Source organism: Pedobacter sp. V48 (assembly GCF_000523515.1).
GTDB lineage: Bacteria > Bacteroidota > Bacteroidia > Sphingobacteriales > Sphingobacteriaceae > Pedobacter.
This window is the reverse complement of the sequence record NZ_AWRU01000034.1, coordinates 1-88,837: the sequence shown is the minus strand read 5'-3', so window position 1 is coordinate 88,837 and position 88,837 is coordinate 1. Positions and strand designations below refer to the sequence as shown.

The following is an 88,837-nucleotide window of genomic DNA, read 5'->3' as shown; positions in this document are numbered from 1 at the left end:
CCAGCCTATAGGCGGTTTTAATAAAGTTTACATGTCGCAAAGTGTGAATGGAGCAGTAAATAAGACACTGCTGGTTACAGATCAGGTGCAAAATCTGGTATATGGTGCAAATTTTGGCGGATTCGGTTATCCGGAGAATGATATTGCTGTTAGCTTTGTAGTTGATCCCGAAATGGCGGCTAGATATAATACCGCGAATCAAACCAATTATCCGGTTTTGCCACAGCAAAGCTACTCCTTGTCGGCAACAAATGCAGTCATTCCCAAAGGGAAATTAAGTACAGATCCGCTGTTGATTTCCTTAAAAACAAGTGGTTCTGGTGCAATGGATGCCCTTAAAACTTATATTCTTCCGGTAACCATGTCTGCCAGTGGAGCAGAAGTAAATGAGCAGCTGCGTACCACCTACTTTCTTGTCAGAGCCCAGCCTGATCTAAACGATTATCCGGATTTTGAAAGGTCAGCCTGGAGTATAGTGGACCTTTCATCTGAGGAAAGCACCGGAGAAGGGCCGGATAATGGCAGGGCTATATTTGCTTTTGACGGGAATACGGCAACTTTMTNSCACTYCCNRTSRTCCNKMSSMACTGCAGCGGTTCCTCCTCATTTCATTACTATTGATATGGGGTCTGTGAAAGCTTTACATGGACTTGGATTTGTAGCCAGGCAAAATGATGATGGTGGAAAACCTAATGAGGTAAGTGTTCAAATAAGCCTGGATAATTTAACCTGGGTTAATGCGGGTACATTTAGCTTGCAGAACAATAAAAACCTGCAAAAACAATTCTTACCTGAAGGCTTTAATAAGGATGCGCGTTATTTCAAGCTAACGGTTAATTCGGCGTTCAACGCAAATGTTTTTCATTTAGCAGAACTGTATGCATTTTAATAGTATCGTTCCATTAGCGGCATATTGCCGCTAATGGAATACCTTAATTCATCGATGTTTTAATTCCATTGTGCTGCATTTGTTTTTTGCAACTTTCAGAGGCGTTCGGAAATTCTGATACCGACTAACCGGACGAATTTTTTGTTGACCTCTTGCTACTATAATAATAGATTTTCAAATCGTAAAAAACGCGTTTAATTTTTTTTGAAATTTTCTTCAGTGAACAGGATCGAATGGAAATAACGCTTCGTTATAAATAAAAACCGGTGTGGATTTGTACACATTTATTGACATAGCGTTCATATTTAGTGATTATTTGTTAATGTAACTATACTGATAACTATATTTATCACATCCAAACTATAAACCGCAACGGCCATATTGAAATGCAATGTTTTCTATGCCATAAAAAGTCATATGTATCAGCAATACTGTTCCTTCAGCTTTTGTTCCTTTTATGGAGGCCTGCTGCGGTTTTCTCCCAAGTTTTTCCTTACCAGTTCAAATACCTCACCGTAGATGAAGGGTTATCGCATACCGACGCAAATGACATTGCACAAGATTATAAAGGTTACATCTGGATAGGAACCTTTTTCGGGCTTGACCGTTTTGATGGTTATACCATTAAGAAGTATTACAACAGTAACGTTCCGTTACAAAACGCTTTCAAAAACAGGATCCGGTGTCTTTATCCCGATAAGAATGGGATGATTTGGCTGGGGACAGAAAACGGAGTTCAATGTTTTGATTCCAGAACAGAAAAATACATTGATTTCGAGCAGGGCGCAGGTGAAAGTAAATCAATTTTTTCCAAAATCCTGAAGATTTCAGGGGATCGGATTTGCGGTTTATCAGATGGCAAATTCAAGCTCTACAAGATCAAGGGAACCAGGCTTGAGCCTCAAAAACTCCGCTTGCCCCTGAACCTTGAGTTCACTGGTATGGCTGCTAGTGATGATCATCAGCTTTTTTTATCCAGTAACCATGGCCTATGGACGCTAAACGCTGAGGATAAGTTCAGTATTGTATCCGTTAATAGTTTTCCAAATCGAAGTCTGAATGGGGTTTTTGTTGACAACAGGGGCGATCTTCTGCTGGCTGAACGAAACAAACTCTTTAAGATCGGCCCTACCATTGACGGCCCATCCAGCATGCTCAAGACGTATGACCTGAAAAATAGCTATTTGTTTCAGGATAGCACAGAAATCAGGGATATTGTGCAGGGGCGTTCAGATTACTGGGTCAACACAGGCAGCGAACTGGTCAGACTTGATGGGGATTTTAAGTATATCCAAACAGTGAATAATAAAAGTTCACACGCTACACTCAATTCGAATTCGCTCAATAGGCTGCTGGTTGACCGGTCTGAATGCCTCTGGGTATGTACATTCGGAGGAGGGGTAAATTACTGCGATTTGAATCAGAAGTTATTTTTTACGCTCCAGCACGATTACAAAGTGCAGAACTCTTTATCCGGAAATCATATACGTTCAATCCTTGAAACGAAGGAAGAAGTGTGGATCGGCACCACCGCAAATGGACTGAACCACTATGATTTGAAAACTGGGCAATTTACCTATTACAACACCCATAGCTCCCGGATCCGGATTCGTAACGATGCCGTGACTGCTTTGACGGCTGACCATCAGGGGAATTTGTGGATTGGCACGATTAAAGGCATTTCCGTGCTGAAGGCTGACAGGAAGGGGTTGATGGAGATCAGGGGAAAACTTCCTGCAACCTCCATAGAGGCATTAGCTGTGGACTTCTACGGTAACATTTGGTTCGGCAATCATACAGATCGCTTTGGAGTGATATGGAAAGACCGGTACAATGTTTATCAGGTCAAGTATTACGAGAAAGGGGAAGGATACTACATTTGGGCAGACAAAGACCAGCCGCGGGTTTTCATCTCAAGTAACTATGGGCTCAAGCAGATGGAGGTTGATGCTCAGGGCGGCATAAAAAAAATGATAACTTATCGTGCATCAACGAAACCCAATGCCCTTAGTTCTGATTATACTTATCCTATTGCCAGGCAGAATGATCATATCTATTGGATAGGAACAATAGGCGGCGGAGTAAACCGGTTGATTTTGGAGCCGGGAAACCAATATGATATCAAGACTTATAATACAAAGTATGGGGTGCACAACGATGTGGAGAGCGTGGAAATTGATGATGCAGGTGACATATGGATGGGCGGTAACGGTCTTCAGCGTCTTAACCCTACTTCAGGTAAGGTCTCCCGGTATGACAAAAATGATGGATTGCAGGGTAACAGCTTCAAAGTCGGTGCCTCTTATAAAGGGGCGAGCGGGCGCTTGTATTTCGGTGGTATAAACGGATTGAACTATTTTTATCCGCAGCAAATCAGGACAAACCATATCCCGGCACAACCTGTATTGACAGATATCACAGTAAACAACAAAAGTCCGAGGTATGGAAATACCGGCGATGCAAAAGAGAACGCTGGTCAGACAATCGGTTTTGAGAAGCAACTCAGGTTAAGTCAACGTCAGAACAATTTTACGATCTTTTTTGCGGCCATGCATTTTGCCAATCCATTGAAATGCAGATACCGTTACAAATTGGTGGGGTTTGACAAAGAATGGCAGTTTACAGATGGAAGAAACCCTAGTGCGTCTTACAGCAACCTCGATTTTTCGGATTACCAATTCGTAGTGCAGGCTTCTAATAATGATGGGATTTGGAGTAAATCCACAGCGGAAATTTCCATTGTTGTTTTCCCGCCGTGGTGGAAGTCGAACTGGGCTAAAGGTATTTATCTTGCAATGTTTATAGCTGTGATTTTTGCGATCTATTTTTTCCAGCACAAATGGCACCGCATAAAGACTCAGATGGAAATCGCAGCCGTTGAAGAGAAAAAGCGTCAGGAAATTAACCGGCAGCAAAATGAACTTTATCAGCAACAGTTGACTTTTTTTACCAATATTTCCCATGAGTTCCGCACACCTCTGACCCTTATTTTGGGTCCCCTGGAGAGCCTGATAAGCGAAAATAAGAATCCCGCGCTAAGCCATTCTTATCAACTGATGTTCAGGAACGCCAAAAGGCTGATCAACCTGATCAGTGAGTTGATGAATTTCAGGAAAGTTGCCGACAGTATTGTAAAATTACAGGTTCAGCCCTTGGTGATCACTGAATTCTGCAAAGACATCGCATGGGAATTCCAGAATCTGGCTGAGAGTAAAAACATCCATTTTAATTTTACTGACCATACAACACAGGATGGCCAAAAACCACTTACAGGTACTTTTGATGTGCAGGTTGTGGAAAAAATATTGTTCAACCTGCTCAGCAACTCCTTCAAATATACCAACCCTGGCGGGGAAATTACCTTTGACCTGTTTTTTAATTTGGAGGACTTTAAAGCCTCATTTGAATCAGGATTTGAACTTTTAAATGAGGGAACGCGCGCAAAGAAATATCTTTATTTCCGCGTTTTAGATTCCGGAATTGGGATTTCGGCTGAATCAATTACACAAATATTTGATCGCTACTACAGGATCAGTAAAAACCACCTAGGCTCTGGAGTCGGGCTTGCGTTGGTTAAAAGCCTAACCCAGCTGCATAAAGGGGATATTTTTGTGTACAGCGAGCGTTACAAAGGGACGGAAATTATCATCGGCCTGCCATNGGGCAGGGAGAATTACCTGGATCATGNANNANNAANCCCNACCAACTGGAGCCGAGCCACCAATGCAGTTAGAGGCGGTTGATAAAACTGTTTTATTGCCGGTTGAGCAAGAATCACCTTCAGGCTTTCAATCAGGCAAAAAGCGGATTTTGATTGTAGAGGATAATCAGGAACTTAGAAGCTTTCTACGACAGACTCTGGAAAAGTATTATTCGGTAATGGAAGCGGCCGACGGTAATTCCGGGATTGATGTTGCTGTGAATTTTGTCCCTGATCTGATTATTAGTGATGTGATGATGCCTGGCATGGATGGGATCGAATTTTGCAGGATTATTAAAGAAAGGTTTGAGACCAGGCATATACCATTTATGATATTATCTGCTAAGGACAGCTTGGACACCAAACTGGAAGGTATGGAATCCGGTGCTGATTATTATTTTGCAAAACCCCTTAGTGTCGACCTTTTGCTATTGACTGTTCGGAACATTTTTGAGCAGGGCGCAAAATTAAAGCAGAAGTATACCAACGACTATCTTTCGGAGGCAACCGAACTGGTGCATTCCGAAAAGGATAAAATTTTCTTTAAAAAAATGCTCGATGTAATTGAAAACAATATACAGGACCCCGCAATGGATGTCGACTTTCTTTGCAAACACCTTTTTGTGAGCCGTACAAAGCTCTATCAGAAGATTAAAAGTACCTCCGACCAGTCTGTGGGCGAGTTCATAAGGAGCATCAGATTGAAAAAAGCCATCCAGATCATGACTCATGAAGATGTCGCTATAAACGAGGTGGTGGATCGGGTTGGTTTTCAAAGCAGCTCGAATTTTTCCCGGACATTTAAAAAGGAATATGGGAAATCGCCGCTTCAATTTGTGCAGGGCCTTAAAAAGCACGGCTCAGGGCCTAAAGTGTGACAAAACAAGCAACTGCTTGTTTCTGGTCTGGTCTTGAAAAGCGGTCAGGCTAATGTGTTTCTTTGATATTTGACTATTGTCACTTCTAACCATTCTACATTAAAATGCAGTGCTGAATTTCCATCGCTTCGCCAGTTTTAACAACAGGCCGGCAGATAATTTTCTATAGCGGCCGGTGTTATTCAAACTCACTTAGTAATAGTTGGTCTCAGCGATGCAGATGATATTTCGAAGAGATCCGTTTTTGCCTCTTAATAGTTACAGGTCAGCGCATTTCTCCAGCGTTATGTACTATTCGTTAAAAAATATGAATGATTTAGCAAACAAGCTTGGGTTATAATGAGGGTTATTTGCTGAACAAATCCAGTTGCACCGGATTCGAACTAACCGAATATTCAAATAGTTACGCTTTACTCATGTCCAACTAAATGTTAATTATGAAACACTTTCTACAACGCAAAAACAAAAGTGGAATACCACCGATTTATTTCTGCTGGATTCTACTGTTATTCCCATCAAGCTATAGTCTGGCCAATGGGCCAAACATTTTAGCTGCCGCAGTGCGAATTGAAGGAACAAACCCCTCCGTTCAAAATGCGATTACCATTAAAGGCAAGATCACAGATAAAACCACCGGGGAACCACTGCCGGGAGTAAATATCAAAGTTAAAAACGTCCCTCTAGGTGCAACAACTGATGCAAACGGTAATTATGCAATCAATAATGTAGCAGAGAATGCAACTTTAGTGATTTCCTATGTAGGTTATGTAACCGCGGAAGTTGCTGTCGGTGGTAAGACCTTAATTGATATTCAATTGACAGCGCAAAATAAGGACCTTAACGAGGTTGTTGTCGTGGGTTATGGTACACAAAAGAAAACATCTACAACCGCCGCGGTATCTACACTGTCGGTAAAAGACGTGGCACAAAAACCGGTAGTCAATTTGACCAACTCCTTCGTTGGCCGTGTTTCAGGACTCATAGCAAGACAGGCAAGCGGAGAGCCCGGACAGGATGGCTCGCAGCTCATAGTCAGAGGGCCGGCTACTACCGGGCGTACTGGTGCATTAACAATTGTGGATGGCGTACCACGGGACTTTAGCAGGCTGGACCCAAACTCCATTGAAACGGTAACCGTTCTCAAAGATGCTGCAGCAGTTGCGCCTTATGGTGTGGCAGGTGCAAACGGGGTAGTCGTSRTTMYCAMARANRCWGSRGMARTYGSGYMWWMYSRYSTNNYAKSTKMWAANKGGGTAKTNCGKRATNNCCASAAMMCARSSRAMRTYSSRYRRWYCSWCSWTRYCKTMYAATRKGYNNANTTACGGAANCSAGRMCMCAAYYAAYGWTSCAMRRYYMGKMGMTRCSGNMYRWTRTGCWAMYKTAYKSWRCSMGGNSAYAWTKARNTGNWTGCAAANNRYCAGGAKCNNCKGATNGYYRYSCTAMYGYANYMWSCMCKRGAYATTRWSKWGWWTRMMMRTNSYCANRSAWYMTSATRRCCWCMCKMWTKCASRMSSAMYAGACRTWRTCRAGWATWWCNCKTCCNNTNNWMKRTYATAACCKCMMGSWTNKSAKGYGGARYAGNACRTNKTCNWARTAWWTMKMWTSSWTCGNYTAKRWYYGMCWGNNRATGSGAYGWRGASKASYACMKTNNNYCTTAANNTWAATNRTWANNWGGANSGMTMRGWWTKAYYSTAMAKKYGRYGMWNGNACKANTACNNTGRACCNNKYAAKGWKAMWRRWTMCYANNMGGWTCMGAWYYRTNNTAYAGTNNTGGTGYWGGRRNCNKRTACWKANNSRKGCAWYGWKRYAMRRKCNNASGKTTMYSANWSCNGYTATNGWAAWRGTRWARRRSMMSGSWWYRTWGRYGCAKSKTTSYANYGDGCAABTTCABCHDATACVNGDATGAAVCCGTAAAADHCAANGAADTBHTGACAHAGGTTTCCATTGAGCAACAGCTGCCAATAAAAGGCTTAAGCCTTAAAGGCGTATTAAGTTATGACAAGGGACCTGATCCGTTGGGATTTAGTCCTGTTCAAAATTCTATAGTGCGAAGATATAGAACTCCTATGCCGTATACCAATCCAGGCCTTCCCGACGGTGTTACGCAATATGGTCCGGGTGTGGACTATCTTTTTCCAGTTGCGCTCGGTGGAGATCCGAAACCCAGCCTTAGGTTAACCACCAACGAGAACAACATGGCAACCTATCAGGGTATCTTGAATTATGCGGGTACCTTCGGTAAAAGTGAAATTAGCGGACTTTTGGTTGCCGAGTATCGTGACGTAAAATGGCAATCATTTTATGCAGAGCGGGTAAATTTCGACCTGAGTTTAGACGAATTGGATTTCGGTGGTACAAGTCCGGCAGATTCACGGGTTAGCGGGGTTTCCGGCGCGCAAAAGCAAATGGGATATGTGTATAGGCTGACCTATGGATATGCCGGCAAATACTTTGCTGAGGCAGCTGGCCGATATGACGGAAGTTATGTTTTCGGACCAGGAAATCGTTTTGGATTTTTTCCGGCTTTTTCTGCCGGATGGCGCATTTCCGAGGAAAGCTTCATGAAACAAATCTCCTGGATTAATAATCTTAAATTGAGAGTTTCTTACGGTCAGTCAGGGAACTACCCGAACATTCGAAATGGTCTGGACAGGATTCCTGACCAATATCAGAACCTGGACCAGTTCGGGGTTGATGGTTCCTCCGCAGTATTAGGTGGCGGAATTACCCAGGGTATAGCTGAGAATTTACAAGGAAATCCCAACATCACCTGGGAAAGGGCCAAAAAGTCTGATATAGGTTTTGAAGGTACTTTTTGGAATGGGCTGCTTGGACTTGAAGCTGATTATTTTTACGAAAGACGCTCTAATTTCTTAGTTGATCAGATTGGAGTATTACCAGGAGAGTATGGTGTTCCTCTGGGCCAAGTTAACGGCGGTATTTTGTCAAACCAGGGCGTAGAATTCACGATAAGCAGCTTTAAACAGTTTTCTAATGATTTGCGTCTGGATGTAAGAGGGACCTTCACCTATGCCAAAAGTAAAGTAATACAAAAGTTTGAAAATGCTTCCACTTTAAACAATCCAAATAGAAGAGAAACCGGCCGGCCGCTTGGACAGCAATTTGGCCTTCAGTCAATAGGCTATTATACCACAGATGATTTTGTGGATCCTTCAGAACAATTTCCAAAATTAAAGCCAGGAGTGCCTGTACCGAACTGGGGAGATGTCAGACCTGGTGATATCAAATATGCAGATTTGCAAAGCGCTTCTTTTGATGGGAAACCCGACGGGAAAGTCGACGTAAACGATTACATTCCTATCGGGAATGCACAAATGCCACAAATTATTTACGGCCTTGCACCACATCTGACCTATAAAAACTTCGATCTTGATCTACTTTTTCAGGGTACTGCCAGAAGCCATCTTGCACTTGACAACTATTACGTGTTTCCGTTTGTCGGTTCAGGTTCCGCTAGTGAATTTGTATATCTGAATCGTTGGACGCCCTCAAATCCGAATGCCAAATATCCAAGAATATCTGGTACTCCCCCTTCAAACAACAGACAGCCTTCAACTCATTTCATCAGGAATGCCTCCTATATTCGGTTAAGGAGTGCGGAATTGGGATACACTTTTTCCAATAAGTTACTTCCTAGCGCTGTACGCTCATTGAGGGTATATGCCTCAGGTCAAAATTTATTTACCTGGACGCCATGGATGGATGAACCGGTAGATCCGGAAAATAGTGGTAGTGCTCAGAACTACTACCAGCAAAGGGTAATATCATTTGGAATTAATGCAACATTTTAATTTAAGAATATGAAATTTAAATACAGTAGGGATATAGCTAAGGTCTTTTTACTTAGTTTGCTGGTTATAAGTATCAGCTCCTGTAAAAAGGATGGCTTCTTGGATGTACCGGCCAAAGGTATTTTAACCAACAAGTCGACTTTCGAAACACAAAATAATGCCGAACTTTTTGTAAATGACATTTATGACCGGTTGCCGGACGGTAATGATGCGACCGATCGTACTCTTGAAGCGTATAGTGACAATAATAACGTGACGGCTACGAACCATGAGGCGCAGGAAAGAGTTCGTTCAAATGCACTCAGTCCTGGTAATGCTACCAACGGCCCGGCCGACCAATTAGGATGGATCCGAAACTACGAACAGATTAGGCGGTGCAATGTATTTTTAAAAGAAGCTGAAGCCAATAAAGGCGCATACGATGCTTTGTGGTATGAACAGAGAGCTGCTGAAGTAAGAGTCCTTCGTGCTTTTTTCTACTCCATTTTATTCAGGAATTATGGCGGTGTGCCGTTAATTACTGTGCCTTTGAATAACTTGGATGGCAGCGATATTTTCGCGCCGAGAGCGACAATTGATGAAACAGTTGCTTTCATTGAAGCTGAATGTGATGCTTCTGCTGAGATTTTACCGGTAACACAAACAGGTAAGAACCTTGGCCGGGTTACAAAAGGAGCTGCTTTGATGATAAAAGGTGATGTGCAGCTTTTTGCGGCGAGCCCCTTAGCAAATAAAAATAACGACCCTGCGAAGTGGGCGAAGGCTGCCGCTACACTAAAATCGGTAATGGACCTGGGTACCTATAGTTTATTTAACAAATCAGGAGCACCTATTCTTTCCACTACCGGCTCTGGTACTACCTCGACGGCTTTCAGAGATCAGTTTCTGGCAGCAAATAACTGGAATGCTGAAACGATTTTTGCCCGTGGGTATGCGCTGCCAGGCAAAGGACATCGAAGGGAGGGGTTTATGGGACCAGTTATCGTTGGCGGCAGTCAGCAGGCATGGGGAGGCTTTTCGCCGACTCAGAACCTTGTGGATGATTACCAGATGGACAACGGATTGCCAATTACTGATCCGGCTTCAGGCTATGACCCGCAACATCCTTATATGCATAGAGAGTCCAGGTTTGAACAAACCATTATATATGATGGGTCTTACTGGCAGGGAGAGGTCTTCAAGTCACGGATGGGTGGTCCTAACGAGATTGACCTCGGCTCAAAAAGTGATATTTCTAATACGGGATATCATGGACGTAAAACACTGGACGAATCTATCAAAGGTCAGGCCAGCCTGAACTCCAGTCCTAATGTCTCCAATTACCAGTTTTACCGTTATGCCGAAACGCTGTTAAGTTATGCGGAGGCACAAAATGAGGCCGTAGGGCCTGATGGAAGTGTTTATGAAGCCGTCAGGTTGGTTCGAGAGCGGGTGTTATTACCGCCGGTTGCAGCCGGAAAAAGCCAGGCCGACATGCGTATCATCATTCGCAGGGAGCGCCGGTTGGAGCTCGCGTTTGAAGATAAACGTTGGTATGATATCAGGAGGTGGGAAATTACAACCAAAGGTCCAGCGGTCTTAACTAATCCTATGTATGGCTTGCAGATAACCCCGAACGGTAACAACTTCGTTTACAACCGTGTAATCGTATTCCAGAACAGGTATTCGGAGCACATGAATTGGCTTCCTATTCCCCAGGATGTTATGGTTAAAAATCCAAAACTGGTACAAAATCCTGGTTATAATTAAACAACGTTATTGCTGACTGAATTTCACACCTGTGGCTTATCCGGGTGTGAAATTTTGTACTATAAATACCTGGTGTGCAAAAAGAAATCCAATCTTAAAACAACAAAATGGTTGAAAACTTCATTTCAGTTTACCAGCGGAAAAGACGAGCCTTATATTGCGGTATCCTATTATGTGCTGTGGGCTCAATTTTGAGTTGTCATTCCGGTGATCAGGGTACTCCGCTACCAGAAGCCGAACCTCTGTTTAAACTGCTCACACCGGAACAAACCCATATAGATTTTAGCAACACATTAACTGAGGGCTTAAATACTAACGTACTCATTTATCAATATTTCTATAATGGTGGAGGTGTGGCAGTGGGTGATCTGAACGGTGACGGATATGAGGATATTTACTTTACCGGTAATATGACTGCTAACAAATTGTATTTAAACCAAAAACGAATGCAGTTCAAAGACATTACCACGACGGCGGGAGTTGCTGGCCGGCCAGGTCCCTGGAAAACCGGCGTTACCATGGTAGATATTAACGGCGATAACAGGCTTGATATATATGTATGCTATTCAGGTAAGCTTGATGATGCGAAAAGGATAAACCAATTGTTTGTTAATCAGGGAAATGACCAAAACGGCGTACCGCTGTTTAAAGACATGGCGGATCAGTATGGGCTGAGTTTCCCTTCCTATAGCACACAGGCTTATTTTTTCGATTCAGACCGCGACGGCGATCTTGACCTGCTGCTGGTCAATCACAATATCGACCGGTTGAGTCTGCTGGATGATGCCTCGGTAAGAGATTTCATGAGTCAACCCGACCTGCAGGCAGGGATACGACTATTGCAGAATGATAATGGCCATTTTAGTGATATTACTACGAAGTCTGGCATCATAAATACGACGCTTTCCTACGGCTTGGCAGCCGGAATTGCCGATGTAAACGGGGACGGCGCAACCGATATTTATATATCCAATGATTACAGCATGCCAGACAGGTTATACATTAACCTGGGCAACGGCAAGTATTCCGACCAGCTGACCCGGCAAATGGGGCATACCTCTTTTTATTCGATGGGCAATGACATTGCTGATATCAATAATGACGGCCTGCCCGATATTTATACACTGGATATGTTGCCTGAAGATAATAACCGCCAAAAACTATTATTTGGCGCTGATAATTATGAAGCGTTTGACCTGAATGTTAAGGTAGGGTTTTACTATCAGTACATGCGCAATATGTTGCACATCAACAATGGCAACAATACCTTTAGTGAGATTGGGCAACTGGCAGGCATATCAAATACGGATTGGAGCTGGGCACCTTTATTTGCCGATTATGACAATGATGGTTGGAAAGATCTTTTTGTAAGCAACGGTTATACCCGCGATTATACCAATATGGATTTTCTGAAATTCATGGGTGATAAGCTAAGTAACAGAGATGTAGTGCGTGAAGACCTTTTGAATATCGTAAAGCAAATGCCTTCCTCACAGGTAAAAAGTTATTTCTTTAAGAATAATGGCGATGGTACGTTCAAAAACGCCAGCGCTTCATGGGGGGTCACGCAGTCGTCCAATGGGAATGGTGCCGCCTATGCCGACTTGGACAATGACGGTGATCTGGACATGATTGAAAATAATGTTAACCAGCCGGCATTTATCTATGAGAACCTGGCAACCTCGCAAAATAAAAACCACCGGTTGAGTGTCAGTTTGAAAGGTGGCGCAGCCAATACCCAGGGCATCGGGGCTAAAGTTATCCTTTATGCCGGAAATAAGAAACAATACCTGGAGCAGATGCCGACGCGCGGATATCAATCGAGCGTATCACCAGTACTGCATTTTGGTTTAGGCAAAATAAGTCGGGTAGATTCCTTAAGGGTAATCTGGCAGAGTGGTAAGACGCAGCTGATCAAGAATCCGGGCGCGAACAAGCAAGTCGTCCTAAATGAAAAGGATGCCGCCGCCTACTTTGTCAAAGCAAAGGCAGAAAAGCCTGTGTTTAACATTACCCCTTCCCCAATCGCTCACAGGCCGATCGTCAGTACACCAAACGATTTTAAACGTCAGCCATTAATGGTGAATCAAATCTCTTTTTCAGCCCCATGTCTGGTTAAAGGCGATGTAAATGGAGACGGACTTGAAGATGTATATGTTGGCGCCACAGCGGGGAATGCTGCATCGCTTTATATACAGCAGAAAAATGGTTCCTTCACTCTAAAATCCAATGTTGCTTTTGAAGCCGATAAGGCCAGTATTGATGGTGCTGCCCTATTTTTTGATGCCAATGGCGATGGAAAGCTTGATCTGTATGCAGCATCGGGTGGTTATGATGATTTTTTACCGGATGACCCCAGGCTGCAGGACAGGCTCTATATTAATGACGGTCAGGGAAATTTCACAAAGGCAAAAAATGCGCTACCCAAAATGTTAAGCAGTAAAAGCTGTGTCAGAGTTGCGGATATTACCGGCGATGGGATGCTTGATTTATTTGTAGGGGGCAGGGTTATACCTGGCCGTTACCCTGAAACGGCGCAAAGCTATATTTTAGTTAATGACGGGAAAGGAAATTTTGCAGATAAAACGGCAAATTATAATGCTGCTATTAAAAATATTGGGATGGTAACTGATGCTGCATGGGTTGACATGAACGGCGATGCAAAACCCGATCTGGTTTTAGTCGGCGAGTGGATGCCAATCACCGTTTTTGAAAGCCAGAACAGCAAGCTGGTTGAGGTAACCACAAAGTATTTTGATAAAAAATATGCTGGTTGGTGGAATTGCCTGCAGGTTAGTGATTTGAACAATGATGGTCATCCGGATATCATTGCGGGCAATCTTGGATTAAATGCGCAATGCCGCGCATCTGATGCTGAGCCGGCGGAAATGTATTTTAAGGATTTTGACGAAAATGGATCTGTTGATCCTATACTTTGCTTGTACATACAACACAAAAGTTATCCCGATGTAACCCGTGACGAAATGCTGGATCAGATTAGCCTGATGCGTGTCCGTTTCCCGAATTATAAAAGCTACGCCGATGCTACGATAGATCAAGTATTTACTCCTGAGGAAATAAAAGGTGCTCAACATTTATGGGCAAACTACCTTGCCACAGCATGCTTTATAAGCAATGGGCGAGGCAAATTACATGAAGTAATGTTACCTCTGCAAGCGCAATACTCGCCAATAAATACAATTACCGTACTGGACTATGATCATGATGGAAACAATGACCTGCTATTATGCGGTAATGTTAACAACGCCCGCATCCGTTTTGGAAAATATGACGCAAACCACGGTGTATTGCTAAAAGGAAACGGTAAGGGAGGCTTCCGTTATATAGATCAGCAGCAATCGGGTTTTAATTTAACCGGAGATGTACGGTCAGTACTCAAAATCAGGGAAAAGTTATTGTTTAGCATAGGGCGGGGAAATATACAGGCCTATTTGCCCAGTTTGCCATAAACTCAAAATTATCTAAGCAATCGGAATCTTGACCTGCTACAAGCAACGCAATATGCTATTGTTTCAGAGGCCTTAGCGTTTGATGGTTGGTGTCAGCCAAACTTCGGGAAATGAATGTCATAAAAAGGTACGTGTCGTAAAAAAAAAAGTATGAAGTGACAATGCCGGCGGTGTAGTAACACAGAGATTTGCAGGGCTGGCCCTTGACTGGTACCGCAGTAGGAATTATHTNVGTDCGGAVGCTAAACATAAACATACACTCACACACAATATGATCAATTACAAATTATCAAAAATTGCGCGAATTTCTGTTCTTGTATTTCTGCTAGTGATTTCGGAAGGAGCCAGAAGTTTCGCGCAATCTTCCTTAACGGAATTTTTGTCGGCATCAGATACGGCATCTGTTCCGGCAGAAATAGAAAATCCTCAAATTCTCGGCATCAATAAAGAGCTTAGCCACGCTACGCTTATGCCCTTTGGCTCTTTGTCAGAAGCACTAAAAGGAAAGCGGCATGCATCTTCTTTTGCCCGGAGCCTTAATGGCTTGTGGAAATTCAAATGGGTAGACTGGCCGCAGAAACGGCCGGCAAGTTTTTATAAACCTTCTTTTGACGTATCTCAATGGAAGGATACGCCCGTACCCTCTAATTGGCAGGTGCAGGGTTACGGCACACCCAATTATAGCAACTTCACCTACATCTTCCATAAAGATTTCCCGCATGTAATGGGCACGCCGTCTGTCAAGTATACCAATTATAAAGAACGGAATCCTGTGGGCAGCTATCGCCGCGATTTTACTGTGCCCGCCAATTGGAAAGGGCGGCGCATTTTTATCACGTTTGATGGGGTTGATGCTGGTTTTTTTATTTGGGTAAACGGTAAAAAAGTAGGCTATAGTGTAAATAGCCGGAATGCAGCGGAATTTGACCTTACCAAATATGTGATACCAGGTAAAAACGTATTAGCGGTTGAAGTTTATCGCTTTACCAGCGGTAGCTATCTGGAGAATCAGGACATGTGGCGTTTGAGTGGGATATTTAGGAATGTAACCCTTTGGAGCGCGCCACAGGTGCACATTCGCGATTATTTCGTCAAAACTGATCTGGATAAGCATTTTCGTGATGCTCAAGTGCAGGTGACCGCTAAAATAAAAAACTATGGGACCAAATCAACTAAAGCGCAGGAACTGAAAACTACTTTGTACGACGGCAACACCGCGGTCCCAGATGCAGTTGTAACACAGTTAGTTCCGTCATTAAAGCCGGGGCAAGAGATAAGTATTAATGTGTCTTTTCAGGTTAGTAACCCAAGGAAATGGACGGCAGAAACACCTGACTTATATACAACGATTATCACGCTAAAGGATGATAACCGCGTTGTGGAAACATTATCCTCACGAACCGGGTTCCGTGAGATCGAAATTAAAGGTCGCCTGTTTCTGGTAAACGGTGTACCTATAAAATTAAAAGGTGTTAATCGCCACGAAAATTGGCCGGATGACGGACATTCGGTTACAGAGGAGCAGATGATTAAAGATATCATTTTGATTAAACAGACCAATAGTAACCACGTACGAACTTCTCATTACTCGAATGATCCAAGATGGTATGAATTATGTGACCAGTACGGAATCTATCTGGTTGCAGAGGCTAACGTGGAATGTCATGATGTGCAGAACCAGTTTAATGAAGAACCTACGATTAAAGCAGCCATTATTGACCGGAATGTTGCTAATGTGGAAAGCTTTAAAAATCATCCCTCAGTTCTTATCTGGTCACTCGGGAATGAGAACGGATCAGGCGGAACTAATTTCCGGGCTGCCTTAGCGGCGATAAGATCCATTGATCCGGCAAGGCCAACGCACTACGAAGGTTTTGGCATCGGCGATAAGAATCCAGCAGACCTTGACAGCCGAATGTATACTCAAACTCCGGAGTTGGAAAAAAACGCACAGGATAGCATGCTTAATAAGCCTTTTTACCTGTGCGAATACGCTCACGCCATGTTCAATTCTATGGGGTCGGTGGATGTTTACAATGAATTGTTTGACAAATACCCTTCCTTACTAGGAGGTGCCATCTGGGAGTGGCAGGATCAGGGAGTTTACAACAACCGGAATCCTGAACATCCGATCACAGCTTATGGTGGAGGTTTCGGTGAATATCCGAACGATAAATACTTTATCCACAAGGGTGTGGTATTTTCTGACAGGTCACTGAAGCCCCATTTTCCGGAACTCAAGCATGCTTATCAGTGGATAAGCATCCGAAACCAGGATGTAAAAAATGGACTGGTAACCATAAAGAACCGGTACCAGTTTAGTGACCTTTCGGACCTGAATGCCAAATGGGAGTTAACCGAAAATGGCCTGCCGGTATCTTCAGGGAATTTGGCTGTAGGGACAATTGCTCCGGGAAAGGAAAAACATGTGAAAATTCCTTTCAAAATTGCTGCCCGGGCAGGGGCAGAATATTTTGTGCGGGTTTCATTTGAGCTCGCTGAGGATAAGATCTGGGCAAAAAAAGGGTATGAAGTCGCCTCCCAGCAATTCGAACTAGGAACTCCGTTGCCGGCACAGGTAAATACAACACAGCGTAGCGCTTTAAGTCTGATTGAGAACGACCAGCATGTCATTGTTGAGGGGAGTGGATTCAACGTTGAATTCGACAAGGTCAAAGGTACTTTTTCTAAGCTTGTAGGCGCAGGAGGGAATGTTTTACAGCAAGATGGGGGTCCGAGGCTTCACTTGTGGCGTGCTCCCCATCAGATCGATGACATGTGGGCCTACCGTGACTGGGAGAAGAACGGCTTGAAAAATATCTCATGGACCACAAATGAGGTTAGAAGCAGTTTACTTGCTTCCGGACTGGTTGAAATTCGCGTGAATTTAACAGGAACTGGTAAACAAGATTTTAAAGTGCAGCACAAAGTTGTTTATATAATAAAGAATGATGGCACCATCAATGCCGTGAATGAGGTCAGTTTCAGCAATCCCAAATTGATTCTGGCAAGGATTGGAGTTCGGATGTTTCTGAATAAGGAGCTGAATAATTTTAACTATTTGGGGCGCGGACCGATGGAGAACTATGGAGACCGTAAAAGCGGGTTTGACGTGGGTTATTTTGCCAGCAGTGTAGCAAATCAATTAACTCCATACGAAAAGCCAATGGAATGCGGAAACCATGAGGATGTCCGCTGGGCAAATTTGAGTTCCAAAAATGGAAGCGGAATTGGTATTAAACAGTTAGATTCGGTTCTGCAAGTTTCTGCACTTCCGTATAGTGATGAAGAAATGGATCCCGTTGAATACAAAATAGACCTGCCAGAGAGTAAGGGTACGGTTCTGTGTGTTAGTCATAAGACGCTTGGGGTAGGGTCCAATGGCTGCGGGCCAAGACCTTTGGAACCCTATATGGTGTATGCTAAAGCTACAAAGTTCAGTTACCAGATGCAGCTTTTGAAAAAATAAACATATCTCGGTAGATGGAACTTTTAGTGATAAACGCAACTAACTCAATTGCACGTCAAATTAATAAAACCATGTGTTATAAAAATATCAGATTTCTCTCGTTCTTTTTGGTGCTCCTTTCCTCCATTGCGGGGAAAAGCCAGACTACAAGCTATACAAAGTATGTCAATACTTTTATAGGTTCCGCGCCGCTTACAGATCCTAAAATTTTGGGTTATGAGCTGCCAAAGGGCTGGAGATCCTGGGCAGGATTAACTTTCCCTGGAAGCTCCTTACCCAATGCGATGGTACAATTGAGCCCAATGACAGAATATAAGGACGCAGGTGCAGGTTACGAATATGAAGATTCTGTCATTAGGGGTTTTACCCATACGAATAAGGGCCACTGGAATTTAGGACATATTCCTATTCTACCAGTTTCCAACACCGGCAAATCCCAGAGTGAATTTATTTCACATTTTTCCCATAGAAATGAAAGTGCTTCACCAGCCTTTTATCAAGTATACCTGGATGACTACAAAGTGAAGGTAAGTTTAACCTCGACTCTACGTTGTGGTTATCATAAATATGAATACAAGGATAATTCCGGCAGAATGATCTTATTCGATCTTTCTAAAGCGCTAAGTAGAATTTCGGACTGGAACATCGAGCAGGTAGGGCAGTTTGCTCTGCAGGGTTTTCAGGGCAGGGAAAACGTATACTTTTATGCAACTTTGAATACTGCAATTTTAAAGCTTGAAAAAACAAACCAGGGAACCAGGACAGGCTATGCCCTTGTTCATCTTGCCGATGGCAGCAAGGGTCCGGTGGAACTCAAGATAGGCTTGTCGTTTGTGAGCATGGAAAATGCCAAGCAAAACCTGGAAAAGGAAATAGGCAATAAGACCTTCGAGGTTATCCGCGCGGAAGGAAATAACACCTGGGAGAAACTACTTGGATCAGTACAATTGAAGGGCGGCACTCCACAGCAAAGGGAGATGCTTTATTCCTGCCTATACCGATCATTCTTGTGGCCTGCATTGCGAAGTGATGTAAACGGGGAGTACACGGACGCTAAAAGGCAGGTGGTAAAAGGGAAATTTAATTATTACACCGAACCTTCCTTATGGGATACCTACCGAAACAAGGATGTACTTTTAGGTCTGATTTCACCTGCTGTGACACTGGATGTCATCAAATCAATGAAAGATGTTGGCGAGAAAACCGGGTTTATTCCAACATTTTTCCACGGAGATCATGGAGCCTCTTCAATAGCCGGTGCATATCTTAGAGGAATAGACAATTTCGACATCAAGGCCACTTATCAACTGCTGCTAAAAAATGCTAACGTTGAAGGCCGTGCCAGGCCTTATCTCAACGAATACATTCAAAAAGGCTATATTTCCGACCCTGACATTGCAAGTCCGCACGTGGAGACCAAGGCTAAAGCTGGCGTGTCCAAAACCCTTGAATATTCTTATGATGATTATTCTGTCGCTCAAATCGCTAAAAAGTTAGGAGACTCTGCCAATTATAAACTGTTAATGGCAAGATCCAAAAACTACAAAAACATGTTCGATCCCTCCACAAGATTCATGCGCGGAAGACTGGAGAACGGCGATTGGATTAAAAATTTCGACCCACAGTATCCCTATTACGAGTATATGTATAGAGAAGCAAACGCCTGGCAGGTGTCCTTCTTTGCTCCCCACGACATGCCAGGTTTGATACAACTGTATGGCGGTCCAAAGGGCTTTGAATCTAAACTGGATTCGCTGTTTACTTTGCCATGGAATCCTAAGCATATCGCCAGGAACGTAGAAACCATGATAGGACAATATTGTCACGGTAACCAGCCCGACCATGAGGCACCTTATGGTTACTACTTTATTGGGAAGCCCGAAAAAACGCAGCAGCGGCTGGATTATATTTTAAACAATTTATACGGTATCCATGACGGCCTGACCCTTTCAGGAATGGACGATGCGGGGGAAATGTCTGCCTGGTACGTGTTAAATGCGCTAGGCCTATATACTTTTTCAGCAACGGATCCTGAATATCTGGTGACAGTTCCACTATTTGATGAGGTGAAATGGCGGACCAGCAGCGGCAAGCTATTGACCATTACAAAACCAGGTAAAGGTCGCGCGCTAACCGGTATAAAAGTGAATGGTAAAATGATAAAAGGTTATTTTGTTTCTCATGATCTTTTTAAGACAGGTGGTAGAATTGAAATCGCCACAAGAGCAATTGGCCATGGCAGCCGGTAGGACAATATCCAACGTATAATATGCTTTAGCTTGCAGCCAGAGTTAAGACGTATTTGTGTTCTCGATTGGAACTCAGGCTGACTTTCATTAAAACTGAAAATCAGCGCGGTTTATTTTTCTGACGTAAATGTAGCCGCAGGCAGTCCTTCTTTATTAAACAGGGTGGCCGTGCTGCTATCGCTCCAGGCATACCTTACATAAACAGGTTTGGATACTGAGGGATGGGAGACGATTACCCTGTTCCCTGATAAGCTCGCGTTGGCTTTTATGTACACTTTATCAGCACCAGCAATCTCAAAATTATCAAGGCCAGTTTTTGCAGCGCACAAGCCGGTCCCCACGGACGTGAATTCCACTACAAGGCCATTTCCTGTTACTTTCGTCTTGTTGTAAAGCGGCCCGGATGCAACCTGCTCTATGCCATACTGGTATTTGAAAGCAAATCTAGCGAGACGATCTCCGACTTCCCGTTTGTAAGGCGGATGAGCAGTTTTAAGGTAGCCAATATCCAGCGTCGTCACCATGCCGGTTCGCGGTAAATGCAAGGCATAACGCTGCGCATCCCTTAATTTTTGCGATTGATCGCTTTGCTTGGGATCTTTATAGATATAAGGAGCTAACTGAACAAAGTAAAAAGGCAGTTCAGTTGCCCACTTGTTGCGCCAATCCTGAATCATTAGCGGAAAAAGCCGCTTATATTGTGCCGCGCGGCCGACATTGGATTCCCCTTGATACCATATCACACCCTTTATCGTGTAGGGAATTAATGGACTGATCATCGCATTAAAAAGAACTGTCGGGCTATTGCTGTTTAGTTTTGCGCTATCCAGGCCGCCGATCGCGTCGTTAAAATCGCCTGATTTTTGCAGGTAAGATTTGCTGGTCCACGCTTCTATGGGCGTGCCTCCGATCGATGATTGGATGATTCCGACGGGTACATGTAAGGTCTGCTGCAATCTACGAGCAAAGAAATAAGCGGTAGCGCTATAAGTACCGGCATTCTGTGGCGAGATAGGATCCCATTTTGCAGATACCGTAGTCAAAGGCTTTGGGGCAACCTTGAACGGGACCTTAAAAAACCGAATTTGCTGATAATTTGCGCTACTGATTTCTTGTCTGGAGTTTTCTATAGTATCTCCTGGAGGCCATCCTGCCAGGGGAATATCCATATTGGATTGGCCAGATGCAAGCCAGACTTCCCCAATCAGCACATCTTTGACGATCAAAGTGGTATGTCTGGTTGATATCCGGATCGTGTATGGCCCCCCGGCGGCGGGTGTTTTTAACCTCACACGCCACTTGCCGCTGCTGTTGGCTGTGGTCGTAGTATTTGTTGCCCAGTCTGTAGATACTGCTATTTTTTCGCCCGGAGCAGACTCTCCCCAAAATTCTGTTTTGGTTTTTTGTTGCAACACCATATGATCTGAGAACAAAGGGGACAGGCTTAAATTTTTTTGTGCGATCAGATCATTCGCTGATGCGCAAATAGATAAATAGCAGATTAGAATACAATAGACACGCTTCATTTTCTTTGACCTATGGGTTTTAACATTTGTTACTCCGCCTTCACTGGATGAATCGATAGCGGAAAATATCGCATTCCAAGTTAGCAGAACAAAAATGCAGACTTACATTGATCAGTTATTGTTGTAGCGTGCTTCTTTTTTGACGGCTTGTACATTTTCTGCTATTTATTCTGTTATCTGGTGGTTTATAATGAACGTTAGCTTTAAGGATTTTTAGAAGTCAAAAATTTCCTTTAACTGGCAATTGACTTCGATTATTCCTAAGATCCCTCCATATAATGTAAGTTTCTAATACCCGTTCCATCAGAAATATGAGCCCAAACAGCAGGGTATTTTTTCAAAACAATTGTAAGTTTTCTCCGCTGAGGTGGGTAGTGACTCAGGAGCAACAAAGTACGTTTTGACATAAAATATGAACTAATGGGCAAACTTTTAAGTCAATTATCCTTTTAGTTTGCATTAACCAAATAATCTCTTGTAGTCAAATGCTTTCGTTTCAATATTTTAATCAAATCCAAGTAGGTAGGCAATACTACTTTCACCTGGCTCATTCCTTCTCAAGTAGTCGCGGCCGTGCTTTCATTTCAGGTAATAAGGGTCTAAAAAGTTTCAGGGGTAAAGCTATAGACATTGTTTCTGCTAAATACTTAAACATGACCGAAGCATTGTACAGATGATACTTGGAAAAATTCACACATCCGGCTTCGGCGCAACTGCGTTTGTGAAACAACAAACGACCAAGCAATCAATTAACCTTATATAAACCAAATTTAAAAAAAAATGAGAAGATCATCCTTAGACAAAAATCTATTTTCAACAATTTGTGTCCTGTTTGCGGTAGGCGTCGCCACGATGTTTTCGGCATGCAAAAAAACTCAACTTGAGGAAGAAAAAACTGGACTGAACGTAAATTCTAAAATGGCGGCGAATCTGGTTGCTGCTGTTAACCCTATCAATCCACTTTCGAATGCAAACGCCGCCTATGACGGGTTCCTCAACGCATTTTTAGTGAGATCTGGTAATGCGACGTATTTTGTAGACGGAATTAATAAGCGTGATAGAGCTTATTTCTGGGGACAGGCGTTTATCATTACCGGAATCATTGACGCTTATGAGCGAAACCCGACACCCACCCGTAAGCAATTGATCATTGATCTGACGAATTCATTTCTAAACCAGGAGACTTATGATTGGTCATGGAATTCCTGGACGGATGATATCGCCTGGGCATGTATTGCAGTAATCCGGGCTTACAATGTGACAGGCGATCAGACCTACCGCACTGTAGCTGCAAATAATTGGAATTTTGCCTTCAACCGCGGATGGGATAACGTTTTGGGTGGCGGCTTATGGGAAAACATGGACAAGCATACCAAAGCATCGCTTGCCAACAATCCGATGATCATCAGCGGTGTATTTCTTTATGAGGCCACCGGGGATGCCAGTTTTCTGAACAGGAGCGAGCAGATTTATACTTGGTTTAGAAGCAGCGGTATTTACAACACCACTACTGGTGTGGTGAATGAGGCAAAAGTGAATGACGGGTCTATACAGTTTTCAGAAAATTCTTACAATCAAGGATCATTTATTAATGCCGCTGCTTCACTATATAAACATACGGGCAATGCACAATATCTCAACGACGCAGTTAGGACAGCTGACTTTGTGGTCGATAAATGGGGAGTAATGAACCAGGAAGCCGACGCATGTGCGCGTGGTATAGCGAAACTTGCCAGAGAAAATAATATGACCGACAAGTATTATCCGTGGCTTGTCCGTCAGAGTATTGCTGCTTGGAACAATAGACGTACAGACTACAACATAGCGAATAATGACTGGCGTAACCCAACGCCGTCCGGTGAACAGTTTGCGATGAACTGCATCAGTATGGTTACAGTTCTGAATGTGACCCCTGAGCAGGAGATCGTTTCGGTTCCCACAGGCACCTATAGATTGAACGCGCGTCATAACGGCTTGAGTCTAGATGCCGTGGGGGGTGCTACAGCTAATAATACTTTGCTTGATACTTGGGGATATGGCGGCGGAAACCACCAGCGCTGGACCCTGGTTAGTCTTGGAAGCGGACTTTACAGATTGCAGGGTGTGGGTAGTGGCAGGTCGATCAATGTTGCAGGCAATAGCGGCGATAATAATGCCAACATTGTATTGTTTGACTACAATGGTGGCGGGAATTCGAAATTTTATTTCTCTTCGCCCTCTTCCGGCTATTACAGTATGATTTTTGTGAATTCCGGGAAAGCTGTCGATGTAGCTGGCACTGCGCAGGGTTCTACGGTAGTACAATGGAAGCCAAACGGGGGCAACAATCAGCAATGGCAATTTGTTGCGCCGTAAGTCAACAGCTAGCAACTGCCGATTGACGTTATGGCTAGCGTGATCTCGGTGGTAGTAAAAATATGATTAAAAATGACAAGCAAATATGCGCTTGTCATTTTTTTTTAACTATACTGAAATTGTCAGATGTTAACCGGTGGGGCTGTCGCTGGAAGAGATCCCTGACGTAGAACGGTGAATGGTCCGAGGGGTTTCTGGCTTTTTTCCGGCGGTTCGGTGTTATTTGTCATTTTCAATAATTTAGGAGAAATTATAACGTGTTAAAATCAGGTTTAATACATTATGGTTTCGGTCCATTCAGTACGAGGCTAAGCGATTCAAATTTGAACAATTGGAAAATTGGAGCGAAGACAAGCGACCAATGGAGTTCGAATGGTAATTTGATCAGCTCTTGCTTTCGTATCGTATTTTCGATAGACGAGCTTACCCGATTGCCATAATCATTTATATGGTCGGTTGTGACGCTTTGATAAAAAAGAGTGTACAGGAGCTGTTCCACAAATTGCACTTCTGAGAGATGTGTTTTTCAGGAAGTTAGCCTGTTTTTTCCATTGAAGGCTGAATCCTTCAGCAAAGCCCGTGTTCTGGCGGAGTCCCCGTAATGCTGGATGACCAAATCTTTTTGCTGATGGCCGTACATAATTGCTTCAGAAGATCTTCCTTGTCCTTACAGTAAACTTAAAATGTTCTGGGAGATATGCCCACGGATCGTGTCAGTTTATTGATGACAAATTCTTCTATCCATATTTGCTGATCATCTCAGCGGTATGTTGTCTGATCCCGTAACCTTGGCGTCGTCAGGTAGTCTCATGATGCAAACTGACGTGCAATTATTTTAGAAAGGGATATTCAGTTTCATCGGAAATGGAGGATTCGGAAGTCAAAGCCGTCGTACAGTTACCTTCTAAAGACGGGAAAGAACCCCTGCTTTTTATGGAGGCAAATCTGAGCTTGCGCACTATTAATATTAATGATGAAAAGGGAGTGTCTGTTCGCTGGGATCAGCCGCAAATAAAAGATCAAATTAAATCTGTTCCGCTTGCGGAGACCAAAGATCAGAGCCAAAAAAGCTGCAAGAAGCAGGGTTTGTCGGTCTGAGGATCTTTAATATCTTTGGGCCGTTAATCAATTGAAGTTTATAACGTAGTATAAATAGTAAGCATACGGAAGCTGCCTCGCGGTTTCCATACCATTAAAAATTAAATAAAATAGCATGGAAAAATTTGAAAAAGTAAAAGAACTGATCGCAGGCATTGAAGCGGATGCGACTAAATTTTATAACCATAATAACAGCGCGGCTGGAACGAGAGTGAGAAAAGCGATGCAAGACCTGAAGGTCTTAGCTGGTGACATTCGTAAAGAGATCACTGAAAAGAAAAACAGCGGAAAATAAAATATAAACTGTTTTGGGAATTATAGAACCCTGTCTATTTAGGCAGGGTTTTTATTTTGGTATTGACTAAATTAGTTCATTGAGTGCTTCATCTGATTATAAGTTCAGTCGTTATAAATACATATAGGATTGAGGTGGTACTGCATTAAAGTCTTCACGAATGTTTAAAGGTGTACTATAGCGAGTTGTACTTTTAATTTTGATCGCATGAGCGATATCTCTATCTGCGAAATATTCATCAAAAAAGGCCTTGCTGATGCCCGAATATTTTTTTGTCAAATTCCAGATGCTATCTGGATCGTAACTTAGTATATCGTCGATCTCAAACTCTCCTATAACTTGTTGAACAGGTGATGAGGCATAAACTACTACTGTTTTGATATTCGGTTTCTTAAAGATCACCTTACGAAATTCAAACTTTTTGGAGCCGTCAAAGATCTTAAAGGCATATTCGGGTTTTATGGATAGTAGTACTCTCATTTTTTATAGGAATATTTTGCAATGTTAATGAAATCTTCTCGCTTAATTCTACGAAATCCTCTCGRCMYRWMTWTKMYWTYARGAWYKWTGMMATTTTGATTTAACCAAAGCAAATTTGGCCGTTTCGGGTATGAATAAGCATATATAAAGTTAACGATAAAAGGTCTGGAAATTAAATGGGCGGGCTTATTAAAGSSAWTRYWWYTYYAAYKCKTNTKTMACTNGWWGWCACTKMNNNCRYTTCTTTYWMWGSAAAGSRMWAYMWWKRTMGYYYCAWYAKRWMYMKYWKWTMWTACTGATTCTACAATTCCAATTGTTGTCGCTACACCAGTATGAATAGCATTTCCAGCGGTACCAGTTCTGTAGAAAACGATTAAGTCGCCCGGATCTAGCTCTCTTTCATGGGAACGGGATATATATACTTTACTTAGTGCGTTTCTATAGGGCTCACTTTCAATAAAGTTTTTTGGCGATTCAGTTTTAAGGATAGAGTCTGGAAAAAGTTCAGTATGATATGCGGGATATATTGGGACGATAAAGATTTTGCTTTCCTTTGAAAGAAACGGAAATGTTAATTTGGGGCAATTAATATTCGCAGGTACAGATTTATCAAACGGCCTTACATATACATTCTCATCACCATTTTCAGTATTTTTGATTCCGTGAAATGTAAAACCCCATTCTTCCAACAAATTAATTAACCTAACTTGTTCTTCTCTTTTGTTAAAGATCGTCACATATATTTCATTAACCTTCTGAGCAAGGGCATTGTCGAAAACAATCTTTAGAAATCTTTCTCCTAGTTTATACCCATTGCTGGTAACTTTGAACGTGCCGATCTTTAATCTTCTTTTTTTTTGCAGGATCGGATTAATATCAGAGTAATTTTCGTTTTCATCCTCGATTTTTAAAAAAAGGAAAGCACTTAAAATATTGTCTTGATAACACACGTAAGCTATTTCGTCTGATTTTTTGTTAAACCATTTGTCAAACCCATTATAGTCAGTTCGGAAACTGTCAAAAAAAGTATCCTTAATGTCTATCTCTCCAAAATAAAGCTTCTTTACCGCTAATACTTTATAGTCTATTAATTCGGGGTGTTCAGCGGTGACTTTTTCCAAAAAGGAATTTATCGTAAAGACCTTATCGCTGATGCCTAAAAGAAATGCTTTTCTATGTATTTTCTTATCTTCTGAAATCAGGCAATCAACCCTGCCATTATAGACTTCGTTTAGAATTTGAGAATCGCCTATATCATTATCATTTACATCAAGTGCTTCACAAATTTTCCTGATATCGTCTCCGTATGGGGCTAAAGTTTTGAGTTGATGATAATTTGTAATCTTTATATTAATGGTTTTTACTGTTTCTCCATCTTTATATCTATTCAGCTCTTCAACAGTCAAGGGATGGATACACTTTGTCGCATTAATCCTATCCAGCCAATTAAAAAGGATGCCTATATCATTGTTGTATATTTTTGCGGCCTCTCTGTGGATAATAATATTGGTGTCTAATAGAACTCTCATTTAAGATTAAATATGGCGTTAATTGATTCTTGAATATGTTTGAAGTCCTCTTTTGTTCCCAGAATAAGCTTAATGCCTAAGTCAGAGGCAATGAAGGTGGCATGTTGAATTTCTTCTACCTGCATCTGCGTTAATAAATCTAGATCATATTGTCTGTTGTCCCTTTGCTCGATATTATTTTTAATGTCCGCAACATTTCCTGTTACAAGGCAAAGCATAACCGGGCTAATGCTTCTGAAGAGAGAAATGGGAATTCTGGATACTTCTGCATGGTTGTTAAATAAACAAAAATGCCCATCCAATAGATAATTTGTATTCATTTGAACAGTCTCATTTAGACCTCTTAAGAGTCTTTGTTGAGTATCCTCGATGTCCTTTACCTTTTTGTTTTTAGGATCTGTATTGATTTCCACCCACTTTAATAAATCACTTGCGGAAAGGTGCTTTATATCCCCTTTTACACAAATGTTCTGGCATACAGTACTTTTGCCCACACCGTGAATACCCCCTATAAAAACTATATTTTTTGCCATTTCTGTTGTTTCATTTTTTATTCGGAGCATTCTTACCTATATATAGTGGACTTAGATTATTGTTTTCTTCAAGCCATTTGATGTAGCCTTCCAGTGATGACCCTGCCATATTTAGGACCAGTTCTATCCCCTTGTAAGCAAGGACAAAATACATTTCGTTAAACTTGGTGGATAAAAAATCACATTCAAAAACCTTATCTAAAACCGCCCCATTTTCCTGAATGAATTGTTCATTCTCTTCGTAAATTTTTCTGCTGTGGTATACCCAATTCTCTCTTTTATGGTTGTATCTAGCATATTCTCTGATTGGGTCTAATTGAACCTCATCGATTAGATATCCCAAGCCTTCGGCATGTCCCATTAAGCGGTGTGCCATCATTTCCAAGCCCATTTTCGCCATCAGCCTCGAAACATTTGGATCATTTTTAGGAAATTCTCCAGCTAACAGGTGAATTTCTTTGATATTACCCTCTAACATTAAGGCAAATGATTCGTCATTCAGGACTACATGCAGAGATTCATCATCATCTTTATCCACTGATATTTCTGCCACAAAATTCGTTTGTGGAATTATCACAGAGCCTTTCGGGTGCTTGTTCTTCTTATTAGGGATGCTGTTTCTGAATCTCAGGCTGTTGAAAAATTCATTTTCAAGAACAGGCTTTTCAATCTTTATTGCAAAGTAGTTGTTGCATTGATCACATACGATTCCTTTTGCCAATACGTAACCTTTATTTCCCAAGGATTCTGGAACTATATGCTCTACACTAGTTGATAGAATTGATGATTGTTTGCAGAACAAGCACTTCATTGAGAGAGTCTTTTGGTTAGTTTCTTTCTAAGATAACCTACTTGCGGCATTATACAAAGAGAATCAGGGATTTAATTGATACAACGGTGCATTAAGACCATATTAATGATACAGGGGTTTTTTACAATAGGAAAAAGGTTGGATGGGATTGTAAATTGGTCAGCCTTCCGTCGACAAATTTATAGACGATGGAGATTTGAAAAAGTCCGGCTCATTTTTAGCAGGACTTTTATGTTTTAAAGTGTATTTACTTCAAAGGCTCCATAGCTCAGCATTTCGGCATTGTGTGACACAAAAAGGTTCAGCTCCAGTCTTGCGATCAGGTCTTTGGCCTGGGCAATATTCCGGTGCATGTCATTGATGCCTCTAATCTCGATGCCTTTTGCCATCATCTTGAATTTGTTCGGCTCGAATTTTTCAATGAATTTTTGCAGATCTGCACTGATCTTTGTTTCTGTTTTTTCCATGTTAAGTAGTCTTGCTAATTGGCGCAAAGCAAGGCATCTGGTTTTAACTTAGAGGCGGGTATGTGTTATGCTTTGGTTATCCTTAACAGTTGACGATGATTTAACATGGGTTTAATAAGCCGCCTTCAGCTTTGTGGTATAAATATTTGATTAGTATTTATACGTTTAGGTTTAGTTGATAGTAAAGGGTTCAGGCTGGTTACCAGAACCCTTTCTCTTTTTATCCCATTCTGTAAAAAAACTCGTCGGCAACGATCTGTCCGTCTTTAACTTCGTAAACACAGATTTCGCTCATTTTCATTCTTCCGTATGCTTTGTAGGTGGCATCAATGTCCATTACGATGGAGAAATGGCTATCCGCTACAATCGGATCGGAACATGATGCGCTGTGGATTTCTTCTACACTTTCTTCCCATTTGAGGGTTTTGTTTTTAACGGCTTCTTTGCCTTCGGTCAGCTCCATGTCTAAACCTTTTGGCTCTTTGCTGGTTACATTTTCGGCATAAAGCTCTTCGATGGCCAGATCATTTTTACCTTCGCGGCATAGTTGAACCAATTTGTCAGCAACTTCTTGTGTTGTCATACGATTTTTATTAGTTATACCCTAAGTTATTCAAAACCTGTGCCTTGATTGTTCAGTAAACTTTATGATTTCATTAATACCTAATGGTTTTGGTATTGACGGCAGGTTAAATTTGGTGGTAGCCAGGGTGGTTTCGTTAACATAATGATAATTTATTGTTATCTTAATGTTACCCTATCTTTGCCGAATGCAAATTGCAGTATATGTTATCTACGAGCTGCTCATTAGATTACAGGAGCTAAACCCTGCCGTTGGTGAGTACATTTCCCATAAAAAGACTGATGATGGTATTCTGGTACGCAGTTCTACGGGAGTGATTGCGATGCCGGAAGATATTCTGTTCAGACAATTTAATGACCCTGCTACAATCAGCCAGCATGAGGTTTTGGGTCTGCAGGCTGGGTTTAAATTGAGCGTGGCATAAACCAATTAGATTTATAAGAAATCGATTATTTTGAGGTTATTCAGTAGAGAATGTTTCTGAGTAATAGTCCTCTTCCAAGAGAATCCGGGTAAATTTTTCCTGTATTTTTGCATGGTTCAACACATAGTTGTCGTGGCCAACCCAAGCTAGGATAAGGCGGCTAAGTAAAGTGTAAAATCGTACTGAGGCATAATATAGATCTTTATTTTTCCGTTCGTTAGGCCGTGATTCTCCTGCTTTGGTGATGTCGGGGATGCGGCCATGTAAGAAATCATTTCTGGTGGCGATGAGTTCTAGATCTTTTGAATTCAATTTCAGCCCGAGTTCGTCGAATGGCACACGCAGCCTGGATTTGTTGGTGATCTGGTTGATCTGATTAATCTTTCCCAAAAGTATCTCCCGACTTTCGTCCGGGATAAGATCGCATTCAGAATGGATTACTTCACTCAACATCTGTCTGACTTTTTTGGACAAAGCAGGGGTCATCGGTGCTTTGGCTTTTTCCTGTCCGATGATTAAATCAGCCATAGTTTCCAGCACGATGGCATAGCCACCAGGTCTGAAAATTAGGCTGGCAGCGCTCGCTTCTAATATCAGTAGCACGGCAGAAGAGAAATCTACAGAATCGTAAAGTTTCTGACATAGATTTGAAAAAGCGGCTAAGCTAACAGGCTTTAAGAATTTTAGGTCATATAAACGGTCTGCTTCTTTCCGGTCACGAATCCAGGCATGTGGGTTGGTGTTAATCGGTGTGTATGAAGTATTAATCGCATTGCGTAATGGATTATGATAAAAGTGAACGGGGTCAGATAAATTTCTGGATTTGTAAGCAAAATACCACCCGGTATTCCCCGCGAGATGGCCTGTTAAAAATCCCAGGGCATTAATCACAGCATGAGCCTTGTCGTTGAAAATTTCATAGGATTGTTTTTCGTAGGATTCTATCGCCAGATAGAATTTTTTCTTCTCGTCATAAAATATACTTATCTGTAATTCGTCACCATTTATAACGGCTTGTGTTCCGAGTGCATGGATGCTACCGAAATCATCTAAGAACGGCTTCCTTGCTATCTGAAAGAGAAAATCCATTTTTCGTTCCAGGGGAATTATCAGTCGATAATAAAATGATGCGTTCTTTTTGAATCCGGCAGTATAAAAAAAGTTAACATTCTCAGTCGTTTTCACACCCCTGTGCCGGAATATCATATCCGATCCATCGAATACTTCTTCTAAGACTAGCGAGTATCCTTTGAAATCAAAAGACAGATTTTGATAACCAGCCTTGCGAGGTTCAAGTTCTCCCGACTGACCTGGAGTTGTCCAATTTAGAAAAAACTGTTTATCGACCTTTCGCATTCTAGCCTTCACCCCTGACAAGGGACTGCTGGTTAATAGTCCCCAGCCCAAACCACTTATCAGTTTGATTATTTCTACAGGTCTTTTGAAGGATTTAACCTCTTTCTTTGATATCATTTTGTCTTTCGTTAATGAAGATTTTCGACAGATTGGTGCATATTCGTTTTCAAAAATAGACTCATCTATCTACAATGAAGGGTAAAAAGCTACATATTTAATTATGAACTGTATCTTAGTTGTAAATATAAATCAATGCCGGGATTAACAAAAGAACAGGGGATCAACCAGGTTATGGGTGGCAGGCATATTGTCATACTTGGAGCTGGTGCAAGTATTGCCGCTACCAGGAGAAATGGGGAACGCAATGGGAGGCAATTGCCTTCAATGCTTAATTTTGTAGAGGTTGTGGGTTTGCAAGATATAGTAGCTGAGATTCCAAAAGAATTAAAGAGTGAAAATTTTGAGACGCTTTATGGTAATTTGTATGCCCATGATCCGAATTCGCCATTGTTGGTTGATATTCAGCAACGGATTCAGGCGTATTTCGGCAACATGCAGCTACCTGATGAACCGACAATCTATGATTATCTGATTTTATCTCTTCGTTCTAAAGATCACATTGCGACATTTAACTGGGATCCATTTTTGTATCAGGCATTCGTTAGAAATAGAGAGTTTACCAAGAACTTGCCCTATATGTCATTCTTACACGGAACGGTAGCTTTGGGGTATAGTAAGGAAGATAAGCGATCAGGGCCAATCGGTTATCAATGTCGTGCAGAGGGCGGCATTTTCGAACCTGTCCCGCTGTTGTACCCTGTGAATGAGAAAAATTATAATGAAAACGAATTCATTGTCGATGCCTGGAAAGGGCTAGAGTCGGTGTTGGGTAAAGATAATGGTTCCGTTCGTGCTACAATATTTGGGTATGGAGCGCCTGTCTCGGATGTTGAGGCAGTAGGCTTACTCAACAAAGCCTGGGGAACGCCTGATGACAGAGCAATGGAGCAATTTGAAATTATTGATGTAGTGCCCGAAGAAGAATTGAAAAGGCGATGGAAAGGGTTTATCCATAGTCACCACTATGATGTCAGCGATTCCTATTTTGGGTCATCGCTTGCCAATAATCCCCGACGTACATGTGAAAGTTACTTCAGTCACTATAAGGCGCTGACAATTGACGAGGCTTTTAGGAGTAATAATCCCGTTCCGCAGAATTTCCGTTCGTTGGATGAGCTTTGGGTATGGCATCAACCGCTGATCGATGCTGAAGTTAAGGCGGGCGATGATAAATAGCATTTGATACACAACAGTATAAATTAAATTCGAAAGATGGAAGAGGCAATAATAATAGGTTGGCCAGATAACTTTGATGATCAGCAGGCTCAGGAAATCGTACAGCTGAGTACGGACGAGTTAAAAATAAAAGGAATTCAGCACGAAAGTGAGCGTTTATTTGCGGCCTTCGAATGGATTATCCCGACGAGCTTCATTATAATGGTATCAGGACTTTTCTTCAAATCTTTTATGGAAGAGGCGGGAAAAGACGCTTACCAAATGTTGAAGTCCCGCTTGAAGCAATACATTCTGAAAAGACGTGAGATAAAAACGCAATTGGTTGCGGCCTCGCAGTCTACCAATAAGCTATCAAAGAAATACGACCAGTCCCTATCCATTTCACTTAAAGCAAGACTGCACAGCCGACTTTTGATAAACGTATTGGTCAGTGAAAAAATAGAAGACAAAGATGCAGATGATATGTTAGAGAGTGTTTTTGAAGTGCTGAATTTACTTTATCAGCAGTGCCAGCAAGCCGCTCCTGAAGAAAAGATAAACAGGAGTGTCCGGCCTGAAGAAATGTACCTGGTTGCCAATCCTGAGACCAGATTGTGGGAAATGCTAACATCAAAAGAAATGCTTGAACGGTATAAGAATACCTGAAAAGGATATAAGCAAATGGTGCAATTAGCGTATATAAAAGGAATAGATAAGAATGAAATCGTCAGACTTTCTGAGAAGATCAGGGAGGCATGGAATGATTATTTTCTGGAATACCAGTACTGTCAAAACCGGATCAATTTCGGAACCGAAGAACGCACAAACTACATGGGTGATCTGTTGAATTATTTTGATGATACTGTCGAACTTTTGGAACATATTCCTGTGAAAGCAAATTACCAGCTGGCAGTTTATGATACCGTTTCGGTACTTCAATTGATGTATATCGGACAGGATCTGATTGATGAGCTTCGGTTTGTATTCAAGATGCCTGCAAGCAGCGGGGAAGATAAGTTGTTAATCAGAACTTTGAGGAATGAACTCACAGGTCATCCAATCAGCCGAGATAAAAAGAATAATTTCATCTCTTCCGTATTTTTTACCCGTGATTCTTATGGGACTGTTGTTGAATACCTTCGCTATCATAAAGACCGGGATTATAAATCTGAAGTTGTCCGATATGAATGGGAAGAACTGGTAAGAGCACATGAAAATTATCTTCTTGAAAACTTAAAAGCGATATTAGCTACAATTAAGAATAAACTTAAGTTATATCAAAACCAGCTCAGCAAGTTTCTTAAAGACTTTCCAAAAATTTCTTTTGAAGGGATTGTGAACAAAACGGAGCATCTGTTTGATGCATTCTTTGAAAATTCCGCCCTATATTCGAAATCAAATTTGCTTTACTTTTTTGAAAATCAGACCGTTCATCCGCGCTACCGCCATTGTACTGATATTTTTATGCGGGATCTAAAGCATGATCTGGTGCAGATCACAGGGGATATAAAAGAGTTTAGGTCGGATGAACCTCAGTTGTTGGCCCCGCAAGATCACAGCCATACCTCTTTTAAAATTGTATTTTCAAAGGGTGCGGGTAATGGTACAGATGCTGAATCAACACGTCGTGATATCCGGCATCAATTCTCTAAGCTTCGTGAAAAGCATCCGGTTTTTGGTATTGATTATTTTATCAAAACCTATCGGGATGATCCAGAAGTACTTTCTGAACTCAAGTATCTGCAAAGCGTACACGGCGATGAAAGGGAATTCTATTGTTGCTATGAATACTTAAGGTACTTGTTTACCGTCAGGGATTTATTATAGACCTGATTGATTATTATTTTGTTCGTGATGCAGTTTTCGGGATTGGCTTTTTTTCATATTTAACGCCAGTTGCTCCAACGCTAAAAGATTTTGTCGGACTGAGGTTTATTCGGTTCAGCAATTTATCTCTTTTAGCAAAGCAAGATTTGGTTCCGATAATCTCTCCTGTTTTACTGATTAGGTAGGTGATTTCCCATTTGCCCTTGGTATTATAGACAAAATAAATTTCTGAAACGTCAATTTTGTTTTTTAAATCTTGTACTTTCTGGTAAATCTTAGCCAGTTTTTTGTCCGTAATTGAATTAATAACCGTGCTGGAGCTATCAGTTTTGATCTGCAATTCTATATATGGATCTCCCGGTATCTCGAATATAGTCAGTAAGACCTTGTTTTTTGGAACCATACTATTCCTGGTGATCCGTATGGTTTCTGCCACCTTCAATAGAAGCTTTTTCGACAAACCATAGATATCCTCGCCAATTCCTTCTGCAATCTTTTCGCCAACCTTGGCCATTAATGGTTTTACAAGAGGTTTGAATAAAGTATAATATCCGGCGAGTGTAATGACAAGTTGCGGATCGGGAAGTAAGCTTTTCCGCATCGATGTGTCCAGGCTGACTTCTCCATCAAACACATCTGACAATGATTTCCCTGCTCTTTCAAAGGATTCGAATGAATAGAAATTGTTCTTATCAACGGTGATACAGATTTGGGTGGTTTCTTTGTTTCGACCAACCAACGTAAGCGGTATTCCTGAATCTTCTATGATCAGATCGGAATCCCACTCTGCTATTTTTCTGTTGGTGAAGACGATTGGTTCCGCCAATGCATGATGAATTTGGCCTGCTTGCGTAATTTCGGCATTATCTAGATAACCTAAAGGTGCAAATCACGACGATGGTTGGCCAGATAACGAAGTTTTAGATTGCCGTTTACTGCATTTACGTAATCCTGAAGTTGTTCCAGCCCGACATAATCACCGTGCTTGTCTACTGTTGTTGATCTTAGAATCGTTTTCTCTGCCATTTTTTTGAAGCGTAATGCATAAAATTACTTATTTCTTTACGGACTATTATGATTGTTGAAAATGCAGGTTCTCCAGATGATCCCGGTGATTATCTTTTCGGGATATTCTTTGTACTTTCAATCTTTTAATTTTTGGATATGACTTTATTGGAATTCATAAAATCCCATGCTTTAGAGGACTCTAGTTTTGGTGACCTTGCTGATGATGTGATGGGTGATAAAAACTTTCCTTATGACCAGGGTGAGGAAAGAATTGCTTCCTATTTGGAGTTTATGTTGCATAGACATGGAAATGTAGGGATGTTTGAAGAATTTATGGAGGCTTACCAGTCGCACAAGGACGTTGAAGTTGAATTTAATGACCTTGACACAAAATATGCGCCGATGAGAGCCGAGCGATGGGAATTTTTGAAAGCAAATTTTTCCTGTGACAAGGTGATTAGTGTCGGAGAGCCAGGTGACATTTACAGGATTTATGCAATAGATTCGGCGGGGAAAGAAGCAATAAAGTTTGATGTATATGGAAAACGAACCCTGACAGAGCTTTCCGTGGTTGAAATCGAAAATATCGTCCGCGGCAATTTGACTAGGGAACTTTCAGTGGCAGAAGCATTGGCAGCCTTAGCTGAAAATAAGTTCGAGGGAACCCGCAGTCCAACCCAACCAAATTATTCGGAGATGATCGATTATTTAACCAGTCATCGGAAAGACAAAAATTGATGAAAGATCTGCACACAGATTATCCAGAATGTCTCTACAACAGCGCAAAGGATCTCAAACTTGGTACTGTTTATCTCCGTTATTTGGATCTTCCCATACCTGCTCTGATAACTATTTTCGAGCTGGAAAGACCTGCTGTTCTCGCTTATAACCAGTTTCGCAAGATTATGGATAGCCTGGAAAATCAGCCAGATGATGAGTTTTCTTGTAAGGGATTGTTCGTTCTTGCTATTGCTCAGTTTGAGACGATGTTAAATGACCTAATGATCAAAATTCTTCAATTCTATCCGCAAAAATTATCTCTGCTAAAGGGGGTTTCTACTGATGAGAAAACAACAGGACTGGCCGTTGGGCAGGAACAATTGTTAAATGGAGAGGTGATCAACCAGATTATCGAGGCTAGTGTAAACCGTGTGGCTTACGGGAGTCTTGATAATTTTTTAAAACTCTTTGCCAAAGTTTTTGCCATTGACCTTAAAGATTTGGAGTTGGAGCAGATTTTAGATGAACTGATCGAGATTAAAGAAACCCGAAATCTCTTACTGCATAACAATCTGGTGGTTAATGAACTGTATATTAAAAAGACAGCAGGTATTAAACGAAGTACTGAGCCGGGTAGAAAACTATCCGTAGACAAAGATTATGTGCTAAGGTCATTGAATTTAATTGCAGATCTTATCTATTCCATCATTGTTCAGGTTCGGCAAAAATATGGTCATTTTACCGTTTTACCGCTCTTGAAAAAGCTTTTTGCCTATAATTTTACCAGTCCGATCATCAAGTTTGAAGAATTTTGTGTCCTTAATGAGGGTAATGATATTTATGATGGCCCGTTTAATATGCCAGCTGGCAGGGCAAGTTCTGAGAATTTTTTTCTGGAATTCTGGCAGGCACAAAGAGATGGCGGCGCACTTAACGGTGCTGCAATGGTTCACTTAGGTGGGAGCGTTCGAAAGTTGGCATTTTTAACGGAAGTTTTTGGTGAATTCCGCTTTCCATATTGGTAAATGGTTAAAAAAAATCAATATTTATCTTAGATGTGATCTTGTCGCAACTCAATATGGTATAAAAAATCTGTCAGGCTTTTTAAGCTTTCATATGTTTCTGAAAAACGTACTACAAAATTTTCGAGATCAATCTCAACGTTTCCAATCTGATCAACATAAAAGTGGCTTTCATATTTTTGATCCAACGGATATCGGGAGAAATCCATTTTGTCATTCTTTGGAGTTGCATTTGTCTTTGCGAAAAGTTCTTCAATATAATTATCAAGATTTTCGGTCTTTTCATTAAAATCTTTGATCGAAATACTCCCCCCGTAGGTTTTGATTTTCGCACGAACAGTAGCATATATTTGGCGGATATTATGTGAGCCTTCTATCCGTGCTTCTTGTGCCATTATTTTATTCAGCATCCAGGTCATCGCTTTTAGATACAGTTCAATACCATGATTCGCATTGGTTAGAACAGGGAAAATAAGGATATCAGCAGCTTTATCTTCATTATTGTTTGCCGAGAATTTCGCGAGTTCAATCGCTGATCTCATAAATCCGTCAGCTATATTTAGCATGTTTAGGATGTCGCTCCATTTGTCTATGCGCCAATTGAGAAAGGCAATCTTTGTGTAGTCCTGGTTTCTGGAAAATATGGGTTGCATTATGTTATTGTTTAATAAAATCCTGTTATTTTGCTAACATCCACTTTTAGATCAGCCGGATCTTTTCTAAAATCCAGATGGCCTTCTAAAGAACCCAGTTTAAATCTGACCTCTATTTTTTCGCCCCAAAATCCATCTGCAATACCGTTTGCCTCATTTATTAGAGGCAATAGTGCCTTTTCGAAATCTTGAAATTCATCAAATCGCAGGTCGGTTGAATAGTTCAAGTGGGCTATCCGTCTATTCCTATGGATATTCTTTATGTCGTTTATGTTTTTTCTATATCTTTTCAAAGTTTCGTGAATTGCGGTTTGTGCCTTCTGATCCTTGCTGCTTTTTTTGAACTCTGCACCTGTTTTTCGAAATGAAAAATTTCCGTCGTCATCGTCAAGATTTGTCAGATGCAGTATTATTCCGTTTTCCATATAGCGTAGTGCTATAAACTCTTCAAGCAGGTATTCCCGGCTTGTGGCCTTAATTAAATGCGCAAGTCTGTTTAGTTTTCTCACATAGAAGTAGGCGAGAATATTCAGATCGAGGATCTCTACACGCATTGAAGCGAATTTTTCTTTTTGTTCTGCTGATAGCATTTCAATTGGCTTATAAATACAAATTTACCATTTCAAAAGATGGCATTTCATAAAATTAAACCCTCTTATAATCTTGCAAAAACTAACTGAACATTGGCTCCCATTTTATAGAACAAAATGGCTATGTTCTTTACTAGTTAAGTTTTACATCAGAGTCCCTGATCCAAGCCTTTTCAGGAAAATCTTTCATGTGGTAGCGTTCCCCAACGATCTGCCAGCCACGGTCAAAACAGACGTAAAATATTCCCGTTTCAGTTTGATGAGTGCTTGTGTAAAAGTCCGGGTCAAACTCCGCAGGCATTTTATGTATAGGTATATATTCGTAACGTTTAGGGTCTATTGGGCTTGAATAGGCACGTCTTAGAATGTTATAATTTCTTGCGATGATTTTAAATATTGCTTTTTGAGTGGGATGCGGTGGCAGTTTAGCTTGCCTGTTTTTCTGCTTGTTGAAATTGTTCCTACAAGCGTCGTCGCAACCTCTGATCTGAGCGGCCTAGCAATGTTTTATTGCAAGTTTTACAATGGCGGGTTTTTGTTGTTTCTGTCATTGGGTTTACATAGGGAAATGAGAAAGATAGCAAAAAAAACACGTAAAAAATTCCTGGATCGGGTAAGAAAGATTTGGATCACTTAAGCAAAAAATGAGATCAGGTAACTGAAAATAAAACCGGATAATTAGGGTTTCCAGCCGCAGTTTTGGGCTGTATTTAATCATTAGCCCTATGAAAAACAGCAATATATTAGCCTCAGAGAACTTTTCCTGTGGTAATAAACATTACTTTTTAGATTTCAGGATTGCAAAGAACAATAGTAATTATATCTACATTACCCGCAGTGATTCCCAGCCCGATGGTACCTATACCAAACAATGTGTGCGGGTTTTTGAAGAGGATTTTCACATCCTTATCGGTTGTATGTTTCGCTTTTCAGAAGTGCAGCTTATCATGGTGAACAAGATGTGAGAGTTCAAGATTTGCATCGAACGAATAAGGATAAGCGTGCTAATGGCATCAAGAGCTGGGAGCCTGAATTGCGTCCGCGTGAAAAAATGTTGGAGCATGGCAGGGAGGCGATGGGCAATGCGGAGCTACTAGCGATGCTGATCGGTTCGGTTACGCCTAATGAAACCGCGGTTGATTTAGCCGGACGTATTTTAGATAGTGTGGGAGGCGATCTTATAAAGCTGTCGGATATGTCGCTGGATGATTTTTGTGGTTTTGCGGGTATGGGTGTGGCAAAGTCGAGTTCTATTCTAGCGGCTATGGAGCTTTCCAGGCGTATGTACCCGATGCTGAATGTTTCGCCTGTTCGCAAAATGCGGGTTGCCAGTGGCGCTGTGATGCGTCCGTCTGTGGGATAGTTTTCTTTTTCGGAAAGGTGCTGCTGTGGTTCTTCTGTGCCGATAGTCCCGTTTTTCAACCGGGTTTATTTTACTCCCTGCTGTGTCCTGTAGCTGCCTATGCAGGAAATGCCGGGTCATCCATTTCGCGCGCTTCGCTCCGCTTCATTTCTTCTCCCGCTTTTCCTGCCGCTCCCGCAAGAGCATGAAGTATGCACTTGCGCTTTCCCTTTGACACTTTAAGAGACAAGTTTAATGACGGGAATAGGAGGATGAGCTTTTTAAGAAAAAGGGCAAAAAAGGAAAGCGAAGCTAATGTTTGCCTGCACCTCGCGGGCATAATGGCTACGCCACCCTTCGGGACTTATACCGCTCCGGTATGGTCAAACATGCTTCTGTTGCTTTCTTTTTTGTCCTTTTTTCTTTGGAAAAAAGCTCTGTTGAGACGGGGACAAGGAAGAGGAATTTAACAGATTTTTCAACCTTAAAAACGGTGTGGTGCAGCCGCAGATTGCATATTTTTTATGAAACATAACTTTCATCAGCGTAAGGAAAACCGTATTGAGCATGCGGAAAACATGGCATCAAAGAAAGAAGCCGAGTCGGATCAGCTTTATTTGAGAAGCAAGGAAATGGCAAGCGTTATCCCGATGGGACAGCCTATTTTGGTCGGTCACCATTCAGAAAAGCGTGACCGTAATTACAGGGATAAAATTCATAATACTATGGGCAGGTCGGCTGCGGCAAGCAATAAGGCTGCTTATTATGCGGAGAAGGCGGAGAGTATTAAGGAAAACGATGCTATTTTTTCAGATGATCCCGAGGCGCTTTTAAAGCTGGAACAGAAGTTAGCGACTTTAAAGGGTACTCAGGATTTTATGAAAGCTGCTAATAAAGCGGTTAGGAAGAATGACAGGGACGGTTTTTTGAAATTGAAGTTCGGCACTGCTGAAATGTGGGAGGAGCTGATCAAGCCTGGGCATGGTGGAAAGGGCTTTCCTAGTTATAGATTGACCAATAATAATGCAACTATCAGAAGCACGGAACAGCGCATTGCGGTACTGAAGGCGCAGGAAGTACGGACGGCTGTAGATATTGTTGTGAATGGTGTCCGCATTTTTGAGAACAGGGAGGTTAACCGTTTGCAGTTGCTTTTTGATGGTAAACCAGCGGCGGAAGTAATCACGCAGTTAAAGCAGCACGGTTTCCGCTGGTGCCGTTCGGAAGTTGCCTGGCAGAGACATATCAGCAATAATGCGATCTATTGGGGCAGAATGATAGCCCAAAGTGTAACCGTTTAATCTTATCACTATGTGTAACTACGAAAATAAAACCGATAAAAAAGCTTTGTTTGAGCTGGCTAAAGCCCTTAAGCATTTCTATAATCTTGACAATATGAAAATGCATCCGGGCGATCTGCACACCGCTGGAGTTGCCGAAAAACTGGTGCGGGGCATCATTGAGGATAACGGTTATACCGCCAGTTATCTGAAAAGACGGGGAACAAGGTTGTTCCGTTTCCGCAGATAAAACCAAAATAATTTATTGAATCATCAAGGGGGAGCGATCCCCCTTTAAACTTTATAAGATGGAAGGAATTACTATAGGCTATGATTTCAGGTTTAACCTGGTTGTGCATAAACGCAACGGAAAAACCTATAAACGGCATATTGTCACAGGGATAGGAATCAATTTTAGTTCCGCCCTGTGGGACGTATATTTTAAACTAAAGAAGAGAAAGAGCGAAATCCTGAGTATCACCAGCGCGGAACCGATCCGGGTAGCGTTTGCATTTAAAGGGGAAGAATCTTTGCGCCTGAAATTGTCGGAATGCCTGCCAGTGATTCCGGAGGATCTGGATAAGGCATTGAAACATTTACCTAAACAATCCTGATATGAAAGTATTTGATTTTGATGCCATCGGGACGATACTGCTTTTTGCCGGGCTGCTGATACGTTTTTGGATCGGCAGGCGCAGGTTCAAACGCAAAAATTTTGCAGGCTTGAATGTCTTTTCAAGTTATTTGTCATCACAGGTCATCCCGCTTTTTGAATGGTTTTTAAACCTGATCGGGATGTTGATGATCGTTTACGGTGTGGTAGCTATTCTTTTATGATAGGATTTTTATTGGCTCATTATTGGTTCTTATCGGCTCATATTGGTTCATTTTTTAATCATATCCAAAACCGGATCGAAGTTGCCGCTGTCGTATCATAGCCGGAATAAATCCCCATCCGCTCCCATCTTTGGAGTGCGGCACGACTAACAAATCCAAATTTGTATCATCTATTAATGAAATACTGCGCTTATGACACTATTACCCCAAATTGAAAAAGACTGTTTAAGACTTACACCAAGCTGGCAAATGCTGCGGTACATCAGCAGCATTGAAAGGTTTGACGCGGTGTGGCCTGATGTTAAACGAAAAGAGCAACAATTTTTGGAAGAGATGAAATCTTTAACCAGATCAAATGGGTTCCTTTCTGATATGGCCAAAGATTGGGATATTAATACCGCACTTCAAAAGATGCTGCCTGTTGGTATCGGACTTTATGCACCTTTCAAGGAATTGATTTACTGGTTTGAGACAACAACAGAAATTCCAATACCTGTTAAGTGTGCGCTATTTATTCATTGTTTGCTAACAGACCAAAGTTTTCGGCAGTTTGGTGGGTGGATTAGTTTAAAAGTGGCAGGTATTTTATTGATTCATTCGGGTTATACGTGGATTCAGTGGCTAAATTTGACCTGCTTAAAAAAGGCGCGCAGTCTTGTCGATGACTTTAACAGCGATAATATTGACCATTGGGTGTTGTCATGCCTGATGGTAATGATAGATTTTCAGGAAATTTTGATGCTTAAATTATCCAAATACGGTGCCGGGCAAAACCTGACGATTAAATACAAGCTTTTACTTTATATCATCCAGCACAACCCAGGAATTGCAACCCGGCGCATTGCAATAAAATTAGGAAAATCCGAAGTAATTGTTAGAAGGATGTTGGTCAAATTAAGGGCTTTGGCATTAATTGAAAGGTACGGAGCGGGACCAAAAACATACCATGTTTTGATATGATTATTGCTAAACAAGCAATACAATCCGATCCAGGGACAAAAAGTAAACCGAAAAAAAGAAGCCAGCAAACTGATTGCTGGCTTCGTGATTTTTGCCTTTAAAGACCTGTTAAACCAGGAGGAAGCGGGTTAAAGAGATCGTCCTCTAAGCCTGCCGCCATGATTAAATCTCTTTGAAAGTAGTTCGAGTTCTGTATCGCCGGGACCACTGAAATGAGTAACAAAACGTATAAAAGCCTGCAAATCGATGATTTGGAGGCTTTTTTGTTTTGGTGAGGTGCCAAATTATTCAACTTTTACTGTTTTCAAAGTGAGTAATTCGGTGAGTCACCACTTTGAATATGCTGACTCACTGGATATGTGGTAAATCTCTGATAAACAACATGTTCGGAAAATGTACATCTTGTTTAGAGAGGGCTGTAATTCTAATTTTGGAATTTTGAGCCTTTCAATGGGACCCGTAGGAAGCGAAATCAATGACAATGGAGCACATGAATATAATGCAAGTATAAGCAGGGATATAACACAAAGTGCATTTGAGTTAGCTTTAGTAACCGCGACTACAAAAAAAGACAAAAGTTATGACTTAAAAGATTATAATTGTGTAGACTATGCTGTTGATGTTTACAATGCGACTCGGCCTGCAGCTGAACAGCTTTCTGTTCCCAATGCTAAACTTCAGTCCGGTATCGTAAGTGTAACTATTGGCAGATCTCCAGCCAGCCTTTATACGAAGTTGAAAACAATGCAAACAGAAGGAAAACCAGGTATAGTGCTAGAGCCGGCGACTGCGCCAAAGACCGCGCCGGCAAAAACAGGTGTTTGCCCATAAACATAAATATATGCATTATTTAACTAGAAATATTGGCCTATTAAATATCCTTACGGGGGTGGCATTTTGTCTTGTTGTTATATATGACACAAAAATATCAGTATTTATGTTTTTGTATTTAATAATCTCCGCGCTGACAATAACAAAGAATGCCGCCCCATTTGAAGAGTTACCGTACCTTTACAATGCGATATATAACGGTTTAATTTTGTTTTCTCTCATAACCTTGATGTTTAGCGGATTTAAAAAAAACAGGTACAAACGAATTGTTTGCGTAGTATCATCGTTATTATTATTTAGCATGCTATTTACGCCACTTTTTAATGACGGTTGGAATAACGGATTTGTGTTGTCGATGATAATCATTTTTGTTTTATTAAACTTAATGGCAATAACAGCCAACCTGTTATGCATCTATGTTCAACACGAGAAACCTTTTGATTAAGTGTATAAATTATAGATGAAAAAATTCTTTGGTATTTTTTTTATGTATCTCCTCTTCAGCCTCAATGTTAGTGCGCAATCATTATTTGAGTTTAAAGAGGATTTCGAGAAGTTGGCAGTTGGTAAATTTGCTGATATCGGAATAGATAGTTTGGTGAAAAATATAACCATTTGCTTTATTTCTCTGATAAAGGTGCAATTTTAGCCGGGGTGCTTCAAAACAAATTAAGTGAGGAATTTTCTTTAATGGATTTCAGATTTAGCAGCCTATACGAACTTAATATAGATATGTTACTTCAAGATTCTGCCAGTAAAAAAAATCAATTAGGCTATTTGTTGGCCGCTGCAGTTTACGATAAATCTAGAATCCCATTTATTGAGGCAATACTAAAGAAAACAAACTATAAGGATTTCCGGGCGGCCTGTGCACTGATTTCATTACAATCAAAAGAAACAGAGCCGGTTATTAACCATTTTACATTATTCAAAAGAACCAATCGGAGCCTATTTGATTGAGGGCTTTTTAGAAATGGAAAGTAATTTGTTAGAGAAATTTGGAACCGACAATGTAATGGCTATCTGATGAGTTCGATTCTCGTCGAGATGAATTGTATACTAATTGACGTAACAATTTCTTAATTTCTGCCTGGGTTTTAGCATTGGATGACAGCTGGCGTCAGCGTTATCCACGCTACCATTTTTGTCAAAGATCAATTATCGGCTCATTATCGGTTCTTTTCGGCTCATAGCGGCTCAAGCTTTTCTTGTTTTGTGACCTTTTGCCTTCGATCGATTTGGTTCGAAAGCTAGTAATAATTACCGTTAATTATTGGCTCATTACCGGTTCTTTACGGCTCATGAATTGCTTTAATTTTATTATGCTTGACAAACTGATCATATTGAAGCTGATTGAAAGGCAGGGCGTTGTTCCTGGATCATATTATAATCTGTTATAGTTTATCGGCCCATTATAGGTTCTTATTGGCTCACATCAATAATAAGTAAGCCAGTTGTTTTTTTTCACTGGGCTCACATTTTAAATGCTACAATCCCTTTGTACCGGGCGGTAAAGGCTAAATGAATCCTCTCCAGCCCTGCTGCATTCCGAATATCATCAATGATATAGTTCGAGTCCTATATCTCCGAGACCACAAATAACACCAACATGCGTTTAAGAATGTGAATATGTTCATGGCCTTTTTCTTTTACAGAGCTACTAAAAGTATCTAAAAAAAGTAATTCTACTGCGAGTATCAATCCTGCAGTTAACCCTTCAGAATTTGGATAAGGTCGTCGTTGATATAATATACCTCTTTTCCGTCCTTTGCTGGGCTCAGGATCTTTGCGGCAACGAGTTCGCCGAAGTATTTGGTCAAAGTAGTTCTTGAGGTAATGCCCAATATTTCTCCGATGAATTTTGGTTTGATGTAGGGTTGGCTGAAGATCGCCTCATTGACCTCCTTGTTGTACCATTTAATAGCTGTCCTACCATGGGCAAGTGTCGCTTCCATTTGGTTGAGAATGCTTGTGATTAATTGATTGGTCAACTCCGCTGTTTTCTCGACAGCATCTAACATGTACATCACCCATGGCTTCCATGCACCACGTTGGGTAACCCCGCTCAGGTGGTGGTAATAGTCTTCCTTGTTGATCATAATGTATTTGGAAAGATAGAGTACCGGTTGCCCTAATAGCCCTTTGTTCACAAGATATAAAAGATTCAAAATTCTACCCGTTCTTCCGTTTCCATCTGAAAATGGGTGTATGGCTTCAAACTGATAATGGGCAATGCACATTTTGATCAGTGGGTCAGTCGGATATTTCATATCGTCATTTAGATATTCTACCAGATTTTCCATCTTGGCTTCTATGATGCCCGTTCCTCTGGGAGGAGTATATATTACCTCACCCGATCTGAATTCGCTTTGTCCGCGTCTAATCACAGTAAGGGTTTGTGGTGGTCTTACCCCAGCTATAGCATTCTTAATTTGCCTGAAGGTTCTAATAATGCTATCTATGTCCACCTTTCCTTTCTCTCGGATGATGTTATACCCCTCCCATAAGGCCTCCCGATAGCGGAGCACCTCCTTTGTGGCGGGTTTAATATTTTCTTCGCGAACGGTTTCTGAAATCGCCTTGTAAAGTTCGTCTTCTGTAGTGAATATGTTCTCGATTGCCGTAGAGGTTTGCGCTTCTTGAAGTGCAATTGTATTAATCAGTATAGTAGGATTTGGAAGGCTATGGATACTGGAATTTGTAGTTGCCAGTGCGCGTGAAGCAGTAACAAGTTTCTTCATTACTTCAACATTTTCTTCCATATCGTTAAATGGAGGTAGCAATGGGAGATCGTTGAAAGGCTGTGTCCTATCGTGCGGCATATGTTCAGTTTTTGTGATATATGAACTTATAAACAAATATACATATAGTGATCGACACACCAGCATAACATGTTCATTTTTATTAAAAAAATGAACATGTTATTGAAAAGGAAAAATAAATGAACAGATGATGATTTTATGTTCATTTATTTCGTAAAATTGGACATATAGATAAGAGGTTTTTTGATTGAGGGACTAGTTCTTAGAAGTTAGTATTATAAATTCTTAGTATCTTAGGCATATAACATCAATTGAGGATAATGACCAAAATAAAGCATAAGAACTTTTCTAAATTTGTTTGAAACTAACCGACCGGTACTGAAAGTAAAATGTGATATGAATTCTACTAAAGAGGCAATGGAGGTTGAGATTGAAAATAAGCTCGAAAAAAATATTGATGTACAAGGTTTGAGAAATCTTGAAAAACTATGTAAAGAGTTCCTTAATTTTAGGCTAAAACATCAGCCGAGTTAATCAAACCCATAAAGGCCAAATATCCAAACCTTGTTTTTGAAACTGCATTGCAGATCGGGGCCAAGGTGAATACCGGAGAAATGAAGTGGTAAAATAAATATATTTAGTCTGTGGTATATAAGAGTATTAAAACGTACAAAATCCCCCAAATATCGATTTGGAGAATTTCGTGCGTTTTAGCAAAGTGTCAAAATCATCAAAAAGAACGCCTAATGACAAAAGCTACTCGACCAATTTTTGAAATTAACGACCCAAGACAGAGTTGATTTGTTGATACAGTGCTTCTCTGTCGCTTGGACGCAAAGCCTTACTTATTGCTACCCTTCCTTCTTTATCAAAAATGAAATACTGTGGGTAATATTCAGCTTTATCTTGGTTATCAGCCAATAATTCTTTCCATAGCGGGGCTATAGTTTGTCTGTTCTTACGGAAGTGTACCCCTGTTAATCCATTCACTTTAATGAACTCTTTCCAGATGACATCACGATCTTCCTCATCCATATCCAGGTAAAGAAATACAACATCTTTATTGGTAAAAGCGGATTTGAGTTGAGGCATAAACTTAAGCTCTTCTTTACAGGGGCCGCACCATGTACCCCAAACATCAAGGTAAACCACTTTGCCTTTATACTTAGCTACAACATCATAAACTGATTGTATCTTGTTATAATTGTTTAAAACCACGATATCGGTATTTGATTCGTTCTGAGCAAGCATTTCCCTTAATGAATTTACTTTTTGATTAATCCCCTGGTTAAATCTGCTTTGAGGAAAGTGCTTTTTAAATACCTCTGAAAGTGCTGCTATTTGCCTTAAGTCTTTATCGTTGTATAAGTTTATAATCTGCTGATATGTATACTGTTCGGTAACCGCTTCAGGAAAGTTCTTGGTACTTCCTAACCACCTCCAATATGGCTTTCCATATTTTTTTACGACGACATTGGCACTATCTAAACTGATCCCATAGTACGGGATTGGCTCCGTAGGTTTGATGCTATCTTTCTTAATCCTTAAAAAAGCTTTGGTTTCCAGATAGCGTAGATAGTTGTCGGCAAAGGAATAATACTGAGGGCCGGCAGGATGAACGTCAGGTTTAATGATACTATTATCAAAAATATTAATAATCATGCTGTCGATAGTAGACCTATTGTTGAGCTGTGTTCTGGCAAAATCATTTAGATAATTGTAAGCAACAGACTTTACTTCTGATGTGATCAGCTTTTTGTTCTTTAATGAAATTTTTGAAGTGGTTATAGTGTTTATTTTTTCATCTCGTTTTGCAAAATAAGGTTGGATCAGCCTGGTATTCAATTCGGAAAAGCTAAGGCCTTCATAAAGATGCCTGGTCTGTTCTTCCATAAAAATAGGATTTTCCATTATATCGATTTTTTGCAGAAGCTCGTTTTCTGACAAAGCTGTCCCCGATAAGAGTGCTAGTTTTTTATCATTTATACTAACGGTTAAAGTTTTATTCTTGGTGATCAGAAGCGTGTAAAACTGTCTTTGAAAAATCAAACTGACAAAATTTTGCGCTTCAGTAGGCAAGGTGATATTGAATGTACCGTTTTTAGCTACAGGAATGGATATAGAGTTCTCGTTATGAAAACCATAAACCAATGGGGTGTTGATAACTAAGTCATCTTTACCAGAGTAATTTATGATCCTTCCTTGAAGGTTAAACTGGGCCGAAACCTGTATAGCAACAAAAATTAAGGAGAATAGGGTAATATTTTTTTTCATACCGGATTGTTTTTTTAACACACAATAATAACCTTTAGATGAACTGATTTATTAAAATGTGATGAACAACGGTAAAAATGTGATGAATCAGGAAATTTACTTAATGAATGAACTCCCTCTCCTTTTTTTAAGATCCTTAACGATGTATTCTATCCATTGCTTTCCTGGTATTTTAAGCTTGACATCAGGACCAAAGCCAACCTCATCGATTGGATTTGTATCAGTCCAGCTCGATTTTGAAACGGGAATCATTAGAATAAGCTCTTTACATGGAAGGGGGGTGGTTGAAGCCGGACCTTCGTAATCCATCATTCCTACACTATTTGAACCGTATCTTGTGGTCTTTTTGCTTTGTTTCATCAATTGAAAAAAGTATTCAGCGGAACTTCCGCAAAGTTCATCAGTTATTAGTGCTACTCTGGAAGGACTTCCGAGAACAGAATCAATCGGAATCGTTAGTCCAGGAACCTCATAAAAGGTACTTTTAGCGTTAGGGAGCTCTTCATAGATTTTTTTAAGTACGCTTATATATTCATCCGGATAATATTTCTTTGCAGCCTCGGGCAAAGGATTTTTCACAAGATATTCAAGCTCTGATCTTTTAATCCGAACGTTGTCTTCTGAAATGCGGAGTAGCGGAATGTCCTGTTTAATAGGGTTGGTCATTACATAGGGCAATAGAAAACTCCAGCCGGAATTGCCTCCTCCATTTCCACGGAGATCGATGATTAGGTACTTACTATTTCTAATCGCTTTGTCGTTTGCTGCAACCAATTTCTCAATCTTACTGTCGTTGTTAAAGAAGGTTGGAATTTTGATATAACTGGTTTCTTGATCTAGCTGATTAAAATCTAATCCATTGTTATTGTTTTTCCATGTGTTTAACTCCCTTTTTTCGCTAGCGGTCATTTGTTTTGGTAAAATCCTTCCAAAAAGCGAAAAATTCCACAATTGCAGTAGGCCACCTCTTTGCTGAGCATAAAAATCAATACTGTTAAATACATTGTATTGTTGTAACAGATAACCCTTTTTGTGGGGCTTTAGTGTAAAATAAACTAAACCTTTTGGGAGCTTTTCATCCTTTGCTTGAAGGATAATAGCTTTGTATTCGTTTCCTGGAAATTTCTTTATGCCTATGGTGACTGAGCTGTCAGGGTTAGTCCATATACCCTCAACGCTGTTGTCGGGTTTCAGGGTTTTGAAGTAAGATTCATCACTGTCTTCTGTCTCAATGTCGTAATCATTTTTATTCAGGTAGGTTAAGGAGAAATGTTTGTCCTTAAAAAATCTGATATAGTCTTTTATGAGGTAGAAACAGTTTTTTGTATTGCTTTCATTTCCCGCCTTTGCGCGGAGGTTGGTTACCAGACTTTCATAGTCAGGCTTTGTCTTTGAATTCACTTTGGTGGGGAAGCCAGCATAGTTGATTTCAGTTTTAACGATGGCTTCGTTTAAATTGTCCAGGCAGTTGCAAGATAGCTGTTGTGCCGCTAGTAAATATGGGAATGCAAGGATGATAAGGAAGGCGCTCAATTTTTTCATTGCGGTAATTTGGTTGAGGATTAATATATTAAAATTATTAGTTTTTTAGTTTTTATTACAAGCCTTAAATTAGTTAACAAGCATAAGATTATTCTCCTAAAAAATTGTCACCAGAATAGAAATGATGTAAATTGCGCAAAAATTAATTATGAGCGCAATAAACGTTATTCCTGAATACAAAGATTTTAGTGAATTTTATATTCAAGCAGTTCTTTCTTATAAAGAATTAAACCCAACTCATATTAGGTTAGATGGAAAAATGCTAGGGAGCACAAGAAACGTTTCCGCTTATTTTTGGTATTTAGATAAAAAATGGAAAGTCGGTGCCGATACACGCATAGATCGACTAAAACTGGCTTTTGAAGCATGCAAAGCAAGTGATGAGCCATTCGTAATTAAGCATACCAGAGATAAAAAGGGAGAATACTTAGAGATTAAAGGGCAGCCTATAAGAGATAAGAAGTTCTATGTTTATAGAGCGTGAGAAAAGCAACAATTATAGCTAAGGACCGTGTCTACTAGTGAGGGTCTATTCAATGGTGATTTTTCTTACCTTATTGCCAGTCTTCTTTTCAAAGTTATAGGTGGTGACATAAAGATTCCCTTCACGATCTATAGTGATTCCTGTAGGGCCATCAAATGAGGCATTTAAACCTATGCCGTCAACATCTTTAGATTGGCCATTACCAGCAATTTTGACTATTCGTCCGTTCTTTTCTATTATTTTAATGCAATTGTTAACATGATCTGCATTATAAAAATTTCCCTCAGAATCTATTGCGACTTCCCACCCTCCTAGATTTTGACTTCTAATCTCCGCTTTTACAGTGCCAGTGTTTTCAATTTTATAAATACCAGAGGATGCCGAGCTTATATCATAAGCTGCAACATACAGCGTATTGTTTTTATCGAAAAGAATGCTTCGTGGTGTCACTAGTCCTTGGGCAAGAATTAGCGAGTCTTTTCCATCGGTACTAAGTTTCATTACCGTGCCCTTGGTATTGTTAGTTATGTATAGAAATCCATCTTTTCCCATAACTATTCCAGTAGTAGGCATTGTCCCGTTATAAATTACTGTAGATTCCTTTTTGGCATCTATTTTTAAAATATGATTATTAAAATCTGTTATATATAAATCTTGCTGATTATTTCCAAGAGTTATGTTGTAGGGAGAATAAAAATTCTTTCCATTTATTATAGAAGGAATTTGAATACTTGAAACAGATCGGTCGCCGGCGGAGATTTTTCTAATAAGTCTGTTATAACTGTCTGCTACGAAAAGATCCCCATCATTATTTACAGTTATGCCCCAAGGACAGTTGAAGCTAGAGGATAAGCCTGCGCCATCAGCATTTCCTATTTCGCCATTACCCGCAATTGTAATTACCGTTGCTTTGTATTTATAGGAGAAATTGGGACCCGAATATTGTTTTCCACCTACACTAACGTTTACAGAACCTGAGCCTAACATTTTAGGAATAGTTACTTTTAATGTGTTATTATCAACCTTAACAACTGCTAATTTTTTATCATTTATTGTTACCTCGGGGTTTGAACCGAAATTCTTTCCGGTTATAATAATAGAATCATTATAACCAGCTTCTGTGGGGCTTATTGATGTCAAAGATGTTTGGGCTGAGTTGTCATCTTTCTTGCATGAAATTAAGATTAGACTAGCGTAAAATAAGATGAAGAGCTTGTGCAAGCGTAATTTGAGATGCGTTTTCATAGAACAGATTTTTACTAAAGATAGCATTTTGAATGATAATTATTATAAAACAAGATAACTGTTATATATACGCGTAATTTTTCCATTATAATTACTAAGTTTACTTCGAAATGACCTTAATAGTAACCAAAACCTAATGATTGTGAGTAGAATGCTTACTAATTCGCAATCTGCTTTAAAATTCTTTTGGCCGGGAGTCACATTAACCCAGTATTTTTATGCTTAAAACTAAATACTTTAAAATTTACCTTGCTGTATTCTCAACAGTTTGCACTTCTGTTGTATTTTATGCCTGCAAAACGGTAGCGCCTAAAACACCTGCGACTCCTGTTTCTAGTGTTGCTATACCTACAAAACCGGCCCGTATCCTGGTGTTTTCAAAAACCAAGGGCTTTTATCACTCTTCTATTCCAGCCGGTATTGCCGCTATACAAAAGCTGGGTAAGGAAAATAATTTTATTGTAGATACAACTAAGAATTCAGCCTATTTTGTTCAGGATAGTTTAAAAAATTATAGCGCTGTAATCTTTTTAAGCACCACTATGAATGTGTTAAATGCCGATGAGCAGGTAGCTTTTGAAAGATATATTCAATCTGGTGGTGGTTACGCCGGAGTTCATGCTGCTGCTGATACAGAATACGATTGGCCATGGTATAATAAGCTGGTTGGTGCTTATTTTAAAAGCCATCCGGGTAATCCTAATGTGCGTAAGGCAACTATTGATGTGATTGACACTACCCATATATCTACCAAAGGTCTTCCAAAAAGATGGGATCGTACAGATGAATGGTATAACTATAAGAGCATACAAGACGATATAAAGGTTCTTGCTAAATTAGATGAAGATAGCTACGAAGGTGGAGAAAATGGAGAGAACCACCCTATTGCCTGGTACCATGAATTTGATGGTGGCCGTGCTTTTTATACAGGTGGAGGACATACCGATGAAAGCTTTATCGAACCGTTATTTTTAAGTCACCTCCTTGGGGGTATTAAGTATGCCATTGGTACTAATGTTACATTAGATTATTCAAAAGCATACGCAGTTAAAAAGCCAGAGGATAACCGTTTTACTAAAACAGTTTTATCTAATGATTTAAATGAGCCTATGGAATTATCTGTAGCTCCTGACGGCAGGGTGTTTTTTATCGAGCGCGCCGGTAATTTTTACGTATACAACCCCGCCGATGGTAAAACTACATTGGTTTACAAATTTCCTGTGAAGGCTGTAGATAAATACCTTAATGGATTGTTAGGGATGACTATTGATCCTGATTTTGCAACAAATGACTATTTGTATTTCTTTTACACCGCTTCTACGGAGGATAAGTACAAACAACATATTTCTCGCTTTAAAATTAGTAAGGAGAATGAGCTTGACCTTAAATCTGAACAGGTGATTATAGAGGTTCCAATTGATCTTGAAGTAAGTGCCCATACAGGTGGTTCTTTAGCCTGGGATAAGTACAAGAATCTATATATCTCAACCGGGGATAATACTGTACCGTTTGAATCGGATGGTTTTGCTCCTATTGATAGAAGGGATAATCGCTTAACGTTTGATGCAGAAAGATCAGCAGGAAATACAAACGACTTGCGTGGCAAGATCCTGCGGATTCATCCTGAGGCAGATGGAAGTTACACTATTCCTGAAGGAAATTTATTTGCTAAAGGAACCCCAAAAACACGTCCTGAAATTTATGTAATGGGTTGTCGTAATCCTTATAGAATGTCTGTAGATCCTGAAACTTCTATAGTGTATTGGGGAGAGGTTGGGCCGGATTCTGGTACTGATGGTTTGCAGGGCCCACGTGGATACGATGAATTTAATCAGGCAAAAAAAGCTGGAAATTATGGCTGGCCATATTTTGTTGGTGATAATAAGGCTTATAAAGAGTATGATTTTGCAACCAAAAAAGTTGGAGATTTCTTTGATGTAAACGGTCCTGCAAACAATTCTCCATATAGTACCGGTGCTCAAATATTGCCACCAGCTCAAAAAGCGATGGTGTGGTATCCTTATAACAGATCAGAAGAATTCCCTGCTTTGGGGCAAGGCGGAAGATGTGCTATGGGCGGGCCTGTATATCATTATAATGCAGCGCTTAAATCTGATACCAAGTTCCCAGAGTATTATGATAAAGCACTTTTTATGTACGATTGGATGAGGAATTGGGTATTTGCAGTGCGTATGGATGAGAATCAAAACTATGTACGTATGGAGCCTTTTATGGAAACCAATGGCGATTTTAGACGCCCTATAGACATAGAAGTTGGACCAGAAGGATCATTTTATATGTTGGAATATGGATCGGTATATGGGATAGATAACGTTGATGCCCGTTTGGTTCGTATTGATTACAATGGTGGAAACCGTGCCCCGTTTGCTAAAATTGAAACAAAAGATACTATTGGAATTGCTCCATACAAAGTCGCTTTTACCTCGAAGAGTTATGATAATGACGATGATGATAAACTGTCGTACGAGTGGAGCTTTGAAGGAAACAAGATCGCATCAACAGAACAAAATGTTAACTATACATTTCAAAAAAATGGCATATACAACGCTATTTTAAAAGTAACTGATGCAGCGGGTAAAAGCGGGTTGGATACGGTTGTGATTAAGGTAGGTAATACGATGCCTCAGGTAGCAATAAATACAACCAGTAATACCTCTTTCTTTTTCCCTAAGGCGACTAACTTTAATTATAAAGTTGATGTAAAGGATAATGAGGATAAGGTTATTGATGCAAAAAAAGTAAAGGTGAACCTTGATTTTATTGCAAAGGTAGAAAGCAACCAGGTATTGGTAGGCCATCAGGAGATTACACCAACATATAATTTTGGTAAATCTTTAGTTGCTAAAAGCGATTGTAAAGCTTGCCACCAGATAAACGGTAAGTCAGTTGGCCCTTCATTTATGCAGGTTGCACAACGTTATACCGGTAATAAAGATGCTGTAAGTCGCTTGGCTAAGAAGATCATTGTTGGAGGTGGTGGTGTTTGGGGAGAACATGCAATGAGTGCACACCCTCAGATTTCTAATGATGATGCTACTGAGATTGTTAAATATATTTTAAGCTTAAATGCCAAAAAAACAAATGCTGCGTTGCCACAACAAGGATTCGTTGCTTTAAAACAGCATTTAGACAATAAAGATCAGGGTAGATACATTTTCTCTGCGTCGTATACTGACAAAGGTGGAGCGATAACTCCTTTAACAAAAAAGGAAACGATTGTGCTGCGTCCGGCAAAAGTACAGGCAGAAGATGCAGATGTTTTCAATAACGTCGATAAAAGTGACAGGTACGTGGGTAGCATCCATAATAAGTCTTATATCGTGTTCAAAAATATTGACCTTAAGAATATTGGTAAACTTACCTACTATTATGCATCAGCAAATCATAGTGGAACCATAGAGGTCCATATTGATTCTCCAAAAGGCGAAGTAATTAGTACAGCTAATTTTACCTCCACAGGTAATTGGGAAAAGTATACTGAGTTAAGCACTTCCATAAAAAACCCGGGCGGTAAACATGATCTTTATTTCGTGTTTTTAAAGAATACCCCACCAAATAGGGATTTGATAAGTATAGATTGGATCAATTTCGAATAAGAATTTTATGGTAAAGTACTTTGTCTTCTTATCGCTGGTTTTTTTGGTGCCATACTGCAATGCGCAACAGGTAATTCCATTATATCAAGGCAAAGTACCAAATTCTAAATCTGTAAAAAACGAAGAACAGAGGGTTGCTAATTCAGATGTAGATAGCCTTACTTCTAACGTATCTGTGCCTACCCTTTCTGTTTTTTTACCTCCAAAGGGCATGGCAAATGGAACTGCAGTTGTCATTTGTCCTGGTGGCGGCTATCATGTATTGCTTACCAAAAGAGAAGGTAGTGATGCAGCCAGAGCGTTTGCGAAAATGGGGGTAACGGCTTTTGTATTAAAGTACAGGTTGCCGAACGATAAAACAATGTTGGACAAGTCCATCGGGCCTCTGCAAGATGCGCAACAGGCAATTAAGATAGTGAGGAAGCGGGCTAAAGAATGGGGCATTGACCCCAAAAAGATAGGTATTCTGGGCTTTTCCGCAGGCGGTCATCTGGCCGCAACGGCGGGCACTCATTTTAACACCTTGGTTATAGAAAATGGGGAAGGGATTAGTGTTAGGCCAGATTTTATGCTACTTATAAATCCGGTCATTTCTTTTACCGACAAGATTGGTCATATTGGATCCAGAGACAATCTTCTTGGTCCTTCTCCAACAGAAGAAAAGATAAGGCTTTACTCTAATGAGTTGCAGGTAACAGCAGAAACGCCACCAACGATTTTAATTCATTCGGATGCTGACAAGGTGGTGCCTGTAGCTAATAGTGTTGAGTTTTACAGCGCTCTTAAAGAAAACAAGGTATCAGGAGAATTGCATATTTACGCAAAAGGAGAGCATGGTTTTTTAACTGCTCCTTCTTTTGATGAATGGTTTGGACGATGTATTTTCTGGATGAAAAGCATGTCTTTGATCTGAATAGTAAAAATAAAAAAGAATATTAGGATATATTTGCTGTATGTCATCACATCACATCATTCGGGAAAAACAAGAGCCGGCACTATATATCCACTATTTAGGGGCCTTTAATGAAGAATATTTAGGTCAGCTGCTGGAGTGGAGCCCAACTTTAATAGTTAGTGCTGCGGTTTATGAGAAAGCCATCAGTCTGGGTCTAAAAGTTGATATCGTCGTCAATTCAAATGATCAGGACTTTCAGGAAAATACCAAAGTAATTCATGCTAAATCGGAGGAATTAGATGCTGTTTTAGATTATTTGATTGCTGAAAAATACCCTGCAGTAAATGTTATTGATTCAAAAAGCGACTTAAGGGAGCTGGGAAGTTATATTGATGCGATAAACATTGTGGTATTTACTGAAACTGAAAAATCATACGCTATTAAATCGGGATTTAAAGTATGGAAACCCAAAGGCAGCATTTTTAATATTGAAGTTGTCTCTTATTTTGAAACAAGTAATTTAAAGCAAACAGAAAATAATGCTTTTGAGGTAATAAATGATGGTTTTGTGGAGTTCATATTCAACGTACCATATCTGTTTATTAGTGAGGTATTATAATTAGATAAAGAAGCTTTTATGATAATTTTAAGGAAAGCAAAAGAAGAGGATATTGCCACTATTCAGGATCTGGCAGATAGGACATGGCGAATTACGTATACCGAATATCTTTCAACCGAACAGATTGATTATATGTTAGAGAAAATGTATAACCGGGGAGAGTTGCTTTCGCAATTGGAGAAGGGGCATACATTTTTGATAGCTGAGGAAGATAATGAAGACCTGGGTTTTGCAGGGTTTTCGGTTATAGAGCCTGAAAGCCATGCTTATAAACTACATAAGTTATATGTTTTGCCGCAAACGCACGGGCGGGGTGTAGGTAAGCTATTGATAAACGAAGTTTTTAACCTGGTAAAAAGAGAAGGGGGCAAATCCCTTCAGTTAAATGTTAATAAGAACAATAAGGCTAAAGATTTTTATGAAAGAGCAGGTTTTATAATAAAAGAAACCGTTGTCCTTGATATCGGAAACGGTTTCGTTATGGATGACTATGTGATGGAAAAACCCATCTTATAGGCTTAGTTATTTTCCAGTTTAGGAATTCTTGTTGGCGTATCAATACCTTTTATAATGCTTATTGCACTCTTGGCAATACCTTTAATGGTCGACAATATATTGTCTGAATCAAGGGTGCTATATTCGTCTTTTACGGTGTGATAAAACTTATCGGTATCTATTTGATCCGTGCTTATCGTATGTGCCGGAACGCCAAGGGCGGCTAATGTTGCATTGTCGCTTCTATAGAACAGGTTTTGTTGTGGATAAGGGTCAGGGTGAAAAGTAAATTCTGTTCCCTTTAAGTTTTTCTGTAAGATCTGGCCAAAATCTGATTTATCATAGCCTGTTATGAATGCTGTGTTTTTACCAAACTTACTGTCCTTACCAATCATTTCTATATTAAACATGGCTGCAACATCATCCGGATTTAATTTTTCCGAGAAATGTCTGGCTCCAAAACCTCCAATCTCTTCTGCTGTAAAGGCTACAAATATTAGGGTGCGCTCGTTATTGTTTAACTTCTTGTAGTACTTGGCTAAAGCGATCATTGCTGTTGTGCCTGATGCATCATCATCTGCACCGTTTGCAATACTGTCTTGTCCATCAGCTTTAATAATCCCAAGGTGGTCATAATGACCCGAAAAGATTACTAATTCTTTGGCTTTAGATTTGCCAGGAATCATCCCTGCAACATTGAATAAAGGCATTTTTGCAAAAGAGTTCTTCAAGTCTACTTTAAAGTCGCTTGCTACAGTGTCCTTATCAAGGACAAAAACAAGAGCAGTTGACTTGGCATTTAAATCTTTTTCGTCCAATATGCTACCCTTGTCAAGATACCCTTTGATCCTGTTAAAGGCATCTGCAAATTTTGCATCAACCAATATCAACTGTTTCTTCCCGCTTCTGCTAATTGGTCTGAACTGATCCATAAAGGGTTTAGAGAGGTCAAGTTTTATCCATCCATCGCTGTTGGTGTTGTTAAAAGCTAGGCTTTCTGAAGTGTTTCCAAATACCAATATGTTTGCCGGATCAATGGTTGCACCATCAATTGTAACAGAGGTAGCCTCCGGTTTCAATTGATATTTGAAAAAGGATTGGCGATAACCATTTTCTCCTTCAAGAGGTTTTAGTCCAATACTTTTAAACTCCGATTCTATAAAAGTTGCAGCTTTGTCTATTCCTGGTGTAAATGTTCCTCTGCCCTGCATGTCATCACTGCTAAGGGTTTTGATTAGTCTGTCAACATAATCTTTTGTAATTATTTTATTGATGTCCTGTGCATTTGCCTGCTGTGCAATTAGAAGCACAAAAAAGAAGTAAAGAGCTTTTCTCATATATGTTAGTTTGAATTCAATGCGTTTTTTCTTCTGTTTATCTCTGTTGAAACACGTGTGTCATGAACGCCGTCGATAACAGTTATCTCATAGTCTTTGTCTTTATCAGATTCATATATCTGGGCAGTTTCTATATTTTCTACAGACCTGTCATATGGTCCTCTGCTGCTCATCAATTTAACAAAAACAGGTAAGCATTCAAAGAAAATAAATAACAAGCCAATAAACGTTATAGCGAGTGAAGTATTTACATCTTTTTTACCATTTGGACTAATACTTAACTGACCTAAGGCAGAGTTCCTGTCGGCAAAGCCTGCGATACTGGTTAAGCTATCCAGTTGTTTGCTGGTATATAGTTTTTCACTCATCAGGCCATCAAACTGCTTTCGGCCATCAACAAAATCTTCAAGTTTTCTAACACCCGCTGAAAGTGTGTCCAAATCTTGTTCCCGCTGTTTCAATTCTGCTTCTTTTCTTTTGGCGTATGGGCCATAGCCCATAATTCCGGAAGTTTCGGTTGTTTTGTTTCCAAAAATTTCGAAGTTTAGCTTTTGTCTATCTGTCTTAATCGCACTCTCCATAGAGTCTCGCTGAGCTTTAGTTTCTTTGAGTTTAGCCAGTTCAATTTTATACTTATTGCCAAAGGCAATGTTTAACGTGTCGATTTTAGAACGCTGATTGTTTAAATAAGTGACCTTTAAACGTTCCTTGATCTCCTTGTCGAATATTTTTAATTCCAGTGGACGCGATATGACAATCCCGATCATGATGGCTAATAAAATACGTGGAGTGGCCTGCAATAGCTGTTTGCCCGTGGAAGCACTTTTATTAATACTGGAGACTATATAGCGATCCATATTAAAAATAGCGAGCCCCCAAATTAAGCCGAAAAGAAAGGCAAAGGGGAGTGCTGTTGAATCTCCTTTAAAAACAAAATACATGGCATAACCACCAGAAAGTGCCGCAAACAATCCGGTAAAGAAAATTGTGGCTCCGATGCCCACATATTTATTGTGCTCCGTAGGATGTTTTTCCAGGGTAGCAATGTGTACTCCTGAACAAAACCAAAAGAAACGTGATATTGAATTCATGATGTTAAAGCCAAAGTTAGCAAAGACTTACTATTAAACGCCTGACACACTTAGTTGTTACAGTTATTCACTTTTTTGTAATGTTTCCTGCCACAATTATGGATACTTGCGTAACTTTATCTAAGTTTGAAAAAATCAAAATAATATGATTAAGGAAATAACGGTTGAAGAGCTTAAAGCAAAGATTGATAATAACGAAGATTTTCAATTGATCGATGTTAGGGAGCCATTTGAGTATGAAACATCAAACCTTAATGGGTTGAATATCCCTTTGGGAGGTATTTTAATTGAAGCAGATAAAGTTGCGACTGATAAACCCGTAATTATGCAATGCAGGAGTGGAAAAAGAAGTGCTGCGGCTGTAATGCAATTGGAACAGCAACTTGGTTTAACCAATTTGTATAACCTTAAAGGAGGCATTCTGGCATGGCAAGAGGCGTTTGATCCTGATATGCCTGTTTACTAGGATATGGGTAAGAAAATCGCTTTAAACGTTTTTTATAACCTGGGAGTTATCCTGTCGGGTTATGGGATATTTTGGGCTTTTAAAAATGAAAAATATCTATTCGTAGCCCTTTTTGTGGTTACTGCAGGGTTTTTTCTATATCAAAAGCTTCAGCTCATAAAAGAGATGAGAAGTAACCTTAAGAAGTAATAAAAAGACCTTCAGGAACACCTTCCAGGCCAAGACCTGGAAGGTGTTTTAATAAATATTTACCAGCTACCATTTCCGGAGCTTTGAAGGGGTTATTTTTGGTTAGCCATGGTCCATCCAGATCTGCCCAATCGCATAAAGGAGCAAGGGCAATTCCTGCCTGCGTGGCGCAAGATGTTTCGCTCATGCAACCAATCAGGATTTTCATTCCAAAAGAACGTGCCTTAAGGATCATTTGATGGGCCTCGTACATGCCGGCACTTTTCATCAGTTTTATATTTATGCCATGATAAGCACCTTTTAGTGCCTCCAGGTCTGATAAACGTTGTACGGCTTCGTCGGCTAGAATTGGGATAGGACTTCTACCCGTCAGCCAGGCATTCCCATCCATGTTGGTTTTATCCATCGGCTGTTCTATCAGCAAAGCCCCCTTGTCATGCAACCAATAAATCATATCTATAGCCTTGGCTTTGTCGTTCCAGCCCTGATTAGCATCAATATATAGAGGTAAATCACTTACACTTCTAATGGTATTGATAAGTTCTTTGTCGTTTTCTCTGCCGAGTTTTATTTTTAGCACTTTAAAGCCTTCGGCATCAGCAACTTTTTCTCTTAAAACTTCTGGGGTATCTATACCAATGGTATAAGAAGTTAGCGGCATTTTTAGCGGATCTGCACCGTAGATTTCATAACATGGTTTATTTAAAATCTTACCATTTATGTCATTCAAGGCAATATCTATAGCTGCTTTTATAGCAGGGTGACCGCTTTCAATGTCATCAAGATATTCTATAATTTCACTGAAATTAAAAGGATAGGTAAATCTTTTCCAATCCACCTTGTTTAAAAAGGCAGTTGCACTTTCTACACTTTCGCCCATGTAAGGAACCATTGATGCTTCTCCATATCCATCAATTCCTTCGTACGTAAGCTTTATCAGCATAACCGGAGTGCTTGTTCTTGAGAATTTAGCAATAGAGAATGGATGTTTTAATTCCAGTTGATATGGTTTTGCGTTTACCTGCATGAGCTAAAAAAGCGTTAAGTAATATCAAAGTTAAAAAAATAGGAGCTGCTGCTAATGTAAAAATAATATGCCTAATATTGCGCCTTGTATGAATAGCACAATATATCAACCGTTTAAAAACTTCGATTTTAAGTATAAAAACTGCTTTCTTAGTGGAGATACATTTTCTACGCCCGTAACAGAGATCGGGATTTTGCCAGAGTGGCTTTTAAAAGTGGCCAACTTTAGTGGAGAGGAGCAGATTAAACTACTTGATGAGAGTATTCGTTCATACAATACCTTGAAAGTTCCTTGTAATCAGGAAGTTTTAACTCATTTCATCGAGCCATTGGAAGAGAAAATCCATAATGCTTTTTTAGCGGGATATGAAGCTGTTTCAAAACTTGAAGAGGTTGAGCTGTTCAGGTGGATCGGTAAGTTCATGTATAGCCTTATTTATGTAGAAATGCATGCAGCTGTTCGTCAGCAACAATTAAGTGCTGATGGAGTAAATATGTCTCAAGGGCTGATGCATAAATTCGGGAATCTGCATACCATGATTCAGGGAATCTATACTGATGTGGTATTTGAAGATTTTACACCCTGGTCAATTGTTCTGGTTCCCTTGGAGCAACATGATACCGCCTTTAGTTTTAGGGATGAAATCAATACGATGACTTTTTCTTTGAAATTGAAGGACTTTGGTATTATTGCCTGCCTGCAAGATAATGGAACGAATAAAAGATACCATCAGGAATTGCTGGATCAGATTGGAGACTCAGTGTTATCACCGCAGCAATTTGAAGAGCTCTGCGCGAGGTTTTTTTATTCGGCATATTTATTTAACAGGTTGCCGGAATATGCAATATTACCGGTTGAAGGATCTATTTATATTGATGCGATGCCATTAAGGGGGACTTTGAATAAAGCTCTTTTTGATCATTGGCAACATAAAACCTATGCTCAGGTATTACAGGATTTTTGGAAGCCATGGGATCACACACTTTTCGAAATCATTAAAGACCCAACAAATCCAATCAGCTATTTTAATCCATCTAGCTTACCATCTACTACTTAACCTATTTTTGCCATCAGCTGACTTAAGAAGTGAGGGATTGCTCCTGGAACAATTAGGACGGTAACAATTAAACCTGCAAGTGCGCCGAAAAAGTGTGCATCGTGGTTGATATTGTCTCTAGATTGTCTGGACGCATACACACAATACAACAGGTATAGTGGGCCAAATATGATTGCCCATATTGGAATAGGCAGGGGAAATATGATCATAGAAGAAAACGGTTGAAATAGAATGTAGCTGAACAATACAGCGCTTATTGCTCCTGATGCGCCCAAACTATTGTACCACATGTCGTTTTTATGTTTTATGACTGATGGTATGTCGCTTAAAATTAAGCCCATAAAATAGACTACACCAAATTGCCATGAACCTATCATCGCCTCGAGTTGAAATGCGAAGAAAAAGAAGGTCATCATGTTAAAAATCAAGTGCATCCAATCGGCGTGAATTAATCCACTTGTTACCAGGGTATAAACCTTATGCTTGCGGGACACACTATACGGGTGTAACATGAACTTACCGAATAACCCAGGGTCATTGAATGCGTATATACTTGTTATAATAGTAAAAACAAAAATTATTGAGGCTACGGGTGTATGCTGAAGGTATTCCATTCTTATTTAAGGATTAATTTAGTGTCTTTTACCAGACGGGCAATGGGGTATCGGCAGTGCGTTTTTTCGTAATAATCAGAATTTTTATAGACAAAGTCAAGCTGTGCCTCAGCTTTTTTACCTAAACTGCTGTCTTTGGCCTTTTGAGCCTCAAGTTTTTTCTTTAGCTCGGGATTTTGCTTTAAAAGTTCTGCAGCAGTATCCTCAAAAACGTAAGCACTAAAATGCTCTTTCATTCCTAGTATTGCATCAAAGAAATTCCAGTTAAAGAAGGAATCCATTGCTTGCGGCTCAAGCGTTTCAATGACATATCTGTTAACAGGCTGGTTTGTATAAACCACATAGTCGCCTTCGTAAAACTGTAAAGTCTGTTTTACAGGATTCACTTTTACATTAGAATGCAGGTAGTGCCCTTCAAATGGACTGCTTACTGTTTTGTAGTCAGTGATGTAATAAGACTCAATGTCGATTTGAGTATCTTTCTGCAGTTGCTGTACTTTTACATTGTTGAGCTTTAGAAGGCCAATTATTTTGTCCCAAGCCTTTGGGATAACGTACGCAAGCGGCTTTGTAATGGTAACGGATGGCTGATAAGTATTCCAGTACTTTATGGTTTTGGTGTAAGGCTCATTTCTGTCGTAATACAGGCGATCTAACCCGCTTACCTCACTTGGTTTTTGCTTTGCGGTATACCCTTTAAACTCCAGATCTTCTGCCAGATTTTCATTGAGTTTCCATTCTATAGGGAATGCCGTTTGTTTTGCAATCTCTTCATCAGCTTTTCGCTTATTCTCTCCGATTACTTTTGCATCGCGAACTACTATGTCGATATAGATCTGCAAAAGCCGATATGTTGCATCAACCCTCTTATCATAATCTTTCAGCATATGGGTTTCCGGCATAAAGCCAATCGTATTGTGCAGCGTTGTGTATCCGGTAGAGTACCTTGCCGATTCTAAAAAGCCTGTGATTCCTGCATCTGGTGTTTCTTCAACAGAATTTACATAAGGGATCATTTCATAACCAGCTTTTTTCATTCCTGCATATAGAGATGGTAACATGGTTCTAGTCATGTATCCAGATAAGATAGGGTTTAGCTTGTCTTTATGAGTTGGAATAAGTGTCATTACATATTGATAATCTGCACCATTACTTGTGTGTGTATCTACGAATATTTCTGGTTGCCATATATTAAAGATTTCCTGAAAGGAGTACGAATTCTTAGAATCTGTTTTTATGAAATCTCTGTTCAGGTCGTAATTTTTACTGTTTCCCCTAAAGCCGTAAGCCACAGGGCCATTCTGGTTTGCCCTGGATGTACCTGTTCGGTTAAAGCTACCATCTATATTGTAAACAGGGATGAGGCAGATTACAACGTCTTTAGGTAGTAAGTTCCCTTTTAATAAATCTCTGGCCAGCATCATGCTGGCATCTATACCTTCGGGCTCTCCCGGGTGTATGCCATTGTTTATTAGTAAAATACGCTTGTTACTTTTTCTAATGGCAATGGGGTCAAATATTTTGTCTTTTGATAAAACCAAAAGATGCAGGGGTTTGCCAAAGTCAGTGTTCCCATAGGCAAATAACTTAGCCTGTTCATACGCCTTATCTAATTGTTCATAGTGTTTAATGGCTTCATAATAAGTTGCAGTTTCTTTTTTGCCGCTTAATTCGTACGGCGTTAATTGTGCTGATGTATCCATTGCTATTAATAAAAGTAAGATGATGAGGTAGGGCTTCATTAGCGTGGGGAAAATACCGGTTTAATACAGTGTTTTTGTGGAAAGTCCCATTGGTCCAAATTGATACCTGATACCGATAGTAAAATAAGTGTAAATGTCTGTATGGGAAGTTTCTTCTCTTCCATCTAAACCTCCATCAAGGCTAATGGTGCTTTGATAGTTTGCATTGATCCCATATCTATAATAGCCGGCTTTATTAGGAAAGTAATAAGTGTATCCAATATTAAGAGGTACAATGATGTCTTTCGTTTTCGGGGTTTCGGCGCCGCTTATGTTATTTAATATACCTCCCAAACCAGCACCCATATATAACCCTTTTATCGTGTTAGAAAAACCATTTCTTTTATAGTCAATTAAAGCGCCCAGGTAGAGTTTTGCATTAATTGTTAATGATTTGTAAGCGTTAACAAATTGTGGTTTCTCAAAGGTAGGATCTCTGCTTTCACCTTTAATCCGACCTATCTGTCCTTCTCCGCCGAGACTAATGAAAGGGGTAAAAAAGAATTCGCCAACACCGTAAATAGATTTTCCAAATTTGTACTTTTCATAGTCTGTAAACGATTGGGTAAGACCGCCGCCGCCACCCAGGCTAAGTTTGTAAAAGTTAGACTGCGCTGCAGCGGTTAAACAAAGTAAAAGAGCCAGGATTGAGGTAAATATTGCTTTCAAAGTTTCTTCTTTAAGTTTCGAACCTATTTAGTAATCTTATATATAACTTTGTTTTTTCTATATGAATATGCTAAAATATCAAAATAATAACAAAACACTTCAAGGTAGGTTCACAAAGTACGTTCAAATCGATACACAATCAGACCCATTATCTGAAACCACGCCATCAACAGTCAAGCAAAAGGACCTGGGAAAGGTTCTTGTAGAAGAACTTTTGGAAATGGGAGTTACAGACGCACATCTTGATGATTTTGGCTATGTGTACGCAACGATACCTTCCACTACAGAAAAAAAGGTTCCTGTAATCTGTTTCTGCTCTCACATGGATACTTCTCCTGATTGTAGCGGTAAAAATGTGAAACCCATTATTCATTCCAATTATCAAGGACAGGATCTGATACTTCCTGATGATGAATCAATCATTTTAAAAATGGAAGAACATCCAGATTTAAAAGATCAGATAGGGAATGATATAATTACCGCAAGCGGAACAACACTTCTTGGAGCAGATAACAAAGCCGGGCTTGCCGAGATCATGGAAGCAGCATCCTTTTTAATATTGCATCCTGAAATTAAACACGGAAAAATCAGGATCCTGTTTACGCCTGATGAAGAGATTGGTCGCGGTGTAGATAAAGCAGACTTGAAAAAGCTAGGTGCCGATTTTGCATATACGATTGATGGCGAAACTTTAGGTTCAATAGAAGATGAAACATTTTCTGCCGATGGAGCTGTACTAACCATAAATGGTGTGAGTACGCATCCGGGTTTTGCTAAAGGAAAAATGGAAAGCGCAATAAAGATCTTGTCTGATGTAATTAGTGCACTGCCTGCAGATTGTCTTTCTCCTGAATCGACAGAACTTAAAGAAGGTTTTATTCATCCTGTTACATTTGGAGGAAGCGTTGAGCAGGCCGAGGCTCGCTTTATTCTTCGTGCTTTTAATGATGAAGAATTAAGTGCCAATGGAGAATTATTGGATGCCACAGTTCAAAATATTATTGAAGATTTTCCAAACTCTACTTATGAACTAAAAATAACTCCTCAGTACCGTAATATGAAACAGGTATTGGATCAATATCCTCAGGTAATTGAATATGGTATTGAAGCTATTAAAAGGGCAGGAATTGTACCTAAGCAACAAAGTATCAGAGGTGGTACTGATGGTTCACGCCTTTCATTTATGGGCTTGCCTTGTCCTAATATTTTTGCCGGAGAGCACGCTTTTCATGGTAAACAAGAATGGGCATCGGTACAAGACATGGAGAAAGCAGTTCAAACTATTGTAAATATTGCTTCCATTTGGGAAGAAAAAGCTTAAGCTAATGGGGTAAACGGGTTTTTAATAATCCGTAAACAAAGGTGCCCAATAGCGAGCCAAATATTACCACTATCATAACCAGGTAGCCTTGTCCGAGCAGCACAAAAACTGGTCCCGGACAAGCACCTGTAAGTGCCCATCCCAATCCAAAAATAGTGCCGCCAAATAAGTATCGGCGCCATGATTTTTCCTTATCTGTAAATGAAATTGGCTTTCCTTCAACATCACGGGATTTCATTTTTTTCATTAACCAAACCGCAATTACACCTGTAATTACAGCAGTGCCCATAATGCCAAACATATGGAATGATTGGAACCGGAACATTTCCTGAATGCGATACCAGGATATGGCTTCTGATTTACTCATAATAATGCCAAACAGCGTGCCGGCAAGGATGTATTTAACTGATTTCATCATGAGTTAATGATTAAAATAGAAGTGGAAAAATTAAGTGAGTCATCACCAGGCCGCCAATAAAGAAGCCGATAACTGCAATAAGCGAAGGAATTTGCAGGTTAGACAACCCGCTAATGGCATGACCTGAAGTACAACCGCCTGCATAACGTGTTCCAAAACCGATTAAAAAACCTCCTCCAAGAAAAATCAGCAGTCCTTTTCCTGTTGCCAGAAAATCCCAGTTAAATAATTGCGAAGGCACAATGTTTCCGTCGAACTGAATATTAAGCTTTTGAAGATCCTGAATTGTTGCCTGCGATAAATTTAAAGGAACATCCGACTGAAGCCAGTTCGCAGAAATGAAACCGCCAATTACGGAGCCAATCAGGAAAAGTAAGTTCCATCGCTGTGCTTTCCAGTCAAAATTAAAAAAGCTTACCCATTTCCCCGCTCCCAGCATGCTGCACATGGTTCGCAGGTTTGATGAAAAGCCAAAGGATTTCCCGAAAAAGATCAGAATTACCATTATAAAACTGATAGCCAGGCCTGATGTATACCATGGCCATGGTTGTTTAATAAGTTCAAGCATACTATTTATTTGCTTAATGTTAACCGTGCTAAATATTGATCGTGATCGTCTTCAAAAATTATTTCGGCATCCCAGCCAGATTGCTGAGCAAGATCTTTGAGTGTCTTTTGGTCTACATACACCCATTTAAACCAATTGCCTTTAATGCTTTTATATTCGTATCTGAAACTCACCTCTCCATAATAGCCGTTAAGAGGAAAGGGTATTTCCTGGTAGAGATATGATAGGTCGGAACTATCAAATACCAATTGGCCGCCAGGCTTTAGCAGGTGTTTAACGTGCTTTAAAAAAGCTCTCAGTCCTGCAATTGATCCTGTAAGGCCAATGCCGTTCATCATAAAAAGTAGCGTGTCGTAAGTATCTTCTTTATAAGTAAGTATGTTTCCTTCGATGGCTTGTTTTAATCCCCGTTGTCGCATAATGGTTACAGCAGGAGCAGAGATGTCCATTCCGGTAACATTTAATCCGCGTTTTTGCAAAATGAGGGCGTGGCTACCCACTCCAGCACCAACATCAAGTATCTTTCCCTTACATAGTTCTAAAGCCTTAAGCTCCAGTTCCGGCATTTCATCTTCACCTCTAAAGTAAACATCTACCGGCATTTCCTCCGGTTCATCATAAGAGTTATGTACCCATAAAGTTTCAGCGGGTGGTTTTGTAAATTGATCTTTTAAAGCTGCACCGAAAACATCCATAAAGGCAAAGATAAAAACCTTTGCCTGTTATAATTGAAACTCCTGATGATATTCGGGAATGTTTACACTTTTAAAACCATTGCTGATTATACGTTGCGCAAATTTTTGTTGTACTTCATATTCCCCATGAACAAGAAATAGCTGTTTAACTTTTAAGGGGTCTTGTACCGACAAAAATTGTAATAGATCTTCATAATCACCATGTGCGCTCATGGATTTTATAGAACGGACCTCGGCTTGCACATCATATTCCTGACCAAATAGCCACACCCTTTTTTGCCCGGCAATTAACCTGCCGGCTAAGGAATTGGCCGTTGCATAACCGACCATTAAAATGGTGTTTTTGCGATCGGTGATGTTGTTTCTGATGTGGTGTCTGACCCTGCCGCCCTCTGCCATTCCGGATGAGGATATAATCACGCAAGGGCGATCATCACTATTCAGCGCTTTGGATTCCTCAACGCTCTCTATAAATTTTAAACCTTTGAAATCGAAGATATCGTGGTCTACTTTGAAAACCTCTTTAACACCGTTGTTGTATACTTCAGGATGGTCTTTTAACACCTGAGTCGCCTCAAGTGAAAGAGGACTGTCTACATAATATCGAACAGCTGGTAATTGGTTTTTAAGCTCCAGTCCATTTAGTGCATAAAGCAGTTCCTGAGTACGACCGACACTAAAAGCCGGTATAATTACTTTCCCTTTCTTAACCTCGCATGTATTCTTGATAATTTGCAATAGCATGTTTTCTATTGGCTCCAGATCTACATGCAGGGAATCGCCATATGTAGATTCCATGATGATATAATCGGCTTGAGGAAATGTTTGCGGGCTTTTTAGCAGCAAATCACCATAGCGGCCTACGTCTCCGCTAAACGTGATATGCGTTATCTTACCATCTTCAGTTATTTTTAGATGCACAGCTGCGCTGCCAACAATGTGTCCTGCATCGGTAAAGCGCAGGGTCATGTTAGGGTCTATCTCAAAATCCTGATCATATGAAACCGTTTTAAACAGACTAAGCGTTTTGTTAACGTCCTTGTCTGTGTACAGCGGCATTTCCTGATCTTCTACGCGCTTAATTTTTCTGTTTGCATATTCTGCATCCTGCATTTGTATTTTGGCAGAATCCAGCAATAAAATCCTTGCCAGATCACGTGTTGCCGGAGTGCAATATATAGGACCATTAAAACCTTCCGAGACCAACTTTGGCAGCAATCCGCAATGGTCGATGTGTGCATGAGATAAAATCATGTAGGTAACCTTTGCCGGATCAAAGCCGAAGGATTCATTTAAGCCCTCTGTAATGTCGCCCATGCCTTGAAAAAGGCCGCAGTCTAATAAAATTTGAGTCTCGTTATTTAGGGTAATAAGGTGTTTACTACCAGTTACAGCACGTGCTGCACCATGAAAAGCAATCTTCATTCAAAAATTATTATGCTCTTACTTTTGCAATGGTATCCTTTACCTTGTCTGAAACATCTGCTAGTTTGTCTTTAGAAGAATCTAATAAATCGCAGAACCAATCTGTTACTTTGCCTTTCATTTCACCATCTTTATCTGATGATAGTATTACTGCTATTGCTGTGCCAAGAGCTACTCCTGCCAATATACCTGCAATTATTTTAGTTTCTTTCTTCATAATGATATTCTTTTATGAAAGTTAAACAAAAATAAAGCCGAATGGTTCTCTTGTTTTACATTTTTCTTAATCTGTAAACTGCTGTCCCTGCATTTGAATCAGTATCTTTAACAGATGTTAAAGTCTATATCTTATGTAAACATTGTATTGGCAATTGTATATTTTTTGTTCTACTTGCTAAGCAGTACATCTTATGCAATGATTGGCGTTTTCATGGTAATTGCTTTTAGTGCACTCACCATCAGCAGTGCCGAGAAGGACATAAAACCGACTGTGATACCTCTTATACTTGGGCTGCCAGTGTTGGTGTTTGCTGGTTTTTTGGCAATATGGACGTACAATGTAATCGTGTCTTCGTTTGAGCATAATTATTTTGGAAATAGCTGGCTATATATTATCGTTAGTACCTGTTTAATTGCCGGGATAATAATTCAAAGTATACTATTGCTTATCCACCGCCCTTAATTCTGTTCTGAATATCCTCACTGCCTGTCTTCCGATCTTTTTTACTGAGGTCCTGATTACCGAAACGGTAAGAAAGAGACAACATTACCCTACGGCTATCAGGTCTTTTATTGGTATACATATCTATGTTCTGATATTTTGTTTGTTCCTTGTATCTGTAAGATTGGAAAATGTCATTTACCATAAGCTTAATGTTTCCCTTGTCTTTCAATATGGTTTTTTGTACACCGGTTGATATTGCATAGCTTCCTTTGTAGGTTGATATACCATAAACTGAGCCAGAGTAGTAAAGGCCACTTAACTCCATCGTGTAGCCCTTGCCAGCCTTAATTGAGTTTTGAGAGTTGAAGCTAAAGCTTGTTGTATTGTTGTTAAACGTATTGTTTTGCACGTTTCCTTTATACTCGTTACGAAAGATATTTGCGAAATGTGTTCCATTCCACCAATCAAAAAATGTGGTAGAAGCAGTAAAGCTAATGCCATAGTTAATTAGCCTGCTTAAGTTTTGAGGAGATTCGAACGTGGTATTTAATGAATCTATCTGACCACTTAACCAGGTAATCACATCGGTGGTTTGGTTGTAGTTTATTGCAGTAGTATACTTCCCCTTAAAACTATGGCTCAATTGAAAGGTATTAATCAGTTCTGGTTTTAAGAAAGGATTGCCCTGATAAAAAAGGAGTGGATCTCTGAACACTCTGAACGGATTGAGGTCCCCGTAATCTGGTCTTTCTATTCTTCGGCTATAAGCAGCCTGAACTTGATGATTACTGCCGATAGGCTTGTTAATAAATACACTTGGAAACAGTTGAAAGTAGCTGCGGGTCAATAAAGAATCAGTAGTTATTTGATGGCCCTGTGTTCTCGTATATTCTCCTCTTAAACCTGCTTGTACGCTAAAGCCTTTAAATTCTTTATTAATGTTGAAGTACGCTGCATGTATCTGTTCTTTATACTTGAAATGATTGCTGCCATTATTGTCATATTCCCAGTTGCCATTGTTTAAGATATCGTATCGGAGGTTATTGTCAGATTGTATGATACTGCTTTTTAATCCACTTTCTAATTTTATTGTTTTGGTAAGTGGATCTGAGTAATCTACCTTGACAAGGTAAACATCTGTTACAGCAGGCACGTATCCCCGTCTGTTTGTGGTTGTTTCGGTCTGCCCATCGGCCGACTGAAGTATTGTTGTTTTTAGATTTAGTTTTGAAGTAAAGCTATTGCTTGCAAAATCGGCATCAGCAGAGAATGTCCTGCCTTCTTTTTTAAATTTATGAAGATAGTTGACATTGTAAGTCAAGTTTTTCCAGCTCTGCTGGTCATAATTCGTTGTAGCCATACGACTAATTATTGTTCCATCACCAGAAATTAACCTGTTTCCTGTCTTACTATCGTGTGTATATTTACCAACATTACCGTTTATAAGCAAACCGATTGTGTTGGAACTGTCCAGCTCATAATCAAGCCCAAGTCTGAAATTATTTGTGTGCAGTGGTTCATCGGTTTCTGTATCCTGATAAGAAGCTCGGCTTGGGATACCACCAATATTGCCGGTATCATAAAAACGTCTTACAAAATCCAGGTATTCTGTTTCACCACGATAAGCGTAATCATAGCTCCCGTAAATATTCACCTTGTCGTTTCTGTAATTTAAGCCTAATGCGCTACCGTAACGGGCATTTCTACTCGCTCCTCCATTTAAAGTTACGGATCCATTTAAGCCGGTTTTCATATTTTTTTTCATCTGGATATTGATGATACCTCCATTTCCTGCAGCATCATATTTAGCAGATGGATTGCTCATGATCTCTATTTTTGAAATTGAAGAGGAATTGGTTCCCTTTAATAGCGTGCTTAATTCTTTTGGAGAGAGATAAGTAGATTTTCCATTAATCATTACCAATACACCAGAACGCCCTTTTAAAGAAATCTGTCCGTCTTCACCAACCCTAACGCCAGGAGCTTTTTCGAGGAGCTCTAAGGCAGTATTGCCTTCAGACAGAATGCTGTTTTCTATATTGATCACGGTCTTATCTATAGTCTGTTCTATTAGCTTTTTCTGTGCCGAGATCACTACCGCATTTAGTGATTTGCTATCCTCCTTTAACTTTAAAAGCCCCAAATCCAGTATTCTGTTTTCGATAGAAATAATAAATGTTTGGGTAGTAAGCGGATGATAGCTTACGCCACTGACCTTTACAAGGTATTTCCCATCAGGGACAGCCGAAAATGTGAATTTACCAGTCGAGTCACTTAATGCTCCTTTTACCATTTTTCCATCTTCATAGAGCAAGCCTACGGAAACATATTCTATTGGAGCCCCTTCAGTATCAACTACTTTTCCTGATATATTTCCCTTGATTTGTGCATAGCAAGGTGTTTGGCAAGCGATTAAGAAAATAAGCAAAATAAAGGGTAATAGAATTCCTGTAGCAAGCTTTAGGCTTCCCATAATATATGTTTTCATAGGTTTTTATTTAAGAGAGTATCGGAACTAGTTTATTCTTTTTAGTAGCTTTTTTTCTTTTACCCCACCATACGTAGAAGCCGGTAACCGGTAAGCTGGCACATATAAGGCTGGCAAAGAAATAAATGATCTTAGTGGTAAGGCCCGCAAATGCCCCCACATGTAAACCATAATTAGAGCGGCGGATCCAGGATGCAAGGTCTTCATCCCTTAATCTTTTGTTTGATGCAGGCAATTCTGCAAGTGTATGCTGATCCAGATAAACATCTCGCCACGTTCCCCTGTACATATCTGTACAAACGTAGATCGGATCTGAGGCTTTCTCGGGGAAATGCATCAGAATATCTTGACGTTCATGTTCAGCAATTTCGTTTATCCCTTTACGCCAGGCCTTATCAACCTGTGTAAGCATATTTGATTGAGGATTGCTTGTTGTGTCAGACAATGCCTGTATGCGTGGCTTGTTTTCTCCGCCGGCCATCCAGTATACACCTTTGTTAAACCAGGTAAAACTCATCATTAATGCAGTAAATGCCATAATGATTGCTATAATGATGGAATAAAAACCGAGTACATTATGAAGGTCATAGTTTACCCGTTTAAATTTTGCCTGCCATTTTATTTTAAAACTCTGCTCTCGTGTTTTTTTAGTCCATTTCTTTGGCCACCATAATATGAGTCCACTTATCAGGAGAAGAAAGAAGATAAAAGTACCCCATCCAACTACCTGATGCCCTATTTTTTCCGGTAACCAAAAATAGTAATGTCCATCCTCAAAAAAATGAAAGAGATCTTCATGATCAACCATAGCAACCACATTTGCAGTATATGGGTTTACGTAAACAATGGAATCTGATTCATGAATGGTAAGTTGTGCAGTCCGGTTTTCTCCGTAATACCATATGGATTCAACTTCCTTACCCGGTAAAGTTTTTTGAACAGACTTATAAAGCACCGAAGGCGGTAGAAACTCATCGCCCTCGGTAGCTTTTTTGGCATGTAGCCAGGGAGAGCTAACGCTTTTTATTTCTTGTTTAAATACCAGAACACAGCCGGTAATGCTTAGGATAAATACTATAATTCCTGAAGCTAGTCCTAACCATAAATGAAACCAGGCATTGATTTTTTTGAAAGCCATTTATAAAGTCAAAAGTTATATCTACTATTTCAGTTTTTCTATACGAAGGATGTAGTCAATCCCACCTATAAATTCAACACCTCTTGTTAATTTTTCAGTAGTAGGATCATACTCCCATATGTAGTCCCTGTCAGCAGCATTAACCGCTATAAAGGCCTTTCCGTCTTCAACAATTACTCCGTTTACCATACGCTCGCCTTTATCCACGGGTAGATCTAACTTTTTAATTAAAGAACCATTTTTTACATCGATAACACGGAAGTAGTGATCGGTATCAATAGACTGCCCCGCAATACGCGATCTTACAATAGCTTTTCCATTACCAATGTACCACATTGCAGGAGCCATTTCATTATTGGCAGCAGCAGAGAAATTGAAGAAATAGCTGGGGTCAATTTCTGTTTGTCCGTTTTTAATGCGATACATTACTGCCGGCGATTTATAGTCATAAACATTTACTGGATCACTAATAAAATACAGGTCGTTGTTTTCATCAACAAAAGATGATGGAGCGTAAACATTTGGCCCACCAAGCCCTGTAGTACGGGTATCAACTAATGATTTTTCAACTGCCATAGTTGAATAGTCTATAACAGCTACAAATGATTTTTGATAAACAGGCATGTTCGGATACTGAGCCCAGTCATTAGAGCCGAAACCATATCCCAGAAATAGCTTGTTAGCTCTGTATTCTGCAAAACCTATATTATACGTCTGAAATCCTGAAGGAATAGTCTCAAGGCTAAGTGTACCGGTTTTAATGGTCATTTTATCAACCTTGACCACTGCATAACGGGCTTCTCCATTCCCCTCCCCGAAAATAACTAATGTGTTGTTATCCGCCCAGGTATATGAACTCCAGTTTAACCATGCAAAAGGAATTTCTTTGTCGATAAGCAATGATCCATTTTCCACGTGATATTTCCCTAAACGCCCGCTATTGGCATTTGCATGGTAATAAAAGCCATCTTTCTGAACTACATCCTGTGCATATACTTTTCCTGTCATTTCTGCGCCATTACCCTTTAGGCTAATTGTTCCGCTGGTTAATGAAGGAATACTTGTGATATAATAAGCTGTATTTGGCCAGCTACCAACACATAGAATTGCTGAATATTTTGATCCTTCTTCTACATTGCCAATATCTCTTTTTTCGCATCCGCTAACTGATATGAGTATTAATGCAATCAGTAGCAGTTTGGAGGTGTAGTAAAATAATTTATTCATGTTTATGAATTATTAGTGGTAAGTCTATTTATTGAATGAAGTATCTGAATTTAACGGAGAATGATCTACCAGGTTTTTGCAGTTTAAAGTTGTCGTATGCAAGATGATCTGTTAGATTTCTGCACTCTGCAGAGATGTTATATTTGCCTTTTTGAAGCGAATAACTTAGAGATGCATTATGGATAAATTGTGTTGGGATGTCGGATTTTCCATTTGGATTTCCTTTACTTTCCCAAGTCAGATAAAACCAGTTTACATACTGTGTAAACCAGTTAAGCTGCAAACGGGTATCTTTTCCGAGCAAATTGTCTTTACCAATGGTAAAGTCGGCGTTTCCGAATAGCCATGGTTGATTAGGGATTTTATTTTTATACGTTCCTTCAACATAGTAAGATTCAGTCTGGCCAAATTTTGTGGTATTTATCGCATTTTGATAAGTAAGGTTTAATGTAAGAGAAAGAAGCTGAGCATAGTTATATCTTACTTCAGATTCAAAGCCTGTAATCCGAACGCTTGATTGGTTCTCATTTTTCAGCAATTTGGAGCGCACATCAGGCACAGGAAAAATAAAGTCCTTTGCATTGCGATAAAATCCAGAAGCTTCAATAAAAAAGGAGCTCTTATTAATTTGGAAACCATAATATGCACCAAAATTTATGTTATCACTGCGCTCAGGTTTTAAATCTGGATTACCTTGAAGGTTCAATCCATCTCCGAACATTTCTTCCGCCTCCTGTAGTCTGTAAGTATGTTCATAGGAGGTCTTAATACCCAGGCCTTGCGTTAATTTATATCTTGAAGCTATTCCATATCCAAAATTTCCAAAGGCAGTATCCAATAATGCATAGGCCCCGTTAATATATTTAGCTCTTTCTAATCCAAGATGATAGTATTTACCAAACAAGGTGTTTACCAAGCGATTTTCTAATAAATTCTGCTGATAAGCAAAACCTACAATCTGTTTATTCATCAAGCCGGGAAGACTGTCGCGATCTACCTGTAGCTGATTGAAGTTCTCGTTTTTTAAACGATCAAGAGTATAATTAAGGTTTAATGAGTGCTGACTATTGATCACATAACTCAAGTTACCCATTGCATAAGTGCGTGGTCTTATGATGTTGGCAATAGTTTTAATGCCACTACCCATTTCTGTGTACCCTTTATCGTACCAAGTTCCATCCCAGTTATAATTGCGGAAGAGGGTATCTGTGGTTTTATAAGAGTCTCTGGATCTTGCTGCAAATGCGCTCAAACTCAAGCCTTCGGTAAATAAGTTGTCTTTTTTGTACCTTAAAGTTCCGCTTTTTGCATAGTTGGTTCTTCTAACCTTTCCGTATACAGTATTCTGGTCGAAGCCAGTTTGTAAGTCCTGATGACCTTCATTATATCCGGCTCCAATGAAAAGCACATCTGCCCATGTTTTTTTGGTTACGCCTACCTCCACCTGGCCAAGGGCCGATAAATAATTATCATGAAAACGTCTAACATCCGCCTTAACATATTCAGCATCGGTAACATCTGAAATGTAATTGCCATCTCTTACGCCACCAACAACAACATCAACATCTTTCATTTTGTAGTTGTTTACAGATGAGTTGAAAAAGCCACTGCCTTTTATAATAATACCTGTTTTTTCATGAACATATTGTCCTGTTAATGCTGACCGGTTAGTGCTAAACGAGCCATAACTATGACTCAGATCCAGGTAGTTGCTTACCCTCTGGTTTGTTATCACATTTACTGCTCCGCCCATTGCATCTGCTCCTAATTGAACAGGCACAACTCCTTTGTAAACCTCTAAACGCTCAGCTAGGTTAACAGGAATATTATTTAATGACATTGCGCTTCCCATTACATCCATTGGGATGCCATCAATAAAAAATTTCACTTGTTTTCCAGATAACCCATTAATGGAGAACTTGAAATCAGATCCAAGACCGCCTTGTTCACGAATCCTGACACCGGTACTTCTATTCAGGATCTGATTCAGGTCGGCAGTAGTATTTGCGTACTTTTTTGTTTCAATTGCATTTACTGAAAATCCCGATTCCTTTGCTTCACGAGCTTTAGTCTTGCCATCAATTGCAACATCGTTTAGTAACCGATGGTCTCTTTTTAACAAGAAATCGATGTCAAGCTTTTCGTTCTCCTTTAACGTTATCCGCCTTGATTCTGTGAGATAACCTAGATATGTTACCTGAATGGTATAAGTTCCTTTTAAGAGTCCAGCTAATGCAAAATATCCTTTTGAATCTGTGGTAATTCCTGTTTTGGTGTTCTTTAATAAAACCGAAGCACCAGAAATAGTTGCGGTGCTGTCTTTTACAAATCCTGAGATTGAAGAATTTTGTGCGAACGCATAAGATGAGAAAGAAATAAAGAGTATTGAAAGTAGAATTTTACGATATAACATTACTTTAATATTGTGTATTTATACTGTAAGTAGCATAACCACAACTTTCCCGAAGGTGAGAAAGCAAAAAATATTAAAATAATTGATGCTAAGGATTTAGCTTGTCAATACGCATTATAAAATCGGTATTGCCAGCCAGTTCAAGGCCTTTTTTTAAACTGTTTGTTTCGACATTGTACATCCATACAAAGTTGCCTTTAGTACTTGAGTTTACAGCAATATACGCTATGTTGTCTTTTACAATAACGCACTCTCTTCTTGTTCCCTTATCAAGAGGAAGATCTAGTTTCTTTAGCACCTTTGCGGCAGCAAGATCGATCAGGTAAAATTCAAAATGAGCAGTGCTGTAATGATCACCAAGCCCTTTAAAAAGATCCTTTCTTTCACTTCTTATAATGGCCTTGTTGTTGCCAAGGTACCACATGCCATAGGCATGGTTTTTTACCACCGATGAAGATATATTAATAAAGTAGTCCTTATCCAGACTTTCCGCTCCCGCTTTAATTCTGAATATTCCAGTCGGCAGATCAGGGCGATTGCCAAGCGCAATTCCGGGGCACGACATGAAGTAATAATTGTTCTGTTCATCATTAAAGGAATATGATTGCACGGTGTTTATCCCCCCCGGATAGGTTGAGCGGGTATCTTTGTTGATCTTTAAAAGTTTCATTTGAGGATAACCCAACTCAGCAATATAAGTAGTATCACTCGTTGTGTAATTAGAAGAACTTAATTGCTGATGATAAGTATAACCAATAAAGAGATGACTTTTACGCAATTCTACAAAGCCAATTGACATAGAAGTAAACTTGCCCGAGGGCTGCGGAATAGCAAGATTACCTGAAGAGAGCATACTCATCTTTCCGGTTTCAATCAGAACATACTTTGTTTGCGTAAAATCTTTAATGTCCAAGCCTGTTAACAACAAAGAATCTTTGCCTGCCCAGAAGTAATTCTCTATCGAAAAATCTTTTAGTGGTATAGATGCAATAGTATACAAGGAATCATTCTGTATATTGTATTTAGATAGTTGGGCTTTCTTTCTGTTTAAATGATAATAGCTGCCGTCTTTAACAATGATATCTCTGTCCATTGTTTTTACATCCAAAATAGCACCCTGTTTTTCAGGTAATATTTTACCACTATCTAAGGCGTTCGTTTCAATAATATATTCTTTACCATTTTTTCCAAGAATATAGATGCTGTAATTCTTACCACCCAGTACACTTGTGTGCTCATGTTTTTGAGAGCAGGAATAAATGCTTAGTGATAATATTGCTACGGCTAATAAAAGAATGACCTTTTTAACAGATTTATATATTGTTTTTTCTTGCAAGGACGGTCAGGGGTTTATTAGATGCTGAACTGATTTATAATTTGTTTTTGTAGCACAGGTGGCAGGTCCATCAGGTTTCTTTCGCTAACTACAATGATCTTATCCTCACCTGTTTTACCATTTAGGATAATGTAGGTTTGTCCCATTTTTAAAGATATCTTTTTGTCAGTTCCTTTAAATTTAAGCTCTACATCCTTTTTAGGAGAAATCAGCATACTTCCCGAAAGATCAACTGAACCTGTTGCGTAATTAATCTTGGCAAATGTATTGGGCCCAACAGAAATATTATATCCTTTAGAATCAAGATGTCTTACGCTTATTGCAGAAGTATTATCAATTGATACGAGTTGAGGCGAATCATTTTTTGTTTTTAATGTAAGTGGATAAAAACTCAGACCTATTAATCCTAAAACAAATGACGCAGCAACTGCACCTTTCCAAAATGAAAACAAATGGCTTTTGATAATGCGTTCTTTGGGAAGCACAGGAGCTATTTCATTCCAAATAGAGGCCTTGTGTTCGGTCTTGTTCTCACCTATAGGAAGATCAAGCTCTTCTGCAAAATCATCTGTAAACAGCCAATCCTCTACCGCCTTGCGTTCCTCTTTGGTGCACTCATCTCTATGGTATCTCTCTATCAGTTCTTGATTGATATTCATAATGGCTTTACAGTTACCTAAACTATAGGTCCCTTTGGTAAAAGTAATATAAACTTATATAAAATTAGCTCTTTAAATGTAAGTAGCATAACACCGTAATTTCCGTAAGCATTATTGAAAATTAATTATTATAGGGAGCAAGTTTAATTTTGAGCACGCTCATTGCTTTGGTAATATGATATTCTACCGCACGTTCTGTAATTAAAAGAGCAGAGGCAATTTCTTTATTGCTAAGCCCTTGCTCGCGGCTCATCTTGTAAACTCTTTTGCATTGGCACGGCAGCGTATCTACAAGGATATTTACCTTTTCTTTAAGATTGTTAAATAAAACATGCTCTTCGGTGCAGTTGCTGGATGAACATTCATATTGCATTTTGATGGTTACATGCTTTTGTCTGCTAACTTTATTTCTGATGTATTCGAAAGTTTTAAACTTGGCAGATCTGATTAGATAGTTGCTTACTTTTTCAAGTTCAAGCTCGTGGCGTCGTTCCCAAAGTGACTTAAAGATATCCTGAACCATCTCTTTTGCAGGTTCTATTTCACGGATATTGTTGTAGCAAACAGCATAAACTTTTTCCCAATACAGATTATATACGGTTTCGAACGCTTGTTCGTCGATCCGGAGAGGATTGGTGTCATAATCTGTAGCTTTTCTGTCTGACAATGCCCTGGCGTTTTGTGATTCTGGGCAAATATAGCTTATTTAGACTTGTTATAAACAATGTAATGAAGAATTATTTAAAGTAATAGAATAATTCATTAAAACAGAAGTATAATGCATTGTTCGGAGCAAAGGAACACACTAATTTAGATTTATGATTAAAAGGATAAATATACAGGATGCCAGGTTTCCGCTAGCTAAAGGTGCGGGCAGTGATGCCATTCATCGTGATCCCATATATTCTTATGCAGTAACCAATCTTGTTGATGATAATGGTTTGGTAGGGACGGGTTTTGCATTTACTCTTGGAGAAGGAAATGACCTTGTATGCAAGGCTGCGCAGTTCTATGCAGATCAGCTAAAGGGAAGAGATATTGAAGAACTGATGTTTGATTTTGGAAGTGTGTTTAATCAGCTGTCCAATGAGCAGCAATTTCGTTGGCTTGGACCACATAAAGGTATAGTACATTTGGCTCTTGCTTCTGTTACCAATGCCTGTTATGACCTTTGGGCAAAAAAGAGAGGGGTTCCACTTTGGAAATTGTTAAATGATTTATCACCACAGGAAATAGTAAATACGCTTGATCTGTCTTATTTAGAAGATGAGTTTACAGCCAGCCAGGCTTTGCAATTATTAAAAGAAAATGAGGCTGGTAAAGAGGCTCGCAAGCAAATCATTACCAAGGGCTATCCAGGGTATGATACTTCAATAGGCTGGTTTAACTATTCAGATGAAAAGGTCCGTGAAAATTGTAAGAAAGCCATTGCTGAAGGATTTACAGCTATGAAACTGAAAGTTGGCAGTACTGATCCGCAAAGGGACATCCGCAGGTCTCATATAGTGCGTGAAGTAGCTGGAAATGATGTAAAGGTAATGCTGGATGCAAACCAGCAGTGGACATTACCACAAGCACTAAAAATATGCAAAGAGCTGCAGGGCATGAATCCATACTGGATAGAAGAGCCAACTCATCCGGATGATATACTTGCGCATAAAACACTGGCCGATGCTATTGCCCCAACCAAACTTGCATTAGGAGAGCATGTGCCAAACCGGATTATCTTTAAGAACTATTTGCAAACCGGATCTGCAGGTTTTATGCAGGTTGATGCAGTAAGGGTAGGTGGCGTAAGTGAATTTATTACTATTAGCCTGCTTTGTCGCAAATATGGAATTCCAGTGGTACCCCATGTAGGCGATATGGGGCAGCTTCATCAGCATTTGGTGCTATTTAATCATATTACAATGGGTCATGAAGCTTTATTTCTGGAACACATTCCCCATTTGCAAAAGCACTTTGTACATCCGGTTATTATAGAAGGCGGGGTTTATAAAACGCCAATGGAGCCTGGCAGCAGTTGCGATTTGAAACCCTTAAATTAAACACCAGAAAAATATAACCAATGTTAAAATCACTAGACTTAAGCATTAGTATCCTGTATATACTCGGTATTTTAGCTATAGGCTTATGGGCGGGGATCAGTCACCGGCGTAAAAGCAAAGCAAATGCTGCCGGCGAGTATTTTCTGGCAGGTAAAACGCTGAAATGGCCGGCAATAGGATTGGCGCTGTTTGCCACAAATATTTCTACAGTCCATTTGGTTAGCCTTGCGCAAAGCGGGTTTGATAGTGGTTTGCTTAATGGTAATTTTGAATGGATGGCAGCGTTTACACTTATCTTGTTGTCGCTCTTTTTTGTGCCATTTTACATTAAGTCGGGTGTTGCTACGCTGCCCGATTTTCTGGAAAAGCGCTACGACCGTTCCAGTCGCGACTGGCTCGCTGTCATTTCAGTAGTATCAGCAATAATTATCCATATCGCATTCTCTATGCTGGCAGGTGGTATTGTATTAAAGACCCTGTTTGGATTGAACATGTATGTGAGTGTAATTGTAATTTGTATAGTCACAGCTATTTATACCATCATAGGCGGGCTAAAAGCTGTTGTTGTAACAGAATCTATTCAAACAGTTGTTTTGCTGACAGGAGCCTTTATTATCAGCTATGCTGCCTTTTATAAAATGGGTGGATGGGAACCAATGACGGATGTATTAAAAAATAAAGGTGAGATGGATAAACTTTCGATGCTTCGCCCGCATGGTGATAGCAGCGGTATGCCCTGGTATACTGTGTTTTTAGGCTATCCTATTTTGGGCATCTGGTATTGGTGTGCAGATCAGACCATTGTACAGCGGGTGCTTGGTGCTAAAGATGAGAATCACGCAAGAGTAGGGCCGTTATTTTGTGGTTTTATAAAAATCTTACCTGTTTTTATTTTTGTGTTGCCAGGCTTGTTCGCCTATACTTTGGTGCAGACCGGACATTTAGACGTAAGTAGTTTAGGTGTTGACGATAAGGGAAATGTAAACTCAAAGGGCATTTATACCCTGATGATCACTCAGCTGCTGCCTTCAGGATTGATTGGTGTTTTAGTAGCAGCCCTTTTATCGGGCTTAATGAGTCAGGTTTCAGGAGCCTTAAATTCCATTTCAACAATGGTGAGTTACGATATGTATCAGCGTTATCGCCCCGAGGCATCAGATAAACAATTGATCAGGATAGGGAAAATGGCAGCTGGTATTGCCCTTGTATTTTCATTAGGATTGTTGCCTTTATTAAATCGGTATGAAAGCATATTTAGTGGCATCAATGATATTATAGCGCACATTGCCCCGCCAATAACATGTGTGTTTTTGCTGGGTGTTTTTTGGAAAGGAGCATCTGCCCAATCTGCCAAACTAACCTTATGGATCGGGTCTGTTCTGGGGGTAGTGGTATTTGCCATCAATAAGATATTTCCTGAAACCCTAATTGGCCATATACCGTTTATGATGATGGCATTTTACCTTTTTTGTACCTGCGTGGTTATTCAGGTAAGCTTCTCTTATATCTATCCGGTGCAACATACCGAAGAGAGCGCACAGCTTTATTGGAAATCGCCCTGGGAGCCTTTGCAGGGCAATGCCTGGAAGGGATTAGGAAATTACAAAGTATTGTCGGGTTTGCTCTTGTTGGTGACAGGTGTATTGTATTATATATTCAGATAAAATGAAAAAATATATTCTCATTGTATTTATTACCGGCCTTTTTCTGACCGGTTGTAAAGAAGAAACCAAACAGGTTGATGTTAAACGATTTGGTTCTGTAACCGGTTTAAAGCCCGAAAAACTGGCTTACTATAAGCAATTACATGCTAATGCCTGGCCATCCGTTTTAAAAAAAATAAAAGAATGTAACATCAGGAATTATTCAATCTATCTGCAAAAGATAGGTGATGCCTATTATTTATTCAGCTATTTTGAATATGCAGGTGCCGATTTTGATGCCGATATGAAGAAGATGGCTGATGATCCGGAGACTCAGCGGTGGTGGAAAGAAACTGACCCTTGCCAGCAACCGTTGCCCGAAACAGCGGCTAAAAAGAAAATATGGACAGATATGGAGCAGGTTTTCCATACAGATTAAGATTTATAGAAAAATAGTGAATATGCAATTATTATCCGGTAAAGTTATTTTCCTCACAGGAGGTTCAGCAGGGATTGGTTTTGAGTGTGCAAAGGCTTATGCTGAAGCTGGTGCAAATGTGGTTGTTGCGGCCTCTTCGCCTCAACCTGTTGAAGAGGCTGTAAGGCAATTGGGGTCATCGCATCTTGGTATCGTATGCGATGTATCTAAAGCTGAAAATGTTGAAACAGCAATTGCACAGGCAATAGCCCATTATGGGAAATTAGATGCGATCCATAACAATGCAGGTGTGGCCTCGCCGTCTAAACCTTTACATGAGACCAGCGATGAGGAATGGGAAAATTTGATGAATGTGAATTTGAAAAGTATACTCTATACAACCCGATATGGATTTGAAGCATTAAAAGAATCTAAAGGATGTATTTTGAATACAAGTAGTCTTGTTGGAGAAATAGGTCAGGAAAACCATGCGGCTTACACTGCTACTAAAGGCGCAATGAATACGCTAACAAAATCGATGGCGCTGGATTATGCGCAATACAAAATACGTGTAAATGCGGTTCTGCCAGCCGGGGTTTGGACTCCTATGCTGCGACAGTGGAGTAAAGAACAACAGAATCCGGCTTCAATAGCGCAATACCTGGACGATATACATCCATTGGGCTATTGTCCGGAGGGAGATGTGATTGCTGATGCCTGTGTTTTTCTACTTTCGGAAAAGGCCAGGTTTATTACCGGAACAATTTTGCCCGTTAGTGGCGGTGCAGAGCTTGGGTACAGGTCGGTAAGATAAGGCCTGGTTGTCCTTTAATCACACGATTGTAAAGGGGTGTTTAAGCGGCTTTTGATTGTATAAACCCTGTGTAAACATTGCATAAAAATTGCCTGGAATTTTCTGACAGCGAGTGTTTGTTGTTATTMTAAKAWYRRWAKWTCTTCAACTGTTTGACAATTAAAGATATTACACTATCTTTGCAGTCCCTAAAATTTAGGGGGAATAAATAATTGTTAAACAAATTAAATACAAGCAAGTGAATACGTTAAGTTACAAAACTGTCTCTGCCAATGCAAAAACTGTTAACAAACAGTGGGTTGTTGTTGACGCACAAGGCGAGATTTTGGGGCGCTTGTCATCGAAGATCGCAATGATCATCCGTGGTAAAAACAAGCCTGAGTATACCCCACACGTAGACTGCGGTGATAACGTTATCGTTATTAATGCAGACAAGGTTAAGTTGACCGGAAATAAATTTTCAGAGAAAATTTATACTTCTTACACCGGATACCCAGGTGGTCAGCGTTTCATTTCTCCAAAAGAGTTAATGGCTAAACACCCAAAACGTGTTATCGAGAAAGCTGTTCGTGGTATGTTACCTAAAACTAAACTTGGTGCTAAATTATACACCAACTTATATGTTTACGCAGGTTCAGAGCATCCGCACGAAGCACAATCACCAAAAACCATTAAACTTTAATTAAAGAAGAAATGTCAGTTACAAACACTTCAGGAAGAAGAAAAACAGCTGTTGCACGTATCTATTTAAAAGAAGGCAACGGCACTATTACCGTAAATGGTAAAGACCACAAAGTATATTTCCCAACGTTACCATTACAGTACATTGTTAACCAATCGTTCGAAGTTTCTGAACTAGTTGGTCAGTATGATGTAAATGTAAACGTAGCTGGTGGAGGTGTTAAAGGTCAAGCAGAAGCAGTTCGTTTAGCTATCGCTAAAGCTATTGTTGAATTAGATGCTGAGAAAAAACCAGCATTACGTGCTAAAGGGTTAATGACCCGTGATATGCGTATGGTTGAACGTAAGAAACCAGGACGTAAAAAAGCACGTAAGAAATTCCAATTCAGTAAACGTTAATCTTAAGGAGACAAAACAATGGCAAGAACTACATATCAAGACTTATTGGATGCAGGTGTACACTTTGGTCACCTTACCCGTAAATGGAACCCAAAAATGGCGCCTTACATTTTCATGGAGCGCAATGGTATCCACATTATAGATTTAAATAAAACTTTAACTAAAACTGAAGAAGCTGCTTCAGCAATCAAACAGATCGTTAAATCTGGTCGTAAGATTCTTTTCGTAGCTACTAAGAAACAAGCTAAAGAAATTGTTGCTGAGCAAGCAAAAAAAGTAAACATGCCTTTCGTAACTGAACGTTGGTTAGGTGGTATGTTAACTAACTTTGCTACTGTACGTAAGTCAATCAAAAAGATGGTTACCATCGATAAAATGACTAAAGACGGTACTTATTCAATCCTTTCTAAAAAGGAGCGTTTAATGATTCAGCGTGAGCGTATCAAATTAGAAAGCTTATTAGGTGGTATCGCGGATTTAAACCGTTTACCTGCTGCTATCTTTTTAATTGACGTTAAAAAAGAGCACATCGCTGTTAGCGAAGCGTTGAAATTGAACATTCCAACTTTTGCAATGGTTGATACTAACTCTGATCCTTCAAACATCGATTTCCCAATCCCAGCGAATGATGATGCAACTAAATCTATCTCTTTAATTACTGATGTTATCATCAAAGCAATTGAAGAAGGTTTAGATGAGCGCAAACGTGAAAAAGACGAAGAAACTGAAAAAGAAGCTGTAGCTGCTAAAGCTGCTGCTGATGCTCCTGAAGCTGCTGCTCCTGGTGCAAGAAGAAAAAAAGTAAGTAGCGAAGCTGAAACCGAAGAAGGTACAAGCGAAGAAGCTTAATTAATAATATAATTTGGGTTGTATGCTGTGCGTTGGAGGTTTACTTACAACAATCACGTACAACCCATAATTTTTGATAATAACTTAAAAAGGAAATAAAATGTCTACAGTACAAATTTCTGCAGCAGATGTAAACAAATTGCGCCAACAAACCGGTGCTGGTATGATGGACTGCAAAAAAGCATTAATCGAAGCTAACGGTGATTTCGAAGCTGCGGTTGATTACTTACGTAAAAAAGGTGCTAAAGTAGCAGCTTCGCGTCAGGATCGTGATTCTAACGAAGGGGTTGTTATTGCTAAAGCTACAGCTGATGGCAAACGTGGTGTTGTTGTTGAATTAAACTGCGAAACTGACTTTGTTGCTAAAAACGCTGATTTCGTTGCTTTAGCTAACAAATTTACTGATTTAGCTATCGATAAAAACCCAGCTTCATTAGAAGAGCTTTTATCTTTAGAAGTTGATGGTCAGAAAGTTTCTGATATCATTATCGAAAACACTGGTAAAATCGGTGAAAAAATCGGTATCTCTAAATTCGAAACAGTATCAGGAGAGAAAGTTGTTCCTTACATCCACGGTAACTACCGTTTAGGTGTTTTGGTTGCTTTAAACCAAGCTGTTGCTGGTGTTGACGAAGCTGGAAAAGATGTTGCGATGCAAATTGCTGCGATGAACCCAGTTGCTTTAGACAAAGCTGATGTTGATGCTACTACTATTGAACGTGAAACTGAAATCGCTAAAGAACAAATTCGTGCTGAAGGTAAACCTGAAGAAATGGTAGAAAAAATTGCTGCTGGTAAATTGAATAAATTCTACAAAGACAGTACTTTATTAAACCAGGAATTTGTTAAAGATTCATCTAAAGATGTTCGTAAATTCTTAAATGATACAGCTAACGGTTTAACTGTTACTGCGTTTAAACGCGTACAGTTAGGAGCGTAATCGCTTTTACTTTATATTAAAAGAGGGGATATCACTGGTGGTGTGACCCCAAAAAGTTGGACGGATTACAAAATTAAGTTTTTTGTGCGAGAGCTCGGTATTCCACCGGGCTCTTTCCATTTAACCTGTTTTTTATTCTTTTATTGTTGTAGTAATAAATGTATTCTTTTAATGAAGCGATAAATTCTTCCGCAGTTTCAAAGCTCTGTCTGTACAGCAATTCTGTCTTCATGATGCCAAAAAAGCTTTCGGCCAAGGCATTATCTAAGCAGTTTCCTTTTCTGGACATGCTTTGAATAATTCCATTTTTTTCCAAAGCCTTTCTATATCCGTAATGTTGATATTGCCAGCCTTGGTCAGAATGAAAAATAAGTCCCTTTGTATCTTTCACTTTATCAAAAGCTTCATATAACATTTTCTCTATCATCTGCATATTTGGACTTTTTGAAATAGTATAAGAAATGACTTCCCCATTGAACAGGTCAATTATAGGAGACAAGTAAATCTTCTCCCCTTTAATGTTCATTTGGGTGACGTCCGTAGCCCATTT

78 protein-coding genes and 2 pseudogenes are annotated in these 88,837 nt (G+C 39.8%); 46 read left to right on the top strand and 34 right to left on the bottom strand.

Annotation, left to right across the window (positions count from 1 at the left end; translation table 11 throughout):
- From N824_RS25840 to N824_RS25800, 9 genes and pseudogenes are all read left to right on the top strand, one after another.
- Positions 1-889 (top strand): BT_3987 domain-containing protein (locus N824_RS25840; RefSeq protein ID WP_048908005.1); only part of this gene is annotated, 889 nt, incomplete at its 5' end.
- Positions 890-1,335: 446 nt separating this feature from the next.
- Positions 1,336-4,632: pseudogene (locus N824_RS25835) on the top strand (two-component regulator propeller domain-containing protein).
- On the top strand, positions 4,613-5,467 hold the full coding sequence (locus tag N824_RS25830; protein ID WP_161662365.1) for a response regulator: 855 nt from the start codon (positions 4,613-4,615) through the stop codon (positions 5,465-5,467). Before N824_RS25835 ends, N824_RS25830 begins: the two are co-directional and overlap by 20 nt.
- A gap of 428 nt (positions 5,468-5,895) precedes the next feature.
- Positions 5,896-7,125 (top strand): annotated as a pseudogene (locus N824_RS39345) (carboxypeptidase-like regulatory domain-containing protein).
- 270 nt (positions 7,126-7,395) lie between these two features.
- Positions 7,396-9,279 (top strand): SusC/RagA family TonB-linked outer membrane protein, encoded by a 1,884-nt coding sequence (locus N824_RS25820; protein ID WP_084498459.1) that lies wholly within the window; start codon positions 7,396-7,398, stop codon positions 9,277-9,279.
- Positions 9,280-9,288: 9 nt separating this feature from the next.
- Positions 9,289-11,028, top strand: a complete 1,740-nt coding sequence (locus N824_RS25815) for a RagB/SusD family nutrient uptake outer membrane protein (RefSeq protein WP_048908001.1) — start codon at positions 9,289-9,291, stop codon at positions 11,026-11,028.
- A gap of 107 nt (positions 11,029-11,135) precedes the next feature.
- A complete protein-coding gene (locus N824_RS25810) occupies positions 11,136-14,498 on the top strand; it encodes a VCBS repeat-containing protein (protein ID WP_052334270.1) in 3,363 nt (1,120 codons plus the stop codon).
- 271 nt (positions 14,499-14,769) lie between these two features.
- Positions 14,770-17,967 carry a glycoside hydrolase family 2 TIM barrel-domain containing protein gene (locus N824_RS25805; RefSeq protein ID WP_048907999.1) on the top strand — a complete coding sequence of 1,066 codons (3,198 nt, stop codon included), beginning with the start codon at positions 14,770-14,772 and terminating at the stop codon, positions 17,965-17,967.
- Positions 17,968-17,981: 14 nt separating this feature from the next.
- Positions 17,982-20,216 carry a GH92 family glycosyl hydrolase gene (locus N824_RS25800; RefSeq protein ID WP_235207307.1) on the top strand — a complete coding sequence of 745 codons (2,235 nt, stop codon included), beginning with the start codon at positions 17,982-17,984 and terminating at the stop codon, positions 20,214-20,216.
- A 110-nt stretch (positions 20,217-20,326) separates the two neighbouring features.
- Here N824_RS25800 and N824_RS25795 read toward each other — a convergent pair whose 3' ends face one another.
- Positions 20,327-21,742, bottom strand: coding sequence for a sialate O-acetylesterase (locus N824_RS25795; protein ID WP_084498458.1), 1,416 nt, complete (start codon positions 21,740-21,742; stop codon positions 20,327-20,329).
- A gap of 780 nt (positions 21,743-22,522) precedes the next feature.
- Between N824_RS25795 and N824_RS25790 the strand changes: the two genes are divergently transcribed.
- From N824_RS25790 to N824_RS25780, 3 genes are all read left to right on the top strand, one after another.
- The gene (locus N824_RS25790; protein WP_084498457.1) at positions 22,523-24,097 is read left to right on the top strand and encodes a glycoside hydrolase family 76 protein; all 1,575 of its coding nucleotides are present in this window, start codon (positions 22,523-22,525) and stop codon (positions 24,095-24,097) included.
- An 864-nt stretch (positions 24,098-24,961) separates the two neighbouring features.
- A complete protein-coding gene (locus N824_RS25785; protein WP_048907996.1) occupies positions 24,962-25,195 on the top strand; it encodes a hypothetical protein in 234 nt (77 codons plus the stop codon).
- 115 nt (positions 25,196-25,310) lie between these two features.
- Entirely contained in the window at positions 25,311-25,490 is a 180-nt protein-coding gene (locus N824_RS25780) for a hypothetical protein (protein WP_048907995.1), read from the top strand.
- A 111-nt stretch (positions 25,491-25,601) separates the two neighbouring features.
- Here N824_RS25780 and N824_RS25775 read toward each other — a convergent pair whose 3' ends face one another.
- The 5 genes from N824_RS25775 to N824_RS25750 all read right to left on the bottom strand — a co-directional run bounded on the left by N824_RS25775 (position 25,602) and on the right by N824_RS25750 (position 29,893).
- A complete protein-coding gene (locus N824_RS25775; protein ID WP_048907994.1) occupies positions 25,602-25,970 on the bottom strand; it encodes an ASCH domain-containing protein in 369 nt (122 codons plus the stop codon).
- Positions 25,971-27,495: 1,525 nt separating this feature from the next.
- Positions 27,496-28,032 (bottom strand): ATP-binding protein, encoded by a 537-nt coding sequence (locus tag N824_RS25765; protein WP_161662364.1) that lies wholly within the window; start codon positions 28,030-28,032, stop codon positions 27,496-27,498.
- A gap of 10 nt (positions 28,033-28,042) precedes the next feature.
- On the bottom strand, positions 28,043-28,843 hold the full coding sequence (locus N824_RS25760; RefSeq protein WP_084498456.1) for an HNH endonuclease: 801 nt from the start codon (positions 28,841-28,843) through the stop codon (positions 28,043-28,045).
- 236 nt (positions 28,844-29,079) lie between these two features.
- On the bottom strand, positions 29,080-29,310 hold the full coding sequence (locus N824_RS25755) for a hypothetical protein (RefSeq protein WP_048907990.1): 231 nt from the start codon (positions 29,308-29,310) through the stop codon (positions 29,080-29,082).
- Positions 29,311-29,530: 220 nt separating this feature from the next.
- Positions 29,531-29,893 carry a SnoaL-like domain-containing protein gene (locus N824_RS25750; protein WP_048907989.1) on the bottom strand — a complete coding sequence of 121 codons (363 nt, stop codon included), beginning with the start codon at positions 29,891-29,893 and terminating at the stop codon, positions 29,531-29,533.
- 187 nt (positions 29,894-30,080) lie between these two features.
- On the opposite strand from N824_RS25750, the gene N824_RS25745 reads away from it, so the two are divergent.
- On the top strand, positions 30,081-30,317 hold the full coding sequence (locus N824_RS25745) for a hypothetical protein (protein WP_048907988.1): 237 nt from the start codon (positions 30,081-30,083) through the stop codon (positions 30,315-30,317).
- Positions 30,318-30,353: 36 nt separating this feature from the next.
- Here N824_RS25745 and N824_RS25740 read toward each other — a convergent pair whose 3' ends face one another.
- Positions 30,354-31,790, bottom strand: a complete 1,437-nt coding sequence (locus tag N824_RS25740) for a hypothetical protein (RefSeq protein ID WP_048907987.1) — start codon at positions 31,788-31,790, stop codon at positions 30,354-30,356.
- A 135-nt stretch (positions 31,791-31,925) separates the two neighbouring features.
- Between N824_RS25740 and N824_RS28775 the strand changes: the two genes are divergently transcribed.
- From N824_RS28775 to N824_RS25725, 3 genes are read left to right on the top strand one after another with little or no spacing between them, the layout of a single operon-like run.
- Positions 31,926-32,969: a hypothetical protein gene (locus N824_RS28775; protein ID WP_052334269.1), complete on the top strand. Its 1,044-nt coding sequence runs from the start codon at positions 31,926-31,928 to the stop codon at positions 32,967-32,969.
- A gap of 36 nt (positions 32,970-33,005) precedes the next feature.
- On the top strand, positions 33,006-33,614 hold the full coding sequence (locus tag N824_RS25730; protein ID WP_048907986.1) for a hypothetical protein: 609 nt from the start codon (positions 33,006-33,008) through the stop codon (positions 33,612-33,614).
- A gap of 15 nt (positions 33,615-33,629) precedes the next feature.
- Entirely contained in the window at positions 33,630-34,775 is a 1,146-nt protein-coding gene (locus N824_RS25725) for a hypothetical protein (protein ID WP_048907985.1), read from the top strand.
- Between the two features lie 13 nt (positions 34,776-34,788).
- On the opposite strand, the gene N824_RS25720 is transcribed toward N824_RS25725, so the two are convergent.
- Positions 34,789-35,601: a hypothetical protein gene (locus N824_RS25720; RefSeq protein ID WP_048907984.1), complete on the bottom strand. Its 813-nt coding sequence runs from the start codon at positions 35,599-35,601 to the stop codon at positions 34,789-34,791.
- 50 nt (positions 35,602-35,651) lie between these two features.
- Positions 35,652-35,801: a hypothetical protein gene (locus N824_RS32100; protein WP_161662363.1), complete on the bottom strand. Its 150-nt coding sequence runs from the start codon at positions 35,799-35,801 to the stop codon at positions 35,652-35,654.
- Positions 35,802-35,939: 138 nt separating this feature from the next.
- Between N824_RS32100 and N824_RS25715 the strand changes: the two genes are divergently transcribed.
- Complete coding sequence (locus N824_RS25715; protein ID WP_048907983.1) at positions 35,940-36,521, top strand: YozE family protein; 582 nt, start codon at positions 35,940-35,942, stop codon at positions 36,519-36,521.
- Positions 36,521-37,528: a hypothetical protein gene (locus N824_RS25710; protein ID WP_048907982.1), complete on the top strand. Its 1,008-nt coding sequence runs from the start codon at positions 36,521-36,523 to the stop codon at positions 37,526-37,528. The genes N824_RS25715 and N824_RS25710 overlap by 1 nt, the downstream gene beginning before the upstream one ends.
- A 26-nt stretch (positions 37,529-37,554) precedes the next feature.
- Here the strand turns inward: N824_RS25710 and N824_RS25705 are convergent, their stop codons facing one another.
- Positions 37,555-38,178 (bottom strand): hypothetical protein, encoded by a 624-nt coding sequence (locus tag N824_RS25705; RefSeq protein WP_048907981.1) that lies wholly within the window; start codon positions 38,176-38,178, stop codon positions 37,555-37,557.
- Between the two features lie 11 nt (positions 38,179-38,189).
- Complete coding sequence (locus N824_RS25700; protein WP_048907980.1) at positions 38,190-38,768, bottom strand: hypothetical protein; 579 nt, start codon at positions 38,766-38,768, stop codon at positions 38,190-38,192.
- A gap of 725 nt (positions 38,769-39,493) precedes the next feature.
- On the opposite strand from N824_RS25700, the gene N824_RS25690 reads away from it, so the two are divergent.
- The 9 genes from N824_RS25690 to N824_RS25635 all read left to right on the top strand — a co-directional run bounded on the left by N824_RS25690 (position 39,494) and on the right by N824_RS25635 (position 44,978).
- A complete protein-coding gene (locus N824_RS25690; protein ID WP_048907978.1) occupies positions 39,494-39,733 on the top strand; it encodes a hypothetical protein in 240 nt (79 codons plus the stop codon).
- Complete coding sequence (locus N824_RS28770) at positions 39,730-40,131, top strand: UPF0758 domain-containing protein (protein ID WP_052334268.1); 402 nt, start codon at positions 39,730-39,732, stop codon at positions 40,129-40,131. The genes N824_RS25690 and N824_RS28770 overlap by 4 nt, the downstream gene beginning before the upstream one ends.
- 503 nt (positions 40,132-40,634) lie before the next feature.
- Positions 40,635-41,411, top strand: coding sequence for a DUF3560 domain-containing protein (locus tag N824_RS25675; protein ID WP_048907976.1), 777 nt, complete (start codon positions 40,635-40,637; stop codon positions 41,409-41,411).
- 10 nt (positions 41,412-41,421) lie between these two features.
- On the top strand, positions 41,422-41,640 hold the full coding sequence (locus N824_RS25670) for a hypothetical protein (RefSeq protein ID WP_048907975.1): 219 nt from the start codon (positions 41,422-41,424) through the stop codon (positions 41,638-41,640).
- A gap of 58 nt (positions 41,641-41,698) precedes the next feature.
- Positions 41,699-42,004: a hypothetical protein gene (locus tag N824_RS25665; protein ID WP_048907974.1), complete on the top strand. Its 306-nt coding sequence runs from the start codon at positions 41,699-41,701 to the stop codon at positions 42,002-42,004.
- A 1-nt stretch (position 42,005) separates the two neighbouring features.
- Positions 42,006-42,227: a hypothetical protein gene (locus tag N824_RS25660; RefSeq protein ID WP_048907973.1), complete on the top strand. Its 222-nt coding sequence runs from the start codon at positions 42,006-42,008 to the stop codon at positions 42,225-42,227.
- 192 nt (positions 42,228-42,419) lie between these two features.
- Positions 42,420-43,187 carry a hypothetical protein gene (locus tag N824_RS25655; RefSeq protein ID WP_048907972.1) on the top strand — a complete coding sequence of 256 codons (768 nt, stop codon included), beginning with the start codon at positions 42,420-42,422 and terminating at the stop codon, positions 43,185-43,187.
- A 393-nt stretch (positions 43,188-43,580) separates the two neighbouring features.
- The gene (locus tag N824_RS25650) at positions 43,581-44,018 is read left to right on the top strand and encodes a hypothetical protein (RefSeq protein WP_152542461.1); all 438 of its coding nucleotides are present in this window, start codon (positions 43,581-43,583) and stop codon (positions 44,016-44,018) included.
- A 615-nt stretch (positions 44,019-44,633) separates the two neighbouring features.
- On the top strand, positions 44,634-44,978 hold the full coding sequence (locus N824_RS25635) for a hypothetical protein (protein ID WP_048907968.1): 345 nt from the start codon (positions 44,634-44,636) through the stop codon (positions 44,976-44,978).
- Between the two features lie 749 nt (positions 44,979-45,727).
- Here N824_RS25635 and N824_RS25630 read toward each other — a convergent pair.
- Positions 45,728-46,840: a Fic family protein gene (locus N824_RS25630; protein ID WP_235207305.1), complete on the bottom strand. Its 1,113-nt coding sequence runs from the start codon at positions 46,838-46,840 to the stop codon at positions 45,728-45,730.
- A 336-nt stretch (positions 46,841-47,176) separates the two neighbouring features.
- Between N824_RS25630 and N824_RS32095 the strand changes: the two genes are divergently transcribed.
- A complete protein-coding gene (locus N824_RS32095) occupies positions 47,177-47,314 on the top strand; it encodes a hypothetical protein (RefSeq protein WP_161662362.1) in 138 nt (45 codons plus the stop codon).
- 243 nt (positions 47,315-47,557) lie between these two features.
- Here the strand turns inward: N824_RS32095 and N824_RS25625 are convergent, their stop codons facing one another.
- On the bottom strand, positions 47,558-49,054 hold the full coding sequence (locus tag N824_RS25625; RefSeq protein ID WP_048907967.1) for a TlpA disulfide reductase family protein: 1,497 nt from the start codon (positions 49,052-49,054) through the stop codon (positions 47,558-47,560).
- A 96-nt stretch (positions 49,055-49,150) separates the two neighbouring features.
- The gene (locus N824_RS25620; protein ID WP_048907966.1) at positions 49,151-50,596 is read right to left on the bottom strand and encodes a S41 family peptidase; all 1,446 of its coding nucleotides are present in this window, start codon (positions 50,594-50,596) and stop codon (positions 49,151-49,153) included.
- Positions 50,597-50,744: 148 nt separating this feature from the next.
- Between N824_RS25620 and N824_RS25615 the strand changes: the two genes are divergently transcribed.
- Complete coding sequence (locus tag N824_RS25615; RefSeq protein ID WP_048907965.1) at positions 50,745-51,080, top strand: hypothetical protein; 336 nt, start codon at positions 50,745-50,747, stop codon at positions 51,078-51,080.
- Positions 51,081-51,125: 45 nt separating this feature from the next.
- Here N824_RS25615 and N824_RS25610 read toward each other — a convergent pair whose 3' ends face one another.
- Positions 51,126-52,220: an IPT/TIG domain-containing protein gene (locus N824_RS25610; protein WP_161662361.1), complete on the bottom strand. Its 1,095-nt coding sequence runs from the start codon at positions 52,218-52,220 to the stop codon at positions 51,126-51,128.
- Between the two features lie 323 nt (positions 52,221-52,543).
- On the opposite strand from N824_RS25610, the gene N824_RS25605 reads away from it, so the two are divergent.
- Genes N824_RS25605 through N824_RS25590 form a run of 4 tightly spaced genes read left to right on the top strand, consistent with a single transcriptional unit; the run spans position 52,544 to position 57,972 of the window.
- Entirely contained in the window at positions 52,544-55,942 is a 3,399-nt protein-coding gene (locus N824_RS25605) for a ThuA domain-containing protein (protein WP_048907963.1), read from the top strand.
- Between the two features lie 7 nt (positions 55,943-55,949).
- The gene (locus N824_RS25600; protein WP_048907962.1) at positions 55,950-56,855 is read left to right on the top strand and encodes an alpha/beta hydrolase; all 906 of its coding nucleotides are present in this window, start codon (positions 55,950-55,952) and stop codon (positions 56,853-56,855) included.
- A 40-nt stretch (positions 56,856-56,895) separates the two neighbouring features.
- The gene (locus tag N824_RS25595) at positions 56,896-57,456 is read left to right on the top strand and encodes a hypothetical protein (protein WP_048907961.1); all 561 of its coding nucleotides are present in this window, start codon (positions 56,896-56,898) and stop codon (positions 57,454-57,456) included.
- Between the two features lie 18 nt (positions 57,457-57,474).
- Positions 57,475-57,972, top strand: a complete 498-nt coding sequence (locus tag N824_RS25590; protein WP_048907960.1) for a GNAT family N-acetyltransferase — start codon at positions 57,475-57,477, stop codon at positions 57,970-57,972.
- 2 nt (positions 57,973-57,974) lie between these two features.
- Here the strand turns inward: N824_RS25590 and N824_RS25585 are convergent, their stop codons facing one another.
- Complete coding sequence (locus N824_RS25585) at positions 57,975-59,288, bottom strand: M20/M25/M40 family metallo-hydrolase (protein WP_048907959.1); 1,314 nt, start codon at positions 59,286-59,288, stop codon at positions 57,975-57,977.
- A gap of 5 nt (positions 59,289-59,293) precedes the next feature.
- Positions 59,294-60,379, bottom strand: coding sequence for a DUF4407 domain-containing protein (locus tag N824_RS25580; RefSeq protein WP_048907958.1), 1,086 nt, complete (start codon positions 60,377-60,379; stop codon positions 59,294-59,296).
- Positions 60,380-60,527: 148 nt separating this feature from the next.
- Here N824_RS25580 and N824_RS25575 point away from each other — a divergent pair, with 148 nt between their 5' ends.
- On the top strand, positions 60,528-60,845 hold the full coding sequence (locus N824_RS25575) for a rhodanese-like domain-containing protein (protein WP_048908338.1): 318 nt from the start codon (positions 60,528-60,530) through the stop codon (positions 60,843-60,845).
- A gap of 3 nt (positions 60,846-60,848) precedes the next feature.
- Positions 60,849-61,034: a DUF6358 family protein gene (locus N824_RS25570; RefSeq protein WP_048907957.1), complete on the top strand. Its 186-nt coding sequence runs from the start codon at positions 60,849-60,851 to the stop codon at positions 61,032-61,034.
- Here N824_RS25570 and N824_RS25565 read toward each other — a convergent pair.
- Entirely contained in the window at positions 61,024-62,061 is a 1,038-nt protein-coding gene (locus N824_RS25565; protein WP_048907956.1) for a dipeptide epimerase, read from the bottom strand. The genes N824_RS25570 and N824_RS25565 overlap by 11 nt on opposite strands.
- 88 nt (positions 62,062-62,149) lie before the next feature.
- Here N824_RS25565 and N824_RS25560 point away from each other — a divergent pair, with 88 nt between their 5' ends.
- On the top strand, positions 62,150-63,118 hold the full coding sequence (locus N824_RS25560; RefSeq protein WP_048907955.1) for a hypothetical protein: 969 nt from the start codon (positions 62,150-62,152) through the stop codon (positions 63,116-63,118).
- Here the strand turns inward: N824_RS25560 and N824_RS25555 are convergent.
- The 3 genes from N824_RS25555 to N824_RS25545 are packed head-to-tail and all read right to left on the bottom strand — an operon-like array spanning position 63,115 to position 66,143.
- Positions 63,115-63,732: a rhomboid family intramembrane serine protease gene (locus tag N824_RS25555; RefSeq protein ID WP_048907954.1), complete on the bottom strand. Its 618-nt coding sequence runs from the start codon at positions 63,730-63,732 to the stop codon at positions 63,115-63,117. The two genes, N824_RS25560 and N824_RS25555, sit on opposite strands and share 4 nt — an antisense overlap.
- Positions 63,733-63,734: 2 nt before the next feature.
- The gene (locus N824_RS25550; RefSeq protein ID WP_235207303.1) at positions 63,735-65,435 is read right to left on the bottom strand and encodes a M14 family metallopeptidase; all 1,701 of its coding nucleotides are present in this window, start codon (positions 65,433-65,435) and stop codon (positions 63,735-63,737) included.
- A gap of 60 nt (positions 65,436-65,495) precedes the next feature.
- Positions 65,496-66,143, bottom strand: a complete 648-nt coding sequence (locus N824_RS25545; protein ID WP_048907952.1) for a hypothetical protein — start codon at positions 66,141-66,143, stop codon at positions 65,496-65,498.
- A 67-nt stretch (positions 66,144-66,210) separates the two neighbouring features.
- Here N824_RS25545 and pepT point away from each other — a divergent pair, with 67 nt between their 5' ends.
- Positions 66,211-67,464: a peptidase T gene (gene pepT / locus N824_RS25540; protein ID WP_048908337.1), complete on the top strand. Its 1,254-nt coding sequence runs from the start codon at positions 66,211-66,213 to the stop codon at positions 67,462-67,464.
- Position 67,465: 1 nt separating this feature from the next.
- Here pepT and N824_RS25535 read toward each other — a convergent pair whose 3' ends face one another.
- From N824_RS25535 to N824_RS25515, 5 genes are read right to left on the bottom strand one after another with little or no spacing between them, the layout of a single operon-like run.
- Positions 67,466-67,882, bottom strand: coding sequence for a DUF6691 family protein (locus N824_RS25535; RefSeq protein WP_200869939.1), 417 nt, complete (start codon positions 67,880-67,882; stop codon positions 67,466-67,468).
- A gap of 10 nt (positions 67,883-67,892) precedes the next feature.
- Positions 67,893-68,450: a YeeE/YedE family protein gene (locus tag N824_RS25530; RefSeq protein WP_048907950.1), complete on the bottom strand. Its 558-nt coding sequence runs from the start codon at positions 68,448-68,450 to the stop codon at positions 67,893-67,895.
- 5 nt (positions 68,451-68,455) lie between these two features.
- A complete protein-coding gene (locus N824_RS25525) occupies positions 68,456-69,145 on the bottom strand; it encodes a bifunctional 2-polyprenyl-6-hydroxyphenol methylase/3-demethylubiquinol 3-O-methyltransferase UbiG (RefSeq protein ID WP_048907949.1) in 690 nt (229 codons plus the stop codon).
- A 27-nt stretch (positions 69,146-69,172) separates the two neighbouring features.
- Entirely contained in the window at positions 69,173-70,570 is a 1,398-nt protein-coding gene (locus N824_RS25520; protein ID WP_048907948.1) for an MBL fold metallo-hydrolase RNA specificity domain-containing protein, read from the bottom strand.
- 10 nt (positions 70,571-70,580) lie between these two features.
- Complete coding sequence (locus N824_RS25515; RefSeq protein WP_048907947.1) at positions 70,581-70,787, bottom strand: YtxH domain-containing protein; 207 nt, start codon at positions 70,785-70,787, stop codon at positions 70,581-70,583.
- Between the two features lie 114 nt (positions 70,788-70,901).
- Here N824_RS25515 and N824_RS25510 point away from each other — a divergent pair, with 114 nt between their 5' ends.
- On the top strand, positions 70,902-71,252 hold the full coding sequence (locus tag N824_RS25510) for a hypothetical protein (RefSeq protein WP_048907946.1): 351 nt from the start codon (positions 70,902-70,904) through the stop codon (positions 71,250-71,252).
- Here N824_RS25510 and N824_RS25505 read toward each other — a convergent pair.
- The 7 genes from N824_RS25505 to N824_RS25475 form a co-directional block, all read right to left on the bottom strand.
- Complete coding sequence (locus N824_RS25505; RefSeq protein ID WP_084498455.1) at positions 71,236-73,722, bottom strand: outer membrane beta-barrel protein; 2,487 nt, start codon at positions 73,720-73,722, stop codon at positions 71,236-71,238. The genes N824_RS25510 and N824_RS25505 overlap by 17 nt on opposite strands.
- Before the next feature lie 10 nt (positions 73,723-73,732).
- Positions 73,733-74,860 (bottom strand): PepSY domain-containing protein, encoded by a 1,128-nt coding sequence (locus tag N824_RS25500; protein ID WP_048907944.1) that lies wholly within the window; start codon positions 74,858-74,860, stop codon positions 73,733-73,735.
- 24 nt (positions 74,861-74,884) lie between these two features.
- Entirely contained in the window at positions 74,885-76,087 is a 1,203-nt protein-coding gene (locus tag N824_RS25495) for a DUF4374 domain-containing protein (RefSeq protein ID WP_048907943.1), read from the bottom strand.
- 28 nt (positions 76,088-76,115) lie between these two features.
- On the bottom strand, positions 76,116-78,500 hold the full coding sequence (locus N824_RS25490) for a TonB-dependent receptor (protein WP_048907942.1): 2,385 nt from the start codon (positions 78,498-78,500) through the stop codon (positions 76,116-76,118).
- An 88-nt stretch (positions 78,501-78,588) separates the two neighbouring features.
- The gene (locus tag N824_RS25485) at positions 78,589-79,836 is read right to left on the bottom strand and encodes a DUF4374 domain-containing protein (protein WP_048907941.1); all 1,248 of its coding nucleotides are present in this window, start codon (positions 79,834-79,836) and stop codon (positions 78,589-78,591) included.
- Between the two features lie 17 nt (positions 79,837-79,853).
- Positions 79,854-80,495, bottom strand: a complete 642-nt coding sequence (locus tag N824_RS25480) for a hypothetical protein (RefSeq protein WP_048907940.1) — start codon at positions 80,493-80,495, stop codon at positions 79,854-79,856.
- Between the two features lie 121 nt (positions 80,496-80,616).
- Positions 80,617-81,162 carry a sigma-70 family RNA polymerase sigma factor gene (locus N824_RS25475; RefSeq protein ID WP_084498453.1) on the bottom strand — a complete coding sequence of 182 codons (546 nt, stop codon included), beginning with the start codon at positions 81,160-81,162 and terminating at the stop codon, positions 80,617-80,619.
- Positions 81,163-81,313: 151 nt separating this feature from the next.
- Here N824_RS25475 and N824_RS25470 point away from each other — a divergent pair, with 151 nt between their 5' ends.
- The 8 genes from N824_RS25470 to tsf all read left to right on the top strand — a co-directional run bounded on the left by N824_RS25470 (position 81,314) and on the right by tsf (position 88,287).
- Entirely contained in the window at positions 81,314-82,543 is a 1,230-nt protein-coding gene (locus N824_RS25470) for an enolase C-terminal domain-like protein (RefSeq protein ID WP_048907939.1), read from the top strand.
- Positions 82,544-82,563: 20 nt separating this feature from the next.
- The gene (locus N824_RS25465) at positions 82,564-84,207 is read left to right on the top strand and encodes a sodium:solute symporter (RefSeq protein ID WP_048907938.1); all 1,644 of its coding nucleotides are present in this window, start codon (positions 82,564-82,566) and stop codon (positions 84,205-84,207) included.
- A gap of 1 nt (position 84,208) precedes the next feature.
- Positions 84,209-84,625: an L-rhamnose mutarotase gene (locus N824_RS25460; protein ID WP_084498452.1), complete on the top strand. Its 417-nt coding sequence runs from the start codon at positions 84,209-84,211 to the stop codon at positions 84,623-84,625.
- A gap of 22 nt (positions 84,626-84,647) precedes the next feature.
- A complete protein-coding gene (locus N824_RS25455) occupies positions 84,648-85,418 on the top strand; it encodes an SDR family NAD(P)-dependent oxidoreductase (RefSeq protein WP_048907937.1) in 771 nt (256 codons plus the stop codon).
- Positions 85,419-85,656: 238 nt separating this feature from the next.
- Positions 85,657-86,100 carry a 50S ribosomal protein L13 gene (gene rplM, locus N824_RS25450; RefSeq protein WP_048907936.1) on the top strand — a complete coding sequence of 148 codons (444 nt, stop codon included), beginning with the start codon at positions 85,657-85,659 and terminating at the stop codon, positions 86,098-86,100.
- An 11-nt stretch (positions 86,101-86,111) separates the two neighbouring features.
- Entirely contained in the window at positions 86,112-86,498 is a 387-nt protein-coding gene (gene rpsI / locus N824_RS25445) for a 30S ribosomal protein S9 (protein ID WP_048907935.1), read from the top strand.
- Positions 86,499-86,516: 18 nt separating this feature from the next.
- Positions 86,517-87,347, top strand: coding sequence for a 30S ribosomal protein S2 (gene rpsB / locus N824_RS25440; protein ID WP_048907934.1), 831 nt, complete (start codon positions 86,517-86,519; stop codon positions 87,345-87,347).
- Between the two features lie 100 nt (positions 87,348-87,447).
- Positions 87,448-88,287, top strand: coding sequence for a translation elongation factor Ts (tsf, locus tag N824_RS25435; RefSeq protein WP_048907933.1), 840 nt, complete (start codon positions 87,448-87,450; stop codon positions 88,285-88,287).
- 73 nt (positions 88,288-88,360) lie between these two features.
- On the opposite strand, the gene N824_RS25430 is transcribed toward tsf, so the two are convergent.
- Positions 88,361-88,837, bottom strand: a 477-nt coding sequence (locus tag N824_RS25430; RefSeq protein ID WP_048907932.1) for an IS3 family transposase, incomplete at its 5' end; no start/stop codon positions are given.

Coding starts and splice junctions, on each gene's coding strand:
- N824_RS25830 (WP_161662365.1), top strand. CDS start 4,613: ATGCAGTTAGAGGCGGTTGATAAAACTGTTTTATTGCCGGTTGAGCAA.
- N824_RS25815 (WP_048908001.1), top strand. CDS start 9,289: ATGAAATTTAAATACAGTAGGGATATAGCTAAGGTCTTTTTACTTAGT.
- N824_RS25810 (WP_052334270.1), top strand. CDS start 11,136: ATGGTTGAAAACTTCATTTCAGTTTACCAGCGGAAAAGACGAGCCTTA.
- N824_RS25805 (WP_048907999.1), top strand. CDS start 14,770: ATGATCAATTACAAATTATCAAAAATTGCGCGAATTTCTGTTCTTGTA.
- N824_RS25800 (WP_235207307.1), top strand. CDS start 17,982: ATGGAACTTTTAGTGATAAACGCAACTAACTCAATTGCACGTCAAATT.
- N824_RS25795 (WP_084498458.1), bottom strand. CDS start 21,742: ATGAAGCGTGTCTATTGTATTCTAATCTGCTATTTATCTATTTGCGCA.
- N824_RS25790 (WP_084498457.1), top strand. CDS start 22,523: ATGAGAAGATCATCCTTAGACAAAAATCTATTTTCAACAATTTGTGTC.
- N824_RS25785 (WP_048907996.1), top strand. CDS start 24,962: ATGGAGGATTCGGAAGTCAAAGCCGTCGTACAGTTACCTTCTAAAGAC.
- N824_RS25780 (WP_048907995.1), top strand. CDS start 25,311: ATGGAAAAATTTGAAAAAGTAAAAGAACTGATCGCAGGCATTGAAGCG.
- N824_RS25775 (WP_048907994.1), bottom strand. CDS start 25,970: ATGAGAGTACTACTATCCATAAAACCCGAATATGCCTTTAAGATCTTT.
- N824_RS25765 (WP_161662364.1), bottom strand. CDS start 28,032: ATGGCAAAAAATATAGTTTTTATAGGGGGTATTCACGGTGTGGGCAAA.
- N824_RS25760 (WP_084498456.1), bottom strand. CDS start 28,843: ATGAAGTGCTTGTTCTGCAAACAATCATCAATTCTATCAACTAGTGTA.
- N824_RS25755 (WP_048907990.1), bottom strand. CDS start 29,310: ATGGAAAAAACAGAAACAAAGATCAGTGCAGATCTGCAAAAATTCATT.
- N824_RS25750 (WP_048907989.1), bottom strand. CDS start 29,893: ATGACAACACAAGAAGTTGCTGACAAATTGGTTCAACTATGCCGCGAA.
- N824_RS25745 (WP_048907988.1), top strand. CDS start 30,081: ATGCAAATTGCAGTATATGTTATCTACGAGCTGCTCATTAGATTACAG.
- N824_RS25740 (WP_048907987.1), bottom strand. CDS start 31,790: ATGATATCAAAGAAAGAGGTTAAATCCTTCAAAAGACCTGTAGAAATA.
- N824_RS28775 (WP_052334269.1), top strand. CDS start 31,926: ATGCCGGGATTAACAAAAGAACAGGGGATCAACCAGGTTATGGGTGGC.
- N824_RS25730 (WP_048907986.1), top strand. CDS start 33,006: ATGGAAGAGGCAATAATAATAGGTTGGCCAGATAACTTTGATGATCAG.
- N824_RS25725 (WP_048907985.1), top strand. CDS start 33,630: ATGGTGCAATTAGCGTATATAAAAGGAATAGATAAGAATGAAATCGTC.
- N824_RS32100 (WP_161662363.1), bottom strand. CDS start 35,801: ATGGCAGAGAAAACGATTCTAAGATCAACAACAGTAGACAAGCACGGT.
- N824_RS25715 (WP_048907983.1), top strand. CDS start 35,940: ATGACTTTATTGGAATTCATAAAATCCCATGCTTTAGAGGACTCTAGT.
- N824_RS25710 (WP_048907982.1), top strand. CDS start 36,521: ATGAAAGATCTGCACACAGATTATCCAGAATGTCTCTACAACAGCGCA.
- N824_RS25705 (WP_048907981.1), bottom strand. CDS start 38,178: ATGCAACCCATATTTTCCAGAAACCAGGACTACACAAAGATTGCCTTT.
- N824_RS25700 (WP_048907980.1), bottom strand. CDS start 38,768: ATGCTATCAGCAGAACAAAAAGAAAAATTCGCTTCAATGCGTGTAGAG.
- N824_RS25690 (WP_048907978.1), top strand. CDS start 39,494: ATGAAAAACAGCAATATATTAGCCTCAGAGAACTTTTCCTGTGGTAAT.
- N824_RS25675 (WP_048907976.1), top strand. CDS start 40,635: ATGAAACATAACTTTCATCAGCGTAAGGAAAACCGTATTGAGCATGCG.
- N824_RS25670 (WP_048907975.1), top strand. CDS start 41,422: ATGTGTAACTACGAAAATAAAACCGATAAAAAAGCTTTGTTTGAGCTG.
- N824_RS25665 (WP_048907974.1), top strand. CDS start 41,699: ATGGAAGGAATTACTATAGGCTATGATTTCAGGTTTAACCTGGTTGTG.
- N824_RS25660 (WP_048907973.1), top strand. CDS start 42,006: ATGAAAGTATTTGATTTTGATGCCATCGGGACGATACTGCTTTTTGCC.
- N824_RS25655 (WP_048907972.1), top strand. CDS start 42,420: ATGACACTATTACCCCAAATTGAAAAAGACTGTTTAAGACTTACACCA.
- N824_RS25650 (WP_152542461.1), top strand. CDS start 43,581: ATGTACATCTTGTTTAGAGAGGGCTGTAATTCTAATTTTGGAATTTTG.
- N824_RS25630 (WP_235207305.1), bottom strand. CDS start 46,840: ATGCCGCACGATAGGACACAGCCTTTCAACGATCTCCCATTGCTACCT.
- N824_RS32095 (WP_161662362.1), top strand. CDS start 47,177: ATGAATTCTACTAAAGAGGCAATGGAGGTTGAGATTGAAAATAAGCTC.
- N824_RS25625 (WP_048907967.1), bottom strand. CDS start 49,054: ATGAAAAAAAATATTACCCTATTCTCCTTAATTTTTGTTGCTATACAG.
- N824_RS25620 (WP_048907966.1), bottom strand. CDS start 50,596: ATGAAAAAATTGAGCGCCTTCCTTATCATCCTTGCATTCCCATATTTA.
- N824_RS25615 (WP_048907965.1), top strand. CDS start 50,745: ATGAGCGCAATAAACGTTATTCCTGAATACAAAGATTTTAGTGAATTT.
- N824_RS25605 (WP_048907963.1), top strand. CDS start 52,544: ATGCTTAAAACTAAATACTTTAAAATTTACCTTGCTGTATTCTCAACA.
- N824_RS25600 (WP_048907962.1), top strand. CDS start 55,950: ATGGTAAAGTACTTTGTCTTCTTATCGCTGGTTTTTTTGGTGCCATAC.
- N824_RS25595 (WP_048907961.1), top strand. CDS start 56,896: ATGTCATCACATCACATCATTCGGGAAAAACAAGAGCCGGCACTATAT.
- N824_RS25590 (WP_048907960.1), top strand. CDS start 57,475: ATGATAATTTTAAGGAAAGCAAAAGAAGAGGATATTGCCACTATTCAG.
- N824_RS25585 (WP_048907959.1), bottom strand. CDS start 59,288: ATGAGAAAAGCTCTTTACTTCTTTTTTGTGCTTCTAATTGCACAGCAG.
- N824_RS25580 (WP_048907958.1), bottom strand. CDS start 60,379: ATGAATTCAATATCACGTTTCTTTTGGTTTTGTTCAGGAGTACACATT.
- N824_RS25570 (WP_048907957.1), top strand. CDS start 60,849: ATGGGTAAGAAAATCGCTTTAAACGTTTTTTATAACCTGGGAGTTATC.
- N824_RS25565 (WP_048907956.1), bottom strand. CDS start 62,061: ATGCAGGTAAACGCAAAACCATATCAACTGGAATTAAAACATCCATTC.
- N824_RS25560 (WP_048907955.1), top strand. CDS start 62,150: ATGAATAGCACAATATATCAACCGTTTAAAAACTTCGATTTTAAGTAT.
- N824_RS25555 (WP_048907954.1), bottom strand. CDS start 63,732: ATGGAATACCTTCAGCATACACCCGTAGCCTCAATAATTTTTGTTTTT.
- N824_RS25550 (WP_235207303.1), bottom strand. CDS start 65,435: ATGGATACATCAGCACAATTAACGCCGTACGAATTAAGCGGCAAAAAA.
- pepT (WP_048908337.1), top strand. CDS start 66,211: ATGCTAAAATATCAAAATAATAACAAAACACTTCAAGGTAGGTTCACA.
- N824_RS25535 (WP_200869939.1), bottom strand. CDS start 67,882: ATGATGAAATCAGTTAAATACATCCTTGCCGGCACGCTGTTTGGCATT.
- N824_RS25530 (WP_048907950.1), bottom strand. CDS start 68,450: ATGCTTGAACTTATTAAACAACCATGGCCATGGTATACATCAGGCCTG.
- N824_RS25525 (WP_048907949.1), bottom strand. CDS start 69,145: ATGGATGTTTTCGGTGCAGCTTTAAAAGATCAATTTACAAAACCACCC.
- N824_RS25520 (WP_048907948.1), bottom strand. CDS start 70,570: ATGAAGATTGCTTTTCATGGTGCAGCACGTGCTGTAACTGGTAGTAAA.
- N824_RS25515 (WP_048907947.1), bottom strand. CDS start 70,787: ATGAAGAAAGAAACTAAAATAATTGCAGGTATATTGGCAGGAGTAGCT.
- N824_RS25510 (WP_048907946.1), top strand. CDS start 70,902: ATGTTAAAGTCTATATCTTATGTAAACATTGTATTGGCAATTGTATAT.
- N824_RS25505 (WP_084498455.1), bottom strand. CDS start 73,722: ATGAAAACATATATTATGGGAAGCCTAAAGCTTGCTACAGGAATTCTA.
- N824_RS25500 (WP_048907944.1), bottom strand. CDS start 74,860: ATGGCTTTCAAAAAAATCAATGCCTGGTTTCATTTATGGTTAGGACTA.
- N824_RS25495 (WP_048907943.1), bottom strand. CDS start 76,087: ATGAATAAATTATTTTACTACACCTCCAAACTGCTACTGATTGCATTA.
- N824_RS25490 (WP_048907942.1), bottom strand. CDS start 78,500: ATGTTATATCGTAAAATTCTACTTTCAATACTCTTTATTTCTTTCTCA.
- N824_RS25480 (WP_048907940.1), bottom strand. CDS start 80,495: ATGAATATCAATCAAGAACTGATAGAGAGATACCATAGAGATGAGTGC.
- N824_RS25470 (WP_048907939.1), top strand. CDS start 81,314: ATGATTAAAAGGATAAATATACAGGATGCCAGGTTTCCGCTAGCTAAA.
- N824_RS25465 (WP_048907938.1), top strand. CDS start 82,564: ATGTTAAAATCACTAGACTTAAGCATTAGTATCCTGTATATACTCGGT.
- N824_RS25460 (WP_084498452.1), top strand. CDS start 84,209: ATGAAAAAATATATTCTCATTGTATTTATTACCGGCCTTTTTCTGACC.
- N824_RS25455 (WP_048907937.1), top strand. CDS start 84,648: ATGCAATTATTATCCGGTAAAGTTATTTTCCTCACAGGAGGTTCAGCA.
- rpsI (WP_048907935.1), top strand. CDS start 86,112: ATGTCAGTTACAAACACTTCAGGAAGAAGAAAAACAGCTGTTGCACGT.
- rpsB (WP_048907934.1), top strand. CDS start 86,517: ATGGCAAGAACTACATATCAAGACTTATTGGATGCAGGTGTACACTTT.
- tsf (WP_048907933.1), top strand. CDS start 87,448: ATGTCTACAGTACAAATTTCTGCAGCAGATGTAAACAAATTGCGCCAA.